We start from the raw sequence: 109,418 nt of genomic DNA on the forward strand, positions 1-109,418 counted from the left end.
GCTCGGTGCGGAGAATGTGCCTGGTAATCTTTCGGTCACGCTTGAACGCGCCTTGCGTGGCGTGATACGCCGCGATTCCCGGCGTTTCCTTCGATTTGTCTGGCGCGGCGTAAGCCGCCGTTGTCAGCAGAAGCGCCGCAGTGCAGATGCCGAAACAGGTCATAGACTTCATGCCGATTCTCCTTGCAAGCAGAACATTCATCGGCCGCTGAGCTCCTGGGGAGTCGAGCGACGCAGATCTCCGACCTTTGACGCGGTTACTTGAGGCGCCGAATTGCCCCAGGCGTTTCTCACGTAAGTAGCGAGGTCCGCAATCTGCTGGTCCGAAAGCTTCCAATCGAAGGCCGGCATCGATACCTGCGTCGGCCGGGCGTCAGTGGTCGCGGCGTGCGCACCATACAAGATCAACCGGGCGATGGTGGTCGGATCTCGGTCCTGCACGGTGCTGCTTCCCTGAAGGCGCGGAAACATCGCCGGCACGCCCTGACCATCAGCCTGGTGGCATCCCGCACAATTGTCGACGTACAGTGCTTTGCCGGCGGCCATATTCTTGGGATCTGGTTCAGCAGCTTTGTTGTCTTCGGCAGCTGCTGGAACGTCTTTGAGATAAGTCGCGATCGCCTTGAGATCGTCATCATTCAGCTTCGAGGTCGAGAAGGTGATCACCTCGGACATGGGGCCGTACGCAACCGTTCGGTCGTTCCGGCCTGTCTTGAGGAACGTAACGATCTCGTCGATGCTCCAGTTGCCCAACCCCGACCGGAGGTCGGCCGTCAAATTCGGGGCGAACCAGTCCTGCAGTTTGCCGCCACGCAAGGCGGACTGCTTCTCTGCTGCGCCCAAAACATTCGTGGGGGTGTGGCAGGCGCCGCAATGTCCAAAACCCTGCACCAGATAGGCACCGCGATTCCACTCGGGGGATTTCTGGTCATTTGACTGGAATGTTCCTTCCCTGAAGAACAGTTCGTTCCAGCCCTTCATGACGAGGCGGTCATCCAGCGGCCATGCAAGCTCGTTAGGCGGCGGCGACTTTGCTACCGGCTCAAGCGAGCTCAAGAAGGCTTTGAGCGCGTCAGAATCCTCGCGCGTGACCTTGGTGTACCAGGGATATGGGAAGGCAGGGTAGAGATAGCTTCCGTCAGCGGCAATTCCCTGATGCAGCGCGCGATAGAACTGATCATCGGACCAGCTGCCTATTCCGGTCTTTCGATCCGGCGTGATGTTGGCCGAGTAGATCGTGCCGAACGGCGTCGGAATGGCACGGCCACCTGCAAATGGCTTGCCCCCAGGCGCGGTGTGACAAGCCTCGCAATCCCCAGCCGCGGCCAAATAGCGTCCTCTCTCGACTTGGCCGAAGGACAATTGTTCGCAGTGAGCGGGCGAAACGAAGAAACTTGCAGCAAACGCGTAGCACGAAACAAGCAGTGCCAATCTCAGAAGCGTAAATGACATTTCCCGATCTCCTCATGCCTGAACCAACGGGCCGGGATTCTTCAGGTATTGCGTTTTGATGGCCTGCGCGGACCAGAGCGCCAGAGCAGCAACCGTACCGGTGGGGTTGTAGCCCGGGTTCTGCGGGAAGGCCGACGACCCCATCACAAACAGGTTCGAAACGTCCCAATGCTGGAGGTAGCGGTTGAGAACGCTCTCACGCGGGTTCGAGCCCATGATCGCGCCGCCCGTATTGTGGGTCGTCTGATAGGGAGTGATGTCGTAATGGCCCTTTCGGGGGTTGCTCCTGATTTCCCGCGGCTTCATGGCCCGGGCGATCTGCTCAGCCTTCCCGGTCAGGAAATCCGACATCTTGTGCTCGTTGTCGGTGAAATCGAAGGTCATCCGCATTAGCGGTCTGCCGAGAAGGTCGCGGTAGGTGGGATCAAGGTCGAGGTAATTCCCTCGATGGCTCATGACCGACCCGTGCGTGGCGACCGACATCGATTTGAGGTAGTCGTGGACGACCGCCCTCTTCCATTTAGGCCCCCATTTCGGCGTGCCATCAGGCACCAGATGGGTCTCGATCGGGCGGCCGTTGGTATTCCAGCAGGCAATATAGCCGCCTCCTATGAATCCGAGATTCGTGTGGTCGAAGTTGTCTCCGTTGAATTCGTCAACGACCATTCCCAGTGCACCGGCACCGATGAACGGGTTCAGGATCTTGTCGTCATAGAACACGTCGACACTGGAGACGATCTGGTAGGCGTAGTTCTTGCCGAGCGTACCTGCTCCAGTGCTCGCGTTATAGGGCGTGCCGATGCCCGATAGCAGAAGCAGATGCACGTTGTGCAGAACGAAGGCACTGAGAATGATCAAATCGGCTGGCTGCTCGTACTCATCACCCTGGGTGTCGACGTAGGTGACGCTGACCGCCCGCTTCCTGTCACTGTCCAGGTTGATCTTGGTGACTTCGCACTCGGTCTTGAGCGCGAAGTTCTTCTTGCGAAGCAAAACCGGCAGGATAGTGGTCTGAGGACTCGCCTTGGAGTAATTCCCACAGCCGAACTTTTTCGCAGAAGCCGCAATATGTGCATGGACCGAGCTGCACCCCAAGAGGGTTGGTATAAGCACGAGACATGTTGGCCGATGGGGCCGGGAAAGGCTTTAGTCCGATGTCTTTGGCGCCCTCTGCAAACAGTGTGGGACCGTACGTCATCTCCATGGGCGGATTCGGATAGTCTCTGACCCGCGGACCCTCGAACGGGTTTCCGCCGGGCTGCATCTGACCTTTGATGTTCCCGGCCTTGCCCGAGATGCCGCAGAGGTACTCCCACTTATCATAGTAGGGTTCCAGGTCGTCATAGGTGACGCCCCAATCCTGGACAGTCATGTCCTGCGGTAGTGCTGCCGCGCCATAGCGGTCCGTGTTGTGGCTGCGGGCGAGGAAATCACTCGGCAGGAAGCGCCAGTTCTGTCCATTCCAATGAATTCCTGCCCCGCCCACGCCCGTTCCTGGGAGAAAGGAGCCAAGTTGGCGCATCGGCAGAGCTGTCTCGTTGGTCGAGTTTCGGAAGCTCAGCGTCTCGCGCGCAGGCTCCTGGAACAGCGCATGGCGATAATAGTAGCGGAGCTCGTCTTGAACGAACGTCGTGGCAAAGTCGGTCGTGGTATCCCGCCAACCACCGCGCTCGAGCGCCAGGACGTTCAGCCCGGCATCGGTCAGTTCCTGGCCGAGCAGTGCGCCCGTCCAGCCGAACCCAACGAGAAGCGCATCCACCGGAGGGAGCTTGGTAGCCATGTCGGGTCCCCCTATCCCTTTGGAGTCCAATCGGGACGGCCGTAAAGTGAGACTGGCGGTAACGGGTAGCGCTGGCCGTGCTTACTGACGAAGTCGCGGTAGTCGTATCGCGCGCCCGGAAAGCCGATCATCTTCCACGCCGCCATGTCCTTGTTTCCGCCATACAACGGATCGGCGAAGTATCCCTCTTGGGTGTTGAGCAGGAGCTGCTTGAAGAATGTCTTCGCGTCGACCTGATCGAGCTTTGCTTTTCCCTCCTCGAGTTCGCCGAGCACCTCGTCCTGCTGCTCTGCGCTAAGCTCTACGAAGGGCTTGCCGCCGAACTTTGTTCGGCAGTAGCCATCGATCGCTTTGATCGCCGCTCGATACAGCTGAGCCGGCGTCATTCTTGATTGGTATCCTTGGCTCTCCGTGCCCTTCGCCCAAGGCCCGCCCATGTACCACCGCTCGGCCCGCCCGTAGGCCCCGGCGAGCTGCCGATCGAGGAAGACGGTAACGCCCACCTCCTGCGCGCCCGGTCCAAGTTCGTCGTTCGGAATGAGTCGAGACACCGCGGCATCCACCCAGGCAACTTCATCCGGGGAGAAAAACTGATAGCCGCTCTTGGAAACAGGCACCGGGTTGCTGGCTTCGCCCGGCGCCCACGGGACCTTTTGCGAGATTGTGTCGGCTTTTGCCGTGCCGGAAGAAATGGCCAGCGACGACCCGGCGACAATTCCGGCGGCGAGCAGCTCCCGCCGGCTGACCCCCGAACTCGCCCTTCGTTCTGTCTTCGCCATCGCCGGCCCCCTTTTGTTTGTGGACGCAACAACAACTCACGAGGACTGCGGGTTCGCGCCGAAGGAGGGGGCACTTATCGAAAGTTCGTACGGTTGCGGACCATCTAACCAGATAAGGTCAAAGGGTCCCCGTCAGCAAACGCACGAACTCCAAGACATTTTCTGCTTGAGCTGCTTTGATTCGACAGCTCTCCCGCTCTTCGCCAGGAGGGAGTTCGTCAGCCGCCCTCCTGGCCCGATCCGCGAGTTGCTTCAATCGTTGGGGCAGCGGAGCGAGTTGTTCACCCCGGCCCCGACGCCGGCGTTTTCGTGGACGCTTCTCCGCAGCTCGCCGTGCCAACCGCTTCATCTCGCTTCTCATCTGGACGCCGCAGCTAGGACTCCGACTTTCGCCTTTACTTGGAAGTGCCCTGCCGCGAAGAGTTCGAGCCAGTGGTGCCTTGAGATGAGGAGGCCGAATTCGAGCCGGAAGGATTCGCGTTCATGGCTTCGAATACGGACATTCCATGCGGTCCGATCGTCATCACCACCGGATTGCCGTCCTTGCTCTTGGCTTGTACGACGAAGGACTCCGCGACGACCTTAACGTCCGTGAAGCCGGCCTTTTGCAGATCCTGCTGGATCTTTTGCGCCGCGGCAAGATTCTGGTTCGAGTTGCTCGCGGAATTGCCGGACGGTTGTGACGAGGCCTGAGATCCGTTCGTGGCGTTCTGTGCGACCGCTGGCGCTGCCAGCGCCATCAGGGCAACGGCAGAAGCTGTAATGAGCATCCTGTTCATGTGGGGACCTTTCCAAGTGGGAGATTCGATACGGATATAGCTAACGGACGGACACTACGTTCCGACCACTAGAGCTCTCGGTTGATTTAACCTCGGTACGGCGGCGAACAGAGCGGTAGCGGGTTGGGTTGCGGCGACGAAGTCGGTTGGTACGCTACCGCGCAAAGATTCTCAGCGCCTTCCATTCCCCGGAGGCACAGACCTGCGGTCAAATCGTTGAGCACGGCCTCAGCCTTGGGATCGCCGCAGGCTGACGCGCATTCGGGGGGCCGCCTCATGCTGGAAGATAGATCCGTCCGACTTTACCTCCGGCCACGCGTGCCGAGCGGGCTGAGAACTGCGCATGCCGGCGTAAGCAGGCGGAACGCTGAGGTCGGTATCAGCTGCCGTAAGCAGAGAGTGACGAATGAGCGGGATTGGCGATGAGATACCGCCAGCCGAGGCAGGCGCATGCAGATTTTCCGCACGGGCGCTGACACGGTCGCAAAGGTGCTTCTGGCCTCGTGCGGCGCCGCCCCGATCCTTCTGGTCGGGATAGCGTACAGTATCATGAGCTCGCCTTACGCAACTGGACAAGACGTGACGCGCAACCAGCCCATTCCGTTCAGCCATGAGCATCATGTCGGCGGTTTAGGACTTGATTGCCGCTACTGCCACACCTCGGTCGAAAAGGCACGCTTTGCCGGCCTGCCACCGACTGAGACATGCATGACCTGCCACTCCCAGCTTTGGACAAACGCAAGCATGCTCGCCCCGGTGCGTTCGAGCCTTGCCAGGAATAAGCCGATCGCCTGGCAGCGGGTCAACAAACTGCCCGACTACGTCTACTTCGACCACTCAGTTCATGTCACGAACGGCGTTGGATGCACAACGTGCCATGGCGCCGTCGATCAGATGCCCCTGATGCGCCAAGCGGCGCCCTTGACCATGCAGTGGTGCATCGATTGCCACCGTGCACCCGAAAAAGCACTGCGTCCTCGCGAGGAGGTGTTCGACACGAAATGGGCAGCACCAAATAACCAGGAGGAGCTCGGCCGCGAGTTGGTGGCAAAATACCATATCCACGTTGATCATCTGACGGACTGCTCGGTATGCCACAGATAGATCAGTTGCCCGTCAAAATGGTCCCGCGCGTAGCCGGCCCCAAACTGGACCGCCGCCAGGCATTGAGCCTCCTCGCGGCTGGCGTCGCGAGCGGACTGGCGGCTTGCAGCCGCCCCGACGAACAGATCATCCCTTATGTAAGGATGCCGGACCGCCTTGTGCCGGGCGAGCCGATGAAATTTGCGACGACTCTGGCGCTCTCCGGCTACGGGCGCGGAGTGCTCGTAAGTTCCGTCGATGGGCGCCCGATCAAGATCGAAGGCAACCCCAGGCATCCGGCGAGCCTCGGTGCGACCGACGTCTTCATGGAGGCCGCCGTATTGTCGCTCTACGATCCGGACCGCTCACGGACAACGCTTCACGACGGCGCCCTTGCCCCCGCGGAGGCATTCGGCGCGGCTCTGCTTGGCCAAAACCGACTGCTCAAGCAACGCAGTGGCGAGGGGCTACGACTTCTCACTGGCCGGGTGAGTTCGCCCACGCTGCTGCGACAGATCGAAGATCTGCTGGGCCGATTTCCGAAGGCCGCGTGGCATGCCTATGACCCCGCCGATGACGTCAACGCCCGCGCCGGCGCAATGTTGGCCTACGGGCGACACCTCGAGACGGTGCCACACCTCGCGCGCACGAGCGTGGTGGTCGCGCTTGGTGCCGACCCGCTGGGCCATGGTCCGGACCAACTCCGAAACGCAAGAGGATTTGCCGAGCACCGTCAGCCCCAGAACGACGGCTTCTCGCGTTTGTACTGCCTCGAGGCGGCCCCAACGCTAACCGGGGCGAAAGCTGATCATCGGCTCGCGTTGCGGCCGGCAATCATGAATGAAGTGGCGCTTGCAATCGCCAAATCGCTTGGCGCAGCTGTCCGGGACCCCGCAGTGCCCGACAATTTGAAAGAGCTCGTAGGGAAAATTACCTCCGATCTTAACTCCAGTCCCGACAGCTCCATCGTTCTCGCCGGCCCAACGCTTTCTGCCGAAACCCACGCGCTTGTGCATTGGATCAACGCTCGCCTCAATGCGCCATTGGATCTCATCGATGCAATGGATCAGACGCCTGCCGGGCGCCGGCCGGGAACGCTCGGTGAACTGGTTCGCGATTTGGAGGGGGGCGGCGTCGATCAGCTCGTCACGCTCGGCGTCAACCCAGCGTACGATGCTCCTGCCGATCTCAATTTCACCAACGCTTCCGGAAAAGCCGCCTTTCGACTGCACGTTGGCTGCTATGCCGATGAGACCGCAGCGCTTTCGAACTGGCACGTTCCCCTGAGTCATCCACTGGAGGCCTGGTCTGACCTGCGTAGCATCGACGGGACAGCCAGTCTGGTCCAGCCGCTGATCCGGCCGCTATATCGCACCCATACGGAGCACGAGCTCGTTGCGCTTCTCACGAGCGGCGATATGGCCTCGCCGCGCGATCTCGTTCGACAGACCTGGCAGGCCCAGGGCGGAGCCGACTTTGAGACCTGGTGGACACGCGCGCTTCATGATGGTGTCATCGCTGGCAGTGCCGCGGCGCCGGTGCGACCTGCACAGCCCAAGCTACCGCAGATTCCAGAACCGGGTGCCGCGTCCGGATTCCAAGTGGTGTTGCAGGCCGATCCAGGTATTTGGGATGGATCCTTCGCAAACAACGCCTGGCTCCAAGAATGCCCGAAGCCGCTGACGAAGCAGGTCTGGGGTAACGCTCTCGCGCTCAACCCCGAAGACGCTCGCCAGCGCGGTGTCTCTGACGGCGAGGTCGTCTCGATCCGATCAGGCGAGGCCTCGATCGACGCGCCGGTGCTTATTGAGCCGAGTGCCGCGGTCGGCGTCGGCAGTCTGGCGCTTGGGTACGGCCGCAATCGCGCCGGCGCGATCGGAAACGGCATCGGATGCGATGCCAATCGGCTCCGGACCGCGAAAAATCCCTGGACCGTCACGCAAGCCGTCATCGCAAGGACCGGCCGAAATCAAGAACCGCTCACAACGCAGAACATCGTACGCGCCGCGGACTATGTTTCCGAACTCTACCCGGTGCGGAAACTCGCGGAGGCTGCAAGGACGCGCTCGTCTCCGGAGGAGGAGCACGCTCCCAGTCTGCTGCCGGAGAAAGCGCCTCGCAGCGGGGATGGATACGCTTGGGCCATGGTCATCGACACCTCGCTGTGCATCGGCTGCAATGCATGCGTTGTCGCGTGTCAAGCCGAGAACAATGTGCCCGTGGTCGGTCCGGAGGAGGTCGCTCGTGGTCGGGACATGCACTGGTTGCGGGTGGACGCCTACGATCGTGGAACAGTGGCCGATCCGGCGCTCGGTTTCCAGCCGGTCCCGTGCATGCATTGCGAGCACGCCCCGTGCGAGCCCGTGTGCCCTGTCGCCGCTTCGGTTCACGATAGCGAAGGGCTCAACGCACAGGTCTACAACAGGTGCATCGGCACGCGGTTCTGCGAAGCCAACTGCCCCTACAAGGTACGTCGGTTCAATTTCAGGGGGTACGCCGACGGCCAGGAATACGCCAATCTCGGCTTTGAATCCTATCTGGCTCAAAAGAATCCAGAGGTAACCGTACGCGCTCGTGGCGTGATGGAGAAGTGTACTTACTGCGTCCAGCGGATCAGTTCGGCGCGGCGAGCGGCAGAGCGCGAGGATCGGGTAATCGGGACCGACCAAGTGCGTACGGCCTGCCAGAACGCATGTCCGACCAGCGCGATCGTCTTTGGCGATGTCAATCAGAATGGATCGAGCGTTAGTCGGCGCAAATCGGATCCTCGACACTACGCGCTCCTTGGCCACTTGGACACGCGTCCTCGGACCACCTACCTGGCCGACGTTCGCAATCCTCCATCTCTTGATGGTGATGGCAAATGAACGCCGTGCTTGAACCGAATGCGGCCGCGCCCGCCCCATGGGTTTCTTCGTACCGGGCCAGCGATGTCGAGATCACGCAGGCTGTGACGGCGCCTCTGTTTGCAAGGCCGGGAAAATTCTGGTGGATTGCTCTCCTGGTCAGCGCGCCCTTTGTCGCCTGGCTCGTGGCAGCACTGGTCTGGGTGTTTTACGAGGGCATCGGCGTCTGGGGGGTCAATTCCACCGTCGTGTGGGGCGTTGCGATTGCCGACTACGTGTGGTGGATCGGCATCGGCAATGCAGGCACGCTGATCTCGGCAATGCTGCTGCTCACACGGCAGCGATGGCGCGCCTCAATCAACCGGTTCGCCGAGGCCATGACGCTATTTGCGGTTGCCATCGCGGGGCTGATGCCTATCGTGCATCTCGGACGTCCGATCTACGCCTACTGGCTGGCTCCCTACCCCAACACGATGTCGCTGTGGCCGCAGTGGCGAAGCGCGCTCGTTTGGGATTTTTGGGCGATCATCAGCTATTTGCTGTTCTCGATCCTGTTTTGGTACGTCAGCCTCATTCCGGATCTCGCAACCATGCGAGATCGAACCACGTCGCGTACGGGTCAGTTGCTCTACGGCGCATTTGCGCTCGGGTGGAGCGGCTCGGTGCGGCACTGGCGTGCCCTGAGGATCCTTCATACGACCATGGCCGCGCTCGGTGTGCCGCTGGTGTGCTCCGTGCATTCCATCGTCGGGCTCGATTTCGCGGCAAGCTTGATGCCCGGATGGCAGGAAAGCATATTTCCGCCGTACTTCGTTGTTGGCGCGATGTACTCGGGGTTCGCCATGGTCGTCGTGCTTGCCTTGGCGATCCGCTGGGGCTTCGGACTTCAAGCCATCATTACGGGCAGGCACTTCGACGTCATCGGTCGTGTCTTGCTGATGTCCTCGATCGTGATGGGCTATTCCTACGCAACGGAATGGTTCATGGGATGGTATGGCGGCGCGCGCAGCGACCGCAGTCTCGTGGCTTTCGAGTTTACCGGGACTTATGCACCCCTGTTCTGGGCTTTACTGAGCTGCAATGTCATCCTGCCCCAGGCGCTCTGGTTTCCTCGCGTCCGAAGGTCCTTTGCTGCCCTATTCGCGATTGCGATCGCGATCAACGTCGGGATGTGGCTTGAACGCATATTGATCGTCTGGAATACACTCTCTCATGGATACATGCCGAGCCTTTGGCGGGTCTTTCACTTCACCATTTGGGACTTGGCATTCGTCATTGCACCGCTGGGCTTCTTTGCGTTTCTGTTCCTGATCTTCGTGCGACTGATCCCTGCGATTTCGATGTTCGACATGCGCGAACTCGCACACCGGGAGAACGTGGCATGACTGGGCCTCTCCTGGCGGAATTTCCGGATCCCGCCACTCTGATCGCTGCCGCTCGGAGCCTGAAGGTCCGCTCGGAATTCGGCCTCCTCGATGCTTTCACCCCCTTTCCCGTCGAGGAGCTCGAGCAGATCATCCCCGCCAGGCGCTCCGGTATTCGAGCGACCATGCTCTTGGCCGGGTTCTCCACCGCTGCGTTTGCATTTGCCCTGCAATGGTACAGCGCGGTCGTCGGCTATCCCATCAACAGCGGTGGACGTCCCCTGAACTCATGGCCGGTTTTCCTCCTCGTGCCCTTTGAAGTTGGCATATTCGCAGCCGCCCTCGCCGGGTTCATTGCTCTGCTGTGGTCAACAGGGCTGCCGCAACTGCACAATCCATTGTTCGACGTTGTCGGCTTCGAGCGGGCTTCGCAGGACCACTATTTCCTGCTCGCGTGCGGAGAGAACGACGAGACGACGCGCGAGCTCCGCCACCTGCTTCGGACGACCGGCGCAACGAGAGTTACGGAAGTGCGTGCACCATGATCGGCCGCCTGGCAATCCCCCTCACCCTGGCGTTGCTGCTTTCCGGCTGCAACGACATCTCGATGACGCAGCAGCGGCGATATGGAACGTTTTCGCGCGCGGCCCTATTCGAGGACAAGACGGAAGCACAGCCACTGCCGGAGGGTAGCGTGGCGCAAGGAGACATCGAACGTCAAAGGCAAACGCAGCAGCGCCCGCCTATTGGCGCGAGGCTGCTCGCGCGTGGCCGCCAGCGCTACGAGATCTATTGTTCTCCGTGCCACGGGCTGTCCGGAATGGGCAACGGAATAATCGTGCAGCGCGGGTTTCCGGCGCCGCCGTCCTACCACGGTAGCCGGCTTCGGGCCGCTCCCGCCGAGCACTTCTTCGACGTGATCACCAATGGCTACGGGGTGATGTACTCGTACGCTGCCCGGGTTGATCCAAACGACCGGTGGGCGATCGTAGCCTACATACGGGCACTCCAGGAATCCCAGGGCGCGAATGTAGCGGATAGTCCCGAGCTACGGAGCAGGTTGCCATGAGCTCAGGTGCAACAATCGTTCGCTTCCGTAATCTTCGCCGGTTTCGAGCGGTTTCCGGAATTCTGCTGCTGAGCGCCGCGGTAATTGTAACAGCGGGATATAGGACACCAGCCCTCTCTCGGGGCTGGCTGCTCGCGTTCGCCATTTTGAGCTGCCTGCCGATCGGCAGCATGATCTTGTTGCTGATACATTCACTAACCGGCGGCCGATGGGGCACTGTAACGGCCGCAATGTTGAGACCGTCGGCCGCGCTCACCGCGGCGGTGGCCATCGCCTTTCTTCCTATATTGGCAACCTGCAGCCAACTCTACCCCTGGGCACAGGACGGCTCGCAGATCGCCCAGGATGTTGGACGCTGGTACTTGAACTGGGGTTCCTATGTTTTGCGCGCTGGCCTTGCACTCGGCGGATGGTGCGTCCTCGGAATCACATTTGGTCTGGGCAAGGGCGGTCGTCTCCTCGCGGGACTGGGGCTTGCCTTCTACGGCGCTACCATCACCCTCGTTGCGGTGGACTGGTTTCTGTCCGTCGAGCCGCACTACGTCGCGACTGCCTTTCCGGCGATGATTGCGATCCAGCAGCTCGCAGCGACGCTGGCCTTTGTTGCGCTCCTGACCGCACCCGCCCTGGATGAATCTGCGGCTTCCGATGTCGGCGCGCTGCTGCTCGCGGTCTTGCTTGGCGTCGTCTACCTGGAATTCATGACCTATCTTGTCGCGTGGTACGGCGATCTGCCCGACAAGGCCGCATGGTACCTCAAGCGAAGCTCTCCAGGTTGGGCCACAACGATCGTACTTGCGTTTGCTTTTGGCGCTGCTCTGCCATTCTGCATCTTGATCGTACGCAAGTATCGGCGGAGCCGTTACGGCCTGCAATCGGCCGGGATATTGGTGCTGCTCGGCACCGTTCTCCACTTTTGCTGGCTGATCGTTCCTGCCTTTGATCAGCAAGGCGCGGTGCTCATCTTTGGTATGGGTGCGCTGGTCGCCCTCGCTGTGAGTGCTTTGCTGATTGGAGGTGCCCTCAGTCCCGCTTTGGAGGCTCAGCATGGCCAATGAAGAAATAAGGCGCCGGGCAGTCCTGCAATCGCCGGATGTCGCCACCCGCAACATCCTCGTTGCCATCGGGGGCTATCTCAGTTTCGTGGGCGTGGCCATGATAGCGATCTTTTTACGTTAAGGCGGATGCGCCCGCCGCTCTCACCCTGCCTACCCGACGAGAATTCCCGCAGCCCGCCCTCCAAACCGCTCCGGACCAGGATCTCGCCGGAGCATTGCAGAATGAACGAAAGCCTCTCTCTCAGTACAGCTGGATCGACCAAGGCAGGGGTCTCGCCAGGATACCCATTGATAAGGCCATTGAGATCGTGATTGCCAGAGGCGACCGCGGTTACGATCCTGTCGACAAGTTAAATCCTCCGGCGGCCGAGAACGTCAACGGAGTGCGGCAATGAGAATGCTCGCGCTTGTGCTGCTCATGGCCGTCTGGTCCTCCAGCGCCTACGCCGGTTTGACGAAACAGCAGCTCGACAACGTCGCGCTGGCGCCGCCTGAAGGAGCTCGCGTGTCGATGACGCTTGAGTTCCAGGACATGAATGGCAATGAGACCTCCCTCGGTCACGCGATTGACGGGCGGCCCACTGTGCTGCTGCCTGCGGACTTCACGTGTACCGAAATCTGTGGCCCGGCGCTCACGATTGTTGCGAGTGCGCTGCAGCAGACGGGATTGGCGGCTGGACGCGATTACAGCGTCGTGGTGTTCGGGATCGATGCCGGAGACGATCCGGCCGCAGCGCGCAGATTCGTGGGCGGACAAGTCGGCGGCCCCGGGGTATCGGTTCTAATCGGAAGCCAGACAGCAATCGACCATCTTACGACGACCATCGGGTATCGCTTCGAAACTGATGGCCAAAATAGCGCCGTCGCTCACCCGGCGGCGTTCGTTACCCTTACGCCTGACGGTCACGTTTCGCATGCGTTTTCGAGCCTGGGCTTGCAACCATTCGATCTCAAACTTGGGTTGCTGGAAGCTGGACAGGGAGGGATTGGCGGACTGAGGAGCCGCATAGCCCTACTCTGCTACGGATCCGATCCCGTTCATGGCATCTACACCCGGCGAGTCGACTTCGCCCTGAAGCTAGGCTGCGCATTTACCGTCGTACTTCTTGCGATGGCTATAACCATCATGTGCCGGCGGTCGCGGCGCACCGGGATGATCGCATGAACACGATTTTCACCCTGCCGGAGGCAAGCACGCAGGCTGCTCGTGTCGACGGCATATTTGCCGTTCTCGTGGTGGTCTCGGCTCTCACGCTTGCGCTCGTCTTCGGTCTGCTCGTCACCTTCGCCATTCGTTATCGTCGGGGTTCCGAGGCCAAACGCGGCCGATTGCCTGAAATCGTGAATCGCGAATTTGAGGTGAGCTGGACAGCCGCGACGTTGTTCCTGTTCGCATTTCTATTCTGGTGGGCGGCCTCCGCCGACGTAGGCGCCCTAACGGCTCCGTCAAACGCGCTGGAGGTGCATGTTCTCGCAAAACAATGGATGTGGAAGACGCAGCATTCGAACGGTGCTCGCGAGATAAACGAGCTCCATGTTCCGATCGGAAGGCCGGTGCGCCTCGTGATGACCTCGCAGGACGTCATTCACTCGTTCTTCGTGCCTGCCTTTCGCATCAAACAGGACGTTCTGCCCGGCCGCAACACCGAGACCTGGTTCAAGGCGACCAAGCTCGGCGTGTTTCCGCTGTTCTGCGCCGAGTATTGCGGTACGGATCATTCGGCAATGCGCGGCCGGGTCACGGTGATGAGCGAGGACGACTACACGCGTTGGTTGAGCCGACAACCCGAAGGCGATGACCTCGCTCACCTCGGCGCGAAACTGTTCGTGTCCCAAGGCTGCTCGGGTTGCCACGCAGGGTCTTCGAGCGTGCATGCCCCCAAGCTCGACGGGCTTTACGGTCGGACAGTCCAGTTGTCGGACGGCCGGCAGGTGAAAGCAGACGATGCCTACATCCGGGATTCAATCCTCCAGCCGAAGCGCGACGTTGTGGCGGGGTTCGAACCGATCATGCCGAGCTTTGCGGGGTTGCTCGACGACGGAGACGTACAAAGTCTGACCGCATACATTCGGTCTCTCGGACAGGAGCAAGATCATGAGTGACGTCGTGCTCGCCGGCGAACTGCCATTCCCGCAGCGTCCGGACTATCTGGCAGCCGGGAGCACGCTGCGATCCTGGCTCACCACCACCGACCATAAGCGCATCGCCATTCTCTATGCGGTCACGATCACCGTCTTCTTCTTCATGGGCGGGGCCGCGATCACGGCAGTCCGCCTCGAGCTGTTCGTGCCGAACGGATGGTTTCTGACCTCCGACACCTATAATCGGCTATTCTCGTTCCACGGTATCATCATGGTCTGGTTCTTCCTGGTGCCGTCGATCCCGAACACGTTCGGCAATTTCCTGATGCCGCTGATGATCGGAGCGCCTGATGTCGCCTTTCCGCGCCTCAACCTGTTCAGCTGGTACCTGACCCTGGTTGGCGGGGCATTTGCCGTCTACACTCTCATAGCCGGAGGCGTCGATACCGGTTGGACGTTCTACACCCCGTTCTCGACGATGTTCTCCAATACGCACGTTCTCACCGCCGCGGCTGCGGTGTTCGTCGTGGGCTTCGCGAGCATCGCAACGGGTGTGAACTTCATCGCCACCACGCACATGTTGCGCGCGCCGGGTATGACCTGGTTCAGGCTGCCACTGTTCGTCTGGTCGATCTATGCCACCTCGATCGTCATGGTGCTGTCGACTCCTGTACTCGCGATTTCGCTCATGCTGGTGATAGCAGAGCGTTGGTTGGGGCTGCCCATCTTCGATCCCACACGCGGGGGCGATCCCATTCTCTTCCAGCACCTGTTCTGGTTCTACTCTCACCCGGCGGTCTACATCATGGTGCTCCCGGCTATGGGAGTGGTGTCGGAGATCATTCCCTGCTTCGCCCGACGCCGGCTCTTCGGTTACGACTTCATGGTCTACGCCATCATTGCCATTGCTGGGATCGGCTTCTTCGTCTGGGGACACCATATGTTTGTGTCGGGGCAATCGCCCTATGCGAGCCTTATCTTCTCGTTCCTTTCCTTCGTCATTGCGGTGCCTTCGGCGATCAAGGTCTTCAATTGGACGGCCTCGCTCTATCGCGGACAGATCAGCTTCAATTCGCCAATGCTCTATGCACTCGGTTTCGTGGGATTGTTCACGACTGGAGGACTATCAGGGCTGTTTCTGGCTTCGATCCCGGTCGACGTCCACGTAACCGATACTTACTTTGTCGTTGCGCATTTTCATTACATCATGGTCGGCGGTTCGGTGTCCGCGTTCTTCGGTGCCCTGCACTTCTGGTGGCCAAAGATCACCGGGAAAATGTACCCGGAATCCTGGGCACAGTTTGCCGCCATCACGATGTATTTCGGCTTCAATATGACTTTCCTGCCGCAATTTTTCGCCGGGTATCTCGGAATGCCGCGGCGCTATCACACCTACCCGGCGGAGTTCCAGCTGTACAATGTTATGTCATCGGCCGGCGCCGCCGTTCTCGCCGCCGCTTATCTGCTTCCGCTGATGTACCTGACCTGGTCCCTTCTTCATGGCAAGCGCGCACCGAGCAATCCCTGGAGCGCCACCGGGCTGGAGTGGACGACGTCCTCGCCGCCGCCGCCGAACAACTTCGATATGCAGCCGCTTGTCGACCGTGGCCCTTATCAGTATCACGCCGAACGAGAGTCGGCCGGTACCGACGCCCCAGAAGTTCAGAACGCCAGGTCGCTACGATGACGGACGCAACCGCACTGCTTCGAGAACCCTGGGAGCACTTCGAGCGCCAGCAACGGGCGGGAAAGTTCGGAATCTGGGTCTTCCTCGCAAGCGAGACCCTGTTCTTCGGAGCACTTATGCTCACCTATGCGGTCTGCCGGGTCGAGCACCCGGAGGCGTTTGCCGCAGCGGGGCGCGCCACAAACATCTGGTTCGGCACGATCAACACCGCTATCCTGCTTACGAGCAGTCTCACCATGGCGGTCGCGTCGCAAGCTGCGGCCCAGAGCGAACGCTCCCGCACTCTCGTCCTCACCTGCCTCGGGCTGACTGCGGCGCTCGGACTCGCGTTCATTGTCGTGAAGGGCTTCGAATACAAGGAGGACATCGACAAACAACTGATCCCTGGAGCGGGCTTTGCGCTGTCACAGGCAGCCGCGCAGCTTTTCTATGGTCTGTATTGGCTGGTTACCGGGGTGCATGCAATCCATCTCACGATCGGCATCGTGCTTGTCGTCAGGCTGATTGTGCTTGGAGCAACCAGGCGAATTCGCCTGCGCGAGAATCCCGAAATAGAAGTCACCGCGCTCTATTGGCATCTCGTCGATATCGTCTGGATCTTTCTATATCCCCTCATCTATTTGCCAGGGAGAGCCTCATGACCGGAAATCGATCGCATCCAAGCCGTTCGTCAGCTCTATGGCTCAAGAACGGGATCATCTGGCTCGCACTTCTCGCTTTGCTCTTACTGAGCATGTTCCTGGCTTACATTCCTATGGGTCCCGTCACCGTCGCGTCGGGAATTATTGTCGCGGTCATTAAATCGAGCTTGGTTGTGGTGTTTTTCATGGAGCTCATCCAAGCTCGCGCACTGGTCAGGCTTGCCGCCGTCTCCGGCTTGATCTTTCTCGCGGCCATGTTCTTGCTTACTTTTGCAGATGTGCTGACCAGAACAGGAAAGATCTAGCCCCGCCAAACAAAGCCGGTGCTCCAGCGTACCATTCTGACGAACGGCTGGCGGGCGGCCGCGTTCTAATCGCCGAGAGCGAACCGTTGGTTTTTGATCCGCTATGCAGCGCTATTTCTTCGACCAATGCGAGGGCCTCAAGGTGAGGCTGGATCACGTGGGCATGGTGCTCCCGAACGAGGCTGCGGCCCGACAGGAAGCCTTGTGTGAGCTGGCCGAGGCTTTTAGCGAGGCCATCCTGACCGACACAGGCGCGCATCCTGTAATTCGGATCAGGAACGAGCAACGCGTCCTCGATACGGTAAGTAGTCTCCGCCCAGACGGACCGAGCTTCATGACTCGGGGAGTCGCCTTCCTGCTTCCAGCCGGTAGTCCGGCTCGATCCACGGGCGGCGCCGAATTTTACCCGGTTGGCCGAAACCCATCGCCAAGCGTTCTTCGCGCGTCCGAGTCGAACATCCGCCGCCTGAATCTGCCCAGGCAGAGCCTGCTGATGCGGCTGGGGCATTCAACAGGCGATGTAGATCTTCGAAGGGCCCGCGTTGCGGCTGCAGCGCTCGTTACGCAAAAGACGCTCGTCGGCTTGCCCTATCCCAGATGAACGCACGAGGCGCTTGCAACTTCTCCTGCTCGCCGGGTGCTCTACCTCCAAACTCGGCCTCGCCTGAAGCACGGCATAGCGGGCATTAGCTACAAGCACCGTCCGACACTCGTGAGCTGACGGACGTACTCGCGGTGAATCAGCTGGAAGCAGGCACATGAGGTCTGCCGAAGGAGGTCGGGGTTCGTGATCTCGATGTGCCCGCGATGCGTGCTGATGACGCCCTGATCCTCCAGCTCGCTCAGGCACTCAGTTACGCTCGCGCGCCTCACACCGAGTAACCTACTGAGGACATCGTGCGTGAGCGGCAAATCGTGAGAGTCCAAACCTTGGCTCGCCACCAGTAGCCACCGTGCGAGCCGCTGCTTAACCGAATGGACTGCGTTGCAAACCCCCGCCTGAGAGGTTTGCACCATAACAACCGCAAGGTAACGATGAAGAACTTGACGGAAAGTCGGAAGCCGATCTGCCAGTTCAAGGAAGTCGGGAGCGGAAAGGCGCAATGCGGAACCGCCCACCTGCACAACTCGGCGGTGCGGTGCTGCCTGAGCTCTGCCCGTCAGTAGAAGAATCGCGCCGACGGCGCCTTCACTGCCGATGAGCCACGCTTCCACGTATTCGTTCTCCCCACGTTCCCGCCGACGGAAACCAGACCGTCTGTCAGGAAGTAGACGTGCTCGAGCGGGGAGCGCCAATGATGAAGGATTTGCCGGGGGCGAAGCCGCACCCGCTCCGCCCTGGACTTGATGGATACGAGTTCCTCTTCGGGAAGCAACGCGAGCAGCCGGTTCTGCTTCACCGAAGTGGTCGCCTTCGTCCACATTGCTCCTTCGTTCAAGGCGTCCCTCCGAGCACAACTACAGGACCTTTCCCCGCCGACGATGATTCCTCACATCCGGTCCGAGCGCAAGCCCGGGTGATTTCCGCGGATCGGCCACGTTCCTGTCGGCCGAGCTTCATACAAGATCGCCGCTGTCGCCTGGCAACTGAAGTTCTGTGGGGATTGCGGTTTGTTAATAAAGTCCCGCTGCCCGCGAGACTTGGCGCAAGCGAGGCGGAAGGAGAGCTCCCCGACCTAATGCAGGCGAGTTTTTGGAATCTGTCGGCGGTCTCCGTCGAGCCGAGGGCTGCCGCCAGACTCTAGACGCAATCGATGTTCCTACTACACGTCGTCAGCTGACGCGCTCGCTCCGAACATCTCCAGTCCATCCACTCTGCCTGACATCATTGTGTGGCGCGTTGTATGCACGGCGTCGTACCAAGTTTGGAGCTGGAGGCAGGACATAGCTCCGTTTCGCTGGTATGTAGTCATTCAAGCGAACGGGCAAAGCTGGCTGAATGTTCGCGCCCTCCAACGGTTCAGAACGATCTAGAGTGAGGCTACGATGTTGATCGACACCCAAATCGCGGACCAGATGCAGGAGGCAATTGATGCGACGTTTCGATCTCTGCCCGACATCTATAAGACGGAAGAAGTCAAGCTGGAGATGGCGCGCGTTGTTGCGTTCAGCACGCGCCCCTATCAAACGGCCGCACGACAAGCTGTCGTTCGGATGTTCGCGACCCTCGATCGCGCGGTGAGGAATCGCAGGAAGTTGGCCAACCTTCGAAACTAGTTGAACCGAGCTCTGAGCAACCTGACCAGAGTGCCGGTCGAATGCTGGACAAATGAGCGGTGGGCGAACGGTGCGATTGCAGCTCGTTGTAAGCTGCCTTTTTGGAAGCTGTCTTTTTTGCTCCTCAGAGGGCCTCATGATATACAAGGAGAGTGACGACCTACTTTGGGTTTCTTCAACGATAACCGCTAATCGATGCCGATCAGCCAAGGCGTGCAGTATCGACAGTGATGTCAAACAGCGGCCCTCTAGGGCCGCGCACTGAAAGGCGCCAATGCTGCCCAGGATCGAGATTGCTTTCGAGCGTCCTTAGAGTCCGCAGCGCTTCACGCCATGCTGCATTGTCGTCCGGCAGCTCTTCACCATCGTCGTCCCTGAAAGGTTTGTGGTTGTCGATATGGAAGAAATATCGCGGCACAACATTGATCCTCGCTCAGGTTAGCATGTGATAAACACGGACCAGACCAATCCGGCGTTTCGCGGTGGAGCGTCATAATCATACCACAGCTAAGACGCGAGCTGAATTCGAGCGGTTTGGAATTCGGTACGGTCGCGGACAAAAAGCTCCGATCAGTCTTCGCCGCGAACCAACGCCAGCCGGCGCTTAAACTTCATCAAAACTGAGTCAAAGCCCTTCGTCGTCAATTCTTCTTGGATTGCCACGTGATAGGCTCTGCAGCCGCCGAGCGGGCGGCCTTTTTCTAGATTCAGGAGAAGCGCCATGCGATTGTCTTACGCCTTCTTTTTGATCCTGGCTTCACTCGTCCTCCCTGCAGCTGCTGCAGATGGACGCTGTCTCCGATAGCAACGCTCTTATAAACAGCTTCAACGGTAGACGGGGTGCAGACGAGATCGCCCAAACGGCCGGCCACAAGAACCTCATCGAGTTGGACAAAGCGCTAAGGTCTGATCTCGCCAAGGCAATCAACGATCACTGGACTGCCATTGAGAGGTTGGTGATTGCTCACCACTATTGGACGGAGTGCCCTGAGGCACAGCGATCAGAAACAACAAAACGAAGAGCTGTCCTAGCAGCCCTTATGTCTACAGGTGCAAAGCAACTGGATCAGGCATCTGGTTCAACCGACTTTACTGGGCTACGGCGACGCTTCTCCGCCCCGATGTTGATCGTTCACGACGAGAATTGATCCGCGACCGTCGAGGATGTATCAAGGAGACATCCCTCGCCTCGAAACATCGATCGGCCAAGTCTGGGAAATCAAAGGGTTAAGCTGGAATTGGTAGCGGGAGAGGGACTCGAACCCCCGACCCCAGGATTATGATTCCCGTGCTCAAACGCTTGAACGTTAAGACCTTGTTTGATCTCGCACTTCTCGCACTCAGCAATCTGCTGGCTTGAGGGCCCGCTTCGAACGCGACGGTTGAGAAAACGGCGCGACTTGTTTGTCTTTGACCCACGGCAGAAGATTGATCGCTTGGGGTTCAAGATGAGCGGTTATCGCTGGAAGCTTCATCACGAACTCGAGCAAGGTTTCTATTTCGTGCGGCTCGCAGTAGCGTTCGCTTGTCTCGCTCTCACCGCCATGGCCCAGAAGATCTGCACGGTCTTCCTCCGAAAGCTTCTTCTTCTTCAGTTGAGCTCCAAAGAGGTGGCGGACCGCATGAGCGCCAAGCCCATTTTCGGTGATCTCAGCCGCGGTGAGGATCGGCTTGAATTGCTTGTAGAAGCGGTCTCCCAGCGGTGAGCGGGTACTTGGAGAGTGTAGATCAGGAAATAGTAGCTCATACCCGAGCATCTTCATCACCTTCACGTAAGCGATGAACTCGAGCCTGATGACCTCAGGGTGCAGCGGTAGATTGCGCTGCGACTGAGCATTCTTGATCCGTCTCTGCTGGTTCTTCGCGATATGGATATACGGAAGGGGGCCATTATCCAAGATGACGTCGTCCACCATCAAGCCGCACAGCTCTTCGCGTCGCGCTCCGGTGTAGTAGATGAGGATCGGAACGAAATAGAGTGCGCAGTGGAAGAGCTGTCGTGCCCCTTCCATGCCCCACTCGCCGAGCGCGTCCCAGCTGGCGCTGTTGATGAAGGGAGCCGTCTGGAAGATTGCCATGGCGCGATCAATCGGCAACTTCGGTCTCTGGTCACGAGCACGCTTAGTCTTCCCGCGATTCTTGGAGCGCAGCTTAGTAAGATTGATGCTTTCCAGGTTCTTCAGCCCCCGCGCAGTGGCGTAATCGAATTCCTGCCCAAGGAAGCTCAGATGCCGATTGAGGGTATCACCATCGAGGCCGCGTTTTCCTTTCTCTACCGATCGTCCTTTCTCGCGAAGCTGCTCGATCGTCAGTTTCTCGTCGCGAACCGATTTGCCGTAATGCTTGTAGATGTCGAAACGGAGGAAATCGACGAACCTGCCGACGTGCTCCTGAGTTAGCGAACTCAAATCAAGAATTCGCTGGTCTTGAACCATGAACTTCACGAACAGCTTTGAAATGCTCTTAGCCTGGCGCTGCGTCTTTTCGTCCCAATTGCCATCCGCGGCCTGCTGCTGCGCCAGCCGCTCGGCAAACTGCAAAAAGTCCGCCATCGGAATAAATTGACCAACAGCCGCAGGTGCCGTCGTCGTTGGGTCGCTCGAACGATCCACCAAAGCACCCACGATCGATGGCGCCGGCTGCGGAGGATCGTTCTTGGCAAGGATAAGACGATCCACCAGCCCCTCGTCCTCGACCCTGGTCCCGCCATAGCGCCGGTCGTGTTCGGCCAGCGCCAGCTTCATTCCGCGAAGATACGTGCCCTGGGCCTCGGCGATATTCATGGCCGTCGGGATGGCGGCGGCGCCTTCGATCATGGTCCGAAGGATGTGATGCTTGGTCGGGATCAGCTCATTGGCGCGGAGCATGGCCAGATGATCCTGGACCGCCGCGATATCGGTTTCGGAGAGCCCGTCCTGGACCATGCGGCTGCGATCCTCGGCTCGGACCACCGCCTTGACGCCCTGGGCGTCCAACAGTGCGTAGGCCCAGTATGCCTTCTTGTCGTCCGCTCGCGCCTGCTCCAGGTGGAAATCCGGCGAGCTCTTAGCGGCAAGAGCCACCCGGTCGAGCTTGGCCAGGTGCCGGTGGACCACGCCATGAAGCATTGTCTCAATTTGAGACCGCGAGAGGTGCGGGTCGGCGCCATCGGCAAGCATCGCGACATCGTCCAAGATCATGTTGAGCCGGGTGGCCAGGCGGCGCGCCATCATGCGGCTCGTCGTCCGAAGGCTCATAGAAACATGCGGGCGGCCATAGCGAATGGCAAGCGCGGGAGGCGTACGGCGCCGCCAATAGTAGACGGCTTGGCGGCGAAAGATGTGGAAAGCCATTTTCGAGCGACACCTGTGCAGCAGTGATGTGTCGCAGCGCTGTGCAGCAGCGCCCCAGCCAGGCCGGTTTCGTCAGTAATTTCAGGGGAAGCGGGGCTTCTGGCTGGGGCGGGAGGGATCGAACCTCCGAATGGCGGAATCAAAATCCGCTGCCTTACCGCTTGGCTACGCCCCAACTGACGAGGACCGGCGGAAGAACGGACTACCGCAGATTCCTTCAAGTGCTGCCGGTCTATAGGGAGCGGCGCGGCATTTCAACCGCCCGGAGGGGCAAAATACCTCGGGCCCGAGGCCGGCTCCGCCAGGCTTCATGTGGCCCGTCCATATAGCCCGTCCATGGCCTTGTTCCGGCTGGAGCCGCCCCGGCAGTTGAGACCTCCGGCGTTTCATGGGAATACGGCGCCAATGACGTTCCCGGGAGTGAGCCATGACCTACCGCGCGCCGATCTCTGACATGCTGCTGTCGCTCAACCATGGCGCCGGCCTGAAGGCTGCCATGGAGGCCGGTCATTACGGCGATTTCGACGCCGACATCGTCACTGCCGTGCTGGATGAGGCCGGCAAGTTCGCAACCGACGTGCTGGCGCCGCTCAACCGGGTCGGCGACGAGCACGGCATCAAGCTCGACGACGGCAAGGTCACGACCGCACCCGGCTGGCCCGATGCCTACAAGCGCTGGACCGACGGCGGCTGGAACGCGGTGTCCGGGCCCGAAGCGTTCGGCGGCCAGGGCCTGCCGATTGCAATCAACGCGCTCTGCACCGAAATCTGGAGCGCTTCGAACGTCGCTTTCGGTCTTTGCCCGCTGCTGACGGCCTCCGCGATCGAGGCGCTGGATGCGCATGGCAGCGAGGAGTTGAAGAAAATCTATCTCGAGAAGCTCGTCAGCGGCGAATGGACCGGCACGATGCAGCTGACCGAAGCGCAGGCCGGCTCGGACGTCGGCGCGCTGCGCACCCGCGCCGAACGGCAGGCCGACGGCACCTATCGCATCAAGGGGACGAAGATCTTCATCACCTATGGCGAGCACGACATGACCGACAACATCGTGCATTTCGTGCTGGCGCGGCTGCCGGATGCGCCGGCCGGCACCAAGGGGATCTCGCTATTCCTCGTTCCCAAGTTCATGGTCAATGAAGACGGCTCGCTCGGCGCGCGCAACGACATCTTTGCAAGCGGCGTCGAGCACAAGCTCGGCATGCATGCGTCGCCCACTTGCACCATGACCATGGGCGACCATGGCGGTGCGATCGGCTTTCTGATCGGCGAAGAGAACCAGGGCATGCGCTGCATGTTCACAATGATGAACCAGGCCCGCCTCGGCGTCGGTCTCGAAGGCGTCGGTGTCGCCGACCGCGCCTATCAGCAGGCTCTCGCCTACGCGCAGGAGCGCAAGCAGGGCCGCGCCGTCGGCAGCAAGGGCGACGGCTCGGACCCGATCTTCGTCCATCCCGACGTCAAGCGCATGCTGATGCGGATGCGGGCGCAGACTGCGGCCGCGCGCACCATCTGCTATGCGACCGCGGTTGCGCTCGACGTCTCGACGCGCGCCAAGGACCCGAAGGTGCGGGCTGACGCTGCCGCGCGCGGCGCTGCTGACGCCGATGGCAAAGGCCTATTCCACCGATGTCGGCAACGAGGTCGCCTATCTCGGCGTGCAGGTCCACGGCGGCATGGGATTCATCGAGGAGACCGGCGCCGCGCAGCATTATCGCGATGCGCGCATCACCGCGATCTATGAAGGCACCAACGGCATCCAGGCGATCGACCTCGTCACGCGCAAGCTCGCGGCCAATGGCGGCGCGTCGGTCTGGGCGCTGCTGTCGGAACTCGCGGCGACGGTCAAGCAGGTCGAAGCCTCCAACGATCCCGCTTTCGGCACGACCGGTGCAAAACTGCGGGGGGCGCTGGAGGCGTTGACCCGCAGCAGCAAATGGCTGCTGGAGCGGGTTGCGTCGGCGCCGAACGAGGCGCTCGCCGGTGCGACGCCGTATTTGCAGCAGTTCGGCGCCACGCTCGGCGGCTGCATGCTGGCCTCGAAGCGCTCGCCGCGAAAGCCGACGGCAATGCGGACGCCGCGCGCTACGTTTCACTCGCGCGCTTCTTCGCCGAGAACATCGCGGTGCAGGCGGGCGCGCTGGAGCGCACCGTGACGGAGAGCGCGGACTCGGTCGCGGCGGCGGATGCGGTGCTGCTGGGGTAAGTTGGCATGTGCGCGCCACATGTTCAGTGTCGTCCCGGCGAAGGCCGGGACCCATAACCCCAGCAAGCAGTTTGGCGAAGATTGGCGGTTAGGCGGTCATCCCGTGATACTGCGATCCATACTCCCTCGATAGATCGCGCGGTATGGGTCCCGGCCTTCGCCGGGACGACACGGAATGTTTGATCTCGCTCTCAGATCATAGTGGGGACGCGCTTGCGCTACGAGGCTGCGAGCTTCGCTCTTTTCCCCGGCCGCCACAGCACGACGCCGGCCGCGACGAGATCAAGCACCACGCACATCGCGAAGGCCGTCGTGTAATCTCCGGTCAGGCTGCGCACGAGGCCGACGAGGCCGGGACCGAACGCGCTGACGATGCCGCTGACCGAGGTTCCCAGTCCCATCGCGGCCGCGAAGGCGGCGCTGCCGATCTCGCGCTGGATGATGAGGGGCGGAAAGGTGATCATGTTGCCGATCGAGAAGCCGTAGACGGCGCAGCACAGCAACAACACGGTCGGGCTCTCGCTTTGCAGCAGCACGAACAGCGCCGCCGCCTGGCTTGTCATCGACGCTGCACAGGCAAGCCGTGGATCGAGCCGGTCGACGAACAGGCCGAGCGACAGCCGCCCGACCACTGCCATGGCCGCCATGACGGTGACGGCAAGGCCGGCGGCGTAGCGGCCGATCATCGGCTCGAGGAACGTCACCTGGTGGATGATGAACCCCATCTGCGCCAACAGAGCGATCGCGATCGGCAACACCATGGTCCAGAACGTCGCGTTGGCGAGCAGCGCCCTGCGCGAGTGATCCGCAGGCGCGGCCGTGTCGCCGCCCAGGGCGTGCCTGCCCGATGCCGGCGGCATCTCGGCCGGCCATCCCGTGAAGATCACGACGACCGGCAGCACCAGCACGACCATCACGATGGTGGCTGCCAGCATGGCGGAGCGGAAGCCGATACGATCGGACAGCGCCAGGAGCAGCGGAACGAGAACGATGCCGCCGCAGGTGGCGCCGTTGAAGGCAAGGCTGAGCGCGAGCCCCCGGCGCCGCTCGAACCAGGCATTCAGCACGGTCGCGATCACCACCGTGCCCATGCCGGTCCAGCCGACCGCCATCAGCGCATAGGCGAGATAGAGCTGCCACGGGGTCTGCATCAGTCCCAGCAGCGCCGTCGAGGCGCCAAGCGCCAAGAGGCCGCACAGGATCAGCGCCCGCAGTCCGATGCGGGCGAGCAGATCGTCGGTGAAGATGACGAGTACGGAGGTCAGCAGAAACGAGAAGGTGCTAGCGGCGGACACCAGCGTGCCCGGCCAGCCATGCGCGCGCTGGAGCTCTGCCAGATAGACGCCCTGGCCGTAAAGGCCGAAGCCGAACATGAAGAAGGCCATCAGAAAGCAGGCCAGCACCACGCGCCAGCCGCGATAGTGTAACGAGGATTCGTCAACGCCTGTCGCGGCAATCATCAATCGAGCAATCGACCAAATGGAACGAGACTTGCCATCGTGCCGCACAACCACTGGTTTTTCAAATGAAACGTTGTAGCCGTTTGTTGCAGCGCGCAACAGTACCAAATGCAGCGCGCCTCTCGCGCCGCGGTTCCCCGGACGAAGGCAGCCGTTGGACGGGTTCATGCGCCCGCTCGCCGGGATCGCCGTCGAAAAGGTTGAGCCGCAGGATTGGCACGCCTGCGGGATGATGTAGGCTGAGCGCGCAAGACTCGCCAATGGCAGGCGCCGCGGCGATCGGAGTGGGCCCTCATGCCGAACGGCAACATCATCGTGACGGAGGAGCGCGCAACGCGCGTGATCACCCTGCGCCGCCCGGGCAAGAAGAACGCGATCACACAAGACATGTATCGCGAGATGAGCCGCGCGATCGACACCGCGCAGAACAATCCCGAGATCCGCTGCATGATCGTCACCGGCGGCTCCGGCGTGTTCACGGCCGGCGACGATATCGACGACTTCCTGAAGGCCGACACGTCGCGGCCCGAGACGCTGTCGGACGCCGCCAAATTCCTCTATTCGCTGGCGCTCAACGTCAAACCGATCATCGCAGCAGTGGACGGCGCGTCGATCGGCATGGGCACCGTGATGCTATTCCACTGCGACTACGTGCTCGCCTCCTCCGCCGCGACCTTCTCCGCGCCCTACATCAATCTGGGGCTCGTTCCAGTCGGCGCCGCGAGCCTGCTGATGCCGCGCACCATGGGCTACCAGCGCGCCTTCGCCATGCTGGTGATGGGACGGACTTTCAGCGCGGCGGAGGCCCATGCCGCAGGCTTCGTCAACACCGTGGTCTCGTCGGGACATACCGAGGTCGAGGCCCGCAAGGTGGCGCGCGAGATCTGCCGGCTGCCGGCCGAGGCCGTGGCCATCTCGCGCAAATTGCTGCGCGCCCCGCCGGAAGAGCTCAGCCGTCGCATCGATCAGGAAGGCCATTTGTTCGGCGAGCGGCTGAAATCGGACGAGGCGGTCGCCGCATTCAATGCCTTCGCGAATAGGAAGAAGCGGTGAAGCTTCCACCCTCCCCTGGAGGGGAGGGTCGCTCGCGCGAAGCGCGAGCGGGGTGGGGTGAGCCAGACAAAGACTCTCGCGAGTGTGCACGAAACTTTCACCGCCTGCCAGGATAGCCTGTCACCCCGCCCCGGTTCGCATTTCATGCGAACCGACCCGCCCCTCAAGGGGCGGGTGGGAGCATGCGGCTCGCGCGTTCACGACAATGCTTCGTGAAATCTTCGCGTGGAACGAGTAATGGTGTTGCATGCGACACGCCTTTAAACTTGCTCTTGCCGTCCTCGGTCTCGCCGCCCTGCCTGCCTCCGCGCAAACGGCCGCGCCGGTCGAGCTGCGCATTCTCGCGATCAACGACTTCCACGGCAATCTCCGGCCGCCGCCGGGCGGCATCCGCATCGATGATCCCGAGGACAAGGCCAGGAAGGTGATGGTGGCGGCCGGCGGCGCCGAATACATGGCGACCTTGGTCAAGCAACTGCGCGACGGCCGCAAGAACACGATCTTCGTCGCCGCCGGCGACCTGATCGGCGCCAGCCCGTTTTTATCGGCGATGTTCCACGACGAGCCCTCGATCGAGTCGCTCTCGATGATGGGGCTTGCGATCACCTCGGTCGGCAATCACGAGTTCGACGAGGGCAAGGCCGAGTTGCTGAATGCAGAACGGCGGCTGTCATCCGGTCGACGGCTGCCAGGGTCCGCATCCTTTCACGGGCGCCAAATTCCACTATCTCGCCGCCTCCACCGTTGAGACCGCGACCGGCAAGAGCGTGCTGCCGCCCTACGAAATCAGGAAGTTCGACGGCATCCCCGTCGCGTTCATCGGACTGACTTTGAAAGGCACCGGCGGCATCGTGTCGCCCGCGGGCATCGCCGGCCTCGAATCCCGCGACGAGGCGGAGACGGTCAACGCGCTCGTGCCACAGTTGAAGGCGCAAGGCGTCGAAGCGATCGTGGTGCTGATCCACGAAGGCGGCGAGCCCGCCGGCGACTACAATCAGTGTCCTGGCATTTCCGGGCCGATCGTCGATATCGTCAAAAAGTTCGACCGCGCCGTCGACGTCGTGGTCAGCGGGCACACCCATCGCGCCTATGTCTGCAACATCGACGGACGGCTGGTGACGAGTGGCGACAAATACGGCACGCTGGTCACCGCGATCGATCTCAAGCTCGATCCGGCCAGCCGCGATGTGATCAGCGCCAAGGCCGAGAACGTCATCGTCGCCAACGCCTCGCTGGCCAAGGATCCCGAACAGACTGCGCTGATCGACGCCTATGACAGGCTTTCGGCGCCCATCGCCAACCGGCCGGCAGGATCGGTGACGCAGGCGCTGTCGCGGGTGCCGAACGAGGCCGGCGAAAGCGCGCTCGGCGATATCATCGCGGACGCGCAGCTTGCCGTCACGAAAGACGCCAAGGATGGCAGCGCTGTCATCGCGCTCACCAATCCCGGCGGCATCCGGACCGATATCATCTCGAGGGAGAACGGCGCGGTGTCCTACGGCGACCTGTTCGCGAGCCAGCCGTTCCGCAATCGCCTCGTCACCATGACGCTCACCGGCAGCCAGCTCAAGGAGATGCTGGAGCAGCAATGGCTCGATCCGAAGCGGCCGCGGATTCTCCAGGTGTCGAACGGATTCAGCTACAGCTGGGACGCATCGAAGCCGTTCGGCGAGCGCGTCATCGCCGAGAAGATGATGCTCAACGGCAGCCCGATCGAACCAGCGCGCGGCTATCGCGTGACCCTCAACGACTATCTCGCCGTCGGAGGCGACGGCTTTACGGTCGCAAAACAAGGCGCATCGCCGCAATATGGCGGTTACGACGCTGACGCGCTGTTTGCCTTCTTCAGGGCGCACGGGCCGATCGGCCCGTTGCCGCCGACCCGCATCCTGCGCGTGAATTGATCTGGCGCAAACGGGCTGGCCCGGAACCAGCCTTTGCCATTCCCGGACAAACGCCTAGATTGGGTTTTGCGTTGCGTTTTGGCGCCGGATGCGCCAAGCGACGTCGAGAGTCCGTTCCCAGTGAGACCGACCTGATGAGCACGCTCCTCCTCTCCCACAAGGCCTGCCTCGACCACCTCACGCCGCCGGGCCACCCTGAAAGGCCCGACCGCCTGCGTGCGGTGGAGGAGGCGCTGTCGGTTGAACGTTTCCAGTATCTGGTGCGCGACCAAGCCCCGGAGGGCGATCTCGATCTCGTCACGCTCTGCCACAACGAGGATTACGTCACGGAGCTGCGCCACATCGCGCCGACCAGCGGCCAGGTTTATGTCGACGGCGATACCTCGATGTCGCCGGGCACCTGGGAAGCGGTGATGCGCGGCGTCGGCGGCGCGGTCGCTGCGACCGAGGCCGTGATGGCGGGCGAGTACCGCAACGCCTTCGTCGCGGTGCGTCCGCCCGGCCATCACGCCGAGATCGGCAAGCCGATGGGATCTGCTTCTTCGACAATGTCGCGATCGCCGCGCGCCATGCGCAGCGCAAATACGGCATCAAGCGTGCAGCCATCGTCGATTTCGACGTGCATCACGGCAACGGCACGCAGGATATTTTCTGGTCGGACCCGACCGTGATGTACTGCTCGACGCATCAAATGCCGCTGTTTCCGGGCACCGGCGCCAAGGACGAGCGCGGCGATCACGACACCATCGTCAATGCGCCGCTCGCCTCCGAGGATGGCGGACCGGAGTTCCGCAACGCGTTCGAGAATTTGATCCTGCCACAACTCACAAAGTTCAGCCCGGAGCTCCTCATCATCTCCGCGGGCTTTGACGCGCATTACCGCGACCCCCTCGCCTCGCTGAATCTGCGCGCCGAAGACTACACCTGGGTCACGCGCAAGCTGATGGACCTCGCCGACAAGTCCGCGGAGGGCCGAATTGTGTCGGTGCTCGAGGGCGGCTATGACCTGCAAGGATTGAAAGAATCTGTTACGGCGCATGTCGGCGCCCTGATGGGCGCTTAAACGCACCCGCCACATTGCGCCCGCAAAACTCTGTTGCTTTGCAAGAGCAGCGAATCGGGCAATCGGAAACGGATATGGCCGAAAATACTCAAGTCGACGTCTCCAGGCTCACCTTCGAACGCGCGATCGAGGAACTCGAGATGATCGTGAAGCGGCTCGAGGACGGCAAGGTGCCGCTCGAGGAATCCGTCACGATCTACGAGCGCGGCGAAGCCCTGAAGCGCCGCTGCGAGGAATTGCTGCGCCAGGCCGAGGCGCGCGTCGACAAGATCACCACCGATGCCAGCGGCCAGGCCACCGGCACCGCGCCGCTCGACGTGCAGTAACGGCCGCAGAGCGGCGCGTTTCGGGCGATTGCCATCTGCGATTTCGTCGTGCTGGTTTGCGCTGGTTCCGCCCGCCGGAACACCTGATTGACGAGGGGGCGCGAGGCGCCTTGCGCATTCTCGCCGAAACGGCCTCGTTCTCGCCAAAAAAGCTGGCGAGGAACCGGGCAAGTTGGAACTTCCGCTCACGCACCGGGATTAACTAAATTGGCCCGCCGGTTGCACGTGCATGGCCGTAGTCGGTCCGGTGGGTTGGCTTTGGCCTCAGCTTTGGTGTAAAGCTGCGCGGAGTGTGGCTTTTTGTTAGCCTTGCGTGGGCATCGATTGCCGACGACAAGTGCTTCAAAGTGCTGATGAATTGGCTTGGACGGGCGAAGCCGATCTAAGTGACAGGGATCACAGAGACTGAACCGGAGCGCACTTAAGCTCACCTAAGCTTGAAGAAGGGGCTTTGCCCCTGCAGGTGGCTCCGATGGTTTGGGGACTCGCGCTGCGCCGATATTGTGCAAACCCATCGCGCACCGGAACGATCTTCCGGCGCTGACAAATTGGAAATCGCCGTGAACGCATACAGTAAAACGCCGCTTCTCGACACTATCCGGACGCCGGACGACCTGCGCAAGCTCAAGGTCGAGCAGGTTCGCCAGGTCGCCGACGAGCTGCGTCAGGAGACCATCGATGCCGTCTCGGTGACCGGCGGTCACTTCGGCGCCGGTCTAGGGGTGGTCGAGCTCACTACTGCGATCCATTATGTCTTCGACACGCCGCGCGACCGCTGATCTGGGACGTCGGCCATCAGGCCTATCCGCACAAGATCCTGACCGGCCGCCGCGACCGCATCCGCACGCTGCGCACCGGCGGCGGCCTGTCGGGCTTCACCAAGCGCAGCGAGAGCGATTACGATCCGTTCGGCGCCGCGCATTCCTCGACCTCGATCTCCGCCGGCCTCGGCATGGCGGTCGCGCGCGACCTCGCCGGCGGCAAGAACAACGTTATCGCCGTGATCGGTGACGGCGCGATGTCCGCGGGCATGGCCTATGAGGCCATGAACAATGCGGGTGCGATGAATTCGCGCCTGATCGTGATCCTCAACGACAACGACATGTCGATCGCGCCGCCGGTTGGCGCCATGAGCGCCTATCTGTCGCGGCTCTATTCAGGCAAGACCTATCGCACGCTGCGCGAGGCGGCCAAGCAGATCAACAAGCGCCTGCCGAAGATCCTCGCCAACCGCGCCAACCGCGTCGAGGAATATTCCCGCGGCTTCATGATGGACGGCGGCACGCTGTTCGAGGAGCTCGGCTTCTATTACGTCGGCCCGATCGACGGCCATAATCTCGACCATCTGCTGCCCGTGCTGAAGAACGTCCGCGACATGGAGACCGGCCCGATCCTGGTCCACGTCGTGACCCAGAAGGGCAAGGGCTACGGTCCGGCGGAAGCCTCCGCCGACAAGTACCACGCCGTCGTCAAGTTCGACGTCGCGACCGGCACCCAGGCCAAGGCCAAGCCGAACGCGCCCGCCTACCAGAACGTGTTCGGCCAAAGCCTCGTCAAGGAAGCCGAGAAGGACGACAAGATCGTCGCCATCACCGCGGCGATGCCGTCGGGCACGGGCGTCGACATCTTCAACAAGGCGTTCCCGGACCGCACCTTCGACGTCGGCATCGCCGAGCAGCACGCGGTGACCTTTGCCGCCGGTCTTGCGACCGAAGGCTACAAGCCGTTCTGCGCGATCTACTCGACCTTCCTCCAGCGCGGCTACGACCAGATCGTGCATGACGTCGCGATCCAGTGCCTGCCGGTGCGCTTCGCCATCGACCGCGCCGGCCTCGTCGGCGCCGACGGCGCGACCCATGCCGGCTCGTTCGACAACGCCTATCTCGGCTGCCTGCCGAACATGGTGATCATGGCGGCCGCCGACGAAGCCGACATGGTGCACATGGTCGCAACCCAGGTCGCCATCAACGACCGCCCGAGCGCGCTGCGCTATCCGCGTGGCGAAGGCCGCGGCATCGAGATGCCCGAAATCGGCGTTCCCCTCGAAATCGGCAAGGGCCGCGTGATCCGCGAAGGCAGCAAGATCGCCCTGATCTCCTTCGGCACGCGTCTGGCCGAATGCGAGAAGGCGGCCGACGAGCTCGCGGCTCACGGCCTCTCCACCACGATCGCGGATGCGCGCTTCATGAAGCCGCTCGACACCGAGCTGGTGCTCAAGCTTGCCCGTGACCACGAGATCCTGATCACGATCGAGGAAGGCGCGGTCGGCGGTTTCGGCTCGCATGTCGCGCAGTTCCTGACCGACCAGGGCGTGCTCGACAGCGGCATGGTGCGGTTCCGCTCCATGGTGCTGCCCGACGTGTTCCAGGACCACGACATCCCGGCCGCGATGTATGCCCGCGCCGGTCTCGACGCCAAGGGCATCGTCGCCAAGGTGTTCGAGGCGCTCGGCAAGGACGTCAAGACCGAGACGGTCAAGCTGGCTTGATGGCTGCTTTCTTCACCTCTCCCGCTTGCGGGAGAGGTCGCGCCGAAGGCGCGGGTGAGGGTTCTTTCCTCTCGGGGGTTCCCGATTGAGGAGGCCCCCTCTCCCCAACCCTCCCCCGCAGGCGGGGGAGGGCGCGCAGTTTTCGCGACGGTTTGCAGCTCGCCTAATCTCTCCTGAGCAATCCCCCCCATGAAAATCTATCTGGCTGGCCCGGACGTGTTCCTGCCGGATGCGATCGAGATCGGGCGGCAGAAGGTCGCAATCTGCGCTGCGCATGGTCTGGCCGGTTTCTATCCGCTCGACAACGCCACCCCTCTCGCCGCCCCCGATGCCTCGCGGCAGATCTTTGCCGGCAACGAGGCGATGATGGACCGGGCGGATGCGATCATCGCCAATCTCACCCCGTTCCGCGGGGCCGGCGCCGACCCCGGCACCGTCTACGAGCTCGGCTACATGGCCGGCCGCGGCAAGTTTTGTCTGGCCTATTCGAACGATCCTGCCACCTATGCCGACCGCGTCGGCCGCTTCATGACAGTCACCTCCGAGGACGGGCGGCTGGTCGATGCGCAGGGGCTGACGGTCGAGGATTTTGGCCTGGTCGACAATCTCATGATGATCCATGCGCTGGAGCTACATGGCTGTCCGCTGGTGACGCCGGCCGAGATGCCCGTCGACGTCTGGCACGACCTCGCCGCGTTCGAGGCTTGCGTCCGGATGGCGGCGGCGCGAGTTATCACTGCGTGACCGCTTCAGTCGTAACCGGAGGCCCGATGTCCCCTCCCCGTAAGCGTGCGGATATTCTGCTGGTCGAGCGCGGCCTGTTCGAGAGCCGGGCACGGGCGCGCGCGGCCATCGAGGCCGGGCTCGTCACCGCGAACGACAAGCCCGTGGCAAAACCGTCCGAGACCATCGCGACAGACGCGGTGATCCAGGCCGAGCCGGCGCATCCCTTCGTCTCCCGCGGCGGCGTCAAGCTTGCCGGCGCGCTGGAGCGCTATCCGATCGAGATTGAGGACCATGTCTGCCTCGACGTCGGGGCTTCCACCGGCGGCTTCACCGAGGTGCTGCTGGCCAATGGCGCGAGCCTGGTGTTCGCCGTGGACGTCGGCACCGGCCAGTTGCATCCCTCACTGCGCGGCCATGCGAAAATCGTGTCGATGGAGGAGACCGACATCCGCGCCTACGAAGGCAAGCGCCTGCCGGCGCGACCCGACGTCGTCGTCATCGACGTCAGCTTCATTTCGCTCAAGACCGTGCTGCCGGTTGCATTGTCGCTGGCGGCGGCTCCGATGAGCCTGCTTGCGCTGATCAAGCCGCAATTCGAGGCCGAGCGAAAACACAACAAGAAGGGCATCGTTCGCGACGCCGCCGTGCATCGGGAGATCTGCGACGACATCGCCGCGTTCGCGGCTTCGCTCGGCTGCACCGACATCGAGGTGTTTCCCTCCTCGATCGCGGGCGGCGACGGCAACATCGAATTCTTCCTGGGCGCGCGCCGTGGTTGAGCGCCTGAACATCGATCACGTCGGTCATCGCGGCGACGGCGTTTCGCTCGACGCGGGCGATACGATCTATGTGCCCTACACGCTGGGCGGCGAGACCGTCGAAGTCGAGCACGTTGCGGGCAACCATCCCGACCGCCGCAAGCTGCTGGCGGTCGACGTCGCGAGCCCCTCGCGCGTCGAACCGTTCTGTCCGCATTTCGGCGTCTGCGGTGGCTGCGCGATCCAGCACTGGGCGGCCGAGCCGTACCAGGCCTGGAAGCGCGGCATCGTGGTCGAGACGCTGGCGCAAGCGGAATCGATTGCGAGGTGGCACCGCTGATCGATGCCCATGGCGTGGGCCGCAGGCGCGTCACGTTGCACGGCCGGTTCGGCACGCATGACGTGCTCAAGGTCGGCTTTGCGGCGGCGAGCTCGCATGACGTCATCCCGATCCATCGCTGCCCCGTTCTCGATCCCGCGCTCGACGGGGCGATCGATGCTGCCTGGGCGCTCGCCGAGCCGCTGACGTCGCGGATGCCGGTGACCAAGCCACTCGACATCCAGGTTACCGCGACCGCCAACGGCCTCGATGTCGATGTGCGCGGCTCCGGTCCGTTGCCGACGGCATTGGTCACGGCGCCTCGCGCGTCGCCGAGCAGCACCGCCTCGCGCGGCTGACGCGGCACGGCGAGCTGGTGCTGCAGCGCCTGTCGCCGACGTTGCAGATGGGCCGTGCCGAGGTGACGCTGCCGCCGGGCTCGTTCCTGCAAGCAACCGTCGCAGGCGAAGAGACGCTTGCGTCTCTCGTCGCCGAGCGCGTCGGCAAGGCCAAGGAGATCGCCGACCTCTTCTGCGGCGTCGGTCCGTTTGCGCTGCGGCTTGCGGAGAAATCGCGCGTCGCAGCCTATGACAGTGACGCTGGCGCTGTCGCCGCGCTGGCGAAAGCCGCGCGCACGCCGGGGCTGAAGCCAATCAGGTGCGAGCCGCGCGACCTGTTCCGCCGTCCCCTGGTGGCGCCGGAGCTGCGCGATTTCGACGCCGTGGTGTTCGACCCGCCGCGTCAGGGCGCGCAGGCACAGGCGCTCAAGCTTGCCGCAAGCAAGGTGCCGGTTGTCGTCGCAGTCTCCTGCAACGTCGCGACCTTCGCGCGCGACCGCGCGGCTGCTGATCGACGGCGGTTATCGGATCGAGACCGTGGTGCCGGTCGACCAGTTCCGCCATACACCGCATGTCGAGCTGGTGGCGCGGTTCACGCGCTAGCGGCGAAGGGCGCCGAGCGCCGGCGACTCGCCGGGCAGCATGTTCGATCTGATGTCGCTGTCCATGCGGCCCGAATCCCGCTGGGTGAACCCGGCTCCGAACGACAGGCTGAGGTTGGAGGTCGGCTTGAATTCGACGCCCCCAAACGCACCATATCCCGGCGCGGCACCCGAGGTCAGCGGCGCAACCGAGCTGCCAATGCCGTTGCCGTATTTCATCGTGTCGAAACCGGCAAAGAACGTCACGGGGAGGCCGCCCGCGGTCTTGGTGTTGTAACCGAATTGCGAGCTATCATAGGAAAGCGCGCTGAAATTGCCGGCCGGTCCGGTCTGGCTGAGGCCGCTCCAATTGAGGTTGCCGCGCTGGCTGCCGACGAAGAAGCCGTTGCCAAAATTGGTGCGCCCACTGGCATCGAAGCCCGGAAAATTGCCGTAACTATCGGAGCTCTCGTCGGCCCCGCCGCCAAAGCCGAAGCCAGCGCCCGGTAAAAAAATACCTCAGCGGCGCAACTTGGGCATGAACGGGCGTTCCGCCGAGGCAAAGTACGGCAAAGAGAGCTGCGAGACTGCAAGAACCTGCAAGGCTGGACATTCAGGCTTCCGTCGAAAACTGCCCGGATTATACTCAGGTGAGATCGCGAATGCCAGCGGAGCAGCGCAGGTCATCGTCTCCCAAGTTCCAGATTACGTCGTCGTGAAGTGTTGAACCTCCCCAGCATCGGATTGACCCACACAAAGGACGCGCGAGCTCAAGCCCCGGCTTCGATCGCAAAGGCTTGGCGCGATCCGTAGCGCGCAAATTGCGCCGCCCCTTGAAAATGCAACCCTTGTATGGAGGCTGTCATGGAGGTCAATTCCGACAGGTTGAACGCCTTTATGGGCAAGATGGTCACCGAGTTCGGTGCGGCGATGAATGCATCGCTGGTCCTGCTCGGAGACAAGCTAGGTCTCTACCGCGCCCTTGCCGCCAAGGGACCCATGAGCTCGTCCGAGCTCGCGAGCGCCACCGGAACGACGGAGCGCTATGTCCGCGAATGGCTGTCGAGCCAGGCGGCGTCCGGTTACATCGAATACGATTCCGCATCCAGGAAATTCTCGATGCTGCCGGAGCAGGCGATGGCGCTTGCCGACGAGGACAGCCCGGTTTTCCTCGGTGCGTTCGGCAACGTCATCGCCTCGGCGTTTCTCGACGAGCCGAAGGTCTCGGACGCGTTCAAGTCCGGCAAGGGCGTCGGCTGGAACCGGCGCAGCGAGTGCCTGTTCTGCGGCACCGCCCGCTTCTTCCGCACCGGCTACATGCACCATCTGGTGCAGGAATGGCTCCCCGCGCTCGACGGTGTCGTGGACAAGCTCAAGCGTGGCGCCAAGGTCGCTGATATCGGCTGCGGACACGGCGTCTCGACGCGCCTGATGGCGCAGGCATTCCCGAACTCCCGCTTCTACGGCTTCGACTATCACGAGGGCTCGATCGAAGCCGCGCGAAAGGCGGCCACCGAGGCCAAGCTCGGCGATCGCGTCAGCTTCGCCGTCCATTCCGCCAAAACCTACCCGGCGGAAGGCTATGATCTCGTCTGCTTCTTCGACTGCCTGCACGACATGGGCGATCCCGTCGGCGCCATCAGTCACGTGCGCGAAACCATGGCGAAGGACGGCGCCTGCATGCTGGTCGAGCCGTTCGCAGGCGACCGTCTCGAAGACAATCTCAACCCGGTCGGACGCGTCTACTATGCGGCGTCGACCATGATCTGCACGCCGGCCTCGCTCGATCAGGAGGTTGGCCTGGCCTTGGGTGCTCAGGCCGGCGAGGCCAGGCTGCGCAAGGTCGCGCGCGAGGGTGGACTGACGCGCTTTCGTCGTGCGGCCGAGACGCCCTTCAACTTGATCCTGGAGGCGCGGATCTGATCGCCATCACGCCAACTACGCGGGCCGGTGCGCGACATCGCCGACCCGCAAGCGTGGAACGAACACGGCAAGCCTGATAGAAGCCATGCACGCGCGGGAGCTTGCGACAGAGATCGAGGCATCTGTCTCCGATCCGCAGCCGGCCGGCGCCGACGTGCTTGCGCGGTTCACCTTGCGACGTAAGCTGGCGACAAGCGAGGGCCGCCATGACTCGTGACTGATTGACAACACCGCAGCCGCCGCTCCATGCCAGATGATCCCCTGCTCACACGCCTGACATCCGTGCTTGCCGAGGTGCCGGGGGTTCGAGCCATCGTGCTCGGCGGCTCGCGTGCGCGTGGCAGCGCACATCCTACGTCCGACTACGACATCGGGCTGTATTGCTCCGGTGGCGACCTCATCGATACGGATCGACTCCGGACCGTGGTGAAAGAGATCGCCGACGATCCCGGCGCCGCGACCGTGACAAGATATGACGAATGGGGACCTTGGATCGTCGGCGGAGCGTGGCTCTCGGTGGGGGGACAAAAGGTCGATCTGCTGTACCGTCATGCCGACAACGTCGAGCGCGTCATGACGGCCTGCCAGTCCGGTACGGTCGTCATGGCCTACCAGCCCGGCCATCCGCATGGCTTCTGCTCGGCAATCTGGATGGGCGAGATCGCATATTGTCAGCCACTGCACGATCCACATGGCTTGATCGCCCGGCTCAAATCAATTGCGCTTCCCTACCCGCAGAACCTGGGCCGCGCCCTGATCCGGCGCTTCCAGTGGGAAGTCCTGTTCAGCATCGAGAATGCCGAGCTCGCAGCCGCACGTAACGAGCGGACCCACGTTGTCGGATGTCTCTATAGGTCGCTCGCCTGCACTGCGCAGGTCCTGTTCGCATTGAACGGACGCTATCTGATCAACGAAAAGGGCGCGCTCCAGGAGGCTGCGTTCCTGCCGCTGACGATCCCGCAATTGACGCAGCAGGCGGACGATATCTGGCGGATGATCGGCACCGGCGCCTATGCAGCCGCTTGCGAGGCGTTGCGGGACATCGACCAGCAATTGCAGGCACTGGCGCAGTCGAACGCGAAGCAGCCGTAACCGCTAGGCCGTCCTGTCCACTGACGAGGACGAATCCGCAGGCGGATATTTCGTCACGGGTACCGTGAACGACTTGGTGCCGACCTGGTAGATGATGTTGCCGTTCTGCCCGTCGTTGGTCGCGATCTGCGCTTGCCCGAACATGATGACGTTGTTGTAGACGATGCCGGTGCCCTGGCGGGTAATGCCGTCGGTAGTGACGCTGACCTGTGCCTCCTTGCCGTCGACGGCCAGCACGCGAAAACTTGCGCTCTTTCCATTGTCGGCAGAATAGCCGCCCCAACTTCCGACGAGGCGGCTGTCGGAGGCTGGCGGCGCCTGCTTCTGGAGCGTTGCGGTCTGCTTGCCACCGCCTGCGGAGAACAAGAGCACCAGGTTCTTGCCGTCCTTGGTGCCGACCGTGACCGAGCCGAAGGTGACGGTCGCACCGCTGACCTGGCCGAAGCCGCGCTCGGTGTGTCCGTTATGGGTGTATTCGATCTGGGCCCGGGTGCCGCGAATGTTCACGACCTTGAAGCCGACATCCTGATTGTTTCCAGCCCACTTGCCCTTCCAGTCACCGACCAGACTGCTCTGGTGATAGAGCCGCTCATTGGCGGGCGAAATCTGGCTGGTGCTCGGCGTGACGATGGGCATGGATCTGCTCGGTGGACGAGTTTGACGAACTCGCTCGTGGTCGAGCGCCGTGAGACAGCGTCAGAAACGTTCGGAAACACTTCCGATTGGGTCACGTCCTGGTTAACACGCGGTTAATTCACCCGCGGCGTGCGAGCGGCAAATGGCCTCGGATGCGCCTCAGCGCCCCCAGCGGTCCGACCAGATCTTCTCGCCGATCATGCAATTCACCCGCGGCTCCTTGTCCGCAATGCGCACCACCGGATGCTCGGGCGTGCGGCCGGCGACCTCCATGAGGAGCTTGGTGCGGATCGCTTCCTTGAACTTCTCGCGATCCTTGATCGCGATCACGAAGGAGCCGGGACCACCGACGACGCAGTCCTCGTAGTAGTAGTCGAGATTGTCGATATCCATCGTCGAGTAGGACGGCTCCTTGACCATGATCGGCAGGCCGTTGATGACGATGCCCTTCTCGAGCGCAGCGTCGCGCGCCAAGGTGACCGGGCCGCCATTGTTGTTGGGGCCGTCACCGGAGATATCGATCACGCGGCGAAGCCCGTGATAGGGATCTTCGTCGAACAGCGGCATCGCGAATCCGATCGCGCCGGAGATCGAGGTCCGCGAGGCGCGCCGGATCGGCGTCTTCATGATCTCGCCGGCGACCGCATCCGCACTCTCCGGTCCCTCGATCAATCGCCAGGGAATGATGATCTTCTGGTCGGTCGAGGCGGCCCATTCGAAATAGGTCACCGCGATCCTGCCGTTGGGACCAGCTTTCAACGCCTGCAGGAACTCTTTCGACTGGATTGCCTGCGCGTAGCCTTCGCGCTGGATCGCGAGCTCATCCATGTCCATGGAATAGGAGACGTCGACCGCGAGGATCAGTTCGACGTCGACCGACTGCGCATCTCCGTCGGCTGCCTGTCGCTGCGGTTGATGTCTTGGTCCTGGTGCAGCCAAGCCAGCGACGTCCGCTCCGGCAAGCATGCCGGCCACCAGCACAGCCCCGATCGAGAACAGCAAGCGCATCGCAGCCTCCCGTCGTATGACGCGATGGTGACATGCAAACGCCTTGCCGCAAAGTCCGAAGATCGCTTGTGCTTCACATTCAAGTCAGGAATTTCGCCTGCGGCGCAAGGATGCCGCAGCATCGCCATGGTCGTGCCACCGGAACACACGCAACGACGGTAGCGAGCGTGGGAGCAATGCCCCGCCCTATTATCCCGCGCGATTTCATGATACCCTAACCGGAGAGATGGGGATGGAGTCCCCCGACAACCGCCCGGCGGTCGATGATCGTAGTGGGCTGATGGCTCCTGCTCGAGGTGAGGCCATCAATGAGCCTCTGCCTTTGGCGGGAGCATGGACAAACCCGCCCGTGGCGGGTTTTTTGTTGCCTGATGAAGGCCAGGAGAAGGTCAAGACGTGAAGGTCAAGACGTGAAGGCTGGGACGTGACCACGACACCGAATGCTGCGCGCACCGCGCTGCCCAGGGCGATCTGGGTGCTGGGCTTCGTCTCGTTGCTGATGGACGTCTCCTCCGAGATGATCCATGCGCTGCTGCCGGTCTATCTCGTCACGGTGCTCGGCGCCTCTACGCTCACCGTCGGCTTCATCGAGGGCATCGCGGAGGCGACGGCCTCGATCACAAAGATATTCTCCGGCGCGCTGTCGGACTGGCTCGGCCGGCGCAAGCTGCTCGCCGCGCTCGGCTATGGGCTGGCCGCCATCACCAAGCCGCTATTCCCGCTCGCTCCCAGCGTCGGCTGGTTGGTTGCCGCGCGCTTCGTCGACCGCGTCGGCAAGGGTATCCGCGGCGCGCCGCGCGATGCGCTGATCGCCGACATCGCGCCCGCCGGCCTGAGGGGTGCAAGCTTCGGGCTGCGGCAGTCGCTCGATACCGTCGGCGCTTTCGTCGGGCCGCTCGCGGCGATCGGCCTGATGTGGTGGACCGCGGACAATTTTGCCGCGGTGTTCTGGGTGGCCGTGCTGCCGGCATTTTTGTCCTTCGGCCTGATCGCGTTCGCGGTGAGCGAGCCGGAGCCCGACCCGAGCCGGGAGCCCGCGAACAATCCGCTCAATCTCGCCGCGATGCGGCAGCTCGGCGCGGTCTACTGGCGCATCGTGGCGGTCGGCGTCGTCTTCACGCTCGCGCGCTTCAGCGAGGCCTTCCTGATCCTGCGCGCCCAGAACATCGGGCTCAATGCGATGTGGGTGCCGGCGGTGCTGGTGCTGATGAACATCGCTTACGCGATCTCCGCCTATCCGGCCGGGGTGCTGTCGGACCGGATCAACCGGACCGGCCTGCTCGCGCTCGGCCTCGTCTTTCTCGCAGGCGCCGATCTCGCGCTCGCGCTGCTGCCGAGCCTTGCGGGCCTCGCGCTCGGTGTCGTGCTGTGGGGATTGCATATGGGATTGACCCAAGGGCTGCTCTCGGCGCTCGTCGCCGACGCCGCGCCGCCCAATTTACGGGGGACCGCGTTCGGCTATTTCAACCTGTTCACAGGCCTCGCATTGCTGGCTGCGAGTGTGATCGCCGGCGCGCTATGGGACGCCTACGGCCCGGCTGGTACGTTCTTCGCAGGGCTTGGATTCGCGCTGATCGCGCTTGTAGGATTGCTCGCGATCGGCAATGGACTGGGCGTGGAGCGGAAGTGATGAGCGGGGGACATCGGTCGTGCTGAGCGGAGTGATCGCGGTCGCGGTCGGCAGCATCCTGGGCGGCTGCGCGCGCTATTTCGTCTCCGGCGCGATCGCGCGGCGGCTGGGCGAGACGTTTCCCTGGGGTACCATGACCATCAACGTCAGCGGCGCCTTCCTGATCGGCATCTTCGGCGCGCTGGCGACCCACCCCGCCTCGATCTTCGCTGCACCCACGCCATGGCTGTTCGCAGTGACAGGCTTTCTCGGCTGCTACACCACGGTGTCCTCGTTCAGCCTGCAAACCCTGACCTTGGCGCGCAACGGAGAAAAGGCCGCTGCGCTCGGCAATGTCGTGGCGTCGGTCGGGTTGGGCCTTTTCGCCGTCAGCTGCGGTTTCCTCCTCGCAGACACGATTGGAGGCTAGTCACATGAGTGTCCCCTCCTCTACCGACCGTTGGCGTAGCGCGATGCTCTATGCCTGGGTCTCCGCCGGCAGCATCACCGGGGGGCTGACGCGCTATCTGGTCTCCCTGGCGCTCGACACAGGGCCCGGCTTTCCGTTTGCGACCCTCTTCATCAATGCCACGGGATCGCTGATCATCGGCTTCTATGCGACCCTGACCGGCCCCGAGGGCCGGGTGCTGGCGCGGCCCGAACACCGGCAGTTCGTCATGACCGGGTTCTGCGGCGGCTACACCACCTTCTCGGCCTTCAGCCTTGAGACCTTCCGCCTGGTCCATGGCGGCATGAAGTCCACTGCGTTCGCCTATGTCGCGGCGTCCGTCCTCTGCTGGCTGGTATCGGTGTGGCTCGGCCATATGATGGCGAGCCGCGCCAACCGTTTGAAAAGGAGCTGACCATGCAAATTCCCAGTCAGGCAGTCTTGCTCCGGATCTTCATCGGCGAGAACGACCATTGCGACGGCAAGCCGCTTTACGAGGCGATCGTGCTGAAGGCGCGCGAGCAGCACCTCGCCGGCGCCACGGTGCTGCGCGGCCCGATGGGCTTCGGCAAGTCGAGCCGGCTGCACACCTCCAAGATCCTGCGGCTGTCGGAGGATCTGCCGCTGCTGATCGAAATCGTCGACAGCGAAGATAACATCAACGCATTCCTGCCCATCCTGGATGGCATGATGTCGAGCGGGCTGATCACCTTGGAGAAGGTCCAGGTCTTGCAATATGGTGAGAGGGCCGCGGGCTGACGCGGCAGCTGGAACCAACAGACACCCGCCATTCAGGAGGCGGAATGAACGACACTGTTACCAAGCCGAAAACCCGGACCAAGACCAAGGTCGAGCGGCCGAAGCTGCACAAGGTCATCCTGATCAACGACGATTTCACGCCGCGGGAGTTCGTCACGATGATCCTCAAGGCGGAATTCCGCATGACCGAGGATCAGGCCTACAAGGTCATGATCACCGCGCACAAGCTGGGCGCTTGCGTCGTCGCCGTGTTCACCAGGGACGTCGCCGAAACCAAGGCCACCCGCGCCACCGACGCCGGCCGCGCCAAGGGCTATCCGCTGCTGTTCACGACCGAGCCGGAGGAGTAGTGCGCGCCGTGTCGCCTAGGCCGAGAGCCGCGCCATGATGATCTCGTCGTGATAGATCCCGTCGACCAGGATGGCCATCCGCCGGGTGCCCTCCTCGACAAACCCCACCTTGCGATAGAGAGCCGCCGCGGCCGTATTGCTCGCGAACACGCCGAGCTCGATGCGCCTGAACCCGAACGCATCCGAGGCTTGGATGGCCTGCCGCAGCAGCCTCTCGCCGATCCCCCTGCCCCTGAACTCCGGCAGAAGCCCCATGAAGAGATCGCCGACATGCGCCGAGACCGCGCGACTCGCGGGAGGCACGTTGCACCATCCGATCACGGCGCCGCCCTCGATGGCGACGATCTGCGGATAGCCTCGCTTGACATTGCGCGCGACGAAGGCGCGGACCTGTTCGATCGCGGGAGCCTCCACGAGCGCGATATATTTGCGCTCGCGGGCAACGACGTCGACCGCGGCGCGGAAGGCATCCGTGTCGGCGACCTCAATCTGGCGGAATTCGACGCTCATGGGCGGGCTCGTTGGTTCGGGCCCGAGCATAGTCTGAATGTTGCGTCATAGCGACCGGCGCTAAGCCATCACCACCGGCGTCTCCTCGGCGAGCCCGTACACGCGCTGCGCCTTGGAAAATCCGGCGATCGGGAATTCGCCGAGCTCGCGCCAGCCTTCGCGGCAGACATTGGCAAAGCCCTCCGAGGCCACGACGGTGCGCCCGAGGCGGCCGGCGACTTTCTCCAACCTTGCCGCGAGATTGACGGCGGGGCCGATGCAGGTGAAGTCGAGCCGGTTGCCGCCGCCGATATTGCCGTAGAGGATGTGGCCGACATGCAGCGCGACGCCGAAGCGGAAGCGCTCGACAATGTCGCCGACCGGGTGCGCGAGCGCCTCGACGCTGGCGCGGGATTTCCGCGCGGCCTCCAGCACGCGGCCGCAGACATGGCTGGCGTCGCCGACATATTCGTCGATCGGGAACACCGCGAGCAGGCCATCGCCCATGAACTTCAGGACCTCGCCGCCATGGTCCCGGATCGCGGTCACCTGGCGGTCGAAATAGCGATTCAGGATCTCGACCACGGTTTCGGCCGGCAGCCGGTCCGACAGGGCGGTGAAGCCGCGCAGGTCCGACAGCCAGATCGCGGCCTGCATGGTGTCGTTATGGCCGCGGCGGATCTGGCCCGCGAGGATGCGCGCGCCGGCGCGGTTGCCGACATAGGTGTCGAGCAGGATCTCGGCGGTGCGGCGCTGGGTGATGATCTCACTGACGCGCGCGAGCGGCGTCACGATGGCGCGGATCGCTGCGATATCGCTGTCGCTGAACCCGTCGGGATGCCGCGTGGTCCAGCTCGTCGCGTGGATCGATCCATCGAGAAACAGCATCGGCATCGCGAGATAGTCGGTGACGCCCTCGGCGCGCATGTCGTCGAGGAACGGAAAGCGGTGGCTATCGGGATCATCCATCCGTCCCCGGACCTCTCTTCCCTGCTCGAACACAATCCGGAGCGGGCTCTTGGCGAACGCCGGCGTGTCCAGGATCTCGAAATCGACCGTGCCGACCTCGACCTCCTGGCCCTCCCGCCAGATGAAGTTGCGGCCGAAAATTTCTGGATGCAGCGTGCGGATGAAGATGCCGAACCGCCACAGCGGCAGGCCGGCTGCGGCCAGATGTTCGCAGATGTCGGCGATCATCTCGGCGGGGCTCGCCGAGGATCTGGCGCCGTCGATCAGCCAATTGGTGATGCGCTGGAGCTCGGAGGTTTCCATCGCCGCATTTGCAGATGAAGTTGTGGGATCGTCAAGCTGCGCGGTGGTTTGGTACCGCGAGACAAAAGGTTTAGGCGTAGTATGCTTACACCTCTCCCGGGAGAGGTGAAAAACTCAACGCCCCACCTGCCCGCGATCGCGCAGGAAGTGATCGGCCAGGACGCAGGCCATCATGGCTTCACCGACCGGGACGGCGCGGATGCCGACGCAAGGGTCGTGGCGGCCCTTGGTCGTGATCTCGGTGTCGGCGCCGTTGCGATCGACCGTCAGGCGCGGCTGCAGGATCGACGAGGTCGGCTTCACCGCGAAGCGCACCACCACCGGCTGTCCCGTCGAGATGCCGCCCAGGACGCCGCCGGCATGGTTGGACAGGAAGCGCGTGCCGTCATTGCCGGTGCGCATCTCGTCGGCGTTCTCTTCGCCGGTGAGTTCGGCCGCGCCAAAGCCGGCGCCGATCTCGACGCCCTTCACCGCGTTGATGCTCATCATCGCGGAAGCGAGCTCGGCATCGAGCTTGGCGTAGATCGGCGCGCCAAGCCCCGCCGGCACACCATCGGCGACGATCTCAAGCACCGCGCCGATCGAGGAGCCGCTCTTGCGGATGCCATCGAGATAGGTCTCGAAGAACGCGGCCTTGTCCTTGTCGGGACAGAAGAACGGATTGTTGGCGATCTCGTCCCAGTCCCACTTCGCGCGATCGATCTTGTGCGGGCCCATCTGCACCAGCGCACCGCGAACCTTCACGTCGGGCAGCACCTTGCGCGCGATCGCACCGGCCGCTACGCGCGTCGCGGTCTCTCGCGCCGAAGAGCGCCCGCCGCCGCGATAGTCGCGCAGGCCGTATTTGGCCTCATAGGTGAAGTCGGCGTGGCCGGGGCGAAACTTGTCCTTGATCTCGGAATAGTCCTTCGAGCGCTGGTCGGTGTTCTCGATCAGGAGCCCGATCGGCGTGCCCGTGGTCACCTGCACGCCGGTCTGCGGATGCGCCATCACGCCCGACAGGATCTTCACCTGGTCCGGCTCCTGGCGCTGGGTGGTGAAGCGCGACTGGCCCGGCCGGCGGCGATCGAGGTCCTGCTGGATATCGGCCTCGGTGAGCGGAATCATCGGCGGACAGCCGTCGACCACGCAGCCGATCGCCACCCCGTGGCTCTCGCCAAAAGTGGTGACGCGGAACATGTGGCCGAAGGTGTTGAAGGACATGCGCTGCTCGCCTGGTTGCGGCGTGTGGTAACGCGCGAGGGGCCGGGGGTCAAACCCGCAGCGCCGGAGCGGGACAGCCGCGGCAGGCCTTAACTATACCTCGCCAGCCGCCCGTCGCGGAAGACGTAGACCGCACCCTGCTCGATGTAGAGCTCAGCCGCGCTGGCCGGTGTTTCCATGCCGAGCGCAACCATCAGCGCCCGGCAGGTGCCACCATGGGCGACCGCGACCGTGTCGGTCAAAACCGACTCGTACCAATCGAGCATGCGCAGCTGCACGGCCGCATAGGTCTCGCCCCCCGCAGGCGCCACGGTCCATTTGTCGGCGAGACGGTTTGCATAGACGCCGGGGTCGGTTGCCTCGCTTTCGGCCAGCGTCAGTCCCTCCCAGACACCGTAGCCGATCTCGCGCAGCCGATCATCGAGCGAATAGTCGTCAGGCGGCAATCCGAGACCGCCGCGCACGAGTTCCATGGTCATGCGCGCACGGCCGAGCGGGCTCGACACATAAGGCAGCGCCGTCTTGTCCTTCCCGTCGCGCTTGAAGAGGTCCGCCAGCACGGCCGCGGCATGCACCGCCTGCTCGCGGCCCCGCGCATTCAGCGGAATGTCCCTGGCGCCCTGGAGCCGTCCGAGCGCATTCCATTCAGTCTCGCCGTGGCGAAGGAAGTAGATCGTGGGCATCGCGGGAAGGTTAGTCCTTGCCACCCAGCGAAATGTCCGGCGCGTCCGGCCGCTTCATGCCCAGCACGTGATAGCCGGAATCGACGTGATGCACCTCGCCGGTGACGCCGCGCGAGAGATCGGAAAGAAAATAGAGCGCGCTGCCGCCGACGTCTTCGGTCGACACGTTACGCCGCAACGGCGCGTTGTGCTCGTTCCACTTCAGGATATAGCGGAAGTCGCCGATGCCGGAGGCTGCGAGCGTCTTGATCGGGCCTGCCGAGATCGCGTTGACGCGGATGTTCCTCTCGCCGAGGTCGGCCGCGAGATAGCGCACGCTGGCCTCAAGCGCCGCTTTCGCCACGCCCATGACGTTGTAGTGCGGCATCCACTTCTCGGCGCCGTAATAGCTCAGCGTGATGAGCGAGCCGCCGTCGGTCATCAGCTTCTCGGCGCGCTGCGCCACCGCTGTGAACGAGTAGCAGGAGATCAGCATCGATTTGCTGAAGTTCTCCTGCGTCGTGTCGACGTAGCGGCCATCGAGCTGCTCGCCATAGGCGATCGCATGCACCAGGAAGTCGATCTTGCCCCACTTCTCCTTCAGCACCGCGAAGGCGGCGTCGATGGTGGCAGCATCGGTGACGTCGCAATGTCCGAGCACGAGGCTGCCGATCTCGGCGGCAAGCGGTTCGACGCGCTTCTTCAGCGCGTCGCCCTGATAGGTGAAGGCGAGCTCGGCACCGGCGGCATGGCACGCCTTGGCGATGCCCCAGGCGATCGAGCGGTTGTTGGCAACGCCGAGGACGACCCCGCGCTTGCCTTGCATCAGTCCTTGCGTCAGACCTGAATTTTGCGCCATTTCGTAACGTCCCGTCGAACTGGGTTAAGGTCTGGAGGTACACCAGCCCTCCCCTGCGGTACAGTCCTAATGCGCGGCGTTAAGGCTGTTTCGAGCGCCGGAATAGCCGTTCCCATCGGGTGTTATCATCGTTGAGGCGCTCGCGCCGAACGTGAAGGACGTCAACGGCATGAGTGCGTTTCGCCAGAGCGTTGAAGCCATGATCCCGGCGTTGCGCCGCTACGCCCGCGCACTGACGCGCGAGGCGGATGCGGCCGACGACCTGGTGCAGGACACGTTGGTTCGGGCGTTGCGTTCGGAGCGATTGTTTCTCGGAGGCGACGTCAGGAGCTGGCTCTACACGATCCTGACCAACCTCAACAAGAACCGGCGGCGCTCGCTGGCAAGGCGACCGCAATTCATGCAGCTGACGGAGAACAACCCGAATGCCAGCGGGACCGAGGCCGAAGGACGCGACATCGAAAGGGCGCTCTCGACGCTCGTCGAGGAGCAGCGCTCGGTGCTGCTGCTGGTGATGCTGGAGGGCATGAGCTACCGCGAGGTCGCCGACATCCAGGGTGTGCCGATCGGCACGGTGATGTCGCGCCTGGCGCGCGCCCGCGCCCACGTCAAAGCCTCGCTGGAGGGTGAGCGCCCGGCGCTCAGGCGGGTGAAATGATGGCAGGGTTGATGCAACGATTTTTGCCCCCTCGCAGCACATCGACGAGCCAAGCGAAGTTGATTCACCAAGGACATTTTGGGCCGCAGAGCCAGAGACCACTGATATGAACGACCGAAACATTCCCGTTACCGAAGACGAGCTGCACGCCTATGTCGACGGCGAGCTGCCGGCGGAGCGCCGCACCGACGTCGAGGCCTGGCTCGCCAGCCACCCCGAGGATGCCGAGCGGGTGCTATCCTGGCGCGCCATGGCCGAGATGCTGCACGCCCGCTATGATTCCGTCGCCCAGGAGCCGGTACCGGCGCGGCTGGAGCTCGAACGGCTGGAGCGCCGCCCGCGGCAATGGTTCTACGGCGCCGTCGCGGCCGCGCTGGTTGCCTTCGTCGCCGGTGGCACGGTCGGCTGGGTCGCGCATGGCGCCGCCAACGCCCCCTCGACGTTCCAGAGCTTCACGGAAGACGCGCTCGAGGCCTACCGGCTCTACGTCGTCGAGGTCCGCCATCCCGTCGAGGTCCCCGGCAACGAGCGCGATCATCTCCAGGCCTGGCTGAGCAGGCGCTGCGGCTGGACCGTGTTCGCGCCCAATCTGGAGGCGAGCGGACTCAAGCTCGTCGGCGGCCGGTTGCTGCCGGGGCCGAACGGACCTGCGTCCTTCCTGATGTATGAGGGCGCTTCGGGCGAGCGCTACACGATCTACACCGCCAAGACGGAGAACGGCGCGACGCAGATGCGCTATGCCAAAACGGACAAGGATGGGGCGCTGTTCTGGGCCGATCGCGGTGTGGGCTATGTCGTCAGCGGCGGCGCCGACCGGGACCGGCTCACCAAGGTGGCCCAGGCGGTCTACGACCAGACAGAAAAAAACGGCGGCTAAAACAGCGGCGCGATAACTCAAGCTTGGCTGGGGCGTGCTTGAAGCGGCCCGTGCCTCGATTCCGACATTGAAAATTTGGAATCAAGACATCGGCGCGTCTCATTATCGCACCGGATGATCACGCGAAAATGAGCAGCGTTCGATCCGCCGATCGACGCGGGCGGCCTCGATTGGGGTTTTTGGTACCGCGCTGGTCCCCCTCTCGAGGCCGCACCTTTTATCGACTGTCCCGCCGGACAGCCGACACGCACACTCAGCCCATGAAGCGCTACCACGCCTCGGACGTATGATGAGCATCATCTGCGAGGATGATGCTCTCAGCCTTTAGCAGAACCCCTTCAGTCGATCGCGCTTAACCGAGCCCGCTACGTGGATTGTAGGGGTGTTGGTCCCGCCACTTCTGCATCAATGCCTCAAGCTCGGCGTCGTTCCCGTCCGGTAACATAATCCTGATGGAGACGAAGAGATCCCCGGTTCCACCGGGTTTCGGCAGGCCCTTACCTTTGAGACGAAAGGTCCGGCCGCTGGAGGTATTTTTCGGGACCGACAATTCCACCGCGTTGCCGAGCGTGGGCACGCGGACCTTGCCGCCGAGGACCGCCTCGTACAGCGTGACCGGCAGTTCGATGCGCAGGTCCGCGCCCTCGATCTTGAAGAAGGGATGCGGCGCGATGTTGATGGTGATCAGGAGGTCGCCGGGCGGATGGCCCTGGGCGCTCTCGCCCTGCCCCCTCAACCGGATCTGCTGACCCTCGACGACGCCGGCCGGAATCTTGACGTTGAGCTCCTTGCCGTTGGGCAGCCGGACGCGCTTCTCGCCACCCTGGACTGATTCCTCCAGCGAGACGGACATGGCGACATTGACGTCGAGATCGAGTCCGATCCCGCCGGTGTCGAACTCGAACTGGGCGCCGCCGGCCCCAGGCCGCGCGCCGCGCATCCCGCCGCCGAACATGCTGTTGAGGATGTCTTCGAACCCGCCTGCGCCCGGGCTTGCGCCCGCGCCGCCGCTACGGAACGTATAGCTTTCAAACCCGCCGGGACCGGCGCGGCCACGCGGACCGGCGCCGCCGCCCGGAAAGCCCTGGAAGCGCGGCTTGCCGTCGGCATCGATCTCGCCCCGATCGAACTGCTTGCGCTTGTCCTCGTCGCCAAGGATCTCGTTGGCCGTATTGAGCTCAGCAAAGCGCTCGGCCGCCTTCGGGTCGTTCTTGTTGTTGTCGGGATGGTGCTTCTTGGCAAGCTTGCGATAGGCGCTCTTGATCGCGGCAGCGTTGGCGCCCCGCGGCACCCCCAAGACCTCATAGGGGTCGCGCATCCGTCACGTCTCCTTCACCGAAATCGAGTTGTTCAAAGGGCTCCCCGCCCCACCTGCGCTTCATGTGGGGGCGCGTGGCATTTTTGCAACTACTCGAGTGGACCAAAACCATACGATTGGAAGCATGATCCTGTCGGAAAACCGGTTCCCGGCTTTCCGGATCATGCTCAACTTCGCCATGGCTTTAACGTATGAATCTCCCAACGGCCACGGCTGCTTTGGCAGCCGGCGCCCTGGAGCCAGCTTTCGGTAGCGCCGTTGACGTAGCTCGCCAGGAAATCGCGGCACTTGCGACCGTCCTCGGCCGCGTAGGATTGCGCGATCGGCGTCACCGAGCCGCGAGCGCCCGTCTCCGGATTCTCCCAGTGCTGGCTCGCATCCTTGTCGCCCTTGCTCAGCACGTCGGACGCGGCGTTGCGGGCGAAGGCAAGATCGGTCTCGGTTGGTGCGGGCTCCTTCGCCGGCCGCGCGATCGAGCCGGTGAAGTCGCTGTCGTCGGCCTTGGCGTATGCGCTGGTCTCGTTGCGCGAGAAGCTGCAGCCGCCAGTGCCAAGCCCAATCAGAATCATTGTGACGACGAAGCCGGACGGCCGCATCGCCGATAGGCCAACGCGGCCCCATACCCTATATAGGGCGGTAGCGGACAACAGCGCGTTTTGGGCCGCGGGACGCAACTCGGACTCCAGACATGACCGACACGACCTCGATGAAACACCAGACACCCTTAACATCCGGTGATTTCACCGCCGCCGACGAGCCTTTTGCGCTGTTCGAGGCCTGGCTGAACGAAGCCATCAAGAGCGAGCCGAACGATCCGAACGCGATGGCGCTCGCAACCGTCGACCCGGACGGCCTGCCGGATGTCCGCATGGTGCTGATGAAGGGCTTCGATACCGAGGGTTTCGTCTTCTACAGCCACATCGCGAGCCAGAAGGGCCGCGAACTCGCCGCAAATCCTAAGGCCGCTTTACTTTTTCACTGGAAGTCGCTGCGCCGACAGGTCCGCATCCGCGGCAACGTGACGCCGGTGACCGAGGCTGAGGCCGACGCCTATTTCGCCACCCGTCCCAAGCAGGCCCAGATCGGCGCCTGGGCGAGCAAGCAGTCGCAGCCGCTGGAGAGCCGGTTCGCTTTCGAGCAGGCGATCGCCAAGGTCGCGGCCAAGCACGTCATCGGCGAGGTGCCGCGGCCGCCGGGCTGGAGCGGCTGGCGCATCACGCCGTGGCGCATCGAATTCTGGCACGACCGCCCGTTCCGATTGCACGACCGCATCGAATTTCGCCGTGACGCGGCCGGCAAGCCATGGTCCAAGACGCGGATGTACCCCTAGAGCACTGTCTCGATCCTTATCTCTTTGCCTCGATCTTTGGGCCGACCTGAAAGATGTCCATGCCGCAGTCGTCCAATGCGCCGCGCCGTACGCTGCTCCTGACCGGAGCCAGCCGCGGCATCGGCCATGCCACCGTGATCCGTTTCTCCTCGGCCGGCTGGCGCGTCATCACCTGCTCGCGGCATCCCTTTCCGGAGGATTGCCCGTGGGACGCAGGTCCCGAAGACCACATCCAGGTCGACCTCGCCAGCCCCGCGGATACGACGCGCGCCATCTCCGACATCCGCGACCGGCTCGAAGGCGGCATGTTGCATGCGCTGGTCAACAATGCCGCGATCTCGCCGAAGGGCGCGGGCGGCTCCAGGCTCGGCTCGATCGATACCGATCTCGACACCTGGACCCATGTGTTTCACGTCAATTTCTTCGCGCCGATCATGATCGCGCGCGGGCTGATCGAGGAATTGAAGGCGGCCAAGGGCTCGGTGGTGAACGTCACCTCGATCGCGGGATCGCGCGTGCATCCCTTCGCGGGCGCCGCCTATGCGACCTCCAAAGCGGCGCTCGCATCGCTGACGCGCGAGATGGCGTCGGACTTCGGCCGCATCGGCGTGCGCGTCAACGCGATCGCACCCGGCGAGATCGATACTTCGATCCTGTCACCCGGCACCGAGAAGATCGTGGAGCAGCAGATCCCGCTGCACCGGCTCGGTACGCCCGACGAGGTCGCCAAGATCATCTACGTGCTGTGCACGGAGACGTCGTCCTACGTCAACGGCGCCGAAATCCACATCAACGGCGGCCAGCACGTGTAGGCTACCTCGTCATTGCGAGCGAAGCGAAGCAATCCAGACCGCCTCGGTGGAGACAGTCTGGATTGCTTCGTCGCATCAGCCCAAAATTGCTACGCAATTTTGTCGCGAGCTCCTCGCAATGACGGAATTGGAAACAACGCTGCGGAAGTAAGGCGATCCAGATGAAGCCGCCGCAAGACCTGGATCGCCCTTACCTTCCGTTGCTCAATCCAGTCGAATCCGACGCGACCGGTCGCGCAGCCGCGGAGCGGCTGCGTTGATGGCGGTCGAGCAGTCGTCGTCGTTCTCACCGTCGAGCAGCGGAGCACCACAGTGCCGGCACATGCGTGCCGACAACGCCGGCGCCTTGCCGCTCGTCAGGACGTGACGATAGCTCGCCAGATCGATGACGTTGGGGGGCGTCGTTATGTGTTTTTCAACCATGGCTGTTCCTCGCGGCTTACCTGCTCCTTATCGCAGACAAGCTTCGCGTAAACGTTCAGCCCACCGCTCAAATTTTACCGGAGGAATTGGGGCGGAGATCAGGTATCACCGCGCAGCCTCAATCCCGCTCTATTCTGCGACACCATCAGCCGCCTCGCTGCGACCGGCGTAAGGTCTCGGTCACTATTTTCCGAGAGCGCGGCGAGATCACAGCCACTTCTTCCACTTGAAGATCCAGTACGGGACGATCGCGGCGAACAGCATCAGGACCAGCGCAAACGGATAGCCGTGCGCCCATTCGAGCTCCGGCATCGCCTTGAAATTCATGCCGTAGATCGAGGCGATCAGGGTCGGCGGCATCAGGACAACAGCCATGACCGAAAACAACTTGATGATGTTGTTCTGCTCGAGATTGACGACGCCAAGCATGGCGTCGAGCACGAAGGTGATCTTGCTGGAGAGGTAGGAGGCGTGGTCGGTCAGTGAGACGACGTCGCGCTGCATGGTCTTGAGCTGCTCGCGCATATCCTTCGACCATTTCACGCCCTCCACCACCGCCGAAAGGAAGGCGACGACGCGGCCGATCGAGACCAGGCTCTCGCGGACCTTGGAGGTCAAATCGCCCTTGCGGCCGATCGAGATCAGGATCTGCGAATATTGCTTGGCGTGGCCGTGGCGCTCGCTCTCGGGTTCGAAAATGTCATGCGAGACCTGGTCGATCTCGGCGCCGCAGCGCTCCAGAATGTCGGCGCAGCGATCGATCACCGCGTCCAGCAGCTCCATCAGCACCATCTCGCCGGTGATCCCCGGCGTGCAGGAACGGGCCAGCTTGGCTTCGACCAGCGCGAAGGGCTTGGGCTGGTCGTAGCGCACCGTGACCAGGCGATGGTCGCCGAGAATGAAGGTGACCGCCGTGGTCCGGGGCATGTCGGTGTCGGAGTGGCACATCAGCGTCGCGGTCATGTAGCGCGCGCTGTTCTCGATATAGAGGCGGCTGGAGATCTCGATCTCCTGCATATCCTCCCGGGTCGGGATTGCGATCCCCGAAAGCCGCTCCACGGCCTTGTCCTCGGCCGCGGTCGGGTTGACCAGATCAATCCACACCGCATGCTCCGGCACCGCCGCGAGATCTTCGACAACAGCCTTCTTGAGGGAGGATTCAGAGGGAACAAACACCGAAAACATGAACAACTCCAACGGAGGCCTGTGGCCGACCAGCAGCCCCTTAGCGCGATTCTGACAAGTTCATGATGACAACTACATTAACGGGGCGTTTGCATTTGTGGCCGCCGCATGGCGCAACTGTGGCACAGAATCGACAGTTCGGTCTTCTCTGCCGCAAAATAAGCCCACGGCCGTAAAACTTGCGGCAGAAAAGCCACAGGTCGGGCCTCGCAGCGCGGCAAAAGCCCCTCAGCGCTGGAATTGTGGCAGATTTCGACGATAATGGGATCAACGGAGTCGAGGGCCTTGGGCACCTATGCCGAGGCTCGCGCGGTATTGTTTTGATTGGAACCAAACCATGTCGTCGCTGAAAGTTACGTTGGGAATTTTGGCTGCTGGCTTCATGCTCTCGGGTTGCATGCAGGCAACGCATTTCGAAGCGACCAACACCCAGAACTTCAAGCCGAAGGACAAGGAACTCCTTGCCAAGATCCGGTACGAGAATACGCCGGTGGCAGAGCCGTTCCGCCGCGCCATCGTCGATTATCACCGCAAGGAGTCGCCGGGCTCAATCGTGGTCGATTCCGACAATCACTACCTCTATTACGTGATGGATGGCGGCAAGGCGATCCGCTACGGCATCACCGTCGGCGAAGAGGCGATGGCCTGGTCCGGCATTGCCAAGGTCGGCAGCATGACCGAATGGCCGGCTTGGCATCCGACCCCTGGTGAAATTTCCCGCCTGGGCGTGCCGACCTATGTCGCCCCCGGTCCGGACAATCCGATGGGCTCGCGCGCGATGTATCTTTATTCGGGCGGCAAGGACACGCTGTTCCGCATTCACGGCACCAACCAGCCTGAATATATCGGCGCCTCGATCTCCTCAGGCTGCATCCGCCTCACCAACGAGGACGCGATCGACCTCTACAGCCGCGTCAAGGTCGGCACCATCGTCGTGGTGCTCGAGCCGAAGCACGGCGACTCGCCCTACAATTCGCGCCTGGCGCTCCAGGGCGGCGGCGGTTATCAGACCGGCAACTACTGACGTCCTTGTGATCTGAAGGTTTTCGAAAAGCGCCGGTTCTACCGGCGCTTTTTTGTTGCCGGCTTGCTCTTGCCAGAGTCGGCGGCCGGCTTGGCCGCCGGCGCGGCGGGGTTCTCCTGATCGTCGGCCCCATCCTTGCTGCCCCCTGACTTGGCCGCGACCTCGCGGGGCGGCGCCTCCTCAGGGCGCTCGGCCGGCAGCAGGGGGCAACCTGCGGCAAGGGGTCCCAGACGTTCCACTGGCAGATCCGGTAGTCGTTGCGGCGCTGCGCCAGGTCGAGGTGGATGTGGTCCTCGTGATACCAGTCCGAGCCCGGGCCGAGCACAGTGGAAAAGCGCGAGCAGACCGAATGCAGCACCCGCTCGCGGACGTCGCGTGACAGGGTGCGGTCGGTCAGGCCGAGCGACTGCCCATTGGCAAGCTTGATCGCGCGGACATCGAGCGCGTTGGCCTTGCCGTGCTCGGACAGCATCGCGCCGGCGACGCGGTTGCGGCCGCGGCATTCGAAGCTATCGAAATTGTCGAGGTCGCTGATGGTCGAGCCGAGGCTTGCGGCCACCGGCACCATGTCCGAACGCACCCAATCCGCGACGGCTGATGCCATGGTGCAGCGAAGGATCGCCGCTGGCTTGACCGCGACCTTGCGCTTGTCCGGCAGCACGATGGCTTCCAGCCGCACCAGATCCTGACCGCCGCAGGCGGCCGGGCCGCGAATGTCGGGGATCGAGGGTGCAATCGCGATGTCCTCGGTCAGCGCCAGCCGGCAGGCCGACGCCTGCTTCTCGGGCGCTGGCGCGGGTTCGGCGGCTTTGTCGGGGGCTGCCTTACCCTCGGCGGTTGGCCCCCCCGGCGAGCCCTGGTCCGAGGCTTTGGGGGCCTCCTCCGGCCGCGGCCTGGGCAGGGGGACCTTGGCTGAATGAACTGCTCGGCGCGTCCGTGGTGCACCGAAGCCAAAGATATCGAGCGGTGCAGCATATTTTCGCGCGTCCACCGGCTGCGGCAATACAAGCAACAGCCCGAGCCCGGCGGTAACCATTGCCGGGCGGATGGACATATAGCCGCGACAAGACCATTTGCGGCGAAAGTCCGGCAGGCTAAAACTCATGCTAAATCTTTGGCCCAGCGCTGAGAACGATAACAAAGTCCAGCCCACCTCGGAGGAACGTCTGAATGCTTGGTTTGATGCAAGATTGGCCCCTGCTCTGCCACCGGATCATCGAACACGCCGCCAGGATTCATGGCCAGCAGGAGGTCGTGACGCGCTCGATCGAAGGGCCGATCCATCGCACCAACTATGCCGAAATCCATAAGCGCGCGCTCAAAGTCTCGCAGGTGCTGCAGCGCGACGGCATCAAGCTCGGTGACCGTATCGCCACAATCGCATGGAACACCTGGCGCCACCTCGAAGTCTGGTATGGCGTCATGGGTATCGGCGCCATCTGCCATACCGTCAATCCCCGCCTTTTCCCCGAGCAGATCGCCTGGATCATCAACCATGCGCAGGACCGCATCGTGATGACCGACATCACCTTCGTGCCCGTGCTGGAGAAGATCGCCGACAAGCTGTCGAGCGTCGAGCGTTACGTTGTCCTGACCGATAAGGCCCATATGCCGGAGACCACGCTGAAGAATGTCGTGGCCTATGAGGACTGGATCGCGGAGGCCGACGGCCAATTCAAATGGAAGGACTTTGACGAGAACACGGCGGCCGCGATGTGCTACACGTCCGGCACCACGGGCGATCCCAAGGGCGTGCTGTACTCGCATCGCTCCAACGTGCTGCACGCGCTGATGGCCAACAACGTCGACGCGCTCGGCACCAGCGCTTCCGAGACGATGCTGCCTGTAGTCCCGCTATTCCATGCCAATAGCTGGGGCATCGCTTTCTCCGCGCCGTCGCAGGGCACCAAGCTCGTGATGCCCGGGGCCAAGCTCGACGGCGCCTCGGTCTACGAACTGCTCTCGAGCGAGAAAGTGACGCACACCGCCGGCGTGCCGACGGTGTGGCTGATGCTGCTCCAGCACATGGCCGCCAACAATCTGAAGCTGCCCGACCTGAAGATGGTGATCTGCGGCGGCTCGGCGATGCCGCGCTCGATGATCAAGGCCTTCCTCGACATGGGCTCGAATGTTCGCCACGCCTGGGGCATGACCGAGATGAGCCCGATCGGCAGCGTCGCGGCGCTGAAGCCGCCGTTCCAGAATGCGACCGGCGAAGCGCGCCTCGACGTGCTCCAGATGCAGGGCTACGCGCCGTTCGCCGTCGAGATGAAGATCACCGACGATGCCGGAAAGGAGCTGCCCTGGGACGGCAAGACCTTCGGCCGCCTGAAGGTCTCCGGCCCGTCCGTGGCCAAGGCCTATTACCGGGTCGATACCAACATCCTCGACGAGGAGGGCTTCTTCGACACCGGTGACGTCGCGACCATCGACGAGGCCGGCTATATGCGGATCACCGACCGCTCCAAGGACGTGATCAAATCGGGCGGCGAGTGGATCTCCTCGATCGACCTGGAAAACCTGGCGGTCGGCCATCCGGCCGTGGCGGAGGCTGCCGTGATCGGTGTACCACCCCAAATGGGATGAGCGGCCGCTTTTGATCGTGCAGCTGAAGCAAGGCCAGCAGGCCACGCGCGAGGACATCCTCAAATACATGGACGGCAAGATCGCCAAATGGTGGATGCCCGACGACGTTGCCTTCGTCGAGGGCATTCCGCATACGGCGACGGGCAAGATCCTGAAGACCGCATTGCGCGACCAGTTCAAGGAGTACCGCTTTCCGAACGCGGCGGCGTAAGGCCACCACCACCGTCATGCCCGGGCTTGACCCGGGCATCCACGTCTTCGCGGCAAAAAAGGCGTGGATGGCCGGGTCAAGCCCGGCCATGACGATGCAGCCTTCTGCGGAACTCTTGAATTTGCCCCCGGGGCGTGGTCTCAACGGCCCAACGTCGCGCCAGATCGGCTGGCACCGTTCCCAAAACCCCGGCAGAGCTCTCCCGATGGCCCGCAGGTTTTCCGCTCCCTATCAGTCGGAGCCCGTGTCCAGCCTCGCGAGCTGGGCGCGCAATCTGGCCGTGTTCGCGGTGGTGGCGGTGGTGGTGTCGATCATCATCGTCCGCTTCGGCTTCCTGGAGATGAAACCGGCGCTCGCGACCTTCTTCGGCGGCCTCGCGATCGCTGCGCTGTCGATCCTGTTCGGTCTGGCCGGCTTTGCCGCGATCTGGCAGAACGGTTCGCGCGGCATGGCGCGCATCCTGCTCGCCTTTCTGATCGACGGAGTGATCCTGGCCTATCCGGCCTATCTCGGCCTGCAATATCGCAAGCTGCCGGCGATCCATGACATCACCACCGATCCGATCGACCCGCCGCGCTTCGACGCGCTGGCGCGGCTGCGCAGCAGCGACGGCGCCAATCCGGCCGTCTATGCCGGCCTCTATTCGGCCGAGCAGCAGCGCCAGTTCTATCCTGATATCGAGCCGATCGAGCTCGAAATTCCCGTCGACCGCGCCTATGCGATCGCGCTCCAGCTCGTCAACAAGCGCAAATGGCTGGTTATCGACGAGCGCGCGCCGCAGCCGCCGCGCCGCATCGGCCGCATCGAAGCGGTGGCGCGCACGCCGATCATGGGTTTCCGCGAGGATATCTCGATCCGGGTCGTGCCGGATGGCGACGATTCCCGCGTCGATATCCGCTCCGCCTCGCGCTATTTCGAGAGCGATCTCGGCAGCAACGCCGCGCGCGTGACCAAATTCATCGACGATCTCAACACCGCCGTCGATGCCGACGCGTTGAAGCCGGTGAAGAAGACACCGGTCGCGCCACCGAAGGCGCCGGCGAAGACGGTGAAGAAGTAGCCCTCTCGTCATTCCGGGGCGACGCGAAGCGGCGAGCCCGGAATCCATCGGGCCGCAGCATCCGCGGATCACTGGATTCCGGGTTCGCGCTTACGCGCGCCCCGGAATGACAGAAGCTAGCTCGCCATCCGATAGGTCCCGCCGATCACGGGATCACCATCCGTCGCCACCACACCGCGGGCGACGAGGTCTTCCAGATGCGCCAGCACGGAGTAGCCGGCAGCCGTCGTGAGCCTGGGATCAATGCCGATATAGATCGCGCGCACCATGGTCGGGATGTCGGTCTCGCCCTTGGCGAGGCGATGCAGGATCGAGGCCTCGCGCGCCTTGCGGTGGCGGATCAGGAAGCGCACGAAGCGCGGGCCGTCCGGGATCTCCGGGCCGTGGCCGGACAAATAAAGATCCTCGTCGCGCGCCGCGAGCCGGTCGAGCGAGTCCATGTAGTCGATCATCGAGCCGTCGGGCGGCGCCACGATCGAGGTCGACCAGCCCATCACGTGATCGCCGACGAAGTTGAACTTCCGCTCGGGCCAGGCAAACGCAAGGTGATTGGCGGTGTGGCCGGGCGTCGCCACCGCCTCGAGCCGCCAGCCATTCCCCTCGACCACGTCGCCATGGGCAATCCTGATATCGGGCGCGAAGTCGCGATCGGCGCCGGATTCCGGGTTGTGCTTTTCGCTCTCGAAACGCGGGCGCGAGGCGCGATGAGGACCCTCTGCATAGACCGGCGCACCGGTCGCCTGCTTGATCCGCGCCGTGTTCGGCGAATGGTCACGGTGGGTGTGGGTGACAAGGATGTGCGTCACGGTCTCGCCGCGCACGGCCTCGAGCAGAGCGGCCGCATGCGCCGCATCGTCCGGGCCGGGATCAATGAGGGCGACCTTGCCCTCGCCCACGATGTAGCTGACCGTGCCGGTAAAGGTGAACGGGCTCGGATTGTTACAGAGCACACGCCGCACGCCGGGGCGGACTTGCTCTACGATGCCGGGCTTGAGCGGAAAGTTACGGTTGAACGGGACGTCGTCGGTGTCGGGCATGGGACTTCCTGTGCACTGCAGCCCCAACCCTCGCCGTCATACCCCGCGAAGGCGGGGTATCGCGGACGATGACAGCTGCGCAAAACAACGGCCACGGAATACCCGGCTCAGAAGAACGCCTGAATGCCGGTAATCGCTCGGCCCAGGATCAGGGCGTGGACGTCGTGGGTGCCCTCGTAGGTGTTGACGGTCTCGAGGTTATGGACGTGCCGCATCACATGGTACTCGATCGAGATGCCGTTGCCGCCGTGCATGTCGCGCGCGACGCGGGCGATGTCGAGCGCCTTGCCGCAATTGTTGCGCTTGACGATCGAGATCATCTCGGGCGCGAACTTGCCCTCGTCCATCAGGCGGCCGACGCGCAACGAGGCCTGCAGGCCCAGCGCGATCTCGGTCTGCATGTCGGCGAGCTTCTTTTGCACGAGCTGGGTCGCGGCCAGCGGCTTACCGAACTGCTTGCGGTCGAGCGTGTACTGGCGGGCGCGATGCATACAGTCCTCGGCGGCGCCAAGCGCGCCCCAGGAGATGCCATAGCGGGCGCGGTTGAGGCAGCCGAACGGGCCCTTCAGGCCGGACACGTTGGGCAGCAGCGCGTCCTCGGGCACCACCACCCCGTCCATCACGACTTCACCGGTGATCGACGCGCGAAGCGACAGCTTGCCGCCGATCTTCGGCGCGGAGAGGCCCTTCATGCCCTTCTCCAGCACGAAGCCGCGGATCTGATTGTCGTGCGCGGCCGACTTGGCCCAGACCACGAACACGTCGGCGATCGGCGCATTCGAGATCCACATCTTGCTGCCGGTCAGGCGATAGCCGTCGGAGACCTTCTCGGCGCGGGTCTTCATGCCGGCCGGATCGGAGCCGGCGTCGGGCTCGGTCAGGCCGAAGCAGCCGACCCACTCGCCGCTCGCGAGCTTCGGCAGGTACTTCTTGCGCTGGTTCTCGTCGCCATAGGCGTAGATCGGATACATCACGAGCGACGATTGCACCGAATTCATCGAGCGGTAGCCGGAATCGACCCGCTCGATCTCGCGTGCAACCAGGCCGTAGGCGACGTAGCCCGCATTGGCGCAGCCATATTCTTCCGGCAACGTGATGCCGATCAGGCCGAGCTCGCCCATCTCGTTGAAGATCTCGCGGTCGGTCTTCTCTTCGAGATAGGCCTTGGCGACGCGCGGCAACAGCTTGTCCTGGGCGTAGGCGCGCGCGGTGTCGCGCACCATGCGTTCGTCTTCGGTGAGCTGCTCATCCAGCAGGAACGGATCGTCCCACTGGAAAGAAGCCGAAGCCGGCTTGTCCTTGGCCTGAGGGCGCGCGCTCATGAAACGTCCTTTCGTCTGGTTCCGTCAAAATTTGCCCGACAACGTAAAGCGCCGCGGCAACAAGTGCAATTGCATCCTGGCTTCGGTCATTCCGGGGCACGCATCAGCGCGAACCCGGAATGACGATCTCAGGTGTCGAGCTGTTCGTTGGCGACGATCTCGATGCCGAAGCCCGACAATCCCTTGTAGTCGTGCACCGAGGAGGTGAGATGGCGGATCGAGGTGACGCCGAGATCGCGCAGGATCTGCGCACCGACGCCGACTTCACGCCACTGGCGGTTGCGGTCGGCTTCCGTCGAGGTCTCGTCGGGCAGCGGCGCCACGGGGACACCGGCCGCGCCATCGCGCAAGTAAACCAGCACGCCGCGACCGGCCTTCTTGAACTGCTCGAGCACGGCCGCCATGCGCTTGTGGCCGGTGAAGATGTCCTTGACGATGTTCGGCTTATGGAATCGCGTCAGCACGTTCTTGCCGTCCCCGACGCCGTTATAGACGAAGGCGACGTGGGCGATGGAATCGAACGGCGAACGATAGGCATAGCCCTGCAAGGGGCCGATCGGGCTTTCGGTAACGAAGGTGGAGACCCGCTCGATCAGCTTCTCGCGCACCTGGCGATAGGCGATCATGTCGGCAATCGTGACATGCTTCAGCTTGTGCTGGGCCGCGAAGCGGGCGACCTGTTCGCCCTTCATCACGCTGCCGTCGTCGTTCATCAACTCGCTGATGACGCCGACCGGAGGCAGGCCGGAGAGCTTGCAGAGATCGACCGCGGCCTCGGTATGGCCGGAGCGCAGAAGCACGCCGCCGTCCTTGGCGATCAGCGGGAAGATGTGGCCGGGCCGGGCGAAATCGTTGGCGCCGGCATTGGGATTGGACAGCGCGCGGCAACACGAGGCGCGCTCCTCGGCGGAGATGCCGGTGCCGCCGTCGGGCTTGTAGTCGATCGAGACCGTGAATGCGGTGGTGTGGGCGGAATCGTTGTGGGCGACCATCGGATCGAGCCGCAGCCGGCGCGCGTCCTCGGTGGTGATCGGCGCGCAGACGATGCCGGAGGTGTGGCGGATGATGAAGGCCATCTTTTCCGCCGTGCAGAATGAGGCGGCGACGATCAAATCGCCCTCGCCCTCGCGGTCCTCGTCATCGGTCACGACAACGAGCTCGCCCCGGGCAAAGGCTTGCAAAACTTCCTGAACGGTATCGGGCATTTCCCAATCTCTATCGGTTATGGGCCGGAGGCTTAGCCGGACTCGGGACCAAGCGCTAGTGTCCTGGACGCAGCCGCATATGCCTGGAGGCCGCTTCCGGGCAGGCTTTCAGGCTTGCAACCAACATACCCGGCGATAGCAGGCGCGGGGCGCCGAATGGACCTATTCAGAAGCCGGCGATAAGATAAGCCAGATCAGCGGTTGCCGGGAGAAATGCGCGAGCCGGCGCAGCATCCAGGCAAAGAGAAGCCAGAGAGTGATGTCGGCAATGAGCTCGTGCATGCCAGATCGGTCCGTTTCGCCGCAGCCCAGAGACCGGGTGCGGCGCGGCAAGCGAGCAATTCCTCACATGCTGGCAGGCCTCGCCGTCGCAACGCTGCTATGCCCGCTCGCGTCCGCCCTGCCCGCGCTGGCGCAGCCGAAAGTCGATGTCGAGCAGAGTTCTGCCGATTCCCTCACCGCGATGCCCAGGGAGGAGCTGGCCGTCTCCGGCGGGTTCTACGTGCCGGCTTATTCCAGCGTCGCAATGAGCCAGGGCAAGCTGCGGGTCGATTTCTCGGTGACGCTGAGCATCCACAACGCCTCCGAGACCCAGGCGCTGGTGGTCAAGCGCATCGCCTATTTCGACACCACCGGCAAACAGGTCGAGAGCTATCTGAAGGCGCCGGTCGCGCTGAAACCGTTGGCCACAGTTTCGATCTTCATTCCGACCGACGACGTGCGCGGCGGGACCGGGGCCAATTTCATCGTCGACTGGGCCGCTGCCAGCGAGATCGCCGAGCCGGTGGTCGAAGCCTTGATGGTTGGCGGCGTCGCCAATGCGCACTACGCTTTCATCAGCCAGGGACGTCCGACTCGGACGGCCGGCAAGAAGTAAGCAAGAAAGTACCACTGACCGGCGCAAAGCCGGCAGGGCGACAAAAATGAACGAGGAACGCTCCATGACGTCCAGCTTCGATTTCGCGCCGCTGTTTCCTGCGGGGCTGCCGGCCCCCTTCTGCGCGCTGGAAGGGTCTCGCCAAATACAGCTTTGTGGGCGGCAACAACGATTCCGAGCAGCTCCCGCTCGACGACCTGATCGAGGCGGCCACTCTGGCCCTGCGACGCGAAGGCCGGTCGCTTGCGACTTACGGGCTTGCACACGGCCCGCAGGGCTACCTGCCGCTGCGCGAATTCCTCGTCGGCAAGCTGAAGCGCGATGCTGACATCAGCTGCACAGTCGACGATGTCATGATCGTCTCCGGCTCGTTGCAGGCGCTCGACCTCGTCAATAGCGCGCTGCTGGCGCGCGGTGACACCGTGATCGTCGAGCAGGAGACCTATCACGGATCGCTTGAACGACTGACGCGACTTGGGGTCGAGACCATCGGTATTCCCCTCGACAAAGACGGCATGCGCATGGACGCGTTGGCCGCGACGCTGGCTGACCTGAAGCGCCGCGGCATCCGGCCAAAATACATCTACACGATCCCCACCGTGCAGAACCCGACCGGCAGCGTCATGCCGGAAAGCCGGCGTGCCGAATTGCTGCGGCTATCGAGCGAAGACGGCGTCCCGATCTTCGAGGACGATTGCTATGCGGACCTCGTCTGGTCAGGACAGCGACCGCCGGCGATCCACGCGATGAGCCCGAACGGCGGCGTGATCCATATCGGCTCGTTCTCGAAGTCGATCGCGCCGGCACTGCGCGTCGGCTTCATCGTCGCGCCCTGGGAGGTGATGTCGCGGATGCTGGCGCTGAAGACCGATGCCGGCTCCGGTGCGCTGGAGCAGATGGTGCTTGCCACCTATTGCCAGCCGCACTTCGCCACCCACGTGCCGGCGCTGGCGAAGGCGCTGCGCACCAAGCTCGACACGCTGATGGAAGCGCTGAACGAGCAGTTCGGGACCGCTGCCGAGTTCGAGGAGCCAAAAGGCGGCATCTTCCTGTGGGTCAAGCTGCCCGATCAGGTCGATACGCTAAAACTGTATCAAGCTGCGCTCGCCGCCGGCGTCTCGATCAATCCGGGGCCGGAATGGTCGACCGACAAGATCCATTCCGGCTCGCGGCTGCGGCTGTGCTTTGCCAGCCCCACCCATCAGCAGATCCGCGAGGGCGTTGCCGTGCTGGCCGAAATCTGCCGCAAGGAATTTGGCGTGCCGGCCCGCAGCGCCAATGTGGAGAAGGCGCAAGCTCAGTAGCCAGCCTCAGTCCGTCAGACCTCAACGTGAAATTCCACGTTGACCTGGCCGCTCCCGGAAGACGGAAAGTATTCGCAGAGCTGCTCGGCATACCAGCCCAGCGCAGCGAACAGCATGATGGTGTCGGCCATACCGCCTTCGCCATTGCACTTGGCGGCATAGTCCGGAAGCATATCGAGGAATTCGCGATAGCGGCGGTCCCGCCAAAGCTCGAGCACGCGCAGATCGACCTGACGGTTGAATTCGCTCGCAACCGACGTCCATGCCTCCGGACCAAGCTTCTTGTTGGGCCAGAGCCGGTGCGAGAGCGAGCCGCTGGCGAGGATCGCCACGCGTTCGCCGGATTTTTCGATGGCCCGGCGGGTCGCTTCGCCGACGATCCGGCTTTCCTCGAACGACGTGAACAGCGGCGTGGCGACCGAGACCACCTTCGCAAAACCGTCCGGATTCATGTAGTGCATTGGCACGATGGTGCCGTATTCGAGCCCAAGGCTTGCGACCTGGTGCGCGATCACGTTGAGACCCGCATCGGCCGCCGTGCCCGCGATCGCCTCGGCAAGTGACGTGTCGCCCGGCAGATCGTAGCGCAGGTCCTGAATCATGTGCGGCGCCTCGTGGCTGGTGAACGCGCCGCGATGCCGTGCATTGGCATTGATGTGGTAGCCGAAATTGGATAACCAATGGGTGTCGAACACCACGAAGCTGGTGACGCCGCGCTGCTTCGCCCGTCGCCCGAGTTCGCGCAGTGAATTGACGGCCGGCTCGCGCGCAGCGCGCAAGGGGCTGGCCGGCTGCTCGGACAGCATCAATGATGGAACGTGGGTGACCTTGGCCGCCAGCACGAGCTGCCCCATGACGGCCACCCCCAGCTTCAGGCTGCCTGCTTTTGACTGCCGTGAATGGCCGCGGCCAGGCGCAGCAACAGGACGATCGACACATTGCCCTTGCCGGCCTCGATCTGGGCGATGTAGCGCTCCGAAATCCCGGACCGGCGGGCAAGCTCGCGCCGTGACAGGTCGCAACGCATGCGCGAGGACCTCAAGCGTTCGCCCAGCTCGGCCAGGAACGCCGTCTCGGAATAAGGCGGCACGGCACAGCTTCCCGGCAGCACTTCGCCCGCGAAATCCACCACTTGATTCAGCATCGGTCCATCCAATTCGCCTTGCGGAGCCGCCATCCTACCGGGGATCGGGCCGGCCTCATTGACGCGGATCAAATTCGCGCGCGATCGGCCGCTGCCGTGGACGATTGCCGACGGGATGCTACACTTTGGAATTGTTCGGGGCGGGGCTTACCGGAAACATGATGCCTTATATGAGCCGCTGGATGACGGCTGCGCTGCTGTGGATTGCGTTTGCGTCGGTGACCCGGGCCGAGTCGCTTGCGGCGACAGTGGAGGGATGGGGCCTGCTCGGCTCATGGTCGGTCGACTGCGCACTGCCGCCAGGCCGCAACACGGGCGCGCTGCTCACCTACGAGATCAACAAGGACGGCCGGGTGATGTACCGGCGCAATTTCGGCGAAGCCAAAGACGAGAGCGAGGTCGTGTCCGCCACGGTCAACGCGGAAGGGCTGCTCAATCTGATGGTGTTCTTCCCCTCGCTGCATCAGACGCGCGAATTCGGATTGCTGCTCTCGAAAGATGGCAGCCTGCGCGCGATCTATAATCGAAGCGAGCGCGGCGAGTACACGATCAGGGACGGCAAATACGTCGCGACCGGCGCGCCGACTCCGCCCCAGCGACGTTGCGACTAGCCACCTGAACATCCATTCAGAATTCTCCAGCAATTCTTGCGGAACGTTCCTATGCATGCGCCGTTCTCCTTTGCATTACTTGGAGGAGGACATCATGACGAAACTTGGTTACGTGATTGCAGCTCTCGGCGCGCTTGCGATCGTTGCACCGACCGTGGCGAGTGCCGAGACGATGGTGGTCAGAGGCGACCATGACCGCGGCTACGGCGCTCGCGCCGAATTCCGCGAGCATCGTGACAACGGCTGGCATCGTGGCTGGCACCATCACGACCGGGTCGTGGTGATCAAGCGCGGTCATGGCCATCACTGGGACTAATGCGCAACGCAAACATGGAAATGGCCCCTCGCGGGGCCATTTCTTTGCGTCGGAGAAAGAGTATCTCGATGGGCTAATCCCACGCTGGCGCGAAGCCAGGATTAACGCAGCGCCTGTCCTTCGGCAGTGCCGCGATCTTGCTGCGATCGGCATCGTCGAGCGTGATCTTCAGCGCATCGAGATTGGCCTGCTGGCTTTCGCGGCGTGACGCCTTCGGGATGGCGGCGACGCCGTTCTGGTCGAGCAGCCATTTCAACGCCACCTGCGCGGCGCTGGCGTTGTGCTTCGCGCCGATCTCGCCCAGCACCGGATCGGATGCGACGCGTCCCTGCGCGAGCGGGCAATAGGCGACCAGAGGAATCGATTTGGCCGTGAGATAGGCCAGCACCTTCGATTGATCGAGCATCGCGTGATATTCGATCTGGTTGCAGGCGATCGGTGCCTTGATATCCTCGATCACCGTCTTGAGCAGCGCCGTGGTGAAATTGGCAACGCCAATGGCCCGCGTGCGCCCCTCCTCCTTCAGCTTGATCAAGGTCTCGAACACCGCGCCCCAGTTCGCCGTCCTGGACGGCCAGTGCACCAGATAGAGATCGACGTGGTCGAGCCTGAGCTTGCCCAGGCTGGCATCGAAAGCGCGGCGAATCGCGTCCGGCGCCAGATTCTCGTGCCAGACCTTTGTCGTGACATGCAGCTCGCCGCGCGGCACGCCAGCAGCGGCGAGCGCGGCCCCGATCGCTTCCTCGTTGGCGTACATTTCGGCGGTGTCGATGTGGCGATAGCCGATCGACAGCGCGCTCTCGACCGCGGCACGGCAGGCATCGCCCTGCATGCGAAAGGTGCCGAGACCGAGCTTGGGCACGCTGATGCCCTGTGTCTTCAGATCGTTCATGAGCAAACTCCTGAGGTATTTGTGCCCACCGGAAGCGCGCGGCGATGCCGCGTGAGCAGACTCTTCGGTGATGGAAAAGCGGTGGCGGGAACGCTCACCATAGCGCGGGAGTCGCGTCCGACCAAATCAAGATCGGGTTAGGTGCTTTGCCGCCGTGACGCCGAGCTTGTCCCGGGCAGCCACGCGACGCGTCTAGTTTTTCCAGTTGCAGATGCCGCCGGACCGGCACGGCCACGTCTGGATGCGGGTGTCCATCGCCTGCGCATCAAGCGGATTGCCGTGGCGATGGGCAAGCTTGGTGCGGGCGGCGCCGCGCCGCTGTGCCGGCTTGGCATGCGCGACCTTCGGCTCCGGCACGTGCACGCGCTTCGCAGCAACCTTCTTCGGCACGTCCATGGGCTCAATGCGCGCCTGCGCCTCGTTGCCGCCCTTCGCTTCGAGCGCGACGGGTGCGAACTGCGTCTCCGGCCCGAGCCGCTTCGGCGACAGCACCGCCTTGGAAAGATCGAGGCCCAGATATTCGTCAGGCTTGTAGTCGTCAGCGCGTGCCAGGCCGCTCCATGCGAGCACGAGGGCAACGGCAACGGCAGAATGAACGCTCTTCAGGACCACGGCCGCCTCCTGAAATTGATTATCAAACAGGTAATTTACCCCTATCTAGGCGGGCTCGCGCGCAATTCCAGCGGTCGATTGCCGCCGTGGTTAAGAAGTTTGGCGGTGTCATGCGACCTTCCGCACTGCACCCGTTCCGTCCAGGAACCCCATTAGGCGGCTACGGATGATCTGCCCGTCAATGCCCCCGCGCCGGCGCACTGAGGTCGATCGGGCGCAGCACTGCCGCCGTCGGGATCATCAGCACGGCGATGACGGCCAGGGTCCAGAACACGTCGATATAGGCGAGGAAATCGACCTGTTGTTGCAAGGTGCGGCCAACCCAGGCGACGGCCTGCGAGGCAGCATCGCTCGCATTCGAGCCCTGCGCCTCGAAAAAGCGCGTCATGGTGTCGATGGTCTGCTGGTAACCGAGGTCCGACGGCGCGGCGTGCTCGATCAGCCGGCTCTGATGAAATTGCTGGCGTTGCGCCAAAACCGTTTGCGCCAATGCGACGCCCATGGAGCCGCCGATGTTGCGGGCAACGTTGATCAGCGCGGAGGCCTGGTTGGTTTTGTCCGGCGGCACGCCGTCATAGGACGCGGTCGTCACCGGCAGGAACAGGAAGGGAAGGCCAATCGCGAGGAAGATGCGCGACAGCGCCGCATAGCTGTAGGTGATGTCGCCGTTCAGCCCGGTCAGATGCCACATCGAGAACGCGACCACTGCGGCTCCGAACATGATGAGATATTTCGGCTGCACGCTGCCGACGAGGCGGCCGACCACCGGCATCAGCATCAGCGTCGCGATGCCGCCGGGCGACAGAGCAAGACCAGCCAGCAACGCCGTGTAGTTTAGCTCAGTCTGAAGCAGTTGCGGCAGCATCTGCGTCGTGGAAATCAGCACCGCGCCGGTGCCGAGCATGACCAGGAAACAGGCCGCGAACTGGCGGCGACCGAGCAGACGCAGGTCGACGATGGGATCCTCGCGGGTCAGCTCCCACGGGATCAGCGCAATCAGCGAGACGGCCGAAAGCACCGCGAAGGTGACGATCGTGTTCGAGCCGAACCAGTCGTTGCGCTGTCCCTCGTCGAGCACGTATTCGAGCGAGCCGAGCCCGATCGCGACGAGCAGGAAGCCGATATAGTCGACACGCAGCCCTTTGCTGAGCAGCTTCTCCCCTCTCCTCCTCCGCGCCGGACGGCTCTTTCACCAGTGTGACGACCAGGAACAGGGAGAGCAGTCCCATCGGAACATTGATCAAAAACACCCAATGCCAGGTATAGGTATCGGTGATCCAGCCGCCGAGCGTCGGACCGATCACGGGCGCGACGACGACGGCCACGCCGTAGATTGCAAAGGCTTGGCCACGCTTCTGCGGCGGAAAGGAATCCGCCAAGATCGCCTGCTCGCTGGTCGCCATGCCGCCGCCGCCGAGGCCTTGCAGGATGCGGAACAGCACCAGGGCTTGCAGATTCCAGGCGAACCCGCACAGCAGCGAGGCCACCGTGAAGGTCGCGACGCAGATCATGTAGAAGCGCTTGCGGCCGATCACGGTCGAGAGCCAGCCGGAGATCGACAGCACGATGGCGTTGGCGACGAGATAGCTGGTGATGACATAGGTGCTCTCGTCGATGCCGACCGCAAGCCCGCCGGCGATATGGCGCAGCGCGACGTTGGCGATGGTGGTGTCGAGCACCTCCATGAAAGTCGCGATCGAAACGACGAAGGCGATCAGATAGGGATTGTGCCCGCCGGCCGCCGATCGCTCCGGCGACCAGCCTCCCGCGGAGGCTCCGCCTGCCGCGACGTCGGTCATCGCACCCGGGTCCAGGGCACGACCGACATGCCGGGACCGACCGGCAGATCGTCCGGCCAGTTGTCGACCACGATCTTCACCGGCACGCGCTGCACCACCTTGACGTAGTTGCCGGTGGCGTTCTCCGCCGGCAGCAGGCTGAACGCCGTGCCCGAGCCCGGCTGCACGGAATCGACATGCCCGGTGAGCTTGCGGCCGGGATAGGCATCGATGCGAATATCGACAGGCTGGCCCGGCCGCATATCGCTGAGCTGGGTCTCCTTGTAGTTGGCGACGATCCAGACGTCGTCGGGCACGAACATCATCAGGCTTTGCCCTGCGGTCACGAAGCTGCCCTTGGCGCCGCTGAGCTTGACGACGCGTCCGGACTGCGCCGCGACGACGCTGGTGTATTGCAGGTTCAAGTTCGCCTGATCGAGCTGCGCCTGCGATTGCTCGAGCTGCGCCTTGGCGCCTTCGAGCTGGGCTTGCAGCGTCTTGATTCCGAGCTGCGCCGCGACGACCGCCGTCTTGGCACGCGCGGTGTTGGCCTGTTGAGCCTGGAGGTCGGAGCGAGTCTGCTGCTGGCGCTGCACCGTGCCCGCGCCTTTCTCGACAAGGTCTTCGGCTCGCGAAAACTCCTCCTGCGAGAACTGGAGCTGGGCCTGCGCCTGTTCGAGTTGAGCCTGGGCCTGCTTGATCTGCTCCTGCTGGGAAACGATCTGCGCCTCGACATTGGCGATGTTGGCCTTCGAGACCGCAACCTGTGCAGCCGCCTGCTCGCTCGCGATCCGATAGTCCCGCTCGTCAATCCTGGCGAGGAGATCGCCCGCGTTGACATGCTGGTTGTCGGTGACGGGGATGTCGGTCACATAGCCACCAACCTTCGGGGCCACGGAAAAGCTGCGGGCCGCGACGAAGGCATCGTCGGTCGACTCGTAGTGGCGAACTTCGAGCCAGTACAGCAGACCGCCAACGAGCGCAGCGATCAGCACGATGGCCCCGATGCTTGTCAGCAGCCAGTGTGCGCGAAGCCGCTCGCGCAACGATGGCGCCTTGGCCGGCTGCTCCGATTGTCGCTTGTCGTCGCGGGGCTGATCGGGAGACGTTTTTGGAGCTTCCTTCGCCCTCTGCGGTTGCTCCGCGGACGGCCCACGCTCCCGTGTCTGAGCATCCACGGTGAACACCTTTCTGGGGATTGAACCCGACGGCAGAGAGGCCACAGCCACCTCGCACACCGGGGCCTAACCGCAGCGTCAAACCATGGTTCCGGCATGACAGAGCACCACTCACAATTGTGAATGCTCTGCACAACAAGAAGCGCGGCACGCGAATGCCGCGCTCACTGATTAGTCGGATCTCGTCTTGGAAAGCGCCTACGGGACGGGAACACCATAATAGGCGTTGATGCTGCGCAGTGCGGCGTCATCACCCCAGTTCCAGTCGCTCCTTTCGCCGTATTTCGGCGCGCCCTCCAGCTCCTTGGCGGTAATGCCGGTGACATATCCACCGAGCTCCGTGTCGTATTTCAACGCCTGCCAAGGCAAGGGATAGTGATCGTTGCCGAGCCCTAGGAATCCGCCAAAACCAAGCACAGCGTACGACACCCTGCCGCTGGTCTTGTCGATCATCACACGTTCGATGGATCCGATCTTGTTGCGATCCGCGCCGTAAACCGATGTTCCCTCGACCTTGTCGCTGCCGATCAGCCGTCCCATTTCGGCTCGATCCAGTTCGCCTTGATTCAACATCTCGATTCTCTCCACTCAGCCGATGTGTGTACCAACCGGACGCGGACTTGATCGTTCCGGAAGCACGTTCCTCCACTCCTCTGGAACAATAGCGCGAAAGGCGCGGTTCTCTGACTTTCGCACCTCGAACCCGGAGCCCCGCGATGTCTCAGACCGTCTCCGACTTCATCGTCCAGCGTCTGCATCAGTGGGGCGTGCGCCACATCTTTGGTTATCCGGGCGACGGCATCAACGGCGAGGTGAAAACCGATCCCGAGGTGCCGCCACTGCCGCCGCACATCACGCTGCAGCAAGCCAAGAACTTCTCGCTTGCTCTGTTGAAGGGGTATCCGAACGAAGCCGGGGTGATGAAGCCGGGGTGATCAAGGGGAGCGGCACGGCAGGTGTTCGAATCGATCCTGCCCGGAAAGGAATGAGGTGAACCATGAGCGATTTCCGCGATATCCAGCACGGCGTCAACGATCCCGTCGGTGGCCTCGACGTGAGGCGCAAGGTCGACGACAACCGGACGCCGCATGAGCGGGCGCAGCATCATGCCGACGTGCGCGCCGATGCGTCCGCCACGTCCGCCGAGCCGTTCCTGCCGGAGCGGCTCCGGCGCAAGGCGACCGATCCCATCAATCCCCGCACCGGCAGGAATCCGACGGACTAACCGCTTGGAACCTCGGCTCCTGCTGCGGGTTGGTCGGCGCGAACGTTCGCGCGGCCTTTCGGCTGCGCCGTCAGTCAGAGGGACCGAACCATGAAAAAAACCATCGTCGCTTTCGCTTGCGTGCTCCTCGCAGGCCCCGCACTCGCCCAGTCACTCGGGGAGAAGACCGGCGTGAATTCAACGCTCGGCGTCGCACCGACCACCGCCGATTTCGTCAAGGAAGCCGCCATCAGCGACATGTTCGAGATCGAATCGAGCAAGCTCGCCGAGCAGAAGGGCAACGCGCAGGAAAAATCCTTCGCGCAGCAGATGGTGACCGATCACACCAAGACCAGCACCGAACTCAAGGGCCTGGTCGGCAACGGCAAGGCCCAGGCCACCGTGCCGACGTCGCTCGACAGCTCGCACCAGAGCAAGCTCGACAAGCTCAAGAGCGCCACCGGCAAGGACTTCAGCTCGGATTACAACTCCTATCAGGTCAGCGCGCATGAAGACGCGGTCTCTCTGTTCGAGCGCTATGCCAATGGCGGCGACAATGCCGAACTGAAGAACTGGGCCGGCAAGACGTTGCCTACGCTCAGGCATCATCTCGACATGGCCAAAGAGCTCGGCAGGGCTCCGAACGTCGGACAGTCCAAGTAGAAGTTTAAGGTAGCAAAGAATCTTCTGAGGACGCCGGCATCGCGGCGTCCTCCGCGAACTAGCAACGATCTCGGTCCCTGCACGTTGAAGCGCAACGTTTTTGGGAGACCGTCATGGCTGATCAAACCAAAACCTCGATGTCCCGCCGGCACGTCGTCCACGCGGCGAGCGCAACGCTTGCTGCTGCTTCGCTGGCCCCTTCAACAGCGAAAGGAAATACGTCCATGCCCGAGCAGGACCTGATCGATCCCGTTACGCGCTATCCGAAGCCGCCGTTCAAGAAGCAGTCGCAGCCGTGGCCCGGGCTTGCCGGCAAGATGGAGCCGCGGCCGGACCATGGCGAGACCAGCTACAGGGGCTCGGGCCGGCTGGCCGGCCGCAAGGCGCTGATCACCGGTGGCGATTCCGGAATGGGCCGCGCCGCCGCGATTGCCTATGCCCGCGAGGGCGCCGATGTCGCCATCAACTATCTGCCGGCTGAGGAGCCGGATGCGCAGGAGGTGATCGCGCTGATCAAGAAGGAGGGACGCAACGGCCTCGCCATTCCCGGCGATCTCAAGGATGAGGCGTTCTGCAAGAGGCTCGTCGACCAGGTCGTGCAGGAGCTGGGCGGTCTCGACATCATCGTCAGCAACGCAGCGCGGCAGCAGACGCGGGCTTCCATCCTCGATGTCACATCCGAAGATTTCGACGCGACCATGAAGACCAACATCTACGCACCATTCTGGATCATCAAGGCCGCGCTGCCGCATCTGAAGCCGGGCTCATGCATCATCGGCACGACCTCCGAACAGGCCTACGACCCCTCGCCCGATCTCTACGACTACGCGCAGACCAAGGCGGCGACGATGAACTACGTGAAGTCGCTGGCCAAGCAACTTGGTTCGAAGGGCATTCGGGTCAACGGCGTCGCTCCGGGGCCGATCTGGACGCCGCTCCAGGTCTCCGGCGGCGCCACGATGGACAAGCTCGAAAAGTTCGGCGGCGTGACACCGCTCGGCCGCCCCGGCCAGCCCGCCGAGCTCGCCTCGATTTACGTCCAGCTCGCAGCCGCTGACGCCAGCTATGCCACCGGCCAAGTGTATGGCGCCTCCGGCGGCGCCGGGAATCCGTAATCGTCGTCGGGGCAGCGCCGCACCAGCGAGGAACCTTCATTGTCATCAAAGCTTTACAAAGCGTCATGAAGGACATCTCGCCGGAGAACGATGGCATTCATAGAGGTCAAACCCACCCGAGTAGACACGGCGGTCGCGAACCAAATCGCGGCGCACACCAATCCAGGCATTGAGCACGCCGCAGAGACTCTGACCTGGGGCGCTGACGAGCACGTGCTGCTCGCGCTGGTGGCGGCCGGGTGGCTCTCTGCCCACCTTCTGCAACCGCGACGGCAGCGCCGCATCGCCAACCACGTTCTGACTGTTTCAGTGGCGACGGCCTTGCTGCCGCATGTTCTGAAATCGGTGTTCGATCAGACCAGGCCGGACCGGTTGACGGTGCGCGGACATCAAAATGGCGCCCCTGTTTCTGGGCGGGCGCGCGATGCCTTCCCCTCCGGTCACGCCGTTCACATGGGCGCAATTGCCTCGGCCGCCGGCCTGCTGCCGCCAACGCCGCGCCGGCTGGTGCGCTCGGTTGCGGTCGCGCTTTCACTGACACGGATTGCGGTGCTCGCGCATTGGACGAGCGACGTGGTGGCAGGCTTCGCGCTCGGCGCTGCCGTGGAGAGACTGCTCAGGCCCTGGACGCAGGCAAGGCCGCGCAGCCGGCAGCACAAGTCACAGGCACGGTCATGACCGAATATGTCGTGCGCTTCATTGCCGGCGGCGTGATCGTCTCCGCGTTCGCGATCCTCGGGGACATGCTCAGGCCGAAGAGCTTTGCAGGCCTGCTCGGCGCCGCCCCTTCTGTGGCGCTGGCGACGCTTGGCATTGTCGTCGTCCAGCACGGATCTCATTATGCCGCCGCCGAAAGCTGGACCATGATCTATGGTGCCGTCGCCCTCGGCTGCTACAGCGTCGCGGTCTGCCACCTGCTGATGCGATACTCTCTGAACGCATTGCCGGCCACCATCCTCGCTTCGGCCGTGTGGCTTGCGGTCGCCTTTGGACTGCTTGCAGGTTTCGGAGGTGCGGCCTGATGCTGGTCAAGATGTCACCATCGGCGCTGAAGCGGACACAATGGTACGAGTATGGAATCCGCTTTGTACTCGGCGGACTGGCGACCGTCCTCGCCGGGGCTCTCGGCGCGCGCTTTGGAGCGTCGGTCGGCGGCCTCTTTCTCGCGCTTCCCGCGATCTTCTGCGCCAGCGCAACGCTGGTCGAGAGCCATGAACGCCGTTCCAAGGAGAAGGCCGGTCTGTCCGGGCGCAGACGCGGCCAGCAGGCCGCGGCGCTCGACGCCGCAGGTGCCGGCCTCGGCAGTATCGGCCTCGTTGCGTTCGCCGTTGTGTTTTCCGTGACAGCGGAAGCGAGCATCATCGGCGCGTTCGCCCTCGCCATCGTGGCTTGGGCCGTGGTGTCGGTGTCAGCGTGGTGGCTGAGGCGAAAGCTTCGCGCCGTCTCTCGCCATCCCCGGGCCGAACACCGTGTCCGATCAACAGGAAGCCGGGGCTCCCTGTCGTAAGCTCAGAGGGTTGCTCGAAGGTGGTGAGGCTCAGACCGTCTTCGCATCTTCTGTCCTCGGGGGCTGCAAGCCGGAGCTATTGGCCCAGCGCTCGACTTGCTCAATTACCTTCTGATGGCTCGGACGCACGGGCTTCTGCGCTTCGGCCTCGTCAGAAAGCTTGCGGGGTAACCTGACCTCGTCCGTCATGGTACGTCTCCCTTCCCCTTTAAAATGCGTCTCCGCGCGAAACGTTTCAAAGCATTATCTTACTGATTTGCATCGACTATCTCGCTCAACTGACGCTTCTTGAGGTTGCTGTGGAACTCGCGGCAAGTTGGCGAGTTGAGTAAACTACGCAACTTGCTCAATTTGCGTGCTGGGAACCATGAACGACCTTCGCGCCGAGCGCCTCCAAGTGATGCTTTCGCCGGAAGAGCTGGCCGCAACCGACGATTTCCGGTTCAAACACCGCATGCCGACGCGCGCCGCGGCGGTTCGCGAGTTGCTCAAATTCGGGCTCGCAGCAGCGGGGATCGAGACCGAGCTCGGCTCCTCCGCCGGCGTCAAATCAAGCGAGTATGGCGTATTTGGCCGCGGTCCTGCGGGACACACGCCGGCAAAGGCCGACGGCGAGGGCACGGAGTGATTCCCAGCCTCTCATCGCGGAACGGCCCCGACACGGTGGGTGCCAGGGCCGTCCTTGGAGATTGCTTCCGGCGCACCGGGGGCATGACAACCGGAAGCAATCTGTCGACGTTTCGCCAGACGATTCGTTCCTCGCGCAAAGGCCCCGCGGTTTGAGCTTTCGAAGAACCGCTCGCGCTTTTTCCGGGTCGATGCTCTAGCCGCTCGGGGCGGCGCCGGAATCGTCCGGTGTCATGCCTGAGCCCGGCGTCTTGCTGTTGTCGTTCAACTCGGGATCGCGCGTCGCTTCGCGCGACGGCGAGCCCTTGGGATCGGTCTTGTGCACGGTCTGGGCACGCCGCTTATCGCGCGGCTGCTCCTCTGCCCTTTGGTCCTTGACGATGCCCTGGTCGGAATGCGCCATGCTGTCCTCTCGCCTCTGATGTCTCAAAGCGCTTACGCACCGGAGCGCCGAATGTTCCGGCGCGTGCGAAAGGCTGGGGCGCTAGCTATGCACAGCGTGCACCGCGACTGATGCATTCCCCTGATGCACTTGCCGCACCGTCGTCACCGTCGCGAACGCGACAGAGACGCCGAAAGCGAGAATGAGAGAAAGAAGTGCCAGACGTGGAGCCATTGCAAACCTCCTGCTGGATCGAAAACCAACGCGATCGACTATCCCTGTATCATCGTTAATTGGTGCGCTCATACCGTGACGCGTCTCACACGCAGATTCACGAAAACGAGAGCGTCAGGCGTCCTGCTTTTGGCGGCCGCGGACCATGACCGGCGGGATTTCGCCGTCCAGCCAGTCCTGCTCGTTCGCGAGCGCCCTCCAAGCTTCCGCCATACGCGAATAGCGCTTGTAGGTGGGCTGGCCTTTGGCGCGCTCGGCGAGCTGCAGGCAGTTATCGGCGTTGTCCCGGAAAATATCAGACTGTTTCATAAGCAAGATGTGGGCACCGAGCCAACATTGCGCAACCGCTCTTACGGGATCGTAACATTTGCGGGAACTTCGCGTCCCAAACGTCATTGGTGCTTATGCGAATTCTTGTCGCGATAATCCTGGCGTTCATCAGCACCGCAGCGCTCGCCGACAGCCCGGGTGAGCAGATACAGGGCGATCGCACGCCGACTGCGACCGACGTCATCGGCGGCCTCTATGCCCTGAGCCGCTTCCAGCAGGGCCTGTTGGAGAGCACCGATCTGAAGGGAAATGCGGAGGTCAAGAACCTTGCCGCTCTGCGCGCCGAAGAAGCCGCCAAGCGCGACAAGGCGCTGAAGGAGATCCAGGACAGGATTGGCGCCGAGCCGCGAATCGGCAAAGCAACATCCGCCGGAGCGAGCGTTGCCGAGCCCGAGAGTGCGGACGGGCCGACCTATGTCAGAAGCTTTTATGCCGCGCAGATCCCCGAATACGACTCCGCGATCGGCATGCTCGAGCGCTATCTGAAGGCGCCCGACAACGCCGCGCTCGCCGCTTTCGCGAAGGACCAATTGCCGAGATTGCGCGCCCAGTTGAAGGACGCCGAGCGCACCATGGCCGACAAGTAGCTGTCCTATTTTTTGTCCGGATGCTGCTGGGTCTCCGGCCGCACGGTGTGGTCGCTCCCGGACATCTTGTCCCGGCCGGCGTCGCCATTGTCATCCTTGCCGCCCGAGGTCGAGGTGCCGCTGCCACTCCGGCTCGATTTGGCCGCCGCCCCCGTGGTCGGCTGCTCCGCACGCGGGGTCGCAGAACTTGCGGCGGGATCGCCGGTCACGGCACCGCGCCCACTCGGCGCCCCTTGCGCATGGGCCGATCCAGCGATGAACAAGGTGACCATAGCAAATGTAAATCCGACCTTCATGAGCGCTCTCCGATCGTTCGCGGGCTAACGGCACTTTGAGTGCTCTGTTCCCGGACGGATTGCGGGCAATTCGGGAGCACCATGAGCAGCGCCCGGGCCGCCCAAAAATTATCCGGAACCGAATGGAACCGATTGCACCCGCCGATGTTGTTTGTACCGGGCTGAGCAAGGCAGGTTCCATTTTCGCGCGCTCCAACCTTGGCGCTTGATTTCGAATTTGGCTGACGCTCTATTTTAAGTCATTGCGTCTTGGCGTGGATTCGGCCGACGCCGCGGGGGAATCACATGAGCGACCTCGATCCCGGAACTGCATCACGGTCCGGTCGTCGCATCCCAAAGCCGAAAAACAACGGTGCGTCAGAGCCGGACTCCCGGCCCGAATTGCTGCTCGCGCTCCAAGCCATGCGCAGCGGCGACTTTTCGTTGCGGATGAGCGGCGATTATCTCGGCATCGACGGCAAGATCGCGGACACGTTTAACGAAATCATCGCGGCCAACCAGCGCATGGCCCAGCAGCTCGAGCTGGTCGGCCAGGTCGTCGGGCGCGAAGGCAAGACTCGGCAGCGCGTCAAGTTCGGGCTGGCGAGCGGCTCCTGGGCCGACATGGAAGGCTCCGTCAACACCCTCATCGACGATCTGTTGTGGCCGACGCGCGAGGTGACGCGCGCGGTCGCAGCGGTCGCGCAAGGCGACCTGCTCCAGACCGTCAAGCTCGACGTCGACGGCCGTCCGCTCCGCGGAGAATTCCTGCAATCGGCCACCATCGTCAACACGATGATCAAGCAGCTTGGCGTGTTCACCTCCGAGGTGACACGCGTCGCGCGCGAGGTCGGCACCGAGGGCAAGCTCGGCGGCCAGGCCCAGGTGCCGGAAGTGACCGGCGTCTGGAAGGACCTGACCGAGAGCGTCAACTCGATGGCGAACAACCTGACCAACCAGGTTCGCAACATCGCCGAGGTCACGATCGCGGTCGCCAACGGCGACTTGTCCAAGAAGATCACCGTCGACGTCCGCGGCGAGATCCTTCAGCTCAAGGAAGCCATCAACACGATGGTGGACCAGCTCCGCTCGTTCGCCTCCGAAGTCACGCGCGTGGCGCGCGAGGTCGGCACCGATGGCAAGCTCGGCGGCCAGGCGATCGTGCCCGGCGTCGCCGGCACCTGGAAGGACTTGACCGACTCCGTCAACGCGATGTGCGGCAACCTCACCGCGCAGGTGCGCAACATCGCCAACGTCACCACCGCCGTGGCGCGTGGCGACCTGTCGCGCAAGATCACGGTGGACGTCCGCGGCGAGATCCTGGAGCTGAAGGACACCATCAACACCATGGTGGACCAGCTCAACTCCTTCGCCTCCGAGGTGACGCGCGTCGCGCGCGAGGTCGGCACCGAGGGCAAGCTCGGCGGCCAGGCCCAGGTGCCCGGCGTGGCCGGCACCTGGAAGGATCTCACCGACAACGTCAACTTCATGGCGTCCAACCTGACCGCGCAGGTCCGCAACATCGCCGACGTCGCCACCGCCATCGCCGGCGGCGACCTCTCCAAGAAGATCACGGTGAACGTCTCGGGCGAAATCCTTCAGCTGAAGGAAACGCTCAACACCATGGTCGACCAGCTCAACGCCTTTGCCGGCGAAGTCACGCGCGTCGCGCGCGAGGTCGGCACCGAAGGCCGGCTCGGCGGCCAAGCCAACGTGCTCGGCGTCGCCGGCACCTGGAAGGACCTGACCGAGAGCGTCAATTCGATGGCGTCGAACCTGACAGCCCAGGTCCGCAACATCGCCGAGGTGACCACTGCAGTCGCCGGCGGCGACTTGTCGAAGAAGATCACCGTGGACGTGCGCGGCGAGATTCTGGAGCTGAAGGATACCATCAACACGATGGTGGACCAGCTCAACGCGTTCGCCGGCGAGGTCACGCGCGTCGCGCGCGAAGTCGGCACCGAAGGCAAGTTGGGCGGCCAGGCTCAGGTGCGCGGCGTGGCCGGCACCTGGAAGGACTTGACGGACAGCGTCAACTCGATGGCCTCGAACCTGACGGGTCAGGTGCGTAACATCGCCGAAGTCGCGACCGCGGTCGCCAAGGGCGACCTGTCGAAGAAGATCACCGTGAACGTATCGGGCGAAATCCTTCAGCTGAAGGAAACGCTCAACACCATGGTGGATCAGCTCAATGCGTTCGCCGGCGAGGTGACGCGCGTGGCGCGCGAGGTGGGTACCGAAGGCAAGCTGGGTGGCCAGGCGCAAGTGCCAGGCGTCGCCGGCACCTGGAAGGACCTCACTGACAACGTCAACTCGATGGCGGGCAACCTCACCGCCCAGGTCCGCAACATCGCCGAGGTCGCGACCGCGATTGCCGGCGGCGACCTGTCGCGCAAGATCACGGTGGACGTCCGCGGTGAGATCCTTCAACTGAAAGACACCCTGAACACGATGGTCGACCAGCTCAACCGCTTCGCGGGCGAGGTGACGCGCGTCGCGCGCGAGGTCGGCACGGAGGGACGCCTGGGTGGTCAGGCCAACGTGCCCGGCGTTGCCGGCACGTGGAAGGATCTGACGGACTCCGTGAACTCGATGGCGGGTAATCTGACCGCCCAGGTCCGCAACATCGCCGAAGTCACCACCGCGGTTGCCCGCGGCGACTTGTCCCGCAAGATCACCGTCGACGTGAAGGGCGAGATCCTCGAGCTGAAGAACACCATCAACACCATGGTCGACCAACTCAACGCCTTCGCCGGCGAGGTGACGCGCGTGGCGCGCGAGGTCGGCACCGAAGGCAAGCTCGGCGGCCAGGCCGAAGTGCCCGGCGTTGCCGGCACCTGGAAGGACCTCACCGACAACGTCAACTTCATGGCCTCGAACCTGACGGCCCAGGTCCGCAACATCGCCGAGGTCGCGACCGCAATTGCCGGCGGCGATCTGTCGAAGAAGATCACGGTGGACGTGCGCGGCGAGATCCTGCTGCTCAAGGACACCTTGAACACCATGGTCGAGCAGCTCCGCTCCTTTGCCGCCGAAGTGACGCGCGTGGCTCGCGAGGTCGGCACCGAAGGACGGCTCGGCGGTCAGGCCGTCGTGCCCGGCGTCGGCGGCACCTGGAAGGACCTCACCGACAACGTCAATTTGCTCGCCGCGAACCTCACGACCCAAGTCCGCAACATCGCCGAAGTCACCACGGCCGTTGCGCGCGGCGACTTGTCCCGCAAGATCACCGTCGATGTGAAGGGCGAGATCCTCGAGCTGAAGAACACCATCAACACCATGGTGGATCAGCTCAACGCCTTCGCCGGCGAAGTGACGCGCGTCGCCCGCGAGGTCGGCACCGAAGGCGAACTCGGCGGCCAGGCCCAGGTGCCCGGCGTCGCCGGCACCTGGAAGGATCTCACCGACACCGTCAACTTCATGGCGGCAAACCTCACCGAGCAGGTCCGCGGCATCGTCAAGGTCGTGACCGCAGTTGCCAACGGCGACCTCAAGCAGAATCTTACCGTGAAATCGAAGGGCGAGGTGGCGGCGCTGGCCGACACCATCAACAACATGACTGAGACGCTCGCGACGTTTGCCGACCAGGTGACATCGGTGGCGCGCGAGGTCGGCGTCGAGGGGCGGCTCGGCGGACAGGCCGACGTGCCCGGTGCGGCCGGCACCTGGAAGGATCTGACCGGCAACGTCAACCTGCTGGCGGCCAATCTCACCTCGCAGGTGCGCGCCATCGCGGAAGTCGCGACCGCCGTGACCAAGGGCGATCTGACGCGGTCGATCCAGGTCGAAGCCCGCGGTGAAGTCGCGGAGTTGAAGGACAACATCAACACGATGATCACGAACCTCCGTCTGACGACGGACGTGAACACCGAACAGGACTGGCTGAAGACCAACCTCGCGAAATTCACCAACATGCTTCAGGGCCAGCGCGATCTCGCCACCGTCGGCCGGCTGCTGCTGACCGAGCTTTCGCCGCTGGTGAACGCGCACACCGGCGTGATCTACCAGGTCGAGAGCGAGGACAGTCCCCGACTGCTGCTGCTTGCCTCCTATGCCGGCGACGGCCTCTACCCCTATCCGCGCGTGCTTCCATTGGGTGACGGCCTGATCGGCCAATGTGCCCTCGACCGGCGCCCGCGCGTCGTCGCGGACATTCCCAGCGACGTGGTGCCGATCAATTCGGCGCTGCTCCGCGTCGCGCCGAAGAACCTCGTGGTGCTGCCGGTGCTGTTCGAGGGCCAGGTCAAGGCGGTGATCGAGCTTGCCTCGCTGACCTCGTTCACGACCTCGCAGATGACGTTTCTGGAGCAGCTCACCGACTCCATCGGCATCGTGCTCAATTCGATCGAAGCGACGATGCAGACGGAGGGTCTGCTCAAGCAGTCGCAGCAGCTCGCCGGCGAGCTTCAGACCCAGCAGCGCGAATTGCAGCAGACCAACGACCAGCTCGAGCAGAAGGCGCAGCAGCTCGCCGAGCGTAACGTCGAGGTCGAGCGCAAGAACCAGGAAATCGAGCAGGCCCGCCGCGCGCTGGAGGAAAAGGCCACCGAGCTCGCATTGACCTCGAAGTACAAGTCCGAATTCCTCGCCAATATGAGCCACGAGCTGCGCACGCCGCTGAACTCGATCCTGATCCTCGGCCAGCAGCTCAGCGACAATCCGGACGGCAATCTCACGGGCAAGCAGGTCGAATTCGCCCGCACCATCCATGGCGCCGGCACCGATCTGCTCAACCTCATCAGCGACATCCTCGATCTCTCCAAGATCGAATCCGGCACGGTGACGGTCGACGCCGAGGAAATCCTGACCGCGAACCTGCTGGAGACGGTGGGGCGGCCGTTCCGGCACGAGGCTGAAAATCGCAATTTGTCGTTCAAGATCGACGTCGATCCGAACCTCGCGCGCAGCATCGTCACCGATTCCAAGCGGCTGCAACAGGTCCTGAAGAACCTGCTGTCCAACGCCTTCAAATTCACCGCCGAAGGCGAAGTGCGGCTCAAGGTCGCCGCCGCGGTCGGCGGCTGGGGGACGGATCATCCTGTGCTGAATTCCGCGCCGGCCGTGATCGCGTTCGAAGTGTCCGACACCGGCATCGGGATTCCGCTCGAGAAGCAGAAGCTGATCTTCGAGGCATTCCAGCAGGCTGACGCCGGCACCAGCCGCAAATATGGTGGCACCGGCCTCGGTCTTGCGATCAGCCGCGAGCTCGCGAGCCTGCTTGGCGGCGAGATCCACCTGCGCAGCTTGCCCGGCAAGGGTTCGTCCTTCACGCTCTATCTGCCGCTGAAATATTCGGGCCCGACGCTCGCACCGCGCGCCGCGCCGCAGCAGCAATACAGCCAGCCGCCGGCACTGCAGCCAGCAGCAACGACGCCCGAACGCGTCATCGAGCAGCTGCCGGACGATCGACTCAAGCTCGAGCCCGGCGACAGTATCCTCCTGATCGTCGAGGACGACCCGCATTATGCGCGGATTCTGGTCGATCTCGCGCGCGACAAGGGATTCAAGGTCCTGGTCGCCTCGCGTGGCGCGGAAGCGCTCGATCTTGCCAAGCAGTATCAGCCAAGAGCCGTTTCGCTCGACGTGTTCCTGCCCGACATGCTCGGCTGGACAGTGCTGAGCCAGCTCAAGCACAATCCGCTGACGCGCCACATTCCCGTGCAGATCATCACGCTCGACGAGGACCGCCAGCATGCGCTGGCGCGCGGCGCCTTCTCCTTCGTCAACAAGCCGACCACCACGGAGGGTGTTTCGGCTGCGCTGTCGCAAATCAAGGAATATGCCAGGCCGCGGCGCAAGCGGCTGTTGATCGTCGAGGACAACGAGGCCGAGCAGCTCTCGATCCGGGAGCTCCTGCATCACGACGACATCGAGATCGTGACCACCGATACCGGCGCCGGCGCACTTTCGATGCTGCGCGAGGCGCCGTGCGATTGCGTGGTGCTCGACCTGCGGCTGCCCGATATGAGCGGCTTCGAGGTGCTCGACCAGATCCGCCACGACGAAGCGCTGTCGAACATTCCGGTGGTCGTGTTCACCGGCCGCGAACTGTCGGCCGAGGAGGATGCGGAACTCCACACGATGGCGCGCAGCATCGTGGTTAAGGGTGTGGAATCGCCGGAACGCCTGCTCGACGAGACTGCATTGTTCCTGCATCGCGTGATCACCGAACTTCCGATCGAGAAGCAGCGCATGCTGGAGAAACTGAACAGCTCCGACGAGGACCTGATCGGCAAGACCGCGTTGCTCGTCGACGACGACGCCCGCAACATCTTCGCGCTGTCGAGCGTGCTGGAGCGGCGCGGCATGAAGGTTCTGACGGCGACCACCGGCCGCGAAGCGGTGACGCTGGTCGAGTCCAACCCGGAAATCGCCATCGTGCTGATGGACATCATGATGCCGCAGATGGATGGCTATCAGACCATCGGCGTGATCAGGGAGAACCCGGCCTTCTTGCGCCTGCCGATCATCGCGCTGACAGCGAAGGCGATGAAGGGCGACCGCGAGAAATGTCTGGAAGCCGGCGCGTCCGACTACCTCGCCAAACCCGTCAACACCGATCAATTGCTGCTTGCAATCCGCATGTGGCTGCACCGCTGAGCGGGATCCGAGAATGGACCACCAAAGGGTCAACATCCTCCTCGTCGACGACCAGCCGGCCAAGCTGCTCGCCTACGAGGTCATCCTGAAGGAACTCGGCGAGAATCTCGTGATCGCTTCGTCGGGGCGCGAGGCGCTGGAGGTGCTGCTCAAGACCGAGATCGCGGTGATCCTGGTCGATGTCTGCATGCCCGAACTCGACGGTTTTGAGCTCGCGGCGATGATCCGCGAGCATCCGCGGTTCCAGAAAACAGCAATGATCTTCATCTCGGCAATCCAGGTCAGCGACATCGACCGGCTGCGCGGCTACGAGATGGGCGCCGTCGACTACGTTCCGGTGCCGGTCGTGCCGGAGGTGCTGCGTGCCAAGATCAAGGTGTTCGCCGAACTCTACCGCAAGACGCGCCAGCTCGAACGGCTGAACCAGGAGCTCGAGGACCGCGTCCGCGCGCGTACCGCGGAACTGGAGAACTCCACCGCAAAACTGCGCGAAAGCGAACAGCGCCGCAGCATGGCGATCGCGGCCGGCAAGATGGGGTCCTGGGACTGGGACTGGATCAACGGCGACTGGATGTGGGACGAAGGCCAGTACCGCATCTTCGGGGTGACGCCGGAGACCTTCAACGTCACTTCGGCAAACATCCAGGCTTTGCTGCATCCCGACGATGTCGATCAGTTCCGTCGGGCGATCGCCGCGCTCAATAGCGGCGCGCTCGCGTATGAGGCGGAGTTCCGCATCGGCCGGCCCGATGGCGAGATTCGCTGGTGCGTCGGCACGGCGGCCGCGACGGTGGACGAGAGCGGACGCGTGGTGCGGGTCAGCGGCGTCACCGTCGACATCACGGAACGTAAGCGCGCCGAAGAGCGACAGACTCTGCTGGCACGGGAAGTCGACCATCGCGCCAAGAACGCGCTGGCACTGGCGCAGTCGATCGTGCGCCTCACCCGCGCCGACGGGGTCCAAGCCTATGTCAGCGCCGTCGAGGGGCGCATCAACGCACTCGCGCGCGTGCACACGATCCTGTCGCTGTCGAGCTGGCAAGGCGCCGAGTTGTCCAAGCTGATCGACGAGGAGCTTGCGCCCTATTCGCTTGGCGGCCAGGTCAAGCTGGCAGGTCCCCAGGTGCAGTTGCTGCCCACCACGGCACAGACACTGGCACTTGCTCTGCACGAGCTCTTCACCAATTCGGCAAAATATGGTGCGCTCTCGACACGATCAGGACGGCTTGCAATCGGCTGGCAGTCCGAGAACGACCTCCTCATTTTGACGTGGGAGGAATCCGGCGGCCCAGCAGTCATGACGCCGAAATCGCGCGGCTTTGGCACAAGGAGCCTGCTGGCGAGTGTCGAATCGCAGCTCGGCGGACGAGCGCAATTTGATTGGCGCGCGGAGGGCCTGTTGTGCCGGCTCGAAGTGCCCCTGATGCCAAAGTCTGCGGCCGCGTCGGCAGCACAGGACAGGTTCGACCCCAACACCTTTCCTGAGCTACAACGCGCATTGGGTTAGCGCGAAGCGACTGCTTCCCTCTGCTCTGTCGGCCGAGGGTCAACGGCGATGCGCCCCTCAAGCCATGCTTCCGTTTGCGCGAGATCGCGTAACGCCGTCGCGTAGCGAAGGGCCGCGCTTCGCTCCGCGCCGCGCGGCAGCTTGCGCGCCTTGCGCAGCATGTCGGCGGCCGCGTTGCGATACGCCAGCGAGCGATAAAGAAAGACAACCTTGCCCATATCGAATATTCCCGTGTTGATGGCGTCATTCTCGCAAAGCGAGCATGAACGTCGCCTGAAGCGACTCATGACAATTCCTTCATCCGAGATGGAACCCTGGATCATTGCGCGCGTTTGCATGCCAAAGCGAGCGGCAGTTCCATGCGGGCAAAAAAGTCGCCAAGCCTGATCTCTCCCACCGGCCTCATCAAGCTGATGACGCATGCGATGATGGGTGCCGCGCTCGGCCTTGGTTTCGGTCTTGCACTCATTCTGTTCAATCCAGCGGTCGCCAGCCTGCTGAACCATGGCGGACGCCAGGCGGTTTTCGTCTTTGTCATCACGCTGGTGACGACGTTTTCGATCGGCGCAGCGCTCACAGGCGTCGTGTTCATCATTTCCGAAGACAAGGAATTTTGAGGTCCGGGTGAAAACGCCTGAGTGGTTCCTTGGAACTCCTGCCGCAGATAGCGGTTGGGTGCCTGCGTCAATTCAACTCAGGAGTCCCCCGCATGAAGACCACCAAGCTTGCCCTCGCCGTGATGTTGGCAACCGGCCTTGCCGCCGCGCCGTTCGCCGCGCAGGCCAAGTCGCACAAATCGAAGCACCCATCCTCGATGTCGTCTTCGCAGACGACGGGAGCCAATACCAAGTCAAGGGTCCCTGACGCCTCCGGCCAAGGCGGCTCTGGTCCCGGCTCCGACCAAGGCGGCAGCATGACGAATAAGGGCACGACCAACACCAAGTAGGCTCGCCGAATTCCAGGAAAGGCCCCGCGATCGCGGGGCCTTTTTGCTTTGATGCGCGAACGGGGGATTGGCCTGCTCCGCGAGCTGCGCCGCATCTCAAGTGACGTTAAGGCGCGACTTACGAAAGTGTCTTCACGAGCTGGTCAAGCCGCGCCCGCTTACGCGAGATCAGGAGCTGGGCCGCGGCGTCGTCGAGGCCCTCGCGCCGCAATTGACGGATCGCGGAGCCCAGTTCGAGGATCTCGGCGCGCAGTTTCCAGAATCCGGTAGGCGTCCGGGTCTTCGTCCACTACGTGCCTCCATCCGCTGAACGCCTCTGATGATTCCCTCTCAATATCTCAGCGACGCAGAGCCGCGCGTGTCGGCTTGCTCTCGATCTTCCCTGAACGCAGACGCACCCGGTTGCCGATATCGGGCAACACCTCGCCGCCCCCGGCTGCCTTCCATTCGCCGATCAGCAGGTTGATTTTCCGGCGCAGATCCATCTGCGCGGGGGCTTGCTCGGTGCAGTCGCGATCGCGGTTGACGAGGTCGCGCACAGACGCCTCGACGTGGGCCATTTCCAGCCTCAAGGCGCTGATTTTACGTCGAATTTCATTAATTCTGTTGTCCATGGCTTGTTAGAACAAAATAAGAACATATAGTCAAGTCACCAATTCCGTATGGAGAGCGGACATGCAGGTTCAGGGTCAATACGACGCCAGGGTTTTTCTCATGGATCAGATGACCCGGGCGCAGGGGCTGAGGCTGAAGCGGCTGAGTGAGGAGGCCTACCAGCCCACGCAATACGATCGATATCTGTCCTCCGGTGAAGCCGCGCGACGCATCCAGCTGCTGGAGGCGGAAATCGAGCTGGCGAATTCCTTCTAGCTTGCTTGGCGCGTTCGCGCCTTGCGGCGCGTTTCGGAACCATGCCTGCTTCGAGCAGTTCTCTCGACCGAAGGGAGAAACTTGATGGCACGCAAGGCAAAGAAGCGCCGTTACTCGCGCAGCGCCGGCAAGGATGTCGAGCGCGAGATGCGCCGTTACAAGAAGGGTACCGCGAAGAGCGGACCGGGCGGTCGTGGCGGACGCGTGAAGAGCCGCAAGCAGGCGATCGCAATCGGCCTGTCCGAAGCGCGCAAGAAGGGCAAGAAGGTCCCGAAGCGGAAAACAGCCAAGAAGACCAAGAAGACGGCCAAGAAGAGCTCGAGGAAAAGTTCGAGCAAAAGATCGAAGAAAAGCTCCAAACGTAAATCCGCCAAGCGGTCGTAGAGACCAGCCTCAGATCATGCTGCCCGGCATGAAGCAGCGGATCGAGATGCCAAACGCCGTCTTGACCGGCCACACCATGGTGCGGCCGGCGCGGTTTGGCTCGGTGATGACGGCTTCGTCGGGGACTTCGACCCACTGCCCGTCGAGGCGCACTTGGTAGTGGCCGTTGTGCGATTCCCAATCGGGATCGGCGACCGCAACGCCGTCGGCGTCCGAGCAGCACGGACCGAGATGGCTGCGCAGACTGTCGAACCAAGGCTTGAGCGGCGAATCGGCGTAGCGGCCGTCGTCGCGACCCATCGCACTTCCGATAGATAATACCAGGGGCGCCACGAGCAGCGCACTCATCAGCGAGAGCTTCAATCGACCCATCTTGGCACCGATCAAATGCGAACCACCGGCGGGTTCCAAAGCAGCCGGACGGTCCGAAGTTCCACTCTTCCGACAGGCTCTGGCGCTTCCACGCCAAAGTGCAACACGCGACTCCCGAGTGTGAACAGTGAACGCGGCTTTTTCGGACGAACCCGTCACCATTACTGCCGTTAACGAGAATGTTATCGGCTACCTGTGGGTATGTCAGCGCACACGAAAAAAGGCGGCCCGCAGGCCGCCTTTTGAATTTGCGGTCGAAGTCGCGAGACTTACGCGAGCGGCACTGCGACGAACCGGGTCGCCTCCGCGCTCTTCACCTGCAACAGCACGCTCTTTTTGCCGGACGATTTGGCCTGCGCCAGTTCGGACCGGACATCGCCGACATTGGCGACCGGCTTGCCGCCGACGTTCAGGATGACGTCGCCGGTCTGGATACCGTGCTGCGCGGCCGGTCCCTCGGGATCGACTTCGGTCACCACGAGACCTTTCTGGCCGGCGGCGCCTTGGACATCACCCGCGGGCGCAAGGCTGAGTCCGAGCCGCGGCGTGCCGGCGTCCGGCTGCGTCTTGCCGTCGTCGGCCTTACCTTGGGCCTGCCGCTCGTTCGGCAGCTCGCCAAGCGCGAGCGTTATCGTCTTGCTCTCGCCTTTATGGAAGACGTCGAGTTTCACTGAGCTGCCTGGCGCCAGGGTGGCAATGGTGCGGGCGAGATCGCGGGAGTCCTTGACCGCAGTACCATTGACGGCGGTGATGACGTCACCGGCCTCGATGCCGGCCTTCGCCGCCGGGCTGCCGTCCTGCGGATTGTCGACGATCGCACCACGCGCCGCCTTGAGGCCGAGGCTGTCGGCGATATCCGCGGTCACCGGCTGGACCTGTACGCCGAGCCAGCCGCGGGTGACCGCACCCTTGTCCTTCAACTGTGCGACGACGAGCTTTGCGGTCGAGGCCGGAATGTCGAAGCCGATGCCGACGGAGCCGCCGGACGGCGAGAAGATCGCGGTGTTCACGCCGATGACGTTGCCGTTCATGTCGAAGGCAGGACCGCCGGAATTGCCCTTGTTGATGGGGGCGTCGATCTGGATGAAGTCGTCGTAGGGACCGTTACCGATGTCACGGCCGCTGGCCGAGACGATACCCGCAGTCACCGTGCCGCCGAGACCGAAGGGATTGCCGACCGCGACCACCCAATCGCCGATCCGCGCCTTCTGATCGGAGAATTTGACGAACGGGAAGTCCTTCTTGCCTTCGACCTTGATCAGCGCGAGATCGGTCTTGGGATCGGTGCCGACCACCTTGGCGGTGTAGATCGTGCCGTCGTCGGTCGTCACCTGCACCGATTGAGCGTGGTCGACGACGTGGTTGTTGGTGACGGCATAGCCGTCAGCGGAGATGAAGAAACCGGAGCCCTCGCCCGTGATCACCTGATGACGCTGGCGCGGCATGCCGTTCATGCCGCGGGGGAAGCCGAATTGCCGCGAGAACTGGTCGAACGGCGTCTGCTCGTCAGAATCCATCCGGTTCTGTTGCAGCATCGCGCTCTTGTCGTTGTCCTCGTCGATCTTCACCCGCACCGAGATGACGGCGGGTTTGACCTTGGCGACGAGATCGCCGAATCCCGGCGGCGTCGCGGCCACCTCAGAGGCCTGCGCCGGCGCAATGAGCGAGTTCACGTTGAACGGCGAAGAAATGGGAGACGCGGCGAGCACGGCCACGCCCAGCGCGGCCACGGTGCCGAGCAGCGCCAGGCGGCGCGGCCTCCAGAATCTTGCGGGACGTGGTGGTGTCGGAATTGACGCGATCGTTCATGTCGAAATCTCCATGTTGGGTGAGGGGTCGCCCTGCATCCAACATGGGTCCTTGCACCTTACGGTGTCCCGTCCACGCGATTAATTCTTGGCAAAGAAATGCGACGAGCGGCCGCAGGCAAAAATCTTCGAGCGACGGCGGTGCGTCGACGCACTTCAGACTGTCGGACTTTGATCTCGCACTCCCGAGGGCGCGTATAAGAGTTCTGTCACGCCGCGGCGGGGGTCTCCCATGCCGCCGCTCCGATAGCGTCGTCCTCGCCCTTCGCATTGCACGCGGCGAAGTGCGCCTTGAGCTCGATCTCGGCGAGATGTTCGAAATGTTCGGCCTGGCCGAGGAGCTCCCAGGTCTGGAGCGGCCGGTAGGCCGCCTGCTGACGGCAGAGGGACGCCAGCGCGCGGTAGCGACGTACGTTCTCCATGGGACCCTCCCTCGCGTTCACAAGGCTTATTGCCCTGATTTGCGTCAGGCCGATGGCGGTTGTGCAAAACATTTGCTGCCTGCACAGCGCGCTTGATTGCAGTTAACTTTTGAGAAATGCGCTCGCCCACTTTAGTTCCAATGACTCGGGCTTTGCACGTGGAACCTGCCTCGCAAGGGCAATGGGCTCCAAAGCATGGGCGCCAAGGCATGAGCTCCAAGCGCTCATACCGATCAGATCACGATACCGTTCAATTGGTTTATCGGATCCGCGCGGTGGCACCCGCATGGAGCGATTGCGCGGAATTATCTTGCACTTTTGTTACCCGGCCGGACTCGGCGGCGATGCGAATGGCCGCGATGTTGCTGGCGTAGTCGGCGCTGCTGCTGCCGCGAAACACGGCGGAGCCCGCCACAAGCGTATCGGCGCCAGCTGCGGCAACGGCCGCGGCATTGTCGCGCGTGACCCCGCCATCGACCTCGAGTCGGATCTGGCGGTCGCCAATCATGCTCCGAATGCGAGTGATCTTCCCCAGTTGCGAAGTGAGGAAGGACTGGCCACCGAAGCCCGGATTGACCGTCATCACCAGCACGAGATCGATACGATCGAGTACATATTCGATCACGCTCTCGGGCGTGGCCGGACACAGGCTGACGCCGGCCTTCTTGCCGAGCATACGGATCGCCTGAAGCGAGCGATCGAGATGCGGACCGGCCTCCGCGTGAACCGTGATGACATCGGCCCCCGCCTTCGCGAACGTTTCGAGATAAGCATCGGCCGGCGCGATCATGAGGTGTACGTCAAAAATCCGCTTCGTCAGCGGCCGGATCGCCTTGATGATATCAGCGCCATAACTGATGTTCGGCACGAAATGCCCGTCCATGACGTCGCAATGAATCCAGTCGGCGCCGGCCGCGTCGATCGCCTTGATTTCCTCGCCGAGGCGCGCGAAATCCGCCGCCAGAATGGAAGGAGCGATGAGGATGTCTGGTGTCATGGCTTTGCACTCCGCACATCGGCCCCGCCGCTGAACACGCGGCTCGTCAGGACATCGGCCGGATCAATGGTTTCGAGGTCGGCGACATCGAGCATGCGATCGAGATCGGAGACCAGGCGATCGGCCTGCCGCAGCCGAATGCGATCGACAGCGTTGCGGATCGAGCGCGCATTGGAGAAGAACGGCTGGGTCCGGCGCAACGCGATGTATCTTTCGAACGCCTCGCGTGCCGCAGCCGCGAAGCGATATCCGCGTTCCCTGAACATCAGCTCGGCTATGACGAGCAGCTCGGATTCCGCATAGTCGGGGAAATCGATGTGGTGAGCGATGCGCGAGCGGAAGCCGGGATTGGAAGCATAGAAGCTCGTCATCCGCTCGCCATACCCGGCCAGGATGACGACGAGGTCTTCGCGCTGGTTTTCCATGACCTGAAGCAGGATCTCGATCGCCTCCTGGCCATAATCGCGCTCGTTGTCCGGCCGGTGCAGGTAATAGGCCTCGTCGATGAAGAGCACGCCGCCCATCGCCTTCTTCAAGATCTCCTTCGTCTTGGGCGCGGTGTGGCCGATATACTGGCCGACGAGATCGTCGCGCGTCACCGAGATGACCTGTCCGCGCCGCACGAAGCCGAGACCATGCAGGATCTTGGCCATGCGCAGCGCCACGGTGGTCTTGCCGGTGCCGGGATTGCCGGTGAACGACATATGCAGCGTCGGCGGTGCCGAGGCCAGACCCGCGCGCTGCCGCATGCGTTCGACCAGCAGCAGTGACGCGATCTGCCGGACGCGGTTCTTGACCGGCCTCAGGCCGATCAACTCCTGTTCGAGCTGTTGCAGCGTGCCGGTGATTCCGGCAGCTTCAGCTTCCTTGCGAAGATCGAAATTGGTCTCGCCGCCTTCGGCGGTCGTCGCATGGACAACGTCGAGCATCAGCACCTCGAAGAAAAGGGCTTCGCCGCCGGGAAGCGGCGAAGCAGTGGTCCGCCAAGGATCCGGAGCAGGGAGTGCTCCGCGCGGAGAGGAATGGTTATTGCGAGGCGTGGGCCGTCGGCTTGCGTACAGTGCTATACCGGATTGCGCGCCCACCAACCTCCTGTCGCACCAGCTCGAACTCAGTCTCTTGCGGCGGGCGGTTCACCAGGAACGAGATCCGCACCGACTCCCAGCCATGGCTGGAATCGAAGCCGCTGATGCGGATGTAACGGTCGCCGTACACCCGGCGGCACTCGGCGAGTTCCATCATCACGCCAGCCGCATCCTGGAGATCGAACATAGGCAGGCCCCACATCTCCCAGTAAGTGTTGCGGGGATGCGGATCATCGGTGAATTCGATGTTCACCGCCCAGCCATTTGCAAGACAATACTGCACCTGCTTGGTGATCTGATCGTCGGTCAGATCGGGCAGGAACGAAAAGCAGCCCTGGGTGAGTTTCATAGTGCGTCTCCTCAAACGGTTTCGAGCGCGGTCGGCACGAAGTCCGGCGTATCGGTGGACTGATAGTTGAAGCTCACGTCCTTCCAGACCTCGAGCGCGGCCTTCAACGGCGTGCAGGTTTCGGCCGCTCTGGCCAGAATCTCCGGCCCCTCATGGACGTAGTCGCGTCCCTCGTTGCGGGCCAGGATCATCGCCTCCAACGCGACGCGGTTGGCGATGGCGCCGGCCGCTATCCCCATCGGGTGACCGATCGTGCCGCCGCCGAATTGCAGCACGACGTCCTCGCCGAGCAGATCGAGCAACTGGTGCATCTGGCCAGCATGAATACCGCCAGATGCTACCGGCATCATCTTATTGAGACTCGCCCAGGACTGGTCGAAGAACAGGCCGTGCTCGAGCTTCACCGGATTGAAGTCCTCGCGGCAGACGTCGTAATAGCCACGCGTGGTGTTTGGATCACCCTCGAGCTTGCCGACGACCGTGCCGGCGTGGATGTGGTCGACACCGGCAAGCCGCATCCATTTGGCGATGACGCGAAACGACACGCCATGGCTCTTCTGCCGTGTGTAGGTCGAGTGGCCGGCGCGGTGCAGATGCAGGATCATGTCGTTGCGGCGCGCCCATTTCGCCATCGACTGGATCGCGGTGTAGCCGATCACGAGGTCGATCATGACGATGCACGATCCGAGCTCCTTGGCGAATTCCGCGCGCTCGTACATGTCCTCCATCGTCCCGGCGGTGATGTTCAGATAGGTCCCCTTCGCCTCGCCAGAGGCTGCCTGCGCTCGATTGACCGCTTCCATGCAGTAGAGGAAGCGATCGCGCCAATGCATGAAGGGCTGCGAGTTGATATTCTCGTCGTCCTTGGTGAAGTCGAGCCCGCCCTTGAGTGCTTCGTAGACGACACGACCGTAGTTGCGGCCGGAGAGGCCGAGTTTCGGTTTCACCGTCGCGCCGAGCAGCGGCCGGCCGAACTTGTCGAGCCTTTCGCGCTCGACCACGATGCCGGTCGCCGGCCCCTGGAACGTCTTCACATAGGCCACCGGGAAGCGCATGTCCTCCAGGCGTAGCGCCTTCAGCGGCTTGAATCCGAACACGTTTCCGATGATCGAGGCCGAGAGGTTGGCGATCGAGCCGGGTTCGAACAGGTCGAGGTCATAGGCGATATAGGCGAAATAGGAGCCCGGCGAACCCGGCACCGGATCGACGCGGTAGCACTTCGCGCGATATTTCTCCGCCGCCGTCAGACGGTCAGTCCACACCACCGTCCAGGTCGCAGTCGAGGATTCGCCGGCAACCGCCGCGGACGCTTCGATCGGATCGACGCCGTCCTGCGGGGTGACGCGAAACAGCGCGATGACGTCGGTGTCCTTCGGCACATAGTCGGGCTCCCAATAGCCCATGCGCTTGTATTCCATCACTCCCGAGCGATAGCGCTCTTTGCCGCGGACCGTTCCTGCGTGTGCATTCATGGCTCTCTCCTGCTCTTCTCTCTCTGTATGACTAGGCGGCGACTGGCTCGTGGGTGGTCGGATCGAGCTCGCCGGTGCGATAACGCCGCGCCATCTCGCTCAACGGAACGACCTTGATCCCGCTGGCGTGACCCGCCGTGCCGAACTGCTCGAAACGTTCACGGCAGAGCTCGCGCATCGCATCCATCGCGGGTTTGAGGAGTTTGCGCGGGTCGAACTCGGAGCGCACCTGCGCGGCCACCTTGCGGAATACCGCGGTCATCGCCAGACGGCAGTCGGTATCGATATTGACCTTGCGGACGCCACTCTTGATGCCGCGAACGATCTCCTCGACCGGCACGCCCCAGGTCTGCGGCATGTCGCCGCCGAACTGGTTGAACATGTCCTGGAGTGGCTGCGGCACCGAGGACGAGCCGTGCATGACAAGATGCGTATTGGGCAGCCGGCGGTGGATTTCCTCGACCACCCGCATCGCCAAAATGTCGCCATCCGGCTTGCGGCTGAATTTGTAGGCGCCGTGCGAGGTGCCCATCGCGATCGCGAGCGCATCGACTTTTGTTGCACGAACGAAATCGACGGCCTGATCAGGATCGGTGAGCAGCTGGTCGTGACTGACCTTGCCCTCGACGCCATGGCCGTCCTCCTGCTCGCCGCCACCATGCTCGAGCGAGCCGAGCACGCCGAGTTCACCTTCAACCGAAGCGCCAACCCAATGAGCGAGATCGACGACCCGGCGCGTGATCGCGACGTTGTAGTCGTAGTCCGCCGCCGTCCTGGCATCGGCGTTGAGTGAGCCGTCCATCATCACCGAGGTGAAGCCGTGAGCGATGGCGCTGGCGCAAGTCGCTTCGTCGTTGCCGTGGTCCTGGTGCATGCATAGCGGGATGTCCGGATAGGTCCGCTCCAGCGCGTCGATCATGTGCGAGAGCATGAGATCGCCGGCATAGCTGCGCGCGCCGCGCGAGGCCTGGATGATGACGGGTGCGTCGACCTCGGCCGCCGCCTGCATGATCGCGATGCCCTGCTCCATGTTGTTGATGTTGAACGCCGGTACCGCGTAGCCATGGGTGGCGGCGTGGTCGAGCAGTTGGCGAAGGGTGATACGGGCCACAAAATTCCTCCTCTTATTGCTTGCCGGTACGCATAATCGCCCGCCTTGCAGCTTCCGCGATGCCCTGCGACGTGATGCCGAATTCGCGGTAGAGCACGGACGCGGGCGCCGAGGCGCCGAAGCCGTGCATGCCCACGAACTCGCCGTCGATACCGATCCAGCGATGCCAATCCCCAACGACCGCCGCTTCGATGCCGACGCGCGGCGCGGTACCGAGCACGGCGGCGCGGTAGTCGTCCGGTTGCTCGTCGAACAATGCAAAGCAGGGGGCGGACACCACGGCAGCACGGACGTGCTCGGTCGCGAGCAGACGGGCGGCTTCAAGGGCGATCGACACTTCCGAACCGGTCGCGATCAGCGTCACGTCGCGGCCGCCATCCGGCGAGACGATGAGATAGGCGCCCCGCGCGACGCGGTTTCGACCGCGGGTATCGCTGCGGAACGTTGGCAGCGCCTGCCGCGACAGGCACAAGACGGAGGGTCGATGCTCGGATTTGAGCGCGCAATCCCAGGCTTCCAGCGTCTCGACGGCATCGGCCGGACGGAACACCAGGAGGTTCGGAATGACGCGCAGCGCCGCGAGATGCTCCACGGGCTGATGCGTCGGGCCGTCCTCGCCAAGCCCGATGGAGTCGTGGGTCATCACATGAATGACGCGCAGCCGCATCAAGGCCGCAAGACGGATGGCCGGTCGGCTGTAGTCGGAGAAGGCGAGGAAGGTGCCGCCATAGGGGATGAAGCCACCATGCAGCGCGAGGCCGTTCATCGCCGCGGCCATTCCGTGCTCGCGGATACCGTAATGGATGTAGTCCCCCGCGAAATGTCCGCGCGTGATGGGAGTCTGTGGTTTCGCGTGCGTCAGGTTCGAATGAGTCAGGTCCGCGGAGCCGCCGATGAGTCCAGGAATTGTTCCGGCGATGCCGTCGAGCACTTGCTGCGAGGCCTGCCGCGTCGCGAGCTTCGGACGTTCGTTGGCAAAGCGCTCGCGTAATTTCGCCGCGGCCTGGGCAAAGGCTCCCGGCAGGGCAACGGTCTTACCCTCGATGAAGAGGTCACGCTGCTCGGGCGTCGCACATTCGTAGCGATCGAGCCATGCAAGACGGGCGACCTGCCCACGTTGCCCGATCATCCGCCACGCCTTCAGGATCGGGCTGGGCACCACGAACGGCTGATAGTCCCAGCCGAGCGTCCTGCGCGCTGCCGCCGTCTGCTCGGCGCCGAGCGGCGCGCCATGCGCCTTCTCAGTGCCCTGACGATCCGGCGCGCCGTAGCCGATGATGGTGCGGCAGGCGATCAGCGACGGTCTTGCGCTCTCACGCTCCTCGGCAATCGCCTGCGCAACTGCTTCGGGATCGTGCCCGTCGACACGGCGCACCGACCAGCCGGAGGCAGCGAAGCGGGCGAGCTGGTCGTCGGAGGTCGCAAGCGACGTCGGCCCGTCGATGGAGATGCCGTTGTCGTCGAACAGCACGATCAGGCGGCCGAGCCCGAGATGGCCAGCGAGCGAGATCGCCTCCTGGCTGAGGCCTTCCATCAGGCAGCCGTCGCCGGCGATCACATAGGTGAAGTGATCAACAAGGCCGTCACCATGCCGCGCATTGGCCATGCGCTCGGCGAGCGCCATGCCGACCGCGGTCGCGATCCCCTGCCCCAGCGGCCCCGTCGTGGTCTCAACACCCGGCGTGTGCCCGTATTCGGGATGACCCGGCGTCTTCGAGCCCCACTGCCGGAACGCCTTGATATCGTCGAGTCCGACATCGCCGCCGGTCAGATACAGCAGCGCATAGAGCAGCATCGAGCCGTGGCCCGCCGACAGGACGAAACGGTCGCGGTCCGGCCAGTTCGGATGAGCCGGGTCGAATTTCAGGAAACGCGAGAACAGTACGGTCGCGACGTCGGCCATGCCCATGGGCAGACCGGGATGGCCTGACTGCGAGGTCTCGATGGCATCGACCGCGAGAAACCGAACGGCGTTGGCGAGATCGTTATGCGCGACCGCCGTGAAGTCGGCGTCGGCGTGGACGGAGATGTTCATCGGATCCTCCCCTTCTTCACTTCAGGTTTCGCTTGCGCTCGATCAGCTGCATGATCAGCGGCGTTAGGATAAGCTGCATCGCGAGATCGAGCTTGGCGCCGGGACACACGATCGAGTTCGCGCGTGACATGAAACTGTGCGGCAGCATCGAGAGCAGATAGGGAAGTCGATGCCGCGCGGATTCTTGAAGCGGATCACGACCATCGATTCGTCCGGCGTCGGGATCCAGCGCGCGATGAACGGATTCGACGTATCCACCGTCGGCACGCGCTGAAAGTTGATGTCGGTGTCGGTGAATTGCGGGCAGATGTAGTGGATGTAATCCGGCATGCGTCGCAGGATGGTGTCGGTGACGGCCTCGGTCGAATAACCGCGCGCGCTGCGGTCGCGGTGCAGCTTCTGGATCCATTCGAGATTGATGACGGGCACGACGCCGATCTTGAGGTCGGCATAACGCGCGACATTGACCTTATCCGTGACCACGGCGCCGTGCAGGCCTTCGTAGAACAGCAGGTCCGAATTTTCCGGGAGCCGCTCCCATTCGGTGAAGGTGCCGGGAGCCGCGCCATGCAGCGCGGCTTCTTCGGCGTCGTGGACGTAATGCCGCGTGACCGCTGTACCGGTCTCGCCATAGTCGCGGAACGCCCGCTCCAGCTCTTCGAACAGATTGGTCTCGGGGCTGAAATGGCTGAAATGCTTGTTGCCGCAGTCAGCCTCCTTGGCCATCTGCGTGCGCATCTCGGTGCGGTCGTAGCGATGGAAAGCGTCGCCCTCGATGTAGACGGCGTTGACGCGTTCGCGGAAGAATATCTGCTCGAACGTCTTCTTGACCGAGGTCGTGCCGGCGCCCGAGGAGCCGGTGATGGAGATGATCGGGTGTTTCCTGGACATGAATCGCCTCCCATCACAGCCGGAAGAAGCCGCGCCGCGCGAACAGCGGCGCGGAGACGCTGGCGGCGAGCAGCGGATCGCAGTGCAGTTCCGCGACGCGCCTCACCCTCGTTGCTCGATCCCATGATCAGCGGCACGCGCTGGTGCAGGCTCTCCGCCGATAGGTCGAGGATGCGCTCGCGTCCTGTCGAGGCGGAGCCGCCGGCCTGCTCGATGATCATCGCCATTGGATGGGCCTCGTAGGTGAGCCGCAAACGACCGTCGCCATAGCCAGGGCGCGCGTCGGACGGATAGAGGAACACGCCGCCGCGCGTGAGGATGCGATAGGCCTCCGCGACCAGCGAGCCGATCCAGCGCATGTTGAAATTGTGGTTGGCGAGCCCATCGACGCCGGCGAGGCATTCGTCGACGAAGGCGCGCACCGGCGGATCCCAGTGCCGGCGGTTGGAGGCGTTGATAGCGAACTCGTCGCACACCTCGGAAATCTGCACGCTGCTGCGCGCCAGACGGAAGCAACCGGACTTGCGGTCGAGCGTGAAGATGTCGACGCCGTCGCCGAGCGTCAGCACCAGCGAAGTCTGCGGACCGTAGGTGACAAAGCCCGCGGCAAGTTGAGCCGAGCCGCGCTGATGGAAGGCGAGCGCGAGATCGTCGGGCGCCGGCAGAATCGAGAAGATCGTGCCGACCGTCATGTTGATGTCGATGTTGGAAGAGCCGTCGAGCGGATCGATAGCGACGCAGATTTTTGCCGCGCGATCGCTGATCTGCGGCTCGTGCATCTCTTCCGACGCCAGTGCCGCAATCGGCAGCTTGCCGAGGCAACGGCGCAGGATTGCATCCGCCTGGACGTCGAGATAGCGTTGGAGATCGCCGTCGCTGTTGCGGCTCGTGGTCAGGCCCGAGGCGTCCGCGAGATTCCCGGTGCCGATGAGCTCGGCGATCTCGATCGCGGCTGCGGCGATGGCATCGACCGCGGCCGCTACTGCCGGCGCATGCGCCGCCGTCTCGGAATACCGTTGAAGGTGGTCGTCCAGCCTGAGTTGCCCGGTCATCTGCGTCCATCCCCTTGCGGGCGCCGCATCCAATTCCCTCGGCGGAGGTTCGGTGCGGTCGGTCCCAGTACGAGGAGATTGACAGTGCCGGCTTAATAAGGAAAATTTCTATTCATGATAGATGCCAAAAAATTTCCTTATAATAGTCCTAGCCATGCGGCGACCCAGCTCCGGCATTTGACGATCCGGCAATTGCGTTCGCTTGCGGCGCTCTCGGCCAAGGGCAGCGTCACCGCAGCTTCGACCCAACTCGGGCTGACGCAGCCGGCGGTGACGCAGCAACTGCGACAGCTTCAGGATCTCGCCGGGCTGCCGCTGGTGCAACGGACCGGCGACGGCATGCTGCTGACGGAAGCGGGCAAGGAGGTGCTGTCATTGGCCGAACGTGTCGAGGCTGCAATCGCCGACTGCCAGGGTGCGCTCGACCTCCTTGCAGGGCGCACCGGAGGCACCGTGCATCTGGGCGCAGTCTCGACCGCCAAGTATTTCGTGCCGCACGCGATCGCGGCGTTCTCCAAGCGCTTTTCGAAGATCGAGATCAAGCTGACCGTCGGCAATCGCGAGGAGATCCGCGACGCCATGCACGGTTACGATCTCGATTTCGCGGTAATGGGTCGGCCACCGGCCGATGTCAGCGTCGACGTCCGTCAGCTCGGGCGCAATCCCCACATCATCATTGCGCGCAAGGGGCACTGGCTCGAGAAGGACTCCGGCCTCAGCCTGACCGATCTTGTGCACGAGACTTTCCTCACGCGCGAGCCGGGGGTCAGGCACCCGCACGCTGATGGAGGGCATGTTCCAGAAGTCGGACCTGGAGCCGATCATCGGCATGGAGATGAGCAGCAACGAGACCATCAAGCAGGCGGTGATCGCCGGGCTCGGCATCGCCTTCATCTCGGCGCACACGGTCGCGCATGAGCTCGCCGAAGGCCGGCTCGTCGTGCTCGACGTCGCCGGCTTGCCTATCGTCCGGCAATGGTACGTGATCCGCCGCAGCGACAAGGTGCTTCTGCCGCCGGCGCAGGCGATGTTCGATTTTCTGGGCTCGGAGGGCGCGAATTATCTGCCCGATATGCCCGAACTCGCCGGACGATAGACTGCTAGCGTTCAGGCCATGAGCTTCATGGCGACCGTTGCGGCCAGAATGACAATGATCTGGAGCAGGCGCTCGGTTGTGAAGATGCGATTAAAGGTGATCATTGTTGGCCCCCGGCTGACGTGAGAGATCTCGTTCGGCGCGTTGCTAGCACACGTGGACACCGAGGCAATTCCGTAGTGGCACCGAATCGAGCTGAAACGCCGATGGTTAACGATCAGGCAGCAAGCTGGACGGCATGATCCGCCCGGCTGGCGAAATAGGCTTCCAGCTCCATCAGCGCTCGCGCCTCCCACTGGTTCGCCTGCTCCAGCAGCGACCAGCTCTGGCGCGGCCGAAATGCTGCGGTCTGGCGATAGAGCGATGCGATACCGCGGTAGCGGCGCACGTTCTCAAAGATGGCGTGACCGTTCATTTGGCCGTTCATGTCGAAAACTCCCTCGTCCTTCCCGTGGGGGAATTTGCGGTCAAATCTTTTTCGAAACGTTAGCGGCGCGCGGGAAGCGCGCCGATGGTTGCCGGACTGTTGCGGCTGCGCAACGCGAGGCCTGTCGTGCCGTCATCTATTGCGGATTCGTTGCCGCGCTCTTGCCGGAAGGCTTCAGCCCGCCGCGGCGGATGATCGCAATCGTCTCGCGGCAGAGATCGGCGAGGCCGATCAGGAGCACGGCAAGCAGGAAGAACAGGTTGATGGAATCTGTATGGGCGCTGGTCAACGCACTGAACTCGAAGAACGGCGGCATGAACGCCCACCACACCAGCGGAATGATGAGCAGCACGGCGAATGCAGCCGCGGGCGCGCCGGCCAGAATTCCGACCAGGAAGATACTGGGAATGAACGCCGCAAAATAGAGCTTTGCGCCTAGCGCGACGCAGACGCCCTGAACTGCGGCCGAGGCCGCCACGATTGCAAAGCCGAGCAGAAATGCCTGCCACGACCATGGCCGTACCCGCGGTACGCCAAACAGTCCCGCACGCCTCATGGGCCTCCCCTGCCGCCTGTTCACCAAGCCCAATTGCGACCAAAGTACTACAGCCGCATTGAAATCGCGAGACGGAAATAGCTTGGCCGCTGGCTTGGTAAACCCGCCGCAACGCAACATCGGACGGCGGCGCCGCTACTCGGTAGCGGCATAGAGCAAGGCGGCGACGGGAAGCGCCAGGCCGATGCTGGAGGCGAGGGTCCAGCCGCCCTGCACGAACGCCCAGGTGCCGAGCGCAGAGCCCGCCGCACCGGCGGCGAAGAACGTCGCCATGTACAGGCCGTTGAGACGGCTGCGATGCTCGTGCCCGAGCAGGAAAATGGCGCGGAATCCGAGCACGACGTTGCCCTGCACGCCGAAATCGATGGCGATCGCGGCGATCACGAGACAAGCGAGATTGAGCTCCGATCCTGCCGCGCCGATATGCGTCACCAGGAAGCCCGCGGCCACCAGCATCATCGCAACGATCGTGGCGATGCGGCTATGGCCGCTATCGGCGAGCCGTCCCGCGATCGGAGCAGAGAACACGCCAGCGACGCCGGCGAGCGCATACAGCGCAATGCCCTGTTGGCTGAAGCCGAATTCACTCGCGAGCTGGAGTGGCACTACGGTCCAGAACAGAGCGAAGGCGCCAAACAGCCCCGCCTGGTAGAGCGCGCGGCGCCGCAGCAGCGGCGTAGCGAGCGCCAGATGCGGCATCGACATCAACAGCGCACCATAATGCATGCGCGCGACCGGCTTGCGCTTCGGCAGTGTCATCCAGAGCACTGCTGCGAGCACGATCATGAGCGCGGCGGAGGCGAAGAAGATGGCATGCCAGGACAGGACCGCGGTGACGAAGCTCGACACCGGGCGCGCCAGCATGATGCCGAGCATCAAGCCGGTCGAAACGTTGCCGACAACGCGGCCGCGAATGGCTTCCGGCGCAAGATGCGCCGCATAGGGGATGATGATCTGCACCGCCACCGAACCAAGTCCGATGAACAGCGCGGCGATCAGGAACGGCAGCGCGTGGGTCGCAAACGCAGCCACAAGCAGGGCCGCCGCGCCGAGCGTGATGACGGTGCAGATCAGCGTGCGGTTCTCGACGAGATCGCCAAGCGGCACGATGAAAAGCAGGCCCGTGCCGTAGCCGATCTGGGTCATGGTAACGATCAACCCGGCCGCGGCATGCGAGAGGCCGAGCGCGGCGCTGATTGGCGCGATCAGTGGCTGGGCATAATAGATGTTGGCGGCGACCATGCCACAGGCCGCGGCAAGCACGAAGGTCAGTCGCTGCGACACCGCATCCGGCTCGGGCGCGGCATCGATGGTGGCATTCATCGTCATTCCAGATTCTCCGGCACTTCAAGTCTCCACAGATAGGAAATGATCATTTCCTAATTTGACAAAAATTCAGGCGAGCAGCTTCATCGCGACGCCGACCAGCCGCTCGCCATCGAGCGGCAGGCGCGCCTTGCCGGCCACGCGCAGGCCCTGCGTCAGGCAGATCATCAGGCGCGCGGTGTCATCGGCGTCGATATGGCCAGGAATCGAACCATCGGCCTGCCCTTCGCGAATGAGGCCGGCGATGAAGGTCTCGTTGCTCCTCAGTTGCGCAGTGACGCGCGTGCGGATCACCGGATCGACCGCCGACAGCTCGACCGCGCTGCCGACCACGATGCAGCCGCGGCGGCCCTCGCTGCCCTGGGAGTGCTCGAGATAGGACAGCAGCACGTTGCGCAGCTGCTCACGGCCGTTTGCCCCGCGCGCAGCCGCGCTACGGGTCTGCTCACCGCGCACCGCGACGTAGCGCTCGAAGGCGGCCAGGAATACGGCATGCTTGTCCCGAAAGGCCTTATAGACGCTGCCGGTGGCAAGCCGCATCGCGGCGGTCAGATCCCCGATCGAAGTGGCATGATAACCGCGCTCGCAAAACACCCTGACCGCCCCGTCCAGGGCAGCGTCCATGTCGAACTCGCGGGGCCGACCGGGTGAATGGGCAACAGGCTTGGACTTTCGAGTGGCTTTTTGCATTGCGGGACAATAGGGAATGATCGTTCCCGAATAAAGACACGTGGTTGTGATGGGGCTCCAGAATCCCTCCACGGAAAGACTCTGGATCTGCTCGGGGCCGCCGCGAACCTCGCCAACAGACGTCCCGGATTGCGCTGTGCTCCATCCGGGCTACAAGGTCGAGATCACCGCTTCGACCGCACCGGCGTTCCGTCCGCCATGATGCTCACGCCCCTGCGCTCCACGATCAGTCCGTAGGCGCGCGGCTGGCGATGGACGTCGAAATTGAAGGTGGTGCGCTTGTAGGAGTTGCAGAGATCGAGATCGCAGCGCGCCAGTGCGATCTCGTCGCCTTTCGTCGTGCAGGCAGCCATGATTTCACCCGAGGGCGCGATGATGCAGCTGCCGCCGATGTGGTCCACGCCCTCCTCGACGCCGGCCTTGGCGACTCCGACCACGAAGGTGCCGTTCTGATAGGCGCCGGCCTGCATGACCAGATGGTTATGGAACAGCGAGAGGTCGTCATGCTCGGGCGCCGGCGGGTTGTGCACCGGGGTGTTGTAGCCGATCAGCACCATTTCGACGCCCTGGAGTCCCATCACCCGATAGGTCTCGCTCCAGCGGCGATCATTGCAGATCGCCATCCCCATCGTGCCGCCGAAGACGTCGATCACACCGAAGCCGGTGCCGGGCTCGAAATAACGCTTTTCCAGATGTTGAAACGTGCGCCAGGGCTCGTGCTCGGCGTGGCCGGGCAGATGGACCTTGCGGTACTTCGAGAGGATGGTGCCGCTCTTGTCGACCAGGATGGAGGTATTGAAGCGGCGGGTGACTCCGGCCTCGACCGTCAGCTCGGCATAACCGAGATAGAAGCCGATCCCGATCTCGCGCCCGAGGTCGAACAGGGCTTGCGTCTCCGCGCCAGGCATCTCGCGCTCGAAAAAGCCGTCGATCTCGGCCTGGTCCTCGAAGTACCAGCGCGGAAAGAACGTGGTGAGTGCGAGCTCAGGATAGACGATCAGATCGCAGCCATTGGCCTTGGCTTGGCGCATCAACGCCATCAGCCGCGCCACGACCTCAGTTCTCGTCTCGGCTCTCGCAATCGGACCCAGCTGGCCGGCTGCAACATTGACAAATCTCGCCACGCGTCTGCCCTTCGCTTCCCCGCATCGTATCCGAGCCAAGCCTATCGCGCGTGGCGCCGTGGGCATAGCCTCGCTGGCCGGCACGGATGCCCAGCTACGCGGCAGGCCTTGCGCCGCGCAGCAAGCCATGACGACAAACTGTGATATAGCGGGCCCACGCGGCGGCCGTTCGGATTGCCACGGAGTGCGACTTACCATCCCGCCGAGAAGGGCTCGTTGAAGAACATCGGCGGGCCGCGCGCCGCCAAGCGCGACGGTTGGCGCCGACGGTGCCGCTCCGCGACGCGCTTGTTGGGAACGGCCGGCACGGCCTGCTTCAGCTCCGGGGCAGGTTGCGTCACCATCGCAAAAGCCTGGCGCGTACTGTCCTGCGTGGCCGGTGCCACCGTCGCGACCGGCGCGGACGGCGGCACATCCGAGACCGTCCTGGACAGTGAAATTTGCCGCACGCTGGTGTCGAAGACGATCTTCTCCGGCCATGTCTGCGCGGAATGAATGCGCGCTATCGAGACGTCCGGGCCCATCCCGGCGGCCGCACTCACCGGACTGTCCATGTAGCGGTCTGCAACGAACAGGAGCGCGAGCAAAGCGCCGCCGACAAAGACGAAGTAGCGGATGAGCGGCATGGGTGCCTCGATCGCCTCGTCATCGAGGCCCCTGCGGCAACGGGAAGGAGTGGCAATCGTTCCGGCTCCGCATGGAGGCAATTTGGCTGGCGAGGAACCAGATGCCTCGGGCTCAATTGTTCCAGGAGGCGAAGAGCGGAGGAGACGAACATGGCGAGACATCTGACACGAGCGCGTCTGGCGCGTGGCGTCACCGGCGCAATCTCGGCGCTGGTTCTCTGCGCGATCGCCGCCTTTGGCGCCGCGCATCATTTTGCGGTCTGGAGGAGAGGTTCGCATGACATCTGACCCCGAGGAATTGGTCAGACTGCAAGGTTATGGCGAGATGACGCTGCGCACGGCGATTGCGACGTGGATGGCGCTGGAGCCACGCGACCGATCAAGCACCGCTGTCTTCCGGATTCGCGACGGCGAGAGATTGGCCTCGGGCGAGATCGCCGAGCTCGCATCGGACTGGGGCATCGAATCGACGGGTGAAATCAGGTCCCGGGCGCGCGAGACCGATCGACGCTGGCCCGAGATCGTCCGCGGCATGGTCCGCGAGGCACCGCTGCCGGCGCTCATGGTTGCGTTCCTTGCGGGTGTGGTGGTGGCGCGGCGGTGACGGAGGACCCCGCTGAACGGCGACGTGCTGCATCAGCCGACGCGCTGGCATCCTCCTTGCTGAGTTGCCCTCAATTGCTCAGACCCGCAGTGGGTCTGTCTCACAGTGAGGCGATGACATGCAGGCGACGTCCCGTTTTGAGGCGACTATCCCGACACAGCTCCACGCGCTGATTTCCGATCTGCGCTGGCGGACGCAAATGCTCGACGCCGACATTTTGGAGGAAGAGCGGAAGGCGGGAATCTCCGACCCAAAGAACCTTGCCTACCCGATGCTCGCGCTGAACCTGAGGGCCCGACGCGACAATATCCGGATGAGCATCACGATCCTGGAAAACCGCCTTGAGAAACAATCGCTCGAATGGTCACGTGCCGCCTGATGCGATGGTACTGACGGGCTGGCAACGCGACGTGCTCCGCTGCCAGGCATAGGGCGGCGGGGCAGATTTGCGTTGCCAATATGCAACGGTTCCCCACGGTCTGAAGCTGGACAAAAGAAACTCCCATTCCAGCCATGAACCCCGCTCACAACGCCGTGAGACTAGCAGGGGAACGACGATGCGTGCACAACGCGTTTGGAAAGTGAATGGGGCGGCCAGCATCGGGCAGCTCCAATCCAGACTGGACGATCTCAACAAGCGCCTCAGCCAGCTCGAAAACCACCATCCCGAGAGCTCCAAGTTCGAAGAACTGAGATCGAGCGCGCTCAGCCTGTCGCGGGAGATCGATGACATCCGCTGCGCCGAGGCAACGGAGGCGTTGAGCGAGTTGCTGCGGAAATAGGTGGGGCTGGTGATCGGAGTTGTGACGACCCTAACAATGCATTTGGTTGTCCGTCGAGACACCGCAGTTGTTGCAGGAGAGTCGACCGATGACCAAAGCGACGATCGCCGATCTGAAAGGCGGGGAAGCGTTGTGCTCCCGGTTCAAAGATGGGCCTTCATTCCATGATGCGACACTGCAGGAGCTGGAGCTTCGCCAAGATATTTCGTCCGCACCAATAGCGAGGATACGACCCTGAGCTTCGATTCAAGCTACGGCGTGCACGGCCGGATCAAAGCGAAGCGGGTTGTCGTCTCCTTCGAGCTGCGGCCTGCGCCATCGCTCTGCGAATAGCCATGCCGCCACGACAGGCTGCCCTGCCCGGCCAAATCGGCCGTGGACCCGTCTCGAAAATCGTTGCAAAAAGGCGCTCCCGAGGCGCTGGCGGCTAGTCCGCCAAGCCTCTGGAAAACGTCAACTTTTGAGATAATGGTCGGAGTGGCAGGATTCGAACCTGCGACCCCTGCGTCCCGAACGCAGTGCTCTACCGGGCTGAGCCACACTCCGACAAGAGGCCGGCTTATAGCGTTGGGTTTGGCGCACCGCAAGCGGCCGATTTGAGGAATTTCGTCCCAGTGAAAACGAGGCTTGAAACGCTGATTCTGCCGGCTGGCCCGGCCGCCGCCGAGATGGCCGCCCGGAGGCTGGCGGCCGGCGGGCTGGTCGCGTTCCCGACCGAGACGGTCTATGGACTCGGAGCGGACGCCGCCAATGCGACGGCGATCGCCCATCTCTATGCCGCCAAGGGCCGGCCGGCGTTCAATCCGCTGATCGCGCACGTCGCCGACCTCGCGGCCGCGCAGGCGATCGGCCGGTTCGACGCGCGCGCTTTGCGGCTTGCGGAGGCGTTCTGGCCGGGGCCGCTGACGCTGGTGGTGCCGAAGACGGAGGGCTGCCCGGTGGCTGAGCTCGCCACCGCGGGCCTCGATACGGTCGCGATCCGCATCCCGGCGCACCCGATGGCGCAGGCGATCCTGCGCGCCTTTGGCGGGGCGGTGGTGGCGCCGTCCGCAAATATCTCCGGCCACGTCTCGCCGACGCTCGCTGCCCATGTCGAAAGCGACCTTTCGGGGCGGATCGACCTGATCGTCGATGGCGGACCGGTCGAGGTCGGCGTCGAATCAACCATCGTCGGCTGCTTCGACGCGCCAATGCTGCTGCGTCCCGGCGGACTTTCACGCGAGCGGATCGAGGCCGTGCTCGGCGCTGCCTTGGCGCGACCGCCTGCGGAAGCGGAGAGCGACAACAGCCAGCCGCTGGCGCCGGGCATGCTTGCGTCGCATTACGCGCCGCGCGCGACCGTGCGGCTCAATGTGCGCGACATCGCCCCGGGCGAAGCGCTGCTGGCGTTCGGCCCCGCGCTTCCAACCGGCCTGGACGCTGCTTCGAGTGTCATGAATTTGTCGCCCACGGCTGATCTCGATGAAGCCGCCGCCAATCTGTTCGGCTATCTTCGGGCGCTCGATGCGAAGAGCCCGCGGGCGATCGCGGTGATGCCGATCCCCGAGGAAGCTTTGGGCGAGGCAATCAACGACCGGCTGCGGCGGGCTGCGGTTGCGC

The 109,418-nt window shown here is 63.3% G+C and carries 107 protein-coding genes, 2 tRNA genes, 14 pseudogenes and 1 riboswitch (2 of these 124 only partly in view); of the genes and pseudogenes, 62 read left to right on the top strand and 61 right to left on the bottom strand.

All coding sequences use genetic code 11. The annotated features are described in order from the left end of the window. The 6 genes from AB8Z38_RS13985 to AB8Z38_RS14010 form a co-directional block, all read right to left on the bottom strand. Positions 1-202, bottom strand: the 5' portion of a protein-coding gene (locus tag AB8Z38_RS13985) for a hypothetical protein (protein WP_369725707.1). 50 nt of this gene lie to the left of the window's left edge; 202 of the gene's 252 nt are visible here — the first part of the coding sequence; its start codon is at positions 200-202; its stop codon lies off the left edge, out of view. Further along, a complete protein-coding gene (locus AB8Z38_RS13990) occupies positions 199-1,452 on the bottom strand; it encodes a cytochrome c (RefSeq protein ID WP_369725708.1) in 1,254 nt (417 codons plus the stop codon). The genes AB8Z38_RS13985 and AB8Z38_RS13990 overlap by 4 nt, the downstream gene beginning before the upstream one ends. A 12-nt stretch (positions 1,453-1,464) precedes the next feature. Further along, positions 1,465-2,445 carry a GMC oxidoreductase gene (locus tag AB8Z38_RS13995; RefSeq protein ID WP_369725709.1) on the bottom strand — a complete coding sequence of 327 codons (981 nt, stop codon included), beginning with the start codon at positions 2,443-2,445 and terminating at the stop codon, positions 1,465-1,467. Beyond that, the gene (locus tag AB8Z38_RS14000) at positions 2,378-3,232 is read right to left on the bottom strand and encodes a hypothetical protein (protein ID WP_369725710.1); all 855 of its coding nucleotides are present in this window, start codon (positions 3,230-3,232) and stop codon (positions 2,378-2,380) included. Before AB8Z38_RS14000 ends, AB8Z38_RS13995 begins: the two co-directional genes overlap by 68 nt. Before the next feature lie 11 nt (positions 3,233-3,243). Further along, complete coding sequence (locus AB8Z38_RS14005; protein ID WP_369725711.1) at positions 3,244-4,011, bottom strand: gluconate 2-dehydrogenase subunit 3 family protein; 768 nt, start codon at positions 4,009-4,011, stop codon at positions 3,244-3,246. A 395-nt stretch (positions 4,012-4,406) separates the two neighbouring features. Then, positions 4,407-4,790 carry a hypothetical protein gene (locus AB8Z38_RS14010; RefSeq protein ID WP_369725712.1) on the bottom strand — a complete coding sequence of 128 codons (384 nt, stop codon included), beginning with the start codon at positions 4,788-4,790 and terminating at the stop codon, positions 4,407-4,409. A gap of 450 nt (positions 4,791-5,240) precedes the next feature. Here AB8Z38_RS14010 and AB8Z38_RS14015 point away from each other — a divergent pair, with 450 nt between their 5' ends. The 12 genes from AB8Z38_RS14015 (at position 5,241) to AB8Z38_RS14070 (ending at position 16,925) form a co-directional block, all read left to right on the top strand. Beyond that, positions 5,241-5,894, top strand: coding sequence for a cytochrome c3 family protein (locus AB8Z38_RS14015; RefSeq protein ID WP_369725713.1), 654 nt, complete (start codon positions 5,241-5,243; stop codon positions 5,892-5,894). Further along, positions 5,882-8,740, top strand: a complete 2,859-nt coding sequence (locus AB8Z38_RS14020; protein ID WP_369725714.1) for a 4Fe-4S dicluster domain-containing protein — start codon at positions 5,882-5,884, stop codon at positions 8,738-8,740. Before AB8Z38_RS14015 ends, AB8Z38_RS14020 begins: the two co-directional genes overlap by 13 nt. Continuing rightward, positions 8,737-10,104, top strand: coding sequence for an NrfD/PsrC family molybdoenzyme membrane anchor subunit (nrfD, locus tag AB8Z38_RS14025; protein WP_369725715.1), 1,368 nt, complete (start codon positions 8,737-8,739; stop codon positions 10,102-10,104). The genes AB8Z38_RS14020 and nrfD overlap by 4 nt, the downstream gene beginning before the upstream one ends. Next, positions 10,101-10,628, top strand: a complete 528-nt coding sequence (locus AB8Z38_RS14030) for a DUF3341 domain-containing protein (protein ID WP_369725716.1) — start codon at positions 10,101-10,103, stop codon at positions 10,626-10,628. Before nrfD ends, AB8Z38_RS14030 begins: the two co-directional genes overlap by 4 nt. Beyond that, positions 10,625-11,152: a cytochrome c gene (locus AB8Z38_RS14035; RefSeq protein ID WP_085350390.1), complete on the top strand. Its 528-nt coding sequence runs from the start codon at positions 10,625-10,627 to the stop codon at positions 11,150-11,152. Before AB8Z38_RS14030 ends, AB8Z38_RS14035 begins: the two co-directional genes overlap by 4 nt. Continuing rightward, positions 11,149-12,210, top strand: coding sequence for a hypothetical protein (locus tag AB8Z38_RS14040; protein ID WP_369725717.1), 1,062 nt, complete (start codon positions 11,149-11,151; stop codon positions 12,208-12,210). The genes AB8Z38_RS14035 and AB8Z38_RS14040 overlap by 4 nt, the downstream gene beginning before the upstream one ends. Continuing rightward, complete coding sequence (locus AB8Z38_RS14045; protein WP_369725718.1) at positions 12,200-12,331, top strand: hypothetical protein; 132 nt, start codon at positions 12,200-12,202, stop codon at positions 12,329-12,331. Before AB8Z38_RS14040 ends, AB8Z38_RS14045 begins: the two co-directional genes overlap by 11 nt. A gap of 270 nt (positions 12,332-12,601) precedes the next feature. Continuing rightward, positions 12,602-13,375: an SCO family protein gene (locus tag AB8Z38_RS14050; protein ID WP_369725719.1), complete on the top strand. Its 774-nt coding sequence runs from the start codon at positions 12,602-12,604 to the stop codon at positions 13,373-13,375. Beyond that, on the top strand, positions 13,372-14,313 hold the full coding sequence (gene coxB, locus AB8Z38_RS14055; protein WP_369725720.1) for a cytochrome c oxidase subunit II: 942 nt from the start codon (positions 13,372-13,374) through the stop codon (positions 14,311-14,313). The genes AB8Z38_RS14050 and coxB overlap by 4 nt, the downstream gene beginning before the upstream one ends. Beyond that, positions 14,306-15,979: a cbb3-type cytochrome c oxidase subunit I gene (locus AB8Z38_RS14060; protein WP_369725721.1), complete on the top strand. Its 1,674-nt coding sequence runs from the start codon at positions 14,306-14,308 to the stop codon at positions 15,977-15,979. The genes coxB and AB8Z38_RS14060 overlap by 8 nt, the downstream gene beginning before the upstream one ends. Beyond that, positions 15,976-16,620 carry a cytochrome c oxidase subunit 3 gene (locus AB8Z38_RS14065; RefSeq protein WP_369725722.1) on the top strand — a complete coding sequence of 215 codons (645 nt, stop codon included), beginning with the start codon at positions 15,976-15,978 and terminating at the stop codon, positions 16,618-16,620. The genes AB8Z38_RS14060 and AB8Z38_RS14065 overlap by 4 nt, the downstream gene beginning before the upstream one ends. After that, positions 16,617-16,925, top strand: a complete 309-nt coding sequence (locus AB8Z38_RS14070; RefSeq protein ID WP_369725723.1) for a cytochrome C oxidase subunit IV family protein — start codon at positions 16,617-16,619, stop codon at positions 16,923-16,925. The genes AB8Z38_RS14065 and AB8Z38_RS14070 overlap by 4 nt, the downstream gene beginning before the upstream one ends. 690 nt (positions 16,926-17,615) lie before the next feature. On the opposite strand, the gene AB8Z38_RS14075 is transcribed toward AB8Z38_RS14070, so the two are convergent. Together AB8Z38_RS14075 and AB8Z38_RS14080 are read right to left on the bottom strand one after the other, a co-directional pair. Further along, positions 17,616-17,942 (bottom strand): Crp/Fnr family transcriptional regulator, encoded by a 327-nt coding sequence (locus tag AB8Z38_RS14075; protein WP_369726494.1) that lies wholly within the window; start codon positions 17,940-17,942, stop codon positions 17,616-17,618. A 143-nt stretch (positions 17,943-18,085) separates the two neighbouring features. Continuing rightward, positions 18,086-18,364 carry a hypothetical protein gene (locus AB8Z38_RS14080; protein ID WP_369726815.1) on the bottom strand — a complete coding sequence of 93 codons (279 nt, stop codon included), beginning with the start codon at positions 18,362-18,364 and terminating at the stop codon, positions 18,086-18,088. Positions 18,365-18,911: 547 nt separating this feature from the next. Between AB8Z38_RS14080 and AB8Z38_RS14085 the strand changes: the two genes are divergently transcribed. Next, positions 18,912-19,142: a hypothetical protein gene (locus AB8Z38_RS14085; protein ID WP_369725724.1), complete on the top strand. Its 231-nt coding sequence runs from the start codon at positions 18,912-18,914 to the stop codon at positions 19,140-19,142. 202 nt (positions 19,143-19,344) lie between these two features. Here the strand turns inward: AB8Z38_RS14085 and AB8Z38_RS14090 are convergent, their stop codons facing one another. The 4 genes from AB8Z38_RS14090 to AB8Z38_RS14105 form a co-directional block, all read right to left on the bottom strand. Beyond that, positions 19,345-19,560: a hypothetical protein gene (locus AB8Z38_RS14090; RefSeq protein WP_085350381.1), complete on the bottom strand. Its 216-nt coding sequence runs from the start codon at positions 19,558-19,560 to the stop codon at positions 19,345-19,347. A gap of 152 nt (positions 19,561-19,712) precedes the next feature. Beyond that, a complete protein-coding gene (locus AB8Z38_RS14095) occupies positions 19,713-19,865 on the bottom strand; it encodes a hypothetical protein (RefSeq protein ID WP_158091544.1) in 153 nt (50 codons plus the stop codon). A gap of 617 nt (positions 19,866-20,482) precedes the next feature. Beyond that, entirely contained in the window at positions 20,483-22,474 is a 1,992-nt protein-coding gene (locus AB8Z38_RS14100) for a DUF6538 domain-containing protein (protein ID WP_369725725.1), read from the bottom strand. A 100-nt stretch (positions 22,475-22,574) separates the two neighbouring features. Next, positions 22,575-22,649: transfer RNA gene (locus AB8Z38_RS14105), tRNA-Gln, on the bottom strand. 252 nt (positions 22,650-22,901) lie between these two features. On the opposite strand from AB8Z38_RS14105, the pseudogene AB8Z38_RS14110 reads away from it, so the two are divergent. Further along, positions 22,902-24,677: pseudogene (locus AB8Z38_RS14110) on the top strand (acyl-CoA dehydrogenase). 218 nt (positions 24,678-24,895) lie between these two features. Here the strand turns inward: AB8Z38_RS14110 and AB8Z38_RS14115 are convergent. Beyond that, positions 24,896-26,137, bottom strand: coding sequence for an MFS transporter (locus AB8Z38_RS14115; RefSeq protein WP_369725726.1), 1,242 nt, complete (start codon positions 26,135-26,137; stop codon positions 24,896-24,898). A gap of 294 nt (positions 26,138-26,431) precedes the next feature. Between AB8Z38_RS14115 and AB8Z38_RS14120 the strand changes: the two genes are divergently transcribed. The 8 genes and pseudogenes from AB8Z38_RS14120 to AB8Z38_RS14155 all read left to right on the top strand — a co-directional run bounded on the left by AB8Z38_RS14120 (position 26,432) and on the right by AB8Z38_RS14155 (position 35,715). Then, the gene (locus AB8Z38_RS14120) at positions 26,432-27,190 is read left to right on the top strand and encodes an enoyl-CoA hydratase-related protein (RefSeq protein WP_369725727.1); all 759 of its coding nucleotides are present in this window, start codon (positions 26,432-26,434) and stop codon (positions 27,188-27,190) included. A gap of 247 nt (positions 27,191-27,437) precedes the next feature. Beyond that, positions 27,438-29,094, top strand: a pseudogene (locus tag AB8Z38_RS14125) (bifunctional UDP-sugar hydrolase/5'-nucleotidase). A 134-nt stretch (positions 29,095-29,228) separates the two neighbouring features. Next, positions 29,229-30,157 (top strand): annotated as a pseudogene (locus tag AB8Z38_RS14130) (histone deacetylase family protein). Positions 30,158-30,231: 74 nt separating this feature from the next. Next, positions 30,232-30,483, top strand: a complete 252-nt coding sequence (locus AB8Z38_RS14135) for an exodeoxyribonuclease VII small subunit (RefSeq protein WP_369725728.1) — start codon at positions 30,232-30,234, stop codon at positions 30,481-30,483. A gap of 560 nt (positions 30,484-31,043) precedes the next feature. After that, positions 31,044-32,971 (top strand): annotated as a pseudogene (dxs, locus tag AB8Z38_RS14140) (1-deoxy-D-xylulose-5-phosphate synthase). Between the two features lie 189 nt (positions 32,972-33,160). Further along, positions 33,161-33,715, top strand: a complete 555-nt coding sequence (locus AB8Z38_RS14145) for a nucleoside 2-deoxyribosyltransferase (protein WP_369725729.1) — start codon at positions 33,161-33,163, stop codon at positions 33,713-33,715. 26 nt (positions 33,716-33,741) lie between these two features. Continuing rightward, positions 33,742-34,476, top strand: a complete 735-nt coding sequence (locus tag AB8Z38_RS14150) for a TlyA family RNA methyltransferase (protein ID WP_369725730.1) — start codon at positions 33,742-33,744, stop codon at positions 34,474-34,476. Beyond that, positions 34,469-35,715, top strand: a pseudogene (locus AB8Z38_RS14155) (class I SAM-dependent RNA methyltransferase). Before AB8Z38_RS14150 ends, AB8Z38_RS14155 begins: the two are co-directional and overlap by 8 nt. Here AB8Z38_RS14155 and AB8Z38_RS14160 read toward each other — a convergent pair. Beyond that, positions 35,712-36,306, bottom strand: a pseudogene (locus tag AB8Z38_RS14160) (hypothetical protein). The pseudogenes AB8Z38_RS14155 and AB8Z38_RS14160 sit on opposite strands and share 4 nt — an antisense overlap. Positions 36,307-36,557: 251 nt before the next feature. Here AB8Z38_RS14160 and AB8Z38_RS14165 point away from each other — a divergent pair. Continuing rightward, positions 36,558-37,616: a class I SAM-dependent methyltransferase gene (locus AB8Z38_RS14165; protein WP_369725731.1), complete on the top strand. Its 1,059-nt coding sequence runs from the start codon at positions 36,558-36,560 to the stop codon at positions 37,614-37,616. 246 nt (positions 37,617-37,862) lie between these two features. After that, complete coding sequence (locus AB8Z38_RS14170) at positions 37,863-38,708, top strand: nucleotidyltransferase domain-containing protein (protein ID WP_369725732.1); 846 nt, start codon at positions 37,863-37,865, stop codon at positions 38,706-38,708. Between the two features lie 3 nt (positions 38,709-38,711). On the opposite strand, the gene AB8Z38_RS14175 is transcribed toward AB8Z38_RS14170, so the two are convergent. Beyond that, positions 38,712-39,344 (bottom strand): hypothetical protein, encoded by a 633-nt coding sequence (locus tag AB8Z38_RS14175; protein ID WP_369725733.1) that lies wholly within the window; start codon positions 39,342-39,344, stop codon positions 38,712-38,714. Between the two features lie 159 nt (positions 39,345-39,503). Then, the gene (locus AB8Z38_RS14180; RefSeq protein WP_369725734.1) at positions 39,504-40,352 is read right to left on the bottom strand and encodes a DUF1194 domain-containing protein; all 849 of its coding nucleotides are present in this window, start codon (positions 40,350-40,352) and stop codon (positions 39,504-39,506) included. A 219-nt stretch (positions 40,353-40,571) separates the two neighbouring features. Next, a riboswitch (Fluoride riboswitch) is annotated at positions 40,572-40,649 on the top strand. A gap of 127 nt (positions 40,650-40,776) precedes the next feature. On the opposite strand from AB8Z38_RS14180, the gene AB8Z38_RS14185 reads away from it, so the two are divergent. From AB8Z38_RS14185 to clpS, 5 genes are read left to right on the top strand one after another with little or no spacing between them, the layout of a single operon-like run. After that, positions 40,777-41,982 (top strand): MFS transporter, encoded by a 1,206-nt coding sequence (locus AB8Z38_RS14185; RefSeq protein WP_369725735.1) that lies wholly within the window; start codon positions 40,777-40,779, stop codon positions 41,980-41,982. After that, the gene (gene crcB / locus AB8Z38_RS14190) at positions 41,957-42,391 is read left to right on the top strand and encodes a fluoride efflux transporter CrcB (protein ID WP_369725736.1); all 435 of its coding nucleotides are present in this window, start codon (positions 41,957-41,959) and stop codon (positions 42,389-42,391) included. The genes AB8Z38_RS14185 and crcB (AB8Z38_RS14190) overlap by 26 nt, the downstream gene beginning before the upstream one ends. A 4-nt stretch (positions 42,392-42,395) precedes the next feature. Beyond that, on the top strand, positions 42,396-42,824 hold the full coding sequence (gene crcB / locus AB8Z38_RS14195) for a fluoride efflux transporter CrcB (RefSeq protein ID WP_369725737.1): 429 nt from the start codon (positions 42,396-42,398) through the stop codon (positions 42,822-42,824). Between the two features lie 2 nt (positions 42,825-42,826). Beyond that, complete coding sequence (locus AB8Z38_RS14200; protein WP_369725738.1) at positions 42,827-43,168, top strand: DUF190 domain-containing protein; 342 nt, start codon at positions 42,827-42,829, stop codon at positions 43,166-43,168. Positions 43,169-43,212: 44 nt separating this feature from the next. Further along, positions 43,213-43,518: an ATP-dependent Clp protease adapter ClpS gene (gene clpS, locus AB8Z38_RS14205; RefSeq protein WP_014497217.1), complete on the top strand. Its 306-nt coding sequence runs from the start codon at positions 43,213-43,215 to the stop codon at positions 43,516-43,518. Between the two features lie 15 nt (positions 43,519-43,533). Here clpS and AB8Z38_RS14210 read toward each other — a convergent pair whose 3' ends face one another. The 5 genes from AB8Z38_RS14210 to fabI form a co-directional block, all read right to left on the bottom strand. Further along, complete coding sequence (locus AB8Z38_RS14210; RefSeq protein ID WP_369725739.1) at positions 43,534-44,028, bottom strand: N-acetyltransferase family protein; 495 nt, start codon at positions 44,026-44,028, stop codon at positions 43,534-43,536. 60 nt (positions 44,029-44,088) lie between these two features. Next, a complete protein-coding gene (locus AB8Z38_RS14215; protein ID WP_369725740.1) occupies positions 44,089-45,279 on the bottom strand; it encodes an adenylate/guanylate cyclase domain-containing protein in 1,191 nt (396 codons plus the stop codon). 114 nt (positions 45,280-45,393) lie between these two features. Further along, positions 45,394-46,482 (bottom strand): chorismate synthase, encoded by a 1,089-nt coding sequence (gene aroC / locus AB8Z38_RS14220; protein WP_369725741.1) that lies wholly within the window; start codon positions 46,480-46,482, stop codon positions 45,394-45,396. 89 nt (positions 46,483-46,571) lie between these two features. Then, the gene (locus AB8Z38_RS14225; protein WP_369725742.1) at positions 46,572-47,165 is read right to left on the bottom strand and encodes a histidine phosphatase family protein; all 594 of its coding nucleotides are present in this window, start codon (positions 47,163-47,165) and stop codon (positions 46,572-46,574) included. A 10-nt stretch (positions 47,166-47,175) separates the two neighbouring features. Then, positions 47,176-48,003, bottom strand: a complete 828-nt coding sequence (gene fabI, locus AB8Z38_RS14230) for an enoyl-ACP reductase FabI (protein WP_369725743.1) — start codon at positions 48,001-48,003, stop codon at positions 47,176-47,178. Between the two features lie 169 nt (positions 48,004-48,172). Here fabI and AB8Z38_RS14235 point away from each other — a divergent pair, with 169 nt between their 5' ends. After that, positions 48,173-48,661, top strand: a complete 489-nt coding sequence (locus AB8Z38_RS14235) for a sigma-70 family RNA polymerase sigma factor (protein WP_369725744.1) — start codon at positions 48,173-48,175, stop codon at positions 48,659-48,661. 106 nt (positions 48,662-48,767) lie between these two features. Continuing rightward, on the top strand, positions 48,768-49,538 hold the full coding sequence (locus AB8Z38_RS14240; RefSeq protein WP_369725745.1) for an anti-sigma factor: 771 nt from the start codon (positions 48,768-48,770) through the stop codon (positions 49,536-49,538). 352 nt (positions 49,539-49,890) lie between these two features. Here AB8Z38_RS14240 and AB8Z38_RS14245 read toward each other — a convergent pair whose 3' ends face one another. After that, positions 49,891-50,856, bottom strand: a complete 966-nt coding sequence (locus AB8Z38_RS14245; RefSeq protein ID WP_369725746.1) for a DnaJ C-terminal domain-containing protein — start codon at positions 50,854-50,856, stop codon at positions 49,891-49,893. A gap of 167 nt (positions 50,857-51,023) precedes the next feature. Next, positions 51,024-51,452 carry an RT0821/Lpp0805 family surface protein gene (locus AB8Z38_RS14250; RefSeq protein ID WP_369725747.1) on the bottom strand — a complete coding sequence of 143 codons (429 nt, stop codon included), beginning with the start codon at positions 51,450-51,452 and terminating at the stop codon, positions 51,024-51,026. 92 nt (positions 51,453-51,544) lie between these two features. Here AB8Z38_RS14250 and pdxH point away from each other — a divergent pair, with 92 nt between their 5' ends. Both pdxH and AB8Z38_RS14260 read left to right on the top strand, forming a co-directional pair. Beyond that, on the top strand, positions 51,545-52,186 hold the full coding sequence (gene pdxH / locus AB8Z38_RS14255; RefSeq protein WP_369725748.1) for a pyridoxamine 5'-phosphate oxidase: 642 nt from the start codon (positions 51,545-51,547) through the stop codon (positions 52,184-52,186). 59 nt (positions 52,187-52,245) lie between these two features. Next, positions 52,246-52,998, top strand: a complete 753-nt coding sequence (locus tag AB8Z38_RS14260; protein ID WP_369725749.1) for an SDR family NAD(P)-dependent oxidoreductase — start codon at positions 52,246-52,248, stop codon at positions 52,996-52,998. Positions 52,999-53,202: 204 nt separating this feature from the next. On the opposite strand, the gene AB8Z38_RS14265 is transcribed toward AB8Z38_RS14260, so the two are convergent. Together AB8Z38_RS14265 and AB8Z38_RS14270 are read right to left on the bottom strand one after the other, a co-directional pair. Next, a complete protein-coding gene (locus tag AB8Z38_RS14265; protein ID WP_369725750.1) occupies positions 53,203-53,421 on the bottom strand; it encodes a hypothetical protein in 219 nt (72 codons plus the stop codon). Positions 53,422-53,628: 207 nt separating this feature from the next. After that, on the bottom strand, positions 53,629-54,606 hold the full coding sequence (locus tag AB8Z38_RS14270; protein ID WP_369725751.1) for a magnesium transporter CorA family protein: 978 nt from the start codon (positions 54,604-54,606) through the stop codon (positions 53,629-53,631). A gap of 337 nt (positions 54,607-54,943) precedes the next feature. On the opposite strand from AB8Z38_RS14270, the gene AB8Z38_RS14275 reads away from it, so the two are divergent. Continuing rightward, on the top strand, positions 54,944-55,630 hold the full coding sequence (locus tag AB8Z38_RS14275; protein ID WP_369725752.1) for a L,D-transpeptidase: 687 nt from the start codon (positions 54,944-54,946) through the stop codon (positions 55,628-55,630). A gap of 38 nt (positions 55,631-55,668) precedes the next feature. Here the strand turns inward: AB8Z38_RS14275 and AB8Z38_RS14280 are convergent. After that, positions 55,669-56,735 (bottom strand): annotated as a pseudogene (locus AB8Z38_RS14280) (extensin family protein). A 65-nt stretch (positions 56,736-56,800) separates the two neighbouring features. On the opposite strand from AB8Z38_RS14280, the pseudogene AB8Z38_RS14285 reads away from it, so the two are divergent. Together AB8Z38_RS14285 and AB8Z38_RS14290 are read left to right on the top strand one after the other, a co-directional pair. Beyond that, a pseudogene (locus AB8Z38_RS14285) lies at positions 56,801-58,427 on the top strand (fatty-acid--CoA ligase). A gap of 205 nt (positions 58,428-58,632) precedes the next feature. Beyond that, positions 58,633-59,487 (top strand): DUF1499 domain-containing protein, encoded by an 855-nt coding sequence (locus tag AB8Z38_RS14290; RefSeq protein ID WP_369725753.1) that lies wholly within the window; start codon positions 58,633-58,635, stop codon positions 59,485-59,487. Between the two features lie 116 nt (positions 59,488-59,603). Here AB8Z38_RS14290 and AB8Z38_RS14295 read toward each other — a convergent pair whose 3' ends face one another. The 4 genes from AB8Z38_RS14295 to AB8Z38_RS14310 form a co-directional block, all read right to left on the bottom strand. Next, complete coding sequence (locus AB8Z38_RS14295; protein ID WP_369725754.1) at positions 59,604-60,524, bottom strand: MBL fold metallo-hydrolase; 921 nt, start codon at positions 60,522-60,524, stop codon at positions 59,604-59,606. A gap of 107 nt (positions 60,525-60,631) precedes the next feature. After that, complete coding sequence (locus tag AB8Z38_RS14300; protein ID WP_369725755.1) at positions 60,632-61,846, bottom strand: acyl-CoA dehydrogenase; 1,215 nt, start codon at positions 61,844-61,846, stop codon at positions 60,632-60,634. 128 nt (positions 61,847-61,974) lie between these two features. Next, entirely contained in the window at positions 61,975-63,051 is a 1,077-nt protein-coding gene (gene ribB / locus AB8Z38_RS14305) for a 3,4-dihydroxy-2-butanone-4-phosphate synthase (RefSeq protein WP_369725756.1), read from the bottom strand. A 162-nt stretch (positions 63,052-63,213) separates the two neighbouring features. After that, on the bottom strand, positions 63,214-63,384 hold the full coding sequence (locus AB8Z38_RS14310) for a hypothetical protein (protein ID WP_369726816.1): 171 nt from the start codon (positions 63,382-63,384) through the stop codon (positions 63,214-63,216). 16 nt (positions 63,385-63,400) lie between these two features. On the opposite strand from AB8Z38_RS14310, the gene AB8Z38_RS14315 reads away from it, so the two are divergent. Next, entirely contained in the window at positions 63,401-63,928 is a 528-nt protein-coding gene (locus tag AB8Z38_RS14315; RefSeq protein WP_369725757.1) for a DUF3124 domain-containing protein, read from the top strand. Between the two features lie 64 nt (positions 63,929-63,992). Then, a pseudogene (locus AB8Z38_RS14320) lies at positions 63,993-65,232 on the top strand (PLP-dependent aminotransferase family protein). A gap of 14 nt (positions 65,233-65,246) precedes the next feature. On the opposite strand, the gene hpaD reads toward AB8Z38_RS14320, so the two are convergent. Together hpaD and AB8Z38_RS14330 are read right to left on the bottom strand one after the other, a co-directional pair. Then, positions 65,247-66,086, bottom strand: coding sequence for a 3,4-dihydroxyphenylacetate 2,3-dioxygenase (gene hpaD, locus AB8Z38_RS14325; RefSeq protein ID WP_369725758.1), 840 nt, complete (start codon positions 66,084-66,086; stop codon positions 65,247-65,249). 17 nt (positions 66,087-66,103) lie between these two features. Continuing rightward, positions 66,104-66,376, bottom strand: coding sequence for a helix-turn-helix domain-containing protein (locus AB8Z38_RS14330; protein WP_369726495.1), 273 nt, complete (start codon positions 66,374-66,376; stop codon positions 66,104-66,106). A 170-nt stretch (positions 66,377-66,546) separates the two neighbouring features. On the opposite strand from AB8Z38_RS14330, the gene AB8Z38_RS14335 reads away from it, so the two are divergent. After that, complete coding sequence (locus tag AB8Z38_RS14335; protein ID WP_369726496.1) at positions 66,547-66,987, top strand: hypothetical protein; 441 nt, start codon at positions 66,547-66,549, stop codon at positions 66,985-66,987. 94 nt (positions 66,988-67,081) lie between these two features. Next, complete coding sequence (locus AB8Z38_RS14340; RefSeq protein WP_369725759.1) at positions 67,082-67,303, top strand: hypothetical protein; 222 nt, start codon at positions 67,082-67,084, stop codon at positions 67,301-67,303. A 73-nt stretch (positions 67,304-67,376) separates the two neighbouring features. Here the strand turns inward: AB8Z38_RS14340 and AB8Z38_RS14345 are convergent, their stop codons facing one another. From AB8Z38_RS14345 to AB8Z38_RS14365, 5 genes and pseudogenes are all read right to left on the bottom strand, one after another. Next, positions 67,377-68,195 carry an aldo/keto reductase gene (locus AB8Z38_RS14345; protein WP_369725760.1) on the bottom strand — a complete coding sequence of 273 codons (819 nt, stop codon included), beginning with the start codon at positions 68,193-68,195 and terminating at the stop codon, positions 67,377-67,379. A 192-nt stretch (positions 68,196-68,387) separates the two neighbouring features. Further along, positions 68,388-68,807: a hypothetical protein gene (locus AB8Z38_RS14350; protein WP_369725761.1), complete on the bottom strand. Its 420-nt coding sequence runs from the start codon at positions 68,805-68,807 to the stop codon at positions 68,388-68,390. A gap of 178 nt (positions 68,808-68,985) precedes the next feature. Continuing rightward, positions 68,986-70,606 (bottom strand): annotated as a pseudogene (locus AB8Z38_RS14355) (DHA2 family efflux MFS transporter permease subunit). Further along, complete coding sequence (locus tag AB8Z38_RS14360; protein WP_369725762.1) at positions 70,603-71,763, bottom strand: HlyD family secretion protein; 1,161 nt, start codon at positions 71,761-71,763, stop codon at positions 70,603-70,605. The pseudogene AB8Z38_RS14355 and the gene AB8Z38_RS14360 overlap by 4 nt, the downstream one beginning before the upstream one ends. A gap of 198 nt (positions 71,764-71,961) precedes the next feature. Then, a complete protein-coding gene (locus AB8Z38_RS14365; RefSeq protein ID WP_369726497.1) occupies positions 71,962-72,336 on the bottom strand; it encodes a PRC-barrel domain-containing protein in 375 nt (124 codons plus the stop codon). Positions 72,337-72,479: 143 nt separating this feature from the next. Between AB8Z38_RS14365 and AB8Z38_RS14370 the strand changes: the two genes are divergently transcribed. The 7 genes from AB8Z38_RS14370 to AB8Z38_RS14400 all read left to right on the top strand — a co-directional run bounded on the left by AB8Z38_RS14370 (position 72,480) and on the right by AB8Z38_RS14400 (position 76,252). Then, on the top strand, positions 72,480-72,698 hold the full coding sequence (locus AB8Z38_RS14370) for a hypothetical protein (RefSeq protein ID WP_369726817.1): 219 nt from the start codon (positions 72,480-72,482) through the stop codon (positions 72,696-72,698). A gap of 62 nt (positions 72,699-72,760) precedes the next feature. Then, complete coding sequence (locus tag AB8Z38_RS14375) at positions 72,761-72,988, top strand: hypothetical protein (protein WP_369725763.1); 228 nt, start codon at positions 72,761-72,763, stop codon at positions 72,986-72,988. A 90-nt stretch (positions 72,989-73,078) separates the two neighbouring features. Continuing rightward, on the top strand, positions 73,079-73,630 hold the full coding sequence (locus tag AB8Z38_RS14380; protein WP_369725764.1) for a DUF4142 domain-containing protein: 552 nt from the start codon (positions 73,079-73,081) through the stop codon (positions 73,628-73,630). A 113-nt stretch (positions 73,631-73,743) separates the two neighbouring features. Then, positions 73,744-74,745 (top strand): SDR family oxidoreductase, encoded by a 1,002-nt coding sequence (locus tag AB8Z38_RS14385; RefSeq protein WP_369725765.1) that lies wholly within the window; start codon positions 73,744-73,746, stop codon positions 74,743-74,745. Positions 74,746-74,835: 90 nt separating this feature from the next. Then, positions 74,836-75,423, top strand: coding sequence for a phosphatase PAP2 family protein (locus tag AB8Z38_RS14390; RefSeq protein ID WP_369725766.1), 588 nt, complete (start codon positions 74,836-74,838; stop codon positions 75,421-75,423). After that, complete coding sequence (locus AB8Z38_RS14395; RefSeq protein WP_369725767.1) at positions 75,420-75,767, top strand: DUF3147 family protein; 348 nt, start codon at positions 75,420-75,422, stop codon at positions 75,765-75,767. Before AB8Z38_RS14390 ends, AB8Z38_RS14395 begins: the two co-directional genes overlap by 4 nt. Next, positions 75,767-76,252 (top strand): DUF3147 family protein, encoded by a 486-nt coding sequence (locus AB8Z38_RS14400; RefSeq protein WP_369725768.1) that lies wholly within the window; start codon positions 75,767-75,769, stop codon positions 76,250-76,252. The genes AB8Z38_RS14395 and AB8Z38_RS14400 overlap by 1 nt, the downstream gene beginning before the upstream one ends. A 30-nt stretch (positions 76,253-76,282) precedes the next feature. Here AB8Z38_RS14400 and AB8Z38_RS14405 read toward each other — a convergent pair whose 3' ends face one another. Beyond that, the gene (locus AB8Z38_RS14405; RefSeq protein WP_369725769.1) at positions 76,283-76,441 is read right to left on the bottom strand and encodes a hypothetical protein; all 159 of its coding nucleotides are present in this window, start codon (positions 76,439-76,441) and stop codon (positions 76,283-76,285) included. A 178-nt stretch (positions 76,442-76,619) separates the two neighbouring features. Here AB8Z38_RS14405 and AB8Z38_RS14410 point away from each other — a divergent pair, with 178 nt between their 5' ends. Beyond that, complete coding sequence (locus tag AB8Z38_RS14410; protein ID WP_369725770.1) at positions 76,620-76,880, top strand: hypothetical protein; 261 nt, start codon at positions 76,620-76,622, stop codon at positions 76,878-76,880. A gap of 195 nt (positions 76,881-77,075) precedes the next feature. Here AB8Z38_RS14410 and AB8Z38_RS14415 read toward each other — a convergent pair whose 3' ends face one another. Both AB8Z38_RS14415 and AB8Z38_RS14420 read right to left on the bottom strand, forming a co-directional pair. After that, positions 77,076-77,282, bottom strand: a complete 207-nt coding sequence (locus AB8Z38_RS14415; protein WP_369725771.1) for a hypothetical protein — start codon at positions 77,280-77,282, stop codon at positions 77,076-77,078. Positions 77,283-77,609: 327 nt separating this feature from the next. After that, on the bottom strand, positions 77,610-77,804 hold the full coding sequence (locus AB8Z38_RS14420; RefSeq protein ID WP_369725772.1) for a hypothetical protein: 195 nt from the start codon (positions 77,802-77,804) through the stop codon (positions 77,610-77,612). Between the two features lie 95 nt (positions 77,805-77,899). Here AB8Z38_RS14420 and AB8Z38_RS14425 point away from each other — a divergent pair, with 95 nt between their 5' ends. Next, positions 77,900-78,412 (top strand): DUF4142 domain-containing protein, encoded by a 513-nt coding sequence (locus AB8Z38_RS14425; RefSeq protein WP_369725773.1) that lies wholly within the window; start codon positions 77,900-77,902, stop codon positions 78,410-78,412. 5 nt (positions 78,413-78,417) lie between these two features. Here the strand turns inward: AB8Z38_RS14425 and AB8Z38_RS14430 are convergent, their stop codons facing one another. After that, entirely contained in the window at positions 78,418-78,708 is a 291-nt protein-coding gene (locus tag AB8Z38_RS14430; protein ID WP_369725774.1) for a hypothetical protein, read from the bottom strand. Positions 78,709-78,993: 285 nt separating this feature from the next. Between AB8Z38_RS14430 and AB8Z38_RS14435 the strand changes: the two genes are divergently transcribed. Beyond that, positions 78,994-85,287 carry a HAMP domain-containing protein gene (locus AB8Z38_RS14435; protein WP_369725775.1) on the top strand — a complete coding sequence of 2,098 codons (6,294 nt, stop codon included), beginning with the start codon at positions 78,994-78,996 and terminating at the stop codon, positions 85,285-85,287. A 13-nt stretch (positions 85,288-85,300) separates the two neighbouring features. Then, positions 85,301-86,794, top strand: coding sequence for an HWE histidine kinase domain-containing protein (locus AB8Z38_RS14440; protein ID WP_369725776.1), 1,494 nt, complete (start codon positions 85,301-85,303; stop codon positions 86,792-86,794). Here AB8Z38_RS14440 and AB8Z38_RS14445 read toward each other — a convergent pair. Continuing rightward, positions 86,791-87,117, bottom strand: a complete 327-nt coding sequence (locus AB8Z38_RS14445) for a hypothetical protein (RefSeq protein ID WP_369725777.1) — start codon at positions 87,115-87,117, stop codon at positions 86,791-86,793. The genes AB8Z38_RS14440 and AB8Z38_RS14445 overlap by 4 nt on opposite strands. Before the next feature lie 36 nt (positions 87,118-87,153). On the opposite strand from AB8Z38_RS14445, the gene AB8Z38_RS14450 reads away from it, so the two are divergent. Continuing rightward, positions 87,154-87,411, top strand: coding sequence for a hypothetical protein (locus AB8Z38_RS14450; RefSeq protein WP_369725778.1), 258 nt, complete (start codon positions 87,154-87,156; stop codon positions 87,409-87,411). A gap of 92 nt (positions 87,412-87,503) precedes the next feature. Then, a complete protein-coding gene (locus tag AB8Z38_RS14455) occupies positions 87,504-87,740 on the top strand; it encodes a hypothetical protein (protein WP_369725779.1) in 237 nt (78 codons plus the stop codon). A 338-nt stretch (positions 87,741-88,078) separates the two neighbouring features. On the opposite strand, the gene AB8Z38_RS14460 is transcribed toward AB8Z38_RS14455, so the two are convergent. Then, positions 88,079-88,300, bottom strand: coding sequence for a hypothetical protein (locus AB8Z38_RS14460; protein WP_369726498.1), 222 nt, complete (start codon positions 88,298-88,300; stop codon positions 88,079-88,081). Between the two features lie 115 nt (positions 88,301-88,415). On the opposite strand from AB8Z38_RS14460, the gene AB8Z38_RS14465 reads away from it, so the two are divergent. Together AB8Z38_RS14465 and AB8Z38_RS14470 are read left to right on the top strand one after the other, a co-directional pair. Then, positions 88,416-88,610 carry a DUF3072 domain-containing protein gene (locus AB8Z38_RS14465; RefSeq protein ID WP_369725780.1) on the top strand — a complete coding sequence of 65 codons (195 nt, stop codon included), beginning with the start codon at positions 88,416-88,418 and terminating at the stop codon, positions 88,608-88,610. A gap of 84 nt (positions 88,611-88,694) precedes the next feature. Beyond that, positions 88,695-88,994 (top strand): DUF6496 domain-containing protein, encoded by a 300-nt coding sequence (locus tag AB8Z38_RS14470; protein ID WP_369725781.1) that lies wholly within the window; start codon positions 88,695-88,697, stop codon positions 88,992-88,994. Between the two features lie 9 nt (positions 88,995-89,003). Here AB8Z38_RS14470 and AB8Z38_RS14475 read toward each other — a convergent pair whose 3' ends face one another. The 11 genes and pseudogenes from AB8Z38_RS14475 to AB8Z38_RS14525 form a co-directional block, all read right to left on the bottom strand. Then, positions 89,004-89,366: a hypothetical protein gene (locus AB8Z38_RS14475; RefSeq protein ID WP_369725782.1), complete on the bottom strand. Its 363-nt coding sequence runs from the start codon at positions 89,364-89,366 to the stop codon at positions 89,004-89,006. 269 nt (positions 89,367-89,635) lie between these two features. After that, a pseudogene (locus tag AB8Z38_RS14480) lies at positions 89,636-91,175 on the bottom strand (Do family serine endopeptidase). Between the two features lie 208 nt (positions 91,176-91,383). Continuing rightward, positions 91,384-91,596 (bottom strand): hypothetical protein, encoded by a 213-nt coding sequence (locus tag AB8Z38_RS14485; protein ID WP_369725783.1) that lies wholly within the window; start codon positions 91,594-91,596, stop codon positions 91,384-91,386. Between the two features lie 259 nt (positions 91,597-91,855). Beyond that, positions 91,856-92,593, bottom strand: coding sequence for a ribulose-phosphate 3-epimerase (gene rpe / locus AB8Z38_RS14490; RefSeq protein WP_369725784.1), 738 nt, complete (start codon positions 92,591-92,593; stop codon positions 91,856-91,858). Continuing rightward, positions 92,590-93,522, bottom strand: a complete 933-nt coding sequence (gene cbbX / locus AB8Z38_RS14495; protein WP_369725785.1) for a CbbX protein — start codon at positions 93,520-93,522, stop codon at positions 92,590-92,592. The genes rpe and cbbX overlap by 4 nt, the downstream gene beginning before the upstream one ends. Positions 93,523-93,619: 97 nt before the next feature. Further along, positions 93,620-94,027: a ribulose bisphosphate carboxylase small subunit gene (locus AB8Z38_RS14500; protein WP_369725786.1), complete on the bottom strand. Its 408-nt coding sequence runs from the start codon at positions 94,025-94,027 to the stop codon at positions 93,620-93,622. 11 nt (positions 94,028-94,038) lie between these two features. Beyond that, a complete protein-coding gene (locus AB8Z38_RS14505; RefSeq protein ID WP_369725787.1) occupies positions 94,039-95,499 on the bottom strand; it encodes a form I ribulose bisphosphate carboxylase large subunit in 1,461 nt (486 codons plus the stop codon). Positions 95,500-95,530: 31 nt separating this feature from the next. After that, on the bottom strand, positions 95,531-96,610 hold the full coding sequence (gene fba, locus AB8Z38_RS14510; protein ID WP_369725788.1) for a class II fructose-bisphosphate aldolase: 1,080 nt from the start codon (positions 96,608-96,610) through the stop codon (positions 95,531-95,533). A 13-nt stretch (positions 96,611-96,623) separates the two neighbouring features. Beyond that, positions 96,624-98,645 (bottom strand): transketolase, encoded by a 2,022-nt coding sequence (gene tkt / locus AB8Z38_RS14515; RefSeq protein ID WP_369725789.1) that lies wholly within the window; start codon positions 98,643-98,645, stop codon positions 96,624-96,626. A gap of 16 nt (positions 98,646-98,661) precedes the next feature. Beyond that, a pseudogene (locus AB8Z38_RS14520) lies at positions 98,662-99,536 on the bottom strand (phosphoribulokinase). Between the two features lie 13 nt (positions 99,537-99,549). Further along, positions 99,550-100,588 (bottom strand): annotated as a pseudogene (locus AB8Z38_RS14525) (class 1 fructose-bisphosphatase). Between the two features lie 117 nt (positions 100,589-100,705). Here AB8Z38_RS14525 and AB8Z38_RS14530 point away from each other — a divergent pair. After that, positions 100,706-101,684: pseudogene (locus AB8Z38_RS14530) on the top strand (LysR family transcriptional regulator). A gap of 217 nt (positions 101,685-101,901) precedes the next feature. On the opposite strand, the gene AB8Z38_RS14535 reads toward AB8Z38_RS14530, so the two are convergent. From AB8Z38_RS14535 to AB8Z38_RS14560, 6 genes are all read right to left on the bottom strand, one after another. Continuing rightward, on the bottom strand, positions 101,902-102,111 hold the full coding sequence (locus AB8Z38_RS14535; RefSeq protein WP_369725790.1) for a hypothetical protein: 210 nt from the start codon (positions 102,109-102,111) through the stop codon (positions 101,902-101,904). Between the two features lie 136 nt (positions 102,112-102,247). After that, the gene (locus tag AB8Z38_RS14540) at positions 102,248-102,667 is read right to left on the bottom strand and encodes a DUF4118 domain-containing protein (protein WP_369725791.1); all 420 of its coding nucleotides are present in this window, start codon (positions 102,665-102,667) and stop codon (positions 102,248-102,250) included. A 135-nt stretch (positions 102,668-102,802) separates the two neighbouring features. After that, complete coding sequence (locus tag AB8Z38_RS14545; protein ID WP_369725792.1) at positions 102,803-103,996, bottom strand: MFS transporter; 1,194 nt, start codon at positions 103,994-103,996, stop codon at positions 102,803-102,805. Between the two features lie 66 nt (positions 103,997-104,062). Then, positions 104,063-104,617 carry a TetR/AcrR family transcriptional regulator gene (locus AB8Z38_RS14550; RefSeq protein ID WP_369725793.1) on the bottom strand — a complete coding sequence of 185 codons (555 nt, stop codon included), beginning with the start codon at positions 104,615-104,617 and terminating at the stop codon, positions 104,063-104,065. Positions 104,618-104,847: 230 nt separating this feature from the next. Further along, on the bottom strand, positions 104,848-105,807 hold the full coding sequence (locus AB8Z38_RS14555) for an N-carbamoyl-D-amino-acid hydrolase (protein ID WP_369725794.1): 960 nt from the start codon (positions 105,805-105,807) through the stop codon (positions 104,848-104,850). Positions 105,808-105,998: 191 nt separating this feature from the next. After that, complete coding sequence (locus AB8Z38_RS14560; RefSeq protein ID WP_369725795.1) at positions 105,999-106,433, bottom strand: hypothetical protein; 435 nt, start codon at positions 106,431-106,433, stop codon at positions 105,999-106,001. A 150-nt stretch (positions 106,434-106,583) separates the two neighbouring features. Between AB8Z38_RS14560 and AB8Z38_RS14565 the strand changes: the two genes are divergently transcribed. From AB8Z38_RS14565 to AB8Z38_RS14585, 5 genes are all read left to right on the top strand, one after another. Next, complete coding sequence (locus AB8Z38_RS14565; RefSeq protein WP_369725796.1) at positions 106,584-106,721, top strand: hypothetical protein; 138 nt, start codon at positions 106,584-106,586, stop codon at positions 106,719-106,721. Beyond that, a complete protein-coding gene (locus tag AB8Z38_RS14570) occupies positions 106,711-107,037 on the top strand; it encodes a hypothetical protein (protein ID WP_369725797.1) in 327 nt (108 codons plus the stop codon). The genes AB8Z38_RS14565 and AB8Z38_RS14570 overlap by 11 nt, the downstream gene beginning before the upstream one ends. A gap of 118 nt (positions 107,038-107,155) precedes the next feature. Further along, positions 107,156-107,416 (top strand): hypothetical protein, encoded by a 261-nt coding sequence (locus AB8Z38_RS14575; protein ID WP_369725798.1) that lies wholly within the window; start codon positions 107,156-107,158, stop codon positions 107,414-107,416. Between the two features lie 178 nt (positions 107,417-107,594). After that, entirely contained in the window at positions 107,595-107,819 is a 225-nt protein-coding gene (locus AB8Z38_RS14580) for a hypothetical protein (RefSeq protein ID WP_369725799.1), read from the top strand. An 88-nt stretch (positions 107,820-107,907) separates the two neighbouring features. After that, on the top strand, positions 107,908-108,057 hold the full coding sequence (locus AB8Z38_RS14585; protein ID WP_369725800.1) for a hypothetical protein: 150 nt from the start codon (positions 107,908-107,910) through the stop codon (positions 108,055-108,057). 231 nt (positions 108,058-108,288) lie between these two features. Here the strand turns inward: AB8Z38_RS14585 and AB8Z38_RS14590 are convergent. Further along, positions 108,289-108,365 (bottom strand) — tRNA-Pro (locus AB8Z38_RS14590). Between the two features lie 68 nt (positions 108,366-108,433). Here AB8Z38_RS14590 and AB8Z38_RS14595 point away from each other — a divergent pair. Continuing rightward, on the top strand, positions 108,434-109,418 hold the 5' portion of the coding sequence (locus AB8Z38_RS14595; protein ID WP_369725801.1) for an L-threonylcarbamoyladenylate synthase. Its footprint extends 5 nt past the window's final position; the window shows 985 of its 990 coding nt (coding positions 1-985); its start codon is at positions 108,434-108,436; its stop codon lies off the right edge, out of view.

The sequence above is a fragment of the Bradyrhizobium sp. LLZ17 genome (genome assembly GCF_041200145.1).
Lineage (GTDB): Bacteria > Pseudomonadota > Alphaproteobacteria > Rhizobiales > Xanthobacteraceae > Bradyrhizobium.

Bases quoted from the DNA above. Each gene is read 5' to 3' on its own strand.
- AB8Z38_RS14150 (WP_369725730.1), top strand. From the start codon at position 33,742: ATGTCCCCTCCCCGTAAGCGTGCGGATATTCTGCTGGTCGAGCGCGGC.
- ribB (WP_369725756.1), bottom strand. From the start codon at position 63,051: ATGCCCGATACCGTTCAGGAAGTTTTGCAAGCCTTTGCCCGGGGCGAG.
- AB8Z38_RS14550 (WP_369725793.1), bottom strand. From the start codon at position 104,617: ATGGACGCTGCCCTGGACGGGGCGGTCAGGGTGTTTTGCGAGCGCGGT.
- AB8Z38_RS14580 (WP_369725799.1), top strand. From the start codon at position 107,595: ATGCGTGCACAACGCGTTTGGAAAGTGAATGGGGCGGCCAGCATCGGG.
- AB8Z38_RS14380 (WP_369725764.1), top strand. From the start codon at position 73,079: ATGAAAAAAACCATCGTCGCTTTCGCTTGCGTGCTCCTCGCAGGCCCC.
- AB8Z38_RS14020 (WP_369725714.1), top strand. From the start codon at position 5,882: ATGCCACAGATAGATCAGTTGCCCGTCAAAATGGTCCCGCGCGTAGCC.
- pdxH (WP_369725748.1), top strand. From the start codon at position 51,545: ATGACCGACACGACCTCGATGAAACACCAGACACCCTTAACATCCGGT.
- AB8Z38_RS14560 (WP_369725795.1), bottom strand. From the start codon at position 106,433: ATGCCGCTCATCCGCTACTTCGTCTTTGTCGGCGGCGCTTTGCTCGCG.
- AB8Z38_RS14575 (WP_369725798.1), top strand. From the start codon at position 107,156: ATGCAGGCGACGTCCCGTTTTGAGGCGACTATCCCGACACAGCTCCAC.
- AB8Z38_RS14035 (WP_085350390.1), top strand. From the start codon at position 10,625: ATGATCGGCCGCCTGGCAATCCCCCTCACCCTGGCGTTGCTGCTTTCC.
- AB8Z38_RS14385 (WP_369725765.1), top strand. From the start codon at position 73,744: ATGGCTGATCAAACCAAAACCTCGATGTCCCGCCGGCACGTCGTCCAC.
- AB8Z38_RS14270 (WP_369725751.1), bottom strand. From the start codon at position 54,606: ATGTTTTCGGTGTTTGTTCCCTCTGAATCCTCCCTCAAGAAGGCTGTT.
- AB8Z38_RS14075 (WP_369726494.1), bottom strand. From the start codon at position 17,942: ATGGTGCAAACCTCTCAGGCGGGGGTTTGCAACGCAGTCCATTCGGTT.
- AB8Z38_RS14545 (WP_369725792.1), bottom strand. From the start codon at position 103,996: ATGACGATGAATGCCACCATCGATGCCGCGCCCGAGCCGGATGCGGTG.
- AB8Z38_RS14460 (WP_369726498.1), bottom strand. From the start codon at position 88,300: ATGGCCCACGTCGAGGCGTCTGTGCGCGACCTCGTCAACCGCGATCGC.
- AB8Z38_RS14455 (WP_369725779.1), top strand. From the start codon at position 87,504: ATGAAGACCACCAAGCTTGCCCTCGCCGTGATGTTGGCAACCGGCCTT.
- AB8Z38_RS14410 (WP_369725770.1), top strand. From the start codon at position 76,620: ATGAACGACCTTCGCGCCGAGCGCCTCCAAGTGATGCTTTCGCCGGAA.
- AB8Z38_RS14235 (WP_369725744.1), top strand. From the start codon at position 48,173: ATGAGTGCGTTTCGCCAGAGCGTTGAAGCCATGATCCCGGCGTTGCGC.
- AB8Z38_RS14040 (WP_369725717.1), top strand. From the start codon at position 11,149: ATGAGCTCAGGTGCAACAATCGTTCGCTTCCGTAATCTTCGCCGGTTT.
- AB8Z38_RS14430 (WP_369725774.1), bottom strand. From the start codon at position 78,708: ATGAAGGTCGGATTTACATTTGCTATGGTCACCTTGTTCATCGCTGGA.
- AB8Z38_RS14095 (WP_158091544.1), bottom strand. From the start codon at position 19,865: ATGGCGCTTCTCCTGAATCTAGAAAAAGGCCGCCCGCTCGGCGGCTGC.
- AB8Z38_RS14335 (WP_369726496.1), top strand. From the start codon at position 66,547: ATGAGCCGCTGGATGACGGCTGCGCTGCTGTGGATTGCGTTTGCGTCG.
- AB8Z38_RS14215 (WP_369725740.1), bottom strand. From the start codon at position 45,279: ATGGAAACCTCCGAGCTCCAGCGCATCACCAATTGGCTGATCGACGGC.
- AB8Z38_RS14265 (WP_369725750.1), bottom strand. From the start codon at position 53,421: ATGGTTGAAAAACACATAACGACGCCCCCCAACGTCATCGATCTGGCG.
- AB8Z38_RS14330 (WP_369726495.1), bottom strand. From the start codon at position 66,376: ATGCTGAATCAAGTGGTGGATTTCGCGGGCGAAGTGCTGCCGGGAAGC.
- AB8Z38_RS14400 (WP_369725768.1), top strand. From the start codon at position 75,767: ATGCTGGTCAAGATGTCACCATCGGCGCTGAAGCGGACACAATGGTAC.
- AB8Z38_RS14585 (WP_369725800.1), top strand. From the start codon at position 107,908: ATGACCAAAGCGACGATCGCCGATCTGAAAGGCGGGGAAGCGTTGTGC.
- hpaD (WP_369725758.1), bottom strand. From the start codon at position 66,086: ATGGGGCAGCTCGTGCTGGCGGCCAAGGTCACCCACGTTCCATCATTG.
- AB8Z38_RS14405 (WP_369725769.1), bottom strand. From the start codon at position 76,441: ATGACGGACGAGGTCAGGTTACCCCGCAAGCTTTCTGACGAGGCCGAA.
- AB8Z38_RS14165 (WP_369725731.1), top strand. From the start codon at position 36,558: ATGGAGGTCAATTCCGACAGGTTGAACGCCTTTATGGGCAAGATGGTC.
- nrfD (WP_369725715.1), top strand. From the start codon at position 8,737: ATGAACGCCGTGCTTGAACCGAATGCGGCCGCGCCCGCCCCATGGGTT.
- AB8Z38_RS14085 (WP_369725724.1), top strand. From the start codon at position 18,912: ATGTTGATCGACACCCAAATCGCGGACCAGATGCAGGAGGCAATTGAT.
- AB8Z38_RS14445 (WP_369725777.1), bottom strand. From the start codon at position 87,117: ATGATCCAGGGTTCCATCTCGGATGAAGGAATTGTCATGAGTCGCTTC.
- AB8Z38_RS14260 (WP_369725749.1), top strand. From the start codon at position 52,246: ATGCCGCAGTCGTCCAATGCGCCGCGCCGTACGCTGCTCCTGACCGGA.
- rpe (WP_369725784.1), bottom strand. From the start codon at position 92,593: ATGACACCAGACATCCTCATCGCTCCTTCCATTCTGGCGGCGGATTTC.
- AB8Z38_RS14210 (WP_369725739.1), bottom strand. From the start codon at position 44,028: ATGAGCGTCGAATTCCGCCAGATTGAGGTCGCCGACACGGATGCCTTC.
- AB8Z38_RS14175 (WP_369725733.1), bottom strand. From the start codon at position 39,344: ATGCCCATCGTCACGCCGAGCACCAGCCAGATTTCGCCCGCCAATGAG.
- AB8Z38_RS14275 (WP_369725752.1), top strand. From the start codon at position 54,944: ATGTCGTCGCTGAAAGTTACGTTGGGAATTTTGGCTGCTGGCTTCATG.
- AB8Z38_RS14240 (WP_369725745.1), top strand. From the start codon at position 48,768: ATGAACGACCGAAACATTCCCGTTACCGAAGACGAGCTGCACGCCTAT.
- AB8Z38_RS14435 (WP_369725775.1), top strand. From the start codon at position 78,994: ATGAGCGACCTCGATCCCGGAACTGCATCACGGTCCGGTCGTCGCATC.
- AB8Z38_RS14060 (WP_369725721.1), top strand. From the start codon at position 14,306: ATGAGTGACGTCGTGCTCGCCGGCGAACTGCCATTCCCGCAGCGTCCG.
- AB8Z38_RS14450 (WP_369725778.1), top strand. From the start codon at position 87,154: ATGCGGGCAAAAAAGTCGCCAAGCCTGATCTCTCCCACCGGCCTCATC.
- clpS (WP_014497217.1), top strand. From the start codon at position 43,213: ATGAACGACACTGTTACCAAGCCGAAAACCCGGACCAAGACCAAGGTC.
- AB8Z38_RS14100 (WP_369725725.1), bottom strand. From the start codon at position 22,474: ATGGCTTTCCACATCTTTCGCCGCCAAGCCGTCTACTATTGGCGGCGC.
- AB8Z38_RS14375 (WP_369725763.1), top strand. From the start codon at position 72,761: ATGAGCGATTTCCGCGATATCCAGCACGGCGTCAACGATCCCGTCGGT.
- AB8Z38_RS14300 (WP_369725755.1), bottom strand. From the start codon at position 61,846: ATGAGCGCGCGCCCTCAGGCCAAGGACAAGCCGGCTTCGGCTTCTTTC.
- AB8Z38_RS14180 (WP_369725734.1), bottom strand. From the start codon at position 40,352: ATGCGCTTGCTGTTCTCGATCGGGGCTGTGCTGGTGGCCGGCATGCTT.
- cbbX (WP_369725785.1), bottom strand. From the start codon at position 93,522: ATGCTCGACGTTGTCCATGCGACGACCGCCGAAGGCGGCGAGACCAAT.
- AB8Z38_RS14390 (WP_369725766.1), top strand. From the start codon at position 74,836: ATGGCATTCATAGAGGTCAAACCCACCCGAGTAGACACGGCGGTCGCG.
- AB8Z38_RS14425 (WP_369725773.1), top strand. From the start codon at position 77,900: ATGCGAATTCTTGTCGCGATAATCCTGGCGTTCATCAGCACCGCAGCG.
- tkt (WP_369725789.1), bottom strand. From the start codon at position 98,645: ATGAACATCTCCGTCCACGCCGACGCCGACTTCACGGCGGTCGCGCAT.
- AB8Z38_RS14070 (WP_369725723.1), top strand. From the start codon at position 16,617: ATGACCGGAAATCGATCGCATCCAAGCCGTTCGTCAGCTCTATGGCTC.
- AB8Z38_RS14565 (WP_369725796.1), top strand. From the start codon at position 106,584: ATGGCGAGACATCTGACACGAGCGCGTCTGGCGCGTGGCGTCACCGGC.
- AB8Z38_RS14015 (WP_369725713.1), top strand. From the start codon at position 5,241: ATGCAGATTTTCCGCACGGGCGCTGACACGGTCGCAAAGGTGCTTCTG.
- AB8Z38_RS14250 (WP_369725747.1), bottom strand. From the start codon at position 51,452: ATGCGGCCGTCCGGCTTCGTCGTCACAATGATTCTGATTGGGCTTGGC.
- AB8Z38_RS14145 (WP_369725729.1), top strand. From the start codon at position 33,161: ATGAAAATCTATCTGGCTGGCCCGGACGTGTTCCTGCCGGATGCGATC.
- AB8Z38_RS14000 (WP_369725710.1), bottom strand. From the start codon at position 3,232: ATGGCTACCAAGCTCCCTCCGGTGGATGCGCTTCTCGTTGGGTTCGGC.
- AB8Z38_RS14030 (WP_369725716.1), top strand. From the start codon at position 10,101: ATGACTGGGCCTCTCCTGGCGGAATTTCCGGATCCCGCCACTCTGATC.
- AB8Z38_RS14470 (WP_369725781.1), top strand. From the start codon at position 88,695: ATGGCACGCAAGGCAAAGAAGCGCCGTTACTCGCGCAGCGCCGGCAAG.
- AB8Z38_RS14045 (WP_369725718.1), top strand. From the start codon at position 12,200: ATGGCCAATGAAGAAATAAGGCGCCGGGCAGTCCTGCAATCGCCGGAT.
- coxB (WP_369725720.1), top strand. From the start codon at position 13,372: ATGAACACGATTTTCACCCTGCCGGAGGCAAGCACGCAGGCTGCTCGT.
- AB8Z38_RS14010 (WP_369725712.1), bottom strand. From the start codon at position 4,790: ATGAACAGGATGCTCATTACAGCTTCTGCCGTTGCCCTGATGGCGCTG.
- AB8Z38_RS13990 (WP_369725708.1), bottom strand. From the start codon at position 1,452: ATGTCATTTACGCTTCTGAGATTGGCACTGCTTGTTTCGTGCTACGCG.
- AB8Z38_RS14540 (WP_369725791.1), bottom strand. From the start codon at position 102,667: ATGAGGCGTGCGGGACTGTTTGGCGTACCGCGGGTACGGCCATGGTCG.
- AB8Z38_RS14370 (WP_369726817.1), top strand. From the start codon at position 72,480: ATGTCTCAGACCGTCTCCGACTTCATCGTCCAGCGTCTGCATCAGTGG.
- crcB (WP_369725737.1), top strand. From the start codon at position 42,396: ATGAGTGTCCCCTCCTCTACCGACCGTTGGCGTAGCGCGATGCTCTAT.
- AB8Z38_RS14170 (WP_369725732.1), top strand. From the start codon at position 37,863: ATGCCAGATGATCCCCTGCTCACACGCCTGACATCCGTGCTTGCCGAG.
- AB8Z38_RS14065 (WP_369725722.1), top strand. From the start codon at position 15,976: ATGACGGACGCAACCGCACTGCTTCGAGAACCCTGGGAGCACTTCGAG.
- AB8Z38_RS14200 (WP_369725738.1), top strand. From the start codon at position 42,827: ATGCAAATTCCCAGTCAGGCAGTCTTGCTCCGGATCTTCATCGGCGAG.
- AB8Z38_RS14500 (WP_369725786.1), bottom strand. From the start codon at position 94,027: ATGAAACTCACCCAGGGCTGCTTTTCGTTCCTGCCCGATCTGACCGAC.
- AB8Z38_RS14535 (WP_369725790.1), bottom strand. From the start codon at position 102,111: ATGAACGGCCAAATGAACGGTCACGCCATCTTTGAGAACGTGCGCCGC.
- AB8Z38_RS14135 (WP_369725728.1), top strand. From the start codon at position 30,232: ATGGCCGAAAATACTCAAGTCGACGTCTCCAGGCTCACCTTCGAACGC.
- AB8Z38_RS14415 (WP_369725771.1), bottom strand. From the start codon at position 77,282: ATGGCGCATTCCGACCAGGGCATCGTCAAGGACCAAAGGGCAGAGGAG.
- AB8Z38_RS14570 (WP_369725797.1), top strand. From the start codon at position 106,711: ATGACATCTGACCCCGAGGAATTGGTCAGACTGCAAGGTTATGGCGAG.
- aroC (WP_369725741.1), bottom strand. From the start codon at position 46,482: ATGTCCTTCAACACCTTCGGCCACATGTTCCGCGTCACCACTTTTGGC.
- AB8Z38_RS14005 (WP_369725711.1), bottom strand. From the start codon at position 4,011: ATGGCGAAGACAGAACGAAGGGCGAGTTCGGGGGTCAGCCGGCGGGAG.
- AB8Z38_RS14315 (WP_369725757.1), top strand. From the start codon at position 63,401: ATGCTGGCAGGCCTCGCCGTCGCAACGCTGCTATGCCCGCTCGCGTCC.
- AB8Z38_RS14345 (WP_369725760.1), bottom strand. From the start codon at position 68,195: ATGAACGATCTGAAGACACAGGGCATCAGCGTGCCCAAGCTCGGTCTC.
- AB8Z38_RS14225 (WP_369725742.1), bottom strand. From the start codon at position 47,165: ATGCCCACGATCTACTTCCTTCGCCACGGCGAGACTGAATGGAATGCG.
- fabI (WP_369725743.1), bottom strand. From the start codon at position 48,003: ATGGCGCAAAATTCAGGTCTGACGCAAGGACTGATGCAAGGCAAGCGC.
- AB8Z38_RS14420 (WP_369725772.1), bottom strand. From the start codon at position 77,804: ATGAAACAGTCTGATATTTTCCGGGACAACGCCGATAACTGCCTGCAG.
- AB8Z38_RS14475 (WP_369725782.1), bottom strand. From the start codon at position 89,366: ATGGGTCGATTGAAGCTCTCGCTGATGAGTGCGCTGCTCGTGGCGCCC.
- AB8Z38_RS14050 (WP_369725719.1), top strand. From the start codon at position 12,602: ATGAGAATGCTCGCGCTTGTGCTGCTCATGGCCGTCTGGTCCTCCAGC.
- AB8Z38_RS14485 (WP_369725783.1), bottom strand. From the start codon at position 91,596: ATGGAGAACGTACGTCGCTACCGCGCGCTGGCGTCCCTCTGCCGTCAG.
- AB8Z38_RS14295 (WP_369725754.1), bottom strand. From the start codon at position 60,524: ATGCCCGACACCGACGACGTCCCGTTCAACCGTAACTTTCCGCTCAAG.
- AB8Z38_RS14365 (WP_369726497.1), bottom strand. From the start codon at position 72,336: ATGTTGAATCAAGGCGAACTGGATCGAGCCGAAATGGGACGGCTGATC.
- AB8Z38_RS14505 (WP_369725787.1), bottom strand. From the start codon at position 95,499: ATGAATGCACACGCAGGAACGGTCCGCGGCAAAGAGCGCTATCGCTCG.
- AB8Z38_RS14465 (WP_369725780.1), top strand. From the start codon at position 88,416: ATGCAGGTTCAGGGTCAATACGACGCCAGGGTTTTTCTCATGGATCAG.
- AB8Z38_RS14245 (WP_369725746.1), bottom strand. From the start codon at position 50,856: ATGCGCGACCCCTATGAGGTCTTGGGGGTGCCGCGGGGCGCCAACGCT.
- crcB (WP_369725736.1), top strand. From the start codon at position 41,957: ATGGACTGGGCGTGGAGCGGAAGTGATGAGCGGGGGACATCGGTCGTG.
- AB8Z38_RS14115 (WP_369725726.1), bottom strand. From the start codon at position 26,137: ATGATTGCCGCGACAGGCGTTGACGAATCCTCGTTACACTATCGCGGC.
- AB8Z38_RS14120 (WP_369725727.1), top strand. From the start codon at position 26,432: ATGCCGAACGGCAACATCATCGTGACGGAGGAGCGCGCAACGCGCGTG.
- AB8Z38_RS14290 (WP_369725753.1), top strand. From the start codon at position 58,633: ATGGCCCGCAGGTTTTCCGCTCCCTATCAGTCGGAGCCCGTGTCCAGC.
- AB8Z38_RS14340 (WP_369725759.1), top strand. From the start codon at position 67,082: ATGACGAAACTTGGTTACGTGATTGCAGCTCTCGGCGCGCTTGCGATC.
- AB8Z38_RS14440 (WP_369725776.1), top strand. From the start codon at position 85,301: ATGGACCACCAAAGGGTCAACATCCTCCTCGTCGACGACCAGCCGGCC.
- AB8Z38_RS14395 (WP_369725767.1), top strand. From the start codon at position 75,420: ATGACCGAATATGTCGTGCGCTTCATTGCCGGCGGCGTGATCGTCTCC.